The following is a 112,361-nucleotide window of genomic DNA, read 5'->3' on the forward strand; positions in this document are numbered from 1 at the left end:
CGGCGAGATCACCTGGGCGCTGATCCGCGGCGCCCTCTACGGCGCGGGCTTCCTGACGGTCATGCTCGGCATGGGCCTGCTGACCTCGCCGTGGGCGCTGCTCGCGTTACCCGCCGCCGTCCTCATCGCGTTCGCCTTCGGCGCGCTGGGGATGGCCGCCACCACGTTCATGCGGTCCTGGCACGACTTCGACCTGGTGCAGCTCGCGGTGATCCCGATGTTCCTGTTCTCCACCACCTTCTACCCGATCACGGTGTACCCGGCGGGCGTCCAAGTGGCCGTCAAGTGCTTCCCGCTCTACCACGGCATCGAGATCATGCGCGGCTTGAGCACCGGTCACGTAGACCTCTCGATGCTCGGCCACATCGCCTACTTCGTGGTGATGGCGGCCGTCGGGGTCGTCGTGGCGTCCAAGCGCCTGGGCAAGCTGCTGCTCGCCTGAGCGGAGGCGGCCGGGCCGAGAGGGTTACCCTGGTTCGCTGTGAGCGTCCAATCGGTCTTCCCCCAACTCGAGCCGCTGCTGCCCAGGGTGTCCAAGCCGGTCCAGTACGTCGGCGGGGAGCTGAACGCGACCGTCAAGGAGTGGGACAGCACCACCGTGCGGTGGGCGCTGATGTACCCGGACGCCTACGAGGTCGGCCTGCCCAACCAGGGCGTCATGATCCTCTACGAGGTGCTCAACGAGATCGCCGACGTGCTCGCCGAGCGCACCTACGCGGTGTGGCCGGACCTGGAGAAGCTCATGCGGGAGCACGGCGTCCCGCAGTTCACCGTGGACGGCCACCGCCCGCTCGGCGCCTTCGACATGCTCGGCGTCAGCTTCTCCACCGAGCTCGGCTACACGAACATGCTCACCGCGCTCGACCTGGCCGGGATCCCGCTGCTGGCCGCCGACCGCACCGAGGACCACCCGGTCGTGCTTGCCGGTGGCCACTCCGCGTTCAACCCCGAGCCGATCGCGGACTACATCGACGCCGCAGTGCTCGGCGACGGCGAGGAAGCCGTCATCGAGATCTCGGACATCATCCGCGCGTGGAAGGCCGAGGGTCGCCCCGGCGGGCGCGACGAGCTGCTGACCCGCATGGCCGAGACCGGCGGCGTCTACGTCCCGCGCTTCTACGACTTCACCTACCGCCCCGACGGTCACATCGACACCGTCGGCCCCAACCGGCCGCGGGTGCCCGAGACCATCGCCAAGCGCACCACCATGGACCTCGACGCCTGGCCGTACCCCAAGAAGCCGCTGGTACCGCTCGCGGAGAGCGTGCACGAGCGGATGAGCGTCGAGATCTTCCGCGGCTGCACCCGAGGCTGCCGGTTCTGCCAGGCGGGCATGATCACCCGCCCGGTGCGCGAGCGCTCCATCGAGGGCATCGGCGCGATGATCCAGACCGGCCTGGCCGCCAGCGGGTTCGAGGAGGTCGGCCTGCTCAGCCTCTCCAGCGCCGACCACTCCGAGATCGGCGAGATCACCAAGCAGCTCGCCGACCGCTACGAGGGCACCAACACCGGCCTGTCGCTGCCCAGCACCCGGGTCGACGCGTTCAACATCGACCTGGCCAACGAGCTGTCCCGCAACGGCCGCCGCTCCGGGCTGACCTTCGCCCCCGAGGGCGGCAGCGAGCGCATCCGCAAGGTCATCAACAAGATGGTGTCCGAGGAGGACCTCATCAAGACCGTCAGCGCCGCGTACGCGCAGGGCTGGCGGCAGGTGAAGCTCTACTTCATGTGCGGGCTGCCCACCGAGACCGACGACGACGTGCTGCAGATCGCCGAGATGGCCAAGAACGTCATCCGCGCCGGTCGGGTCGCCAGCGGCCGCAAGGACATCCGCTGCACGATCTCCATCGGCGGGTTCGTGCCCAAGCCGCACACCCCGTTCCAGTGGGCCGCGCAGTGCGACCCGGACACCATCGACTCGCGGCTGCGCAAGCTGCGGGAGGCCGTCAACTCCGACCGCGACCGCAGCCTCGGCCGCAACATCGGCATGCGTTACCACGACGGCAAGCCCAGCATCATCGAAGGCCTGCTCTCCCGCGGTGACCGCCGCGTCGGCCGGGTCATCGAGGCCGTGTGGCGCGCGGGCGGCCGGTTCGACGGCTGGAGCGAGCACTTCTCCTACGAGCGCTGGACCACCGCCGCGTCGGCCGTGCTCGAGCCGCTCGGGGTGTCCCTGGACTGGTTCACCACCAGGGAGCGCACCGAGGAGGAGGTCCTGCCCTGGGACCACCTGGACTCCGGCCTGGAGAAGAACTGGCTCTGGGACGACTGGCAGGACGCGCTCGACGAGCGCGAGCAGGACGACTGCCGGTGGACCCCCTGCTTCGACTGCGGCGTCTGCCCCGCGATGGGCACCGACATCGAGATCGGCCCCACCGGGCGCAAGCTGCTGCCGATCAGCCCGGTCGGCGTCGGGTCGCCGGTGCGGAACCCGGCGCTGTCCTCCCCATGATCATCCGGCTGGCCACCGACGCGGACATCGCGTCGGTGGCCGCGCTGCGCTTCCGGGCGGCCGAAGAGGACGCTGGCGAGCCCATCACCGATCCGGGGTACGCCGAGGAGTTCACCCGGTGGTGGCACGCCGAGCGGTCGCACCGGGAGTTCTGGATAGCCGAGACGGACCGCCCGATCGGGTTCTGCTGCCTGGTGCGGGTCACCCGCATGCCGAAGGCAGGACAACCGGCAGGCGCATGGGGCTACCTCAGCAACTTCTTCGTCCTGCCCGAGTACCGCGACGCGGGCGTAGGGGCGGCGCTGATGGCCGCGTTGCTCAAGCACGCCGAGGAGCACGGCTACCCGCGTGTGGTTCTTACACCGACCAAGCGCGCGATCCCGTTCTACAAGCGCGCGGGGTTCAGTCCGGCCGAGTCGATGCTCTTACGGCCTACGGAGTAACGGCGGCCAGCGCGTCGACCATCCCGTGGCCGTAGAAGCTGTTGAACGGCGCGTACCCCGAGCAGTACGCGTCCTGCCCGCCCGCGCCGTCGAGGTCGTAGTCCGCCGGGCAAGCGATGCTCTCAGCCTGAGAGGTCAGCAGCCGCATCAGCTTCTGCGGTGACGCACCCGGGTGCGTGGAGGCCAGCAACGCCGCCACCCCGGACACGTGCGGCGCCGCCATCGACGTCCCGCACACCTGCGCGTAGCCGCCCGGCACGGTCGACAGGACGCACCGACCCGTGGACGGCTCGCCACCCGGGGCGGTCACGTCGATCACGCCCAGTCCGTACGCGCTGTACCCGGCCTTCACCCGATCCGGGCCAACCGCGGACACCGCGACCACTCCGCGCAACCCCGCTGGCAGCACCCGGCAGCTGCTGTCGAGCTTGCGCCACTGCCCGTCCGGTCCGGCGGTCTGCCCGCTCGGCGACGCCAGGTCGAGGCTTTCGTTGGACGCCGCGGCCACGGTGAGCACGCCCTTGCCGGTGGCGTAATCGGCCGCGCGGCGCACCGCCTCGAAGACCACCCGCTCCTCGCCCCGGTCGCAGGTCAGCGGCCACGGGTCGACGAAGTAGCTGTTGTTGGCGACCGCCATGCCGTTGGCCGCGGCCCACATCAGCCCGCACACCACCGACTCCGGCCGCACCGTCCCGTCGTCGTCGACCACCTTCACCGAGGCCAACCGCACCCCGGGGGCCACGCCGGTGATCCCCTTGCCGTCATCGGCCGCGGCGATGATGCCCGCGACGTGCGTGCCGTGCACCGAGGTCGTCGGCGCCCAGGCCGCCGGGTTCTGGTCTGCCTTGCCGCTGACGCAGCCAGCCGACCGCGATGCGTCCACCGCGTGCGCGAGGTCCGGGTGGGTCACGTCGATGCCCGAGTCCAGCACCCCGACCAGCACGTCCCGGCTACCCGCGGTCACCGCGTGCGCGGCGTCGGCGCGGATGAGGCCCATGTCCCACTGCTCGCCGGAGCGGTCCTCCGCCGTGTCGCCGCCACCGGTGGTCACCTGCGCGGCCTGCCTGCCGTGCCGCCCGGCCGCCGCCTCCACCGCCTCGGTGCTGAACGCGCGGTCACGACCGACCCGTTCGGCGAAGCGCGGATCACCCGATGTGGCGACCCCGACGGCGATCTCGCCGTAGTAGGCAACCGTCGACCCGCAAGCCAACGTCATCTCGTGGGAGGCGCCCTCGGGACTGGTCCCCTCGGCGAACAGGACCAGGTAGCGCGACTGCGCGCCCGTGGGGTGGCAGGGCAGCGACCCGTCCTCCAGGGGTTCCCCGTCGGCGAGGAGGGGGACGGCGAAGGCCGCCGCGACCATCACGACGCTGACCGCTGCCGCCCTGGTCAGGCGGAGCAGAGGCACGGGCGACCTCCAGTGCGTTCCCTCGGCGGGGTTGACCACTTCCGTGCGGACGCTAGCCGGCCGCGAAGAGGGAAACAAGCTCGCGAGCCGAATTGGCGCTGCCGGTACGGTGCCACCAACGGTGGTGGGCTCACCACCGGAGCACCACCAGACCACCAGAAGGAGTAATCCTGAGCCGCCAGGACCAGCCCAACCCCTCGGCGCCGCCGGTGCAGAAGATCCGGCTCCGCTACGCCAAGCGGGGCAGGCTCCGCTTCACCTCCCACCGAGACGTGGCCAGGGCGTTCGAGCGGGCGCTGCGCCGCGCGGGCGTGCCGATGGCCTACTCGCAGGGGTTCAACCCGCACCCGAAGATCTCCTGGATCGGCGCCGCGCCGACCGGCGTGGCCAGCGAGGCGGAGTACGTCGAGGTCTCCCTGGTCGAACGGGTCGACCCGGCCACGCTCGCCCAGGTGCTCGACACCGCGCTGGCCCCCGGGCTCGACGTACTCGAGGCCGTCGAGGCCGGTCCCGGCGGGTTCGCCGAGCGCATGGAGGCCAGCGACTGGCGCATCGAGCTGCCGGGCGTGGACCCCGGTGACCTGCGCGGCGCCGTCGAGCGGCTGCTGGCCACCGAGCACGTGGAGGTGGAGCGGCTGACCAAGGACGGCAGGCGGCTCATCGACGCGCGACCGGCCGTGATCAGGGCTGTGGTGCTCGAAGGGCCCGCGGAGACCGAGGAAACCCCTATTGATGACGACGCGCCGGGACGTGTGGGCGCGGACATGTCCTACCCGGAGCGTTCGTGTGGGATACTGCGTGTGGTCGTCCGGCAAACAACACCTGCCGTGCGGCCCGACGACGTACTGAGCGCGCTGCGTGTCGTCGCCGCTCTGGAACCACCGGTCCCCGCGAAGGCGACCCGGTTGGCCCAGGGGCGGCTTGACGACGATGGCGGTCTGTCCGACCCGCTGGCCCTCGACAGGCAGGCGGGCCTCGGGTAGTCCATCGGGGAATCGGAGCGCCTCTACCGTGGTCGAACGACCTGCCGCTGGCGGGCCGTGGTCGGTGACGGCCACGCCGCGGCGGTGTCAGGCGAGGATTCCCGCCGCCACAGCGCGGTGGAAAGGACAACTAGGCCCCTGAGCGGCACGCGTCCGCACGACGCGCCCGGGGGCGGAGGAGCTACATGTCGGATATGTCCACCCCTGCCGGAAGTGCCGGCGGGGCTACCACCACACCCAGCGACCAGGCCGCGGCCGACCTGCTGGCCCAGGTGCCAGCCAAGGTCCGCGTGCACGCGCTGGCCAAGCTGCTCGAGGTGAGCAGCAAGGACGTCCTCGCGGCCCTGGAAGGCCTCGACGAGGCGGTGCGCGGCGCGCAGTCGAGCGTGTCCAAGGACACCGCGGAGCGGGTGATCCTGGCGCTGCTGGCGCCGGAGAGCACCCAGGACGAGCCGGTCGCCGCGCAGGCCCCGGCCAAGGCCACGCGCACCAAGCAGGCCAAGGCGGCTCCCGCCGAGGCCGTAACCGAGACGGCTCTGCCTGAGCCTGCCGCCACCGAGCCGGAGCCTGTCGAGCCCGCGCCTCGCCGAATCCCCCCGACGCCGGTGTTCGCCTCCGCGTCGCCGCTGTTCCTGCCGCCGGAGCCCACGACGGCCCGACCGGCGCCCACCCAGCCGGTGGTCGTCGCGCCGGAGCCCGTCGAGGACGAGGTCAGCGAGCCGGAGCAGCCCGAGCAGGACCACAACGACGATGACGACGACGGCGGTTCCGGCCGTCGCCGCCGCCGTGGTCGCCGTGGTCGCGGTCGGGGCAAGGGCGCCGCGGACGACGCGGAGAACACCGAGGACGAGGCCCCCGCCGCCGCTGCCGAGGAGTCCCAGGAGGACACCGAGGCGGAGGAGGAGCAGGCCGAGGCAGGCGACGGTGCCACCAGGCGCCGCCGTCGCCGTCGTCGCCGCAAGGGCGGGGACGACGACAGCGCCGACGCTGGGGACGACCCGCCCAACACCGTCGTCCACGTCCGCGACGCCCGCGAGTCGCGGGAGACCCGCGAACCGCGCGACGCCCGCGACGACCACCGCGGCGAGGCCGCCCGCGACGAGGTGCGCAGCGTGCGCGGCTCGACCCGGCTCGAGGCCAAGCGCCAGCGCCGCCGCGACGGCCGGGAGGCGGGCCGCAGGCGCGCCCCGATCCTGTCCGAGGCCGAGTTCCTGGCCCGCCGCGAGGCCGTCGACCGCGCGATGGTCGTGCGCGAGCACGGCGACCGCACGCAGATCGGCGTCCTGGAGGACGGCGTGCTCGTCGAGCACTTCGTCACCTCGTTCGGCACCGGCTCGCTGGTCGGCAACGTCTACCTGGGCCGCGTGCAGAACGTGCTGCCCAGCATGGAAGCCGCGTTCGTCGACATCGGCCGCGGCCGCAACGCCGTGCTCTACGCCGGTGAGGTCGACTGGGACGCCGCCGGGCTCGAGGGCAAGGCCCGCAAGATCGAGCAGGCGCTGTCCACCGGCGACAGCGTGCTGGTCCAGGTCACCAAGGACCCGGTCGGGCACAAGGGCGCCCGGCTGACCACCCAGATCAGCCTCCCCGGCCGCTTCCTGGTCTACGTGCCCGGCGGCGGCGCCACCGGCATCTCCCGCAAGCTCCCGGAGAACGAGCGGCGCAGGCTCAAGGACGTCCTCAAGCGGATCGTCCCCGAGGACGCCGGTGTGATCATCCGCACCGCCTCGGAGGGCATCAGCGAGGAGGAGCTCGGCCGCGACGTGCGCCGCCTGCAGGCCCAGTGGCAGGTCATCAAGGAGAAGTCGGGCGGCAACGGCGGCAAGCGCACCAGCGCCCCCGCGCTGCTCTACGAGGAGCCCGACCTGCTGGTCAAGGTCGTGCGCGACCTGTTCACCGAGGACTTCACCTCGCTGGTCGTGCAGGGCGACACCGCCTGGGAGACCATCGACGCCTACGTCCGCCACGTCGCCCCCGAACTGCTCGACCGGGTCCGCAAGCACGTCGGCGTGTCCGACGTGTTCGCCACCCACCGGGTCGACGAGCAGCTGCTCAAGGCGCTCGACCGCAAGGTCTGGCTGCCCTCCGGCGGCTACCTGGTGATCGACCGCACCGAGGCCATGACGGTCATCGACGTCAACACCGGCAAGTTCACCGGCTCCGGGGGCAACCTCGAGGAGACGGTCACCCGCAACAACCTGGAGTCGGCCGAGGAGATCGTCCGCCAGCTGCGGCTGCGCGACATCGGCGGCATCATCGTGATCGACTTCATCGACATGGTGCTGGAGTCCAACCGGGACCTGGTGCTGCGCAGGCTCACCGAGTGCCTCGGCCGCGACCGCACCCGCCACCAGGTCGCCGAGGTCACCTCGCTGGGCCTGGTGCAGATGACCCGCAAGCGGGTCGGCACCGGCCTGCTGGAGGCCTTCAGCAGCACCTGCGAGCACTGCAAGGGGCGGGGTGTCGTCGTCACCACGGAGCCGGTCGCCAAGGCGCCCGCCAACGGCGCCGCCCCCGCCCCGCAGGCCACCCAGCCCGCGGCGGAGAAGTCCCAGGGCGGTGGCAGGCGCAACCGCAACCGCGGTGGCGGCGGCGAGCAGTCCCGCGACGAGGCCGCCAAGGTCGCCGTGCGCGACATCGCCAAGGCCACGACCAAGCACGGTGACGACGAGCACACCCCCGTCGAACCCGTCGCGGTCGCCGTCGAGGAGCACACGACCAACGGCACCCGCCCGCACGTCGAGGAGCCCAAGCCGGTCGCCGAGGTCGAGCCCAGGGCCGAGGAGGCCCCGACCAGCAGGCGCAGGCGGCGCTCCGCCAGCAGGGCGCCCGGCGCGGCGGCCCCGGTCACCGCGACCGAGTCCTGGTCGCCGCCGGAGCCGGTGCGCGCGGAGCCCGAACCCGCCGTGTCCGCCTCGGCCGCCGAGGTGCGCTCCGCCTCGCAGCCGAGGGAGACCCAGCAGGTCGAACCGCAGGTCACCGAGCCGGTCGCCGCCGTGGTCCCGCCGCGGCGCCGAGTGGCCAGGCGGGCCGCCTCACGCCCGGCCGGACCCCCGGTCGACGTGGCGCAGGAAAGCTGATGACGAGGGGTCGAACCGCGGGTAAAGCCACCCCGGTTTGACCCCTCTTCCAGCAGGCACGTAACCTGTCTCATGGCCCGCCGCTCGGTGGGCTGTGTCGTGCGAAGCCCGATCCGGTCGCTGTGTCGCGGATGAGGGCGGCAGGACCCCCACCGTCTAGTAGCAGGAGACTTCCGTCCCGATGTACGCGATCGTCAAGACCGGCGGCAAGCAGTACAAGGTGGCTGTCGGCGACGTCGTCGAGGTCGAGAAGCTCGAGGGCGCGCCGGGCACCGAGCTGAACCTCGCCGCGGTGCTCGTCGTCGACGGCACCGACGTCACCACGGACGTGGACGCCCTGGCGAAGGTCTCGGTGACCGGCAAGGTCGTCGAGCAGACCAAGGGCCCCAAGATCCGGATCCACAAGTTCAAGAACAAGACCGGGTACCACAAGCGACAGGGTCACCGCCAGAAGTTGACCCGCGTCGAGGTCACCGGCATCACCAAGTAGAGGACCTGAGCAGCCATGGCACACAAGAAAGGCGCGTCCAGCTCACGCAACGGACGCGACTCGAACGCCCAGTACCTCGGCGTGAAGCGCTACGGCGGCCAGGTCGTCAAGTCCGGCGAGATCCTGATCCGCCAGCGCGGCACCAAGTTCCACCCCGGTGTGAACGTGGGTCGCGGCAAGGACGACACCCTCTTCGCGCTCGCCGCCGGTTCGGTCCAGTTCGGCAGCAAGCGTGGCCGCAAGACCGTCAACATCGTCCCGGTCGAGGCCTGAGCCCCGCGGACGCACGCTAGACCCTTCAGACGAGGGGCGGGCTGGACGACTCCGGCCCGCCCCTCGTCCGTTTGTCGAGAGGAAGTCCCCTGGTGTCCCGTTTCGTCGACCGGGTCGTCATCCACGTCGCCGCTGGCAGTGGCGGCAACGGCTGCGCCTCGGTGCACCGCGAGAAGTTCAAGCCGCTCGGCGGCCCTGACGGCGGTGACGGCGGCAACGGTGGCGACGTCGTGCTGGTCGTCGACAACAACGTGCACACCCTGCTCGACTTCCACTTCCGCCCGCACGCGGACGCGGACAGCGGCAAGCAGGGCCAAGGCGCCAACCGCGACGGCGCCACCGGGGAGAACCTGGAGCTCAAGGTCCCCGACGGCACCGTGGTGCTCGACGAGTCCGGCGAGATCGTGGTCGACCTGGTCGGCCACGGGACCCGGTTCATCGCCGCCCGGGGCGGCCGGGGCGGGCTGGGCAACGCCGCGCTGGCGTCCAAGGCCCGCCGCGCCCCCGGGTTCGCCCTGCTGGGCGAGCCGGGCGAGACCCGCGACCTGGTCCTGGAGCTGCGCTCGGTGGCCGACGCGGGGCTGCTCGGCTTCCCGTCGGCAGGCAAGTCGTCGCTGATCGCGGTGGTGTCCTCGGCCAAGCCCAAGATTGCCGACTACCCGTTCACCACGCTCGTGCCGAACCTGGGCGTGGTCACCGCGGGCGACTCGATCTACACCATCGCCGACGTACCCGGCCTGATCCCGGGCGCCAGCCAGGGCAAGGGCCTCGGCCTGGACTTCCTGCGCCACATCGAGCGCTGCTCGGTGCTGGTGCACGTGGTCGACTGCGCGACCTACGAGCCCGGCCGCGACCCGCTCTCGGACATCGACGCGCTCGAGGCCGAACTGGCCCGCTACACCCCGGCACTGGGCGGAAACCTCGCCGACCGGCCCCGGCTGGTGGTGCTCAACAAGCTCGACGTGCCCGAGGCGCGGGAGCTGGCCGAGTTGGTGCGCCCGGAGATCGAGGCGCGCGGGTTGCCGGTGTTCGAGATCTCCACCGTGACCAGGGCGGGCCTGCGGGAGCTGACCTTCGCGCTCGCCAAGGTCATCGAGGAGGACCGGGCGAGCAGGCCCGCGCCCGAGGCCACCCGGATCGTGCTGCGGCCTACCGCCGTCGACGACGCGGGCTTCACCGTCGAGCACGACCCCGACGACGACACCGGGTTCATCGTCCGCGGCGAGCGCCCGGACCGCTGGATCCGGCAGACCGACTTCAACAACACCGAGGCCGTGGGCTACCTGGCCGACCGGCTGGCCCGTCTCGGTGTCGAGGAGGCGCTGGCCAAGGCCGGTGCGGTCCCCGGCTGCCCGGTGACCATCGGCGGCGTCAGCTTCGACTGGGAGCCCTCCACCCCGGCGGGCGTGGCGATGATGATGCACAACCGCGGTGCCGACCCGCGCCTGGACCGCCCGAGCCGCGTGGGTGCCCCCGAGCGCAAGGCCCAGAAGGTCCTGCGCCGCACCCCGTTCGAGGAACTGCTCGACGAGGACGAGGAGTGAGCACCCGCGCCGCGGTCGCCGGAGCCCGGCTGGTCGTGGTGAAGGTCGGCTCGTCCTCGCTGACCACGGCGGAGGGCGGGCTCGACCCGGCGCGGTTGGACGCCCTGGTCGACGCGGTCGCCGCGCGCAGGGCAGCGGGCAGCCAGGTGGTGCTGGTGTCGTCCGGCGCGATCGCGGCCGGGTTGGCGCCACTGGGCCTGGCTCGCCGTCCGCGTGACCTCGCAACCCAGCAGGCCGCCGCGAGCGTGGGCCAGATCGCCCTCGGGCACGCGTACGTGGCGTCGTTCGGGCGGTACTCGCTGCGCGTCGGCCAGGTCCTGCTGACGGCGGACGACATCGTCCGCCGCTCGCACTACCGCAACGCGCAACGCACCTTGACCCGCCTGCTCGCCTTGGGCGCGGTCCCCGTGGTCAACGAGAACGACACGGTCGCCACCGAGGAGATCCGCTTCGGCGACAACGACCGCCTGGCTGCGTTGGTGGCCCACCTCATCGGCGCGGACGCCCTCGTCCTCCTGTCCGATGTGGACGCCCTCTACGACGGCGACCCCCGCCTCGGAGCGGCCCGGCGCATCGCCGAGGTCGCTGGCGAGTCCGATGTGGAGGGAGTGCGCGCCGGAACCGTTGGCGCCTCAGGCTTGGGGACCGGTGGAATGGCCTCCAAGCTGGCCGCCGCCCGACTCGCCGCCGCCGCAGGAGTACCCGTCCTACTGGCCGCCGCGTCCGACGCGCCGAACGCCCTGGGGCAGGCCGACGTCGGCACGGCCTTCGCCGCCACCGGCCGCCGCCTCACCTCCCGCCGCTTCTGGCTCGCCTACGCGGCTGACGCCACCGGCACCCTCACCCTCGACGACGGCGCTGTGGCCGCCGTCGTCGACCGCCGCCGCTCCCTCCTCGCCCCCGGCATCACCACCGTCAAGGGCGACTTCCAGGCAGGCGACGTCGTCGAACTGGCCACCCTCACCGGCAAGGTCATCGCCCGCGGCATCACCAACTTCGACGCCACCGAACTCCCCGCCCTCATCGGCCACCCCACCCAACCCCACCCCCCCGACCGCCGCCGCGAAGTAATCCACGCCGACGACCTGGTCCCCCTCACCCACACCACCTAGCCCCCGCGGGCCCATGCCGCCCACGGCTCGGCCTTAGGTGTGGCTTCGGCTCACCGCCGCACGACCTTGCCTGCGGCGAGGGATCCCGCCTACCCAGGGCTTGGCCCACCGCCGCACGAGCTAGCTCACCCGTGTGGCGCTCCCTGACTGGGCGTCGCTTGGCCTTGGGGCGAGGCCTTGGCTTGAGCGGTGTCTGCCTGTCAGCGTGGCCTCGGCCCCAGCTTCGGTGTCGCTCCCGCAAGCGCGGCCGGGCGTCGCGGGTGTTCGACCTGAGTGCGGCTTTGGTGTGAGCACGGGAGTGCAGGATCGGTCCTCTATGGACCAGGTTGGCGATTCAGTTGTCACGACTCCTGTCGAGTGGGGTCTCCTTTCTGCGATCGTTGCGGTGGTTGTGTGCTGCGCGGGGCCTCAGCTGGTGGTGGCCAAGGCGAACGGGAGGACCGCGGTGGCTCCTGCGTCGCGCAGCAGGGTGGTGCCGACTGTCATGGTCCAGCCGGTGTCGATGCGGTCGTCGACCAGCAGGAGTGGGCCGGGGGTCGCGCGGACGCGCTCACCCAGGTCCTCGTCCACTGACATCGAGTTCCACAGCCAGGCCAACCGTTGTGCGCTGTTGGCCCGTGGAGCCGACGCGCCGACGGTGACCGTGCCCAGCAGTGGGAGGCGGCCGATCGACGCGATCGCGCTCCCGAAGCTGGACACCAGTCGGGGGTGGCGGGTGGAGCCGACGGTGACCACTCCGGCTGGTCGCTCGCTCCACCCCCACGCGGCCAACACCTTCACGCAGGCGTCGACCAGGTCTGGGGGTACCTCGGTGTCCTCTGTGGACGCGAACAGGTCCCGCAGCCGGTTGCCCCACCCGATGTCGGTCAACCGCCCCAACGCCCGGCCCGGCTCGGCTAGGCGGCCCGCCGGTATCTTCCCCGTGAGCGCGACGCCGAGCGTTGCCATTGCTGTCGGCCAGGCCTTCTTTGGCGTGACCTCGACCCCGGGCCGACGTAATTTCTCTTGGGCGATGGCCATCTCCTCCGCGGACACCGTGGCTTCCCGCAGTTGGCCGGAGCAGTTGTCGCACCGACCGCAGGGCGCGGCGTGCGGGTCGTCGAGTTGGCGGAGCAGGAACTCCATCCGACAGCCGGTGGTCTCCTGGTAGGCCAGGATCGCGTCCTGCTCGGCCTGCCGCGCGCTGGCGATCCGCCCGTACCGCTCGGCGTCGTACTCCCACGCCTGGCCCGTGTGCTCCCACCCGCCGCGCACGCGCCGTACCGCGCCGTCGACGTCGAGCACCTTCAGGACCATCTCCAAGCGCCCTCGGGACAGGTCGACCCGGGGTTCCAGCGCCATAGTCGACAGCGGCCTGCCCGCCTCGGCCAACGCGGCGAGCACCTGGCGCACGAAGTGCTCGGGTGGGAACGCGAGCGAGGCGAAGTACGACCAGATGTCCTTGTCCTCGGTGCCCGGCAACAGCACCACATCCGCTCGCAGCACACCACGACCGGCACGCCCGATCTGCTGGTAGTACGCGATGGGGGATTGCGGCGCGCCCACGTGCACCACGAAACCCAGGTCCGGTTTGTCGAACCCCATTCCCAGCGCCGAGGTCGCGACCAACGCCTTGACCCGGTTCGCCAGCAGGTCGTCCTCGGCGCGCAACCGGTCCGTGGTGTCGGTCCGACCGGTGTAGGACTGCACCTCATACCCGCGTTCCCGCAAGAACGACGCCAACTCCTCGGCGGCCGCGACCGTCAGCGTGTAGATGATCCCGGATCCGGTGAGCTTGCCCAGGTTCTCCGCGAGCCACGCCCACCTCGCTTGCGGCGTCGGCAGCCGCAACACGCCCAACCGCAGGCTTTCCCGGTCCAAGGCGCCGCGCAGGACCAACGCGTCCTCCGCGCCAAGTCCCAGTTGGTGCGCCACGTCCCGAACCACCCGGTCGTTGGCCGTCGCAGTGGTGGCGAGGACCGGCACTCCCGGACGCAGTTCACCCAGCAGTGTCCGCAAGCGACGGTAGTCAGGCCGGAAGTCGTGGCCCCAGTCGGAGATGCAGTGCGCCTCGTCGACGACCAGCATCCCGGCGGACGCCGTCAACCGGGGGAGCACCGAGTCGCGGAAGTCCGGGTTGTTCAGCCGCTCCGGGCTCACCAGCAGCACGTCGACCTCGCCAGTGGCGACGGCCTCGTGCACCCGGTCCCAGTCCTCGGCGTTCGCCGAGTTGATCGTCGCCGCCCGGACACCGGCCCGCGCCGCCGCCTCCACCTGGTTGCGCATGAGGGCGAGGAGTGGTGACACGATCACCGTCGGCCCCTCGCCCAGCTCGCGCAGCAACGCGGTGGCCACGAAGTACACAGCGGACTTGCCCCAGCCGGTGCGCTGCACCACTAATGCCCGACGGCGCCTCGCGACCAGGGCCTCGATGGCCGTCCACTGATCGTCGCGCAGCGTCGCCCCGGGGCCAGCCAGGGCGCGCAGTCGTTCTTCCGCCGAGTTTCGCAATGCGATGTCGTCCACGTCACATGGATACCGCGTCGGGGCGAGTGGCGTCGAGCGGGTGTCGGTGCCCTGTGGACAACTCGGGACGTTGTGGATGGACCCGCCGCGCGCGGACGCGCACCATCCGCGCGGGGCGGGTCCCCGATCATGGTGACCGGGATCCCCGGCGGGCGAAGCGGCAGCTTTCCGCCGGAGCTGTGGGGATCGCTCAGATCCGGACCATGACCTGGTCGAGATCCTTGCGGATCAGGCGCGGGACCGTGGCGTCCTCGGCCGCGTAACCGACCGGGATCACCGCGAACGCCTTCTCGTTCTTAGGCCTACCGAGCACCTCGGAGAGGAACTTCATCGGGCTGGGCGTGTGCGTTAACGCTGCCAGGCCCGACAGGTGCAACGCGGTCAGCAGCATGCCGACGGCGATGCCCACCGACTCGTCCACGTAGTAGTGCTTGTGCTGCTCGCCTTCCTCGTCCAGGAAGTACCGCTGCTCGAAGACGACGATGAGGAAGGGCGCGTCGGTCAGGTGGGGCTTGTTCTGGTCGGTCCCCAGTGGACGCAACGCGGAGAGCCACTCCTCGCCGAGCCTGCCCGCGTAGGAGATCTGCTCCTCGGTCTCCGCCGCCTCGCGGATCCGCGCGCGCACCTCGGGGTCGGTGACCAGGACGAACGTCCACGGCTGCTGGTGGGCGCCGGAGGGGGCGGTGGCCGCCACCGCTATCGCGTCCACGACGACCTGCTCGGGCACCGGTTCCGTGGAGAACGCGCGCACGGTTCTGCGCTGGTCCATCTTCGCGCGCAGATCAGCAGCCGCCTGCAGCGACTCCGCGGCCGAGACCTTGGCAGGTCGGTACGGCACGGGGTCGTACGGCTGATCGTGGATCGGTATCCAAGCCATGTCCGGCAGTCTCCCGGTCCGATCGCCACTCACGGTCATACCGATCCGGTCATAGGGCCGATGTCATGGCCCGAACGGTGGTGTCCGGAAGTCGGCCGCCACCCGGGGTGCGCATGATGTTGCTCATACGTGTCGCCGCATGTCAGGACGTGGGTCGGACCCGGCCGTAGGCTCCGGTCATGGCGCGCCGGATTGGCATCATGGGCGGCACCTTCGACCCCGTGCACCACGGTCACCTGGTGGCGGCGAGTGAGGTGCAGGCCCGGTTCGACCTGGACGAGGTCGTGTTCGTCCCGACCGGGGTGCCGTGGCAGAAGGAGGACCGCCAGGTCAGCGCCGCCGAGGACCGCTACCTCATGACGGTGGTGGCCACGGCGTCCAACCCCAGGTTCTCGGTGAGCCGCGTGGACATCGATCGCACCGGCGTGACCTACACCGTCGACACGCTTCGTGACCTCAGCGCGCAGTACCCCGACGCGGACCTCTTCTTCATCACCGGTGCCGACGCGCTGGAACAGATCCTCGGCTGGCACCGCGCTGAGGAGCTGTTCACCCTCGCGCACTTCGTTGGCGTTACCCGTCCCGGTTATAGCCTCGCCGACGCGCACCTACCGTCCGGGACCGTGAGCCTGGTGGAGGTCCCCGCCCTGGCCATCTCCTCCACGGACTGCCGCACGCGGGTCGAATCGGGTCTCCCGGTCTGGTACCTGGTCCCCGACGGGGTGGTCCAGTACATCTCCAAGCGCGGCCTCTACGCCGCTGGGGACTGACCAGCAGGTCACCCGGTACCCTCGACTGGTTGGACCCTGGGAAACCTGAACGAGGAGTGACGTGGCAGCGACGCACGAGGCACGCGAACTGGCGCTGGTCGCAGCTGGGGCAGCGGCGGACAAGAAGGCCACCGACGTGATCGTGCTGGACGTCTCCGACCAGCTCGTCATCACCGACTGCTTCGTGATCGCCTCCGCCGCCAACGAGCGGCAGGTCGGCGCGATCGTGGAGGAGGTGGAGGAGAAGCTGCGCCAAGCGGGCTCCAAGCCGGTCCGCCGCGAAGGCGCCCGCGAGGGCCGCTGGGTGCTGCTCGACTTCGTCGACGTCGTGGTGCACATCCAGCACGCCGACGAGCGCTCGTTCTACGGCCTGGAGCGGCTGTGGAAGGACTGCCCGCGCATCGACTTCGAGGCGGGCCCCTCGGATGTGACCGAGGACGCCGCCCCGGCCCGCGAGGACGTCGAGTGACCCTGCGCAGGCTCGTGCTCTGGCGCCACGGCGAGACCGACTACAACGCCTCGGGCCGGATGCAGGGCCACATCGACTCGAACCTCACCGAGGTCGGCCGCAACCAGGCCCGCTTCGCCGTACCCGCCCTGGCCCGGTTCTCCCCGGACGTCGTCGTGGCCTCTGACCTGCGCAGGGCCACCGACACCGCCACGGTGTTCAGTGAGGCGGTCGGCGTCCCGCTGCGGTTTGACAAGCGTTTGCGCGAGACCAACCTCGGGCACTGGCAGGGCAAGACCGGCGCCGAGATCGACGAGGAGTGGCCGGGTGGTCGCGCCGAGTGGCAGACCGACGCGACCTGGACCCCGCCCGGGGGCGAGTCCCGCGTAGAGGTCGCGGCCAGGGCTACCGAGGTGGTCGCTGGGCTCGACGAGGGGACTGACGAGACCGCGGTGCTGTGCGCGCACGGTGGCCTCATCACGGCGTTGACCGGGAGCCTCCTAGAGCTCCCCGTGGGCAACTGGTGGCAGCTCGGCAATATCTCCAACTGCCACTGGACGGTGCTAGCTCGCCGCGAGACCAGTGGGCTCGCCTGGCGTCTGATCGCGTACAACGTTGGCATCACCGGCTAGTGCCACCCGGGCGACCGTGCTGGTGTTCGGCGACTCGCTGAGCTTCCACGGCCCCGACGGTCCCCACCCGGCCAACGACGAGCGTCTGTGGCCCAACCTCGCCGCCGCGGCGGTCGACGCGCAGACCGAGCTGTTCGCGGGCTTCGGCTGGACCGCGCGTGACGCGTACTGGTCACTGGTGGGTGACCCTCGCGTGTGGACGCACATGCCCGACATCGACGCGTTGGTGCTAGCGGTCGGTGGCATGGACACGCTGCCGTCGCCACTACCGACCTACCTACGCCAGGGCATCCGTTACCTACGCCCAGACTGGTTGCGGCGCTATGTGCGTAGGGCCTACCTGGCTGTGCAGCCTTGGGCGTCCCGTGCGACCGGTGGATGGCCGGTGGCGCTACCGGCAGAGCTGACCGTCCGGTACCTCAACGACATCGTGGTCGCTGTCCGCGCGCTTCGCCCGGACGTGCCCGTGGTGGTCATGTTGCCCTCGGTCCACCGAGCGCCTGCGTACGGTCACATGCACGGCGGCAGGTCACGAACGCTCGCTCTTATGCGCGACTGGGCGGATCGGAACAACGTCGTGCCCTTCGACGTCGCCGAGGTCATCAGCGAGCACGTTCTGCGTGGTCACGGCAACCCTGACGGCATCCACTGGGGCTGGGAGGGGCACCGGATGGTCGCCACAGCGCTCGCCGGGCACCTTGCGCCGCTGTTGGCCGGGCGCCCGGACAACTAGGCTCCCAACACGTGCCCTTCGCCGTGCTCACCGACTCCACCGCCTACCTGCCGGAGGGCTCGGCAGACCGGCAAGGGGTCCACGTCGTCCCGCTGCTGGTGCGTGTGGACGGTCGAGAGGGCCGCGACGGTCTCGACATCGGGCCCGCCCAGTTGGCGGCCGCGCTCCGGGAGCGGCGGATGGTCACCACCTCCCGGCCCAACCCCGCCGAGTTCGCCGAGAACTTCCGCGCGCTGCTCGACGCCGGTGCCGACGGGGTGCTCTCGGTGCACCTCTCCCGGGAGCTGTCGGGGACCTGGGAGTCCGCTCGGCTGGCCGCTGAGGAGTTCGGTGCGGCGGTGCGGGTCGTCGACTCCAGGACAACGGCGATGGGCTTGGGGTTCGCCGTGCTCCGTGCGGCCGAGGTAGCGGCGACGGGCGCAGGGGGAGAGGCGGTAGAGGCTGCGGCTGTTGAAGCGGCCGCCGCGACCAAGTGCTTCTTCGTCGTCGAGACCCTCGAGTACCTGCGGCGCGGCGGGCGGATCGGCGCGGCGGCGGCGATGGTGGGGACGGCGCTGGCGGTCAAGCCGATCCTGCACGTGGCCGACGGGCAGATCGTGCCGCTGGAGAAGGTGCGCACCACCAGTCGCGCCGTCAGCCGTCTCGTCGACTTGGCTGTGGATGCGGCGGGGGAGTCGCCAGTGGGTATCGCCGTGCACCACCTCGCTGACCCGGATCGAGCGGCGGACCTGGCCACCCGGCTCGGCGCCCGCCTCCCGGGGGCGACCTGCGTGGTGTCCGAGCTGGGCGCGGTGATCGGCGCGCACACCGGACCCGGCGTGCTGGGCGTCGTCGTCGGCCCGCGCTGACCCCGGAGTTATCCACAACCCCACGAGCTGTCCACAGGAGACGGCGGCGCCTTTCCCCGCCCCCGTGGGGTTCCTACCGTCGGTTCCATGGCAGACGAACAGCGCGTCAAGCAGATCGACTCCGTCCTCGCCCGGCTCGCCTCGATCGCCGGGCGCCCCTGGGACCGGGGTGAGCCCCCGGCCGACCCACCCCGCAGGCGGTTCCCGGTCACCCTGGCCATCGGCCTCGCCATCGCGGGCGCGGCCATCGCCGGGGTACTGGCCCTTTCCGGGTCGTCGCCGCCTGGTGAACCGCCGCCTGCCCTGGCTGCGGCCGCCGTGGAGCAGCCCGCGGTGACCACGATCGTCGTCGACGTGGTCGGCAAGGTGCGTGAGCCAGGCCTGCGCACCCTGCCCGACGGCGCCCGTGTCGACGACGCCCTGCGCGCGAGCGGCGGCGTGCTGCCGGGAACCGACCTGGCTTCGCTCAACCTGGCCCGGAAACTGGTCGACGGCGAACAGATCCACGTCGGCGCGCCCGCACCGCCCGTGGTCGAGGACGTCCCCGAACCTGGCGGCAAGGTCAACCTCAACACCGCCACCCTCGCCCGCCTCGACACCTTGCCCGGCGTCGGCACGGTCACGGCCCAACGCATCCTCGACTGGCGGACCAAACACGGCCGCTTCACCAAGGTCGACCAACTCCGCGAGGTCGACGGCATCGGCCCCACCCGATTCGACACCCTCCGCGACCTGGTGGTCGTCCGATGACCCACGTCGGCACCGACACCACCATCGCCGCCCTCGGCGTCCTGACCTTCCTGGGCCTGGTTGTCCACTGGTCCGTCGCCGCTGTCCTCGCCGTCCTCATCTGCACCACAGCAGCCACCTTCAGCACTAGGAGCACACCATGAACTCAGCCCTTGTCGCGCGGCCCGGCTTACCCACTGGCGGATGCTCAGGCCTCGCTGGCCCTTCGGCGGAACGCCACTGTCGTAGGGGAATCCGCAACGACCCTGGCTAGTGGTCGCTTGAGGCAGCGGAGTCAGGGCGACGGTCCAGGCTTTCGAGGTGGGTCACCTGGGGCCGGGCGTGAGCTGACTGGGGCTACTGATCGGTTCTGCAGCGGCTTGGGCTTCACGATCGTGGATCGCTGGGGAGACCGGGCATCAAGTGATGGGTGTCGCTGGCGTGCGGGCTCAGCGCGAGGGGATTGTGCCTGCCGGCCCCGGCGATCGGATCGCGTTTTGCGGGGTGGTGGGACTGAGGGCGGGCCACGAAGTGCTTGCCCGTGTGTTGGTGATGTGTCGCTGTAGTCATGGGAATTGGGATGGCCGGGGCGTTCAGCTCGGTGGATTGCTTGGGAGACAGGGGGTGTGATGGGCGGGGATGTCGGTGGTCCGGACTGGCGGTTGGTGCCCGGGGCACTCGCGGTCTGGTTGGCCGGGTTGGCGGGGCTGTTGGTGCACTGGGTGCTTGCCATCGTGGTTGGTGGGGTGGCTGTGGTGCTAGGTGTCGTGCACCTGCGGCACACCAAGCGGATGCCGGTGATCAGGGCCGGTTGGCCGTTGGTGGCTTGCGGGTTGCTGGCTCTGTGTCCGGTGGCATGGCGGGTTCGGGAGGCGGCGAACGATCCGTTGCGGGTCGCCGCTGCTCATGAGGCGGTGGTCGAACTACGAGTGGAGGTGGCGGAACGCCCGAGGAACCTGCGGGCGAGTGGGTTTGGGGCCATGCCGTCGGGCGTGCGGTCGGTGATCATCCCGGCGACCGCCGAGGGCAGTCGGGTGCTGCTGTTCGCGCCGGTCGACCAGTGGGCCGGGCTCTTGCCCGGCCAGCAACTGGTGGCAGGCGGGACGCTCGGCCCAGCTGAGCCCGGCAGTCTGACTGTCGCCGTGTTGCGGGTTCGCGGGCCACCAACCGAGGTCACGGACGCTCCCGCGTGGCAGGTCGCCGCGCAAGGGCTCCGGGCCGGGCTCCGGCAGGCGTCCTCGGTCCTGGACGAGGAGTCCGCCGGGCTGCTGCCCGCGCTGGTGGTCGGGGACACCGAGGGGATGGCCCCGTCGGTGGACGACGACTTCAAGGCCGCCGGGATGGCGCACCTGCTGGCCGTCAGCGGCGCGAACCTGGCCGTGGTCTGCGTCGCCGTGCTGTTCCTGGTGCGGTTGACGCGGGTCGGGCCACGGGGGTCGGCGGTGGCAGCGCTGCTCGCACTCGTCGGGTACGTCGTCCTCGCCGGGCCGGAGCCCAGCGTCCTGCGGGCCGGGGTCATGGGCGCGATCGGGTTGCTGGCGCTCGCGCTCGGGCGGGAGCGGTCGGCGTTGCCCGCGCTCGCGGTGGCGGTGATCGTGCTCGTCGCGATCGACCCGGCGATGGCGGTCAGCTTCGGGTTCGTGCTGTCGGTGTTGGCGACGGCCGCCTTGGTACTCGTGGTGCCGGGGTGGGTCGATCGGCTGGCTCGGCGGCGGGTGCCCAGGTTGCTCGCCGAGGCGGTGGTCGTGCCTGCCGCGGCTCATCTCGCGACGGCGCCCGTCGTCGCCGGGATGAGCGGGCAGGTCAGCCTGGTCGCGGTGGTGGCCAACCTGGTCGCCGCACCGGTTGTGGCGCCCGCGACCGTGTTCGGTCTCGGGGCCGCGCTGGTCATGCCTGTCTCCCCGTGGGCGGCGGAATGGCTGGTGCGGCTGGCTGGGCCGGAGGTGGACTGGCTGGTGGTCGTCGGTCGCTGGGCAGCTCGAGTGCCCGGCGCGGCCGTCGACTGGCCGTCCGGGTGGTGGGGCGGGGTAGCACTCGCCCTGCTGGTCGGGGGCTTGGTGCTCGGGCTTCGCAGCCGGTCCACCAGGGTCGCCTTGGGTGTGGCCGTCGTCGTGGCGGTGCTCGTGCTGCTCCCGGTCCGGGTGCTGGCACCGGGATGGCCGCCACCCGGGTGGGCGGCCGTCGCCTGCGATGTCGGCCAGGGCGACGCCGTGGTTCTGTCCACAGAGGACCGCGAGCGGGCGGTCCTGGTCGACACCGGACCGGATCCGGCTCCCGTGCGGGAGTGCCTGGACCGGCTCGGTGTGCGGCAGGTGGCCTTGGTGATCCTCAGCCACCTGCACGCCGATCACGTGGGCGGGCTGGAGTCTGTGTTGGCCGACCGCTCGGTCGGTGCGGTCGCGGTCGGGCCGGGGCGCGCGCCGGAATGGGCGTGGCGGCAGGTCCGGGCGCAGACCGCCGCGGCGCACGTGCCGTTGGTCAGCGTGATCGCAGGTCAGCGGATGGCCTGGCCGGGATTGACAGTGGAAGTGCTTGCCCCACAGGGAGAGGAGGAACGTACCGAGACAGATGGCACGGCGATCAACAACCGCTCGGTGGTCTTGCGCGCGACCACCAAGGCCGGGCGGGTGCTGCTCACCGGCGACGTCGAACTGGCAGCCCAGGCCGCCTTGCTGACCGGTCGGACGGACCTGGCGGCGGAGGTGGTGAAGGTCCCGCACCACGGTTCCCGTTACACCGCACCGGATTTCTTGGCGGCGGTGGGCGCGCGGATCGCCGTGGTCAGCGTGGGCGGGGGAAACCGCTACGGCCACCCCAGCCCACAGACCCTCACCGCCCTCACCCGCAGCGGCACCCACATCGCCCGAACCGACCGCGACGGCGACACAGCGATAGTCGCCGGACCGGGAGGTCCCGCCATGGTCCGCCGAGGCGACCCCAGGCCGCCACGCCGGTAGCCCCACGCCCACCGACGCACACTGGGGCTGCCGAATTGGGTCTTGGCAGCCGAACGGGCCCTGGTCGCGGACGCGGACCATCGCTGCTGGATGCGCCAGGCCGCCCGATCTTGCTGTGACAGCTGGATTAGGCCGCGACGGCAAGCTCGCGCAGAGGTAGCTGGATCCGGCGGCGACGGCTGGGATCGTGTCGTGCTGGCCGAATCGCGCGTAGCGGCCTGAGGCGTGGTTGGAACGGAACTCGCCACGGCTGCCGGAACGCGTGTTGGCGGTCGGAGCGGGTCGATGGCGGTTGGAGGGCGGAGACAGACGCGTCCCGTGGGTGGGGTGGGTGCGTCACCCCGCCCACGGGACGGCGAGTTAGGACCTGTGAGGCGAACGAGCGAGGTCAGGCGTGGTGCTGTCTGACCTGGAAAGGAGGTGGGGCTTAGCCGCGGTTGAGGACCTCGTGGACGGCGGCGGCCGTCGGGGGGATCGTGGCGCGGGGGCCGATGTGGTCCTGGACGGCGTCCAGGGTCTTGAGGCCGTCGCCGGTGATGAGGAGGACGGTGTCGGCGTCCGGGTCGAGCTGGCCGGTCTCGATGAGCTTCTTCGCGGTGGCGACGGTGACGCCACCGGCGGTCTCGGCGAAGATGCCCTCGGTGCGGGCCAGCAGGCGGATGCCCTCGACGACCTCGGCGTCGGTGACGTCCTCGACGGCGCCGCCGGTGCGGCGGACCGAGTCGAGCACGTACGGGCCGTCGGCGGGGGCGCCGATGGCCAGGGAGCGCGCGATGGTGTCCGGCTTGACCGGGCGGATCACGTCCGCGCCCGCCTTGAACGCCGCCGACACCGGGGAGCAGCCGGTGGCCTGCGCGCCGAAGATCCGGTACGGGGTGGGCTCGACCAGGCCCAGCTCGCCGAGCTCGCGGAACGACTTGTCCACCTTGGTCAGCTGCGAGCCGGACGCCACCGGGATCACGACCTGGCCGGGCAGGCGCCAGCCGAGCTGCTCGGCGACCTCGTAGCCCAGCGTCTTGGAGCCCTCGGCGTAGTACGGGCGGACGTTGACGTTGACGAACGCCCAGTCCTCGTGCTCGGCGGCGAGCTCGGTGGCCAGCCGGTTGACGTCGTCGTAGTTGCCGTCGACGGCGATCAGCGCACCGTCGTAGACGGCGGTGGTGAGGATCTTCGCGCGCTCCAGCGACGACGGGACCAGCACCACCGAGTCCCAGCCCGCGCGGGCGGCCGCGGCGGCGACGGCGTTGGCCAGGTTGCCGGTCGACGGGCAGGCCAGCACGCTGAAGCCCAGCGTGCGGGCGGCGGCGAGGGCGACCGCGACCACGCGGTCCTTGAACGAGTGCGTCGGGTTGCCGGTGTCGTCCTTGACCCACAGCGACTTCACGCCGAGCGCGGCGGCGAGCCGGTCGGCCTTGACCAGGCGGGTCAGGCCCGGGTCGGTGTTCGGGTGGCGCTCGACATCGGCGGGGACGGGCAGCAGGCGCTTGTAGCGCCAGATCGACTTGGGGCCCGCCTCGATGTCCGCCCTGGTCACGGTGCCGAAGTCGTAGGCGACCTCGAGGGGGCCGAAGCACTCGGCGCACGCGAACTCGGCGGCGAGGGGGATCTGGTGGCCGCACTCACGACAGGACAGCGCCCGGGCGGGGCCGAGGTCGATGGTGCTGGTCTGGACGTCGACAGAGGTCATCGCGAGGTGTCTCCTCATCTATCCCGCGTGGCGGGTCGGAATTGGCACCGTGGTCGTCCGCCTCCTCGCGATGAGGAAGTGACGCGTACGCCGGTTGCCGGGGCTTCATCGGGCCGTTTCCCTCTGCCCCTCTGGATGAGCGGTATTCAGTTGTCGCCGGGGTCACCCGTGCGTGACGGCAACGGTACGGCACCGCCGGGCACCTCGGCCAGCCCGTTGCCCGCGCGCGCCCGGCCAGGCGCGGTCGGACCGGCGTGGCAGGATCGCGGGCGTGAACTCGCCCTCGGTCCTCCCCCCACCACTGCAACTGGTGTTGGGAGAAGAGGAACTGCTCATCGAACGCGCCGTCCGGGCCATCCTGGAGACCGCGCGGCTCGCCGACGCATCCGCCGACCTGACCAGGCTCAAGGTGGCTGATCTCACAGGGCCAGAGCTGGTCGAGATGGTCAGCCCGTCGCTGTTCGCCGAGGGCCGGGTGATCGTGCTCGACGCCGCGCACGAGGCCACCCAGGACATCGCCGCGCTGGTGATCAACTACACCAAGTCGCCCGCCGAGGGGATCGTGCTCGCCGTGGTGCACAACGGCGGCGGGCGCAAGGCGGGCAAGGACATCGTCGCCGCCATGAAGAAGTCCGGTGCCGTCGTCACCGAGTGCGCGAAGATCACCAAGGCCGCCGAGCGGGAGGCCTTCGTGCGCAACGAGATCCGCCGCGCCGGGGGCAAGACCGACCCCAGGGCGGTCGCCGCGCTGATCGACTCCGTCGGCTCGGACCTGCGCGAGCTCGCGGCGGCGTCAGCCCAGTTGGTGGCCGACGCGGCGGGCGACGTCAGCGAGGAGGCCGTGCGCCGCTACCACCGTGGACGCGCCGACGTCAGCGGCTTCGCCGTCGCGGAGAAGGCCGTCACCGGGGACGTCGCGGGCGCCATGGAGGCGTTGCGCTGGGCGATGCAGCTGGGAGTGCCGCACGTACTGGTCGCCGACGCGCTCGCCGACGCGGTCCGCACCGTGGCCAGGGTCGCAGGCGCGGGCCGCGCCGACCCGTTCAAGCTGGCCGGCGAGCTCGGCATGCCCGCCTGGAAGGTCAAGAAGGCCCTCGCCCAGTCCCGCGGCTGGAAACCGGCAGGCCTCGCGGCCGCGATGCGCGCCGTCGCCGAGGTCAACGCCGACGTCAAGGGCGTCGCCGCCGACGCCGACTACGCCCTGGAACGCGCCGTCCTCCGCCTCGCCGAAGCGCACCGCCAAGACTGACCACCATCCACAACGGTCACCGCTCCATCCGCCGTGGACAGCCCGAATAGGGCATGCCCCGTTCCGAGCACCCCCCGAAGATCCAGGGTATGGGGGCGTGTTGGTGGGTGGAAGCGTGCGATGCGGGCTGTGGACGGTGTGGGGGGTTGTGGACAAGTCGGGGGTCAGGGTTTGAGGGCTCGGCTGGCGAGGATCTCGTTGCGGCGGGCCAGGCGGTGTTGGCGGCGGATCTCGGCCTCGCGCAGGCGGCGTTCGTCTTCCTCGGTTTCGGGGGAGACGGCCGGGACGGAGCGGGGGGTGCCGTCGTCGTTGACGGCTACGAAGACCAGGTAGGCGGTGGCGACCTTGGTCGGGGCGACGCCCGCGCGGTCCCACGGCTCGGCCAGGACGCGGACGCCGACCTCCATCGAGGAGCGGCCCGCCCAGTTGACCTGGGCGTGCGCGTGCACCAGGTCACCGACGCGGACCGGGTGCAGGAAGGTCATGCCGTCCATCGCGGCGGTCACCGCCGGGCCGCCGGAGTGGCGCTGGGCGACCGCGCCCGCGACGTCGTCGACCAGCTTCATGACGACTCCACCGTGGACGGTGCCGAGCAGGTTGGTGTCCACCGCGGTCATGATGTGCGACAGCGAGGTCCTCGCCGCCGAGGTGGGCTTCGGGTCCAGGTCCATGGCCGCAGTCTCGCGCATACGGCAGCGGCGCCGCCCCCCGTGGGGAACGGCGCCGCGTGTGAGCCTGAGCTCAGCCGAGCTTGTTCACCCGCTGGGCCATCGCCGACTTCTTGTTGGCGGCCTGGTTGGGGTGGATGACGCCCTTGCCCGCGGCCTTGTCCAGCTTGCGGCTGGCCTCGGCGAGCAGGGCCTGCGCCTTGGCCTGGTCACCGGCCTCGGCGGCCTCGCGGAACTTGCGGATCGCGGTCTTGACCGAGGACTTGACGGACTTGTTGCGCAGGCGCGCCTTCTCGTTCGTCTTGATCCGCTTCAGCTGGGACTTGATGTTCGCCATAGGGGTGCTCCTCGAGGTCTAGTCCGGATCGCGCGCCGCTGGTGGACCGGGTGAGCGGTCGGGTGGCCCTGCTCGCGCAGGTCTCCTCCATGGCGGAGTGCCGCACGGCGCGACGAGCAAGGTTAACAGTCACCCGTCCGGCTGGTCCTCGTCGGGTGCCTTGCGGGGCCGACCGCGCTTGGCAGGCCCACCCGCCCCGTCCGGGAGCCGCCCCGCCTCGGCGAGGGCGCGCCGGAGCATGAACTCGATCTGCGCGTTGGTGCTGCGCAGCTCGTCGTTCGCCCACCGGGCCACCGCGTCGTGCACGGCGGGGTCCAGCCGCAGGAGGACCTTCTTGCGTTCGGTCATCAGTGGTAGAGCGAGCCCGCGTTGACGACGGGGTGGGCCTCGTGGTCGCTGCACAGCACCACCAGCAGGTTGCTCACCATCGCCGCCTTGCGCTCCTCGTCGAGGTCGACCACCTCGCGCGCGGCCAGCCGGTCGAGCGCCAACTCCACCATCCCCACGGCCCCCTCCACGATCCGCGCCCTGGCCGCGACCACCGCGCCAGCCTGCTGCCTGCGCAGCATGGCGCCCGCGATCTCCGGCGCGTACGCCAGGTGCGTGATCCGGGACTCGATGACCCCGACCCCGGCGGCCTCCACCCTGGCCGCGATCTCCGCCGAGAGCCGCTGGGTGATCTCGTCGGCGTTGTCGCGCAAGGACAGCCCGCGCTCGTCGCCGTGCGAGTCGTACGGGTAGGTGGTGGCGATGTGGCGCACCGCGGTCTCGGTCTGGATCGCGACGAAGGCGATGAAGTCGTCCACCTCGAACACCGCCCGCGCGGTGTCCTGGACCTGCCACACCACGACCGCGGCGATCTCGATCGGGCTGCCGTCGGCGTCGTTGACCTTCATCACCGCGGTCTCGTGGTTGCGGATCCTGGTGGACACCTTGCGCCGGGTGGTGAACGGGTTGACCCAGCGCAGCCCGTCGAGCCGCACGGTGCCGGTGTAGCGGCCGAGGAACTGCACGACCCTGGCCTCACCCGGGGCGACCATGGTCAACCCGCCCCCGGTGACGGCCGCGGCGATGGTGATCAGCACCCCGAACACGAGCGCGGCCACGCTCGCACCCTGGCCGAGTTCGATCTCGCCACCCAGCGCGACGACCCCCACCGCGGCGAGGGCGAGCCCGCCGAGCGCGATGACCACCGCCCCGGCGGCGATTGGCAGGCCTGCCGCCCCGAACGCGGGCTTCTCCCGGACGTGCGGCGCGGGCAACAACGGTCGGTCGAAGTCGTCGGGCGTGGTGTTCACGGGTGCCTCCAGGGGCTAGCTCAGCTCTAGCAAAGTGATATCACTTTTTCGCCGAGAGGGCTACCCCGGGTATGCCGAACAGGCCCGGTGCCGGGTCGGGCGGAGGTGGCTAGTGCCAGCCGTAGCGGGTGCGCAGGGTGTCGGCGACCAGCTCGAAGCGCTCGCGGTCCAGGACCGAGCCCTCGCGGCGGATGTCGTGCTCGCCGAGGCCGAACAGGCGGTCCAGGCGCAGGTAGGAGACGCGGCCGTTGCGGTCCCAGGCGCCGCTGCCCAGCTCGAGGGTCTCGTCCTCCTCGTGCGGGCGGGGCGGCTTGCTGGAGAGCATCAGCGCCCGCAGCGACGAGCCGGTGCGGCCCACGACCAGCAGCGGCCGGTCCTTGCCGCGCTCCGGGTCGTCCTCGTAGGGCACCCACGCCCAGACGATCTCGCCGGGATCGGCGTCGCCGTCGAGGTCGGGCGCGTAGCCGAGGTTCTCCGGCCGGTCGCTCGTCGGCACCTGCCACACGGCGCCGCTTGCGGGGCGCGGGTCGTCGTCGATCTGCACGGGACGCAGCGTAATCCCCGGCAGGCGGACGGGTGAGCTGGAACGGGACGCGCTGCGGTCGGCCGGGGTGGCGGGTAGGACTGGAACCGTGGAGTTCCTCAGCAGCCGCGTGATCATCCACCCCCGCGACCCCGAGCGGTCCCTGGCGTTCTACCGCGACACCCTGGGGTTGGCGGTGTTCCGCGAGTTCCCCGGCGGCACGGTCTTCTTCCTGGGCAACGGCCACCTGGAGCTCTCCGGCCGAGGCGGCCACGAGGCGAGCCCGGACGTCGCGCTGTGGGTGCAGGTCCGCGACATCGCCGAGGCGGCAGCCGAACTCCGCGAGCGCGGGGTCGAGTTCGAGCAGGAGCCGCGCCTGCAACCGTGGGGGCTGCACGAGGCCTGGCTCGCGGACCCCGACGGGGTGCGGATCGTGCTGGTGGAGGTGCCCCCGGAGCACCCGATGCGGCTGGACTCGCGCGAGCCGGGCTAGTCGACCGCCGCCCAGAGCCCCCGGTAGGGCGCCAGCCAGCCGTCGATCTCCGTGAGCGGCTCCGCGCGCAGTTCGTACCAGCGGCGCTGCGCGTCCCGGCGGACCCGGACCAGGCCCGCCTCGCGCAGCACCTTGAGGTGCTTGGAGGTGCCCGGCTGGGTCAGGCCCAGCTCCGCGACCAGTTCGCCCACCGACCGGGGCTGCTCGCGCAGCAGGTCCAGGATCCGCCGCCGGGTCGGTTCGGCCAGGACGGTGAAGGTGGTCGGCACCGGCTCAACATAACCGAGCGGGAATATACGGGGGCGGCGGGGCGACCCACCCGAACAGCCCGTCCGCCGTCGGGGCATGGGACGATGGACCTACCCCTGACCATGCGAGGACCTCGAGTGGCAACGTTCGCTGACACGACCTTCACGGCGCCGGAGCAGATCCGCAACTTCTGCATCATCGCGCACATCGACCACGGCAAGTCGACCCTGGCCGACCGGATGCTGCAGATCACCGGTGTCGTCGATGCGCGGGCGATGCGCGCTCAGTACCTCGACCGGATGGACATCGAGCGCGAGCGCGGCATCACCATCAAGGCCCAGAACGTGCGCCTGCCGTGGACGGTCAACGGGTCCGACCACGTGCTGCACATGATCGACACCCCCGGCCACGTCGACTTCACCTACGAGGTCTCGCGCGCGCTCGACGCCTGCGAGGGCGCGGTCCTGCTCGTCGACGCCGCCCAGGGGATCGAGGCGCAGACGCTGGCCAACCTCTACATGGCCCTCGACCGCGACCTGCAGATCATCCCGGTGCTCAACAAGATCGACCTGCCCGCGGCGGACCCGGACAAGTACGCCGCCGAGATCGCGCACATCATCGGCTGCGAGCCCGACGACGTGCTGCGCGTGTCGGCCAAGACCGGTCACGGCGTCGGCGAGCTGCTCGACGAGGTCGTGCGCCTCGTCCCGGCCCCGGTCGGCCAGGCCGACGCGCCCGCCCGCGCGATGATCTTCGACTCGGTCTACGACACCTACCGCGGCGTGGTGACCTACATCCGCGTGGTGGACGGCAAGATCACCCCGCGCGAGCGGATCAAGATGATGTCCACCGGCGCCACCCACGAGCTGCTGGAAGTCGGCATCATCTCCCCGGAGCCCAAGCCGAGCGCGGGCCTCGGCGTCGGCGAGGTGGGCTACCTGATCACCGGCGTGAAGGACGTCCGCCAGTCCAGGGTCGGTGACACGGTCACCTCCGAGCGCAAGGGCGCCACCGAGGCGCTGGCGGGTTACCGCGAGCCGCGCCCGATGGTCTACTCCGGCCTCTACCCCGTGGACGGCTCCGACTACCCGGACCTGCGCGAGGCGCTCGACAAGCTCCAGCTCAACGACGCCGCGCTCACCTACGAGCCGGAGACCTCCGCGGCGCTGGGCTTCGGCTTCCGCTGCGGCTTCCTCGGCCTGTTGCACCTGGAGATCACCCGCGACCGGCTCGAGCGCGAGTTCGGCCTCGACCTGATCTCCACCGCGCCCAACGTGGTCTACCGGGTGGTGCTCGACGACGGCAAGGAACTCGTCGTCACCAACCCGTCGGACTGGCCGGTCGGCAAGATCGGCGAGGTCTTCGAGCCGGTCGCCAAGTGCACGGTCATCGCCCCGAGCGACTTCGTCGGCACGATCATGGAGCTGTGCCAGGGCAAGCGCGGCCAGCTCGGCGGCATGGACTACCTGTCCGAGGACCGGGTGGAGCTGCGCTACACCATCCCGCTCGGCGAGATCATCTTCGACTTCTTCGACTCGCTGAAGTCGCGCACCCGCGGCTACGCCTCGCTCGACTACGAGGAGGCGGGCGAGCAGGCCGCGGAGCTGGTCAAGGTCGACATCCTGCTGCAGGGCGAGCCGGTCGACGCGTTCAGCGCGATCGTGCACCGCGACTCGGCCTACGGCTACGGCACCAGGATGACCACCAAGCTGCGCGAGCTGATCCCGCGCCAGCAGTTCGAGGTGCCGATCCAGGCCGCCATCGGCGCCAGGGTGATCGCCCGCGAGACCATCCGCGCCATGCGCAAGGACGTCCTCTCCAAGTGCTACGGCGGTGACATCAGCCGCAAGCGCAAGCTGCTGGAGAAGCAGAAGGAGGGCAAGAAGCGGATGAAGATGGTCGGTCGGGTCGAGGTGCCGCAGGAGGCCTTCGTCGCGGCACTGTCCACTGACGAGTCCGCCGACAAGGGCAAGGGCAAGAAGTAGCCCTAGTCCAGGGTGTAGTCGAGGCTCCAGGTGTGCTGGTCACCGTCCTTGGTGATCAGCAACGAGCCGGTGAGCCCGGTGAGTTCACCCGTTCCGGTGTCGGGCACGACGGTGACGACCAACGACTGGCCCGAGCTGTCGGCGGTGGCGGAGTGCTGGAGCACGAAGCTGCCGCCGCGGCCCGCCAGCGTGCCCGCGACCCGCTCGATCGCCACGTAGGCCGCTGACTGCGTCGCCGGGACCACCACGCTGGTCATGTGCACCTCGCTGGTGGCGGTCATGTCGCCCGCGAACGTCTTGCGCAGGGTCGTGTGCCCCAGGTCGACGCCGTCGCGCTGGTCGTACGGGGTCTCCGGCTCCCACGCGTCCACTGTGAACGTCCCACTCGCCCGCAAGTGCCTCTCCTCGCCTGTGGACAACTTCCGACGGTTGTCGGCCGCATGCGCGATTCTGGTCCCTGACGGTTCGAGACGAAAGGGGGACCGATGGCCCGCACCAACCCGTTACCGCGGTTGCGCAAGACCTGCCTGGCGCTGCCGGGGGTGACCGAGAAGATCAGCCACGGGTCGCCGTCCTGGTTCGCGCGCGGCGACAAGGGCATGTTCGTGTCCTTCGTCGGCGAGCACCACGGTGAGCGCTTGGCGTTCTGGTGCGTGGCGCCGCCCGGGGCGCAGGAGGAGATGGTGGCGGAGGACCCCGACCGGTTCTTCCGACCGCCCTACGTCGGGCACCGCGGGTGGCTCGGTGTGCACCTCGACGGCGACAACGACTGGGCGGAGATCGCCGAGATCGTGGACCAGGCGTACCGCCTGATCGCCACCAAGCGGTCGATCGCCGAGCTGGACGCCAGGGAGGGCTGACCGGGTCGCGCGGGTGGGCGGACAACCGGGGGCTCGCTGGGGCGTCTTGGTGGCGGGAAGGGCGGGTCGGTGACTCGGTGGTTGGCCAGCGACCCGGGGTGAGGCTGCGGCTTGGGTGGGCAGTGACTTTGGGCGGGGCAGTGAGTCGAGTCGAGTCGAGTGGTGGGAGGGGGCGGGTCAGTGGGTCGCGAGGAAGTCGAGTGCGGTGGCGTACTTGCGGCGGAGCCGGTCCTGGGTCGCCTGGTCGAGTTGGGCCAGGCGGTCGGGGGAGGAGTTGTCGGCGATGTCCACGTGCTTGACGGCGCGGGCGATCGGGTTGGCGACCACCCGGCCCAGGTAGTCCGACTGGGACTCGCCGGGGCGCTTGCTGATGGCGTCCACCGCGGCGACGACCTCGGCCGGGCAGCCCGCCTGGGCCAGGTCGGTGAGCGTGATGGTGGTGTCCTCCACCACGTCGTGCAGGACGGCGGTCATCCGTTCGTGGTCGGTGGCCACGCCCGCCATGACCCGCAGCGGGTGCTCGATGTAGGGCTTGCCGGACTTGTCGAGTTGGTCGCCGTGCGCCGCTCGGGCGATGCGGATGGCGTCGTCCAGGGTGAACATGCCGGAAAGGTAACCGGTGGTCGGCGAATCGCACGTCGATCACTCGATGGTGTTGCACACTGAGCGCGTCGGGCGCGGGTGAGGAGGGGTGATGGACGAACCGTGGGGTCTGTCCGGGCAGGAGTTCCTGGCCGCGTACTGGACCGCGATCGCTGTGGTGCTGGGGCTCGCGATCCTGGTGCGGGTGGTGTCGGTCGTGCGCGCGACCAACGCCGCCTCCCGGGACAACGGGCAGCTCGACCACTACGAGCTGGCCATGCTCGCGCAGGGGTCCAGTCGGGTCGAGCAGACGGCTCTCGCAGGCCTGATCAGCCGCGGCGCGGTGCGGGTGAACCGGGACGGCGTCATCAGCCCGACCGGGGCCGCGCGGCCCGCTGACGCGGTGCAGGACCAGGTGCTGCGGCTGATCGGCTCGTCGCACATGCTCAAGGGGCGTCGTGGCCTTGGTCTCGGTGACACGGACCTGTCCCGGCGATTAGCTGACGGCCTGTCCGGTCGCGGCTACCTGACCAGGGGCAAGCGCTGGGCGCGGCGGGTGCACCTGCTCTTCGGCGTGCTCTTCGTGGTGGCCCTGGTCCGCATGGTCAACGGCATCGCGTTGGAGCGACCGGTCACCTACCTCGCGTTGTCGCTGCCCGCCACCCTGGTGCTGTGGATCGTCGCCAGGGTGCTGGTCGGCTCGAAGTCGCGCCACGCCACCCGGCACGGTCGGGCCGTGCTCAACCGGGCCAGGCAGTCGGTGTCGAACCCGAGGTTCAGCGGGGCCGGTGTCGGCGCGGGGATGCTCGGGGTCGGTGTGCTGGCCCCGGTCGCCCTCTACGGCTGGTCGGGCTACCCGGACGAGGAGATCAGCGGCATCCTCCACCAGACCCAGTACCCGGCGACCAGCAGCGGTTCGGACTCCGGTTCCAGCTCGTGCAGCAGCGGGAGCAGCTGCAGCAGTGGGAGCAGCTGTGGCGGGGGCGGCTGCGGTGGCGGTGGTTGCGGCGGCTGACGCCGGTCGGGGTGCGCCGCGGGTGTGATGTCCGCGGCGAGCCGGGGCGGTGGCCGGGGTGCGCGGTACGGTCGAGCGGTGATCACCGAGTTGGCTGTGCCGATTGTCGTGGCTCCGATGGCCGGTGGGGTCAGTTCTCCCGCGTTGGTCGCCGGGGCGGTTGAGGCGGGGGCGTTCGCGTTCCTCGCGTCCGGGTACGTGACCGCGGATGTGGTGCGGGAGCAGATCGCGCGGACTCGGGAGTTGACCGGGAAGCCGTTCGGGGTCAACATCTTCGCGCCCAGCGTGGAGTCCACTGAGGACCTTTCGGGGTATGTGGACTCGGTGCGGGCGGAGGGGTTGGCCCGGTACGGGGCGGAGGCGGGAGCCGCGAAGTGGGATGACGACCACTACGCGGCGAAGGTCGACGCTGTCGTCGAGGCGCGGATTCCGGTGGTGTCGTTCACCTTCAACCTGCCCAGCGCCGAGGATGTCGCGCGGCTCAAGGAAGTCGGGTCGGTCGTGGTGGTCACTGTGACCACGCCTGAAGAGGCTGTCGCGGCGGCTGAGCGCGGTGCTGACGTGCTCTGCGTGCAGGGTGCGGCTGCGGGTGGGCACCGGGGTGTGTTCGTCGACGACCCCGCTTACCCGGGTGGCGGCCCGCTTTACGACTTGCTGCCCGCGCTCCGGTTGATCTCCGCCGAGGTCGACCTGCCGCTGATCGCCGCCGGTGGGTTGACGCACGGCGCCGATGTCGCGGCCGTGCTCGCGGCCGGAGCGGTAGCCGCACAGCTCGGAACCGTCTTCCTGCGGTGCCCGGAAGCGGGAACGGCGGCCCCGCAGCGTGCCGCGTTGGCGGAAGGCGGGCGGGAGACGACGGTGACCCGCGCGTTCACCGGGCGGCCTGCGCGTGGGCTGGTCAACCGGTTCATCAGCGAGCACCCCGACGCGCCCAGTGCGTATCCGGACCTGCACAACCTGACCCGGCCGGTGCGAGCCGCCGCGGGGAAGGCGGGCGACGCGGAGGGGATGTCGCTGTGGGCTGGTCAGGGCTATCGGTTCGCGCGGGAGGTGCCGGTGGGGGAGTTGGTGCGCGATCTCGCCGACGAGGCGCGTACGGCGGCGGGTGTCCTGGCGCGCAGGCTGGGTGTCGGCGACTGAGGCGTGTGCGGTTGCCCACAGACCAGGGCGGGCCGACCGGCGATCGGGCTTACTTTACGCGTAAGTAGATAAGCGGGGAGGCCGTCGGGTGATCACTGTGGACGCGGTGCGGGCGGCGGCGGGCAACGTGGCGCGCCGGGTGTTGTTCGGCGGGCTCGCCGACCACCGGCCGGTGCCGCGGACCCTGCTGGACCACGGCCGCACGCGGTCGGTGTTCGCCTACCACCGCCCGGCGCACGTGCGGCGCGACGGCGACCCGGTGCTGCTCATCCCGCCGCTCGCCGTCCCCGATTCGTGCTTCGACCTGCGTCGAGGGTGCAGCGTCGTCGAGCACCTGGTCACCGCGGGCAGGCCCACCTACGGCGTCGAGTACGGCGAGATCGGGTTCGCCGACCGGGACCTGGGGCTGGAGCACTGGGTCGAGGAAGTCCTGCCCAGCGCGGTCCGGACGGCGCACGAGCACTCCGGCGGCAAGCCGGTGCACGTCGTCGGCTGGTGCCTCGGCGGCATCCTGGCCGTGCTCACCGCGGCAGGCGCCGGTGCGCTGCCGATCGCGTCGCTCACCGTGGTGGCCAGTCCGTTCGACTTCACCGCGATCCCGCTGCTGTGGCCGGTCCGGCCGCTCGACACGCTCACCGGTCGGACGGCGTTCCCCGCCCTCTACCGGGCTTTCGGCGGTGTCCCCGCCCCGCTGGTGCGCCGGGCGTTCCAGATCAGCGCACTGGACAAGCAGATCACCAAGCCGTTCGCCATCGCCGCCAACCTGGCCGACCGCGACTACCTGGCCCAGATCGAGGCCGTCGAGCGCTTCACCGCCACCATGGTCGCCTACCCCGGTCGCGCCGTGGCGCAGATCTACCACCAGTTCTTCCTGGCCAACGCCCTCGCCAGCGGCAGCATCACCCTCGGCGGCGCGACCATCGACCTCACCGGGGTCACCCTTCCCACCCTGGTGATCGCGGGCCGCGAAGACGCCATCGCCCCGGCCCGCTCCGCGCGTGCCCTGGTCGACCTGCTCCCGAACGCCACGTTCAGCACCGCGCCCGGCGGCCACCTCGGTGTGCTCACCGGCCGCGCCGCCAGGGACAACACCTGGCCGTTGATCGACCGGTTCCACGCCGACGTCAGCGGGTGAAGACGATCTTCCCGGCGGTGTCGCCCGCCAGCATCCGCTCGAAGCCGGCGCGGGCGTCGGTCATCGGCAGCTCGGCGCCGATGCGGGGCCGGATGCCCGCCAGGTCGCAGAAGCGCAGCAGGTCGCCGAGCTCCTCGCGGGTGCCCATGGTCGAGCCGATGACCTGGAGCTGCAGGAAGAACAGGCGCTGCAGGTCGGCGCTCGGGTCGGGGCCGCTGGTGGAGCCGGACACCACGATGGCGCCGCCCGGCTTGAGCGCGCGCATGGAGTGCTGCCAGGTCGCCTTGCCGACGGTCTCGAAGACGGCGTCCACCCGCTCCGGGAGACGGGCACCGGACTCGAAGGTCTGGTGGGCACCGAGTTCCGCCGCCAGGGCCCGCTTCTCCTCGGTGCGGCCGGTGACCCACACCCGCATGCCCGCGGCGCGGCCCAGCTCGACCAGCGCCGTCGACACCCCGCCGGAAGCACCCTGCACCAGCATCGTCTGGCCGGGGCGCAGGCCCGACTTCACGAACAGCATCCGGTAGGCGGTCAGCCAGGCCGTGCCCATGCAGGCGGCCTCGGCGAAGGTCAGGCTGGTCGGCTTGGGCAGCACGTTGCGGGCGGGCACGACCACCGTGTCGGCGAAGGTGCCCTGGTGCTTCTCGGTCAGCAGGGTCCGCTTGGGGTCGAGCGTCTCGTCGCCGCTCCACGCCGGGTCGCCGATGACCGAGTGCAGTACCACCTCGGTCCCGTCGGCCAGCACCCCGGCGCCGTCGCAGCCCAGCGTCATCGGGAACTGCTCGGCCTTGATGCCCACGCCGCGCAGGGTCCACAGGTCGTGCATGTTCAGGCTCGCGGCCCTGACCGACACCGCGACGAACCCGTCGGGCACCTCGGGCTCGGGGCGCTCGCCCACGGTGAGGGTGGCCAGCGGGTCCTCGGGGCTGGGCGCGGAGGCGTAGACGGCGAACATGGGTCGAACATAGCCGTCCGCGCCCGCCGCGCGGGGTTAGGGCTACTCTCGGCTCGTGCTGCGAGGGCTCTCGGACTGGTGGAACGACGTGGAGCTGTGGCTGATCCAGCTGTCGTTCCCGCTGCAGTTCGCCCTGGTGATGGCGATCCTGCTGCCGCTGTGCGTGGTGCTGGCCTGGTTCATCGACCGGGTGGTCGACTACGCCTCCGCCCGGTTCGGGTCCTCGCGCGACGAGGCGCCCCTCGGCTCGCGCCAGGACCTCGATTCGTAGGCTGCCCCGGTGGGTTCGCGCAGACGCATCACAGTGGCGCTGGTCGGTCTGGTCCTCCTGGTCCTGGCGGGCTGGCTGATCAAGGACGCCGGTCCGGCCGCGCCCGAGGGCCCCGCCGCGCTCTCCAGCCTCCCCGCCGAGGCGGCCGCCACCTGGCACCTGATCGAGCGGGGTGGCCCGTTCCCCTACCCTGCCCACGACGGCACGACCTTCGCCAACCGTGAGCGCAGGCTGCCCGAACAAGCCCCCGACCACTACCGGGAGTACACCGTGCCTACCCCAGGCAGCCCTGACCGCGGCGCCCGCCGCCTCATCACCGGTACCGCCGGTGAGCTGTTCTACACCGGCGACCACTACGCCACCTTCGTCGCCGTGGACACCACCCGATGACCGACTACGCGGTCGACGGCACCGGTGTCCGCAGCAAGCGCGCCATGTTCAACACCCTGGCGGGCGCACTGTCCTTCCCGGACTGGTTCGGCCACAACCTCGACGCGCTCTACGACTGCCTGACCGACCTGTCCTGGCTGCCCGAGGGCGAGATCAGGCTGGTGTGGACGGACTCGACGGTGCTCGCCGCCGCCGACCCGGCCGGGTACGCGGGCATCCGCGAGGTGCTCGACGACGCCGTCGAGGGGTTCGCCACCCCGGGCCGGTCGCTGGCGGTCGTGATCTCGTAGCGGGTCAGGGCACCCAGGTCGGCTTGCGCTTCTGGGCGAAGGCGGTGATGCCCTCCTGCCCCTCCTCGCTGGCGAAGAAGCCCGCCGACAGCGCCAGCATCTCGGCGAAGTCCGCGGTCATGTCGGCCGGGCGCTCGCGGCGCAGCATGGCCTTGGTGCCCGCGAGCGCCTTCGGGCCGCCGAGGGCGAGCATCGAGGTGTAGCGGGCGACCTCGTCGTCGAGGTCGGTGCTGGGCACCGCGGAGTTGAGCAGGCCGATCTGCACCGCGCGGGCGGCGTCGAACTGCTCGCCGGTGAGGAACAGTTCGTGCGCGGCGCGCGGCAGCAGCCGGGGCAACAGGGTGACCGAGATGATCGCCGGGACCACGCCGATGCGGACCTCGGTGAGCGCGAAGGTCGCGGTGGTGGCGGCGACGGCGATGTCCGCGGCGGCGACGATGCCGACCCCACCGGCCCGCGCGGGCCCGGCCAGCTTCGCCACGACCGGCTTCGGGCTGGTCCAGATCTGCTGCAGGATGGCCGGGAACTCCTGGACGCCCTGGGCGGCGGCCGAGGCGCCACCGGCCTCCTTGAGGTCCATGCCCGCGCAGAACACCGGTCCTGTGTGGTCGAGGACGATGACCCGGACGGCGTCGTCCTCGGTCGCGGTGCTCAGGTGGGCACGCAGTTCCCGGCGCAGCTGCGCGGAGAGCGCGTTGCGGTTCTCCGGGGAGTCCAGTGTGATCCGTGCGATGCCCGCCTCGACCGCGTAGTGCACAAGCTCATCAGCCATGCCGCTCACCCTAGTGGCGTTAGTGGTGGTGGTAGGAGTGCACGACGGCGTGACCCTTGCCCCTCCCGATGAGCCACTTGTTCACCGGAACGGTCAGCGCGAACGCCACCACCAGCGAGAACGCCAGTGCCAGCCAGAACAGCGCGCTGGCCAGGCCCGCGTCCATCGCGCCGGGCACGACGAGCATCACGCCGTTGTCGACGATCTCCATCACCGTGATCGACACCGTGTCGGCCGCCAGCGCGATCCGCAGCGCCCTCGCGGCGGGGACGCCCGCGCGCAGCACCGGGCCGACGGTCAGCGAGTAGCCGAACACGAAGGCCAGCGCGATCGACAGCACGACTGTGGCCAGGTTCGACCAGCCGAGCGCGGTGCCGATCACCATGCCCAGCACCTCGCCGATCGCGCAGCCGGTCAGGCAGTGCAGCGTGGCGCTGATCGCCTGCTTCCAGGGGTTCACCGGGGTGTGTCCGTGGTGGTCCATGCCGCCGACTATACCCATGGGGGGTATGATGACCGCAGGGCGCGGGAGGGGCGCCCTGCGGTCTCGGTCACATCACCGGCGTCGGCGCGTCAGGTGACGATCGTCGTCGTGATCGCCGGGTTCGGGCTGGGGTAGCACGCGGCGGGCACGTTCACGTCCACGAACAGGACGCGCACCACCCCGGTCGCGGTCAGTCCCGGGTCGCTGAAGCCCGTGCCGTACAGCGAGGTCTCGATGGTTCCCGGTGCGCCCGCGGTGAGGTTGAGCGTGATCGTCGGCAGTTCGAAGGTCGACCCGCCGTTGACCGGTCCCGCCGCGGTGAGCGTCGCGACGCCCCCGGAGACCGAGAGGTTGGTGGCGCCGACCCCGGACCCACCGGAGAGCGAACTGGACACGTACGTCGAGTTCGCCGGGATCGGGACCTTGAACGTCAGGTTCTGCACCCGCTTGAGCGTGTAGGTCCCGACGGTCGCCGGGATGCTCGCGGCCTGCGGGTCGATCACCACGCTCAGCGCGCCACCGGCGGCCACGCTCGCGGGAGCGCTCACGTCGAGCGGCTGGGTGAGGGTCGCCGGGTAGGTCGTGCCGAGCGCGGTGGCCTGGCAGGCGTAGTTGACGGTCACCGGGACGGCGGCCGCCGGTGGGGCCAACGCCACCAGTGGTAGAGCGACGAGAGCGGCGATGGACAGGGCGCGACGCGATGTCGGCTTCATCAGGCACCTCGGACTCTTGTGTCGGACTTCGGATTCGGCCGCGCGGCGTAATCATGGTTGCGCCGTGCGGCCGAATCGGCAAATGCCCGTTCACGTAGTCGGCTGTAGGCACCTTGTGCACAGCGACTCTTCGGAGGCCCGACCCGCCCGGGCGGGCGACCCCCGACTCGACACATCGCCCCCGGCGCGCACCCACAAGGCCCAGCGCCCGGTTCCGGTCAGCGACCGGGGCGGCCACACGAGTGGAGTTCGCGTTTCGGTAAGGCAGCGGGACAGCGGTCAGGCGGTGCGCACCGCGCTGGAGGTGACCTCGTCGTACCGGTCGAGCACGACGTCGGCGACGGACGCGCCCAGCGGCTCGGCCACCGCGGCGTCCCCAGCCAGCGACCGCACGCGGTCCGGCAGCAGGCCCGGCGCCAAGAAGTACGACGCGACCGCGATCCGCCGCGCACCTCTAGCCCGCAACGAGGCGACAGCGGCGGCAACGTCAGGCGTGGCAGTAGAGGCAAACGCGGCTCTTACCCCGGACCACCCGTGGGTGTGTGCCCATCGCTCCGCGATGTCCGTGATCCGCGCGTTGGCGGGGGCATGCGACGAACCGGTGGCGGCGAGCACGACCCCCAGGTCCGGATCCCCAGGCGTGGCACCGACTTCGGCCAACCTACCGAGCAGGGCCGACTCCAGCTTCGGGTCCGGCCCCAACACATCACCGACCGTTGTGGACAGTCGAGGCAACCGAGACCGGGCCTCTTCAAGAAGTCCCGGTAGATCTACCCGCGCGTGAAAGGCCCGCCCGAGTAGAAGCGGCACAACAACAACCTGTCGGTGCCCCTCGGCATAGAGCCCGGAAAGCACCTCGAACACCGATGGCGTCGACAGGTCGAGGAAGGCCCCACGCACGTCCAACTCGGGCCGCAGGGCCCGGACGGCGTCGAGCAGGTCGCCCACGGCGGCCGCTGATCGGGGATCGCGGCTGCCGTGGGCAACACCGACAAGGGGGATCGAGTGCACGCCGCGCCTAGTTCTTCCGGAGCCCGCGGGCGTTGAGCGTGATCTTCTCCACCGGGGCGAACACCAGCAGTTCGATGCCCACGCCCACGAACAGGATCAGGATGATGCCGGTGATCACCATCGGCATGTCGAACAGCGACATGCCGTTGTGCAGGAACTGGCCGAGGCCGTCACCGAGTTCCGGCGAGGACGCGATCAGCTCGGCCGCCATCAGCGACCGCCAGGAGAACGCCCAGCCCTGCTTCATGCCTGCCAGGTACCCGGGCAGCGCGGCGGGCAGCAGGATGTGCCGGGCGTTGGCGAACGTGCCCGCGCCCATCACCTTGCCCACCCTGGGCAGGATCGGCGGGATCTGGTCGATGCCCGCCACCAGCCCGTTGGCGATCGAGGGCACCGCGCCCAGCAGCACCACCATGTAGATCGTGGTGTCGGTCAAGCCGAACCAGATCACCGCGGCGGGCACCCAGGCGACCGACGGCAGGCTCTGCAGGCCCGACACCAGCGGTCCGATCGCCGCGCGGACCAGCTTGACCCTGGCCAGCAGCAGCCCGAGCGGGGTCGCGATGCCCAGCGCGATGACGAACCCGATCACCGCCCGGTGCACCGACGTCCACAGGAACTCCCACACCTGGCCGGTCTCGACCAGGCCCCAGAAGACCTCGGCGATGGTCCCCGGCGAGGGCAGTTGGTGCTCGGGCAGCCACGCGGTCGCCCACACCGCCTGCCACACCGCGACGAACAGGATCGCCGCCCCGATCGGCGGCAGCACCGCCGCGCCGATCCGGCGGGCCCGCGAGCGCTGCGGACCGGCGTTGGGCGCGTCGAGCGCGTCGAGACCGCCGATCGCGCCGTCGACCTCCTCGGCGGTGGCCTCGGTCGGCACGTGCTCGGTGCCCTTGTCGTCCTTCGTGTCCTGGTCAAGCCGCGGCATGGGTGCTGATCACCTCTCGCAGCTTCGCGCCGATGGTGTCCACGGCGACCAGTTCGTCGGCGCCGGTGAGCCCGTTGACGTCCCACTCGTCCACGACCCGGCCCGGGCGCGAGGACAGCAGCACGACGCGCTGGCCGAGCCGCACCGCCTCGCGCACGTCGTGGGTCACGAACACCACCGCGGTCCCGGTCGCCCGCCACACGCGCAGCAACTCGGCCTGCAGCAGGTCGCGGGTGATCGCGTCGAGCGCGGAGAACGGCTCGTCCATCAGCATCAGCGCGTGCTTGCCGTCCGCCGAGCCCTGGATCGCCGAGGCCAGCGAGCGGGCCAGCGCCACCCGCTGGCGCATGCCGCCGGAGAGCTCGTGCGGGCGCTTGCGGCCCGTGCCCTCCAACCGCACCAGGCTCAGCAGCTCGGTGACCCGGGCGGCGCGCTCGGCGCGCCCCACCCCGGCCAGCCGCAGCGGCAGCTCGATGTTGCGGTTCACGGTGAGCCAGGGCATCAGCGCGTGCTCCTGGAACATCACCGCGGGGCGCGAGGTGGTGAGCGTGATCCGACCGGACGTGGGCTGCTCCAGTCCCGCGATCAGGTTGAGCAGCGTGGTCTTGCCGCACCCCGAGGCACCGACCAGGCAGACGAACTCACCTGGTCGGACCGCGAGGTCGATGCCGTCCAGCGCGGTGACCGCCTGCCGCCCGGCGCCGAAGACCTTGTGCAGGCCCTCCAACCGGACGGCGTGCTCGGTCCCCACCGCGTTCTCCAGTGCCACTGCCATCTCGCGCCCCTCTCTCCTCGCGCCCCGCGTCCTACTACTTCGAGTCCAGGCCCGCGGCGTCCACAGCGGACTGCCCCGATCCGGTGAGCACCTCGTTGAGCAACCTCAGGTCGAGGAAGCCCTTCACGTCGGTCTCCTTCTGGGCGACCTTGGCGGTGACCGCGTCCTTGCTCAGCTGCGGCAGCAGCGCGGCGTACGGGTCGAGGGTGAAGTTGAGGTTGGTGAACGCGCGGTCGATGGTGGCCGCGTTGAGGTCCTTGCCGGTCAGCGCCTTGAGCTGGGCGTTGACGGCGGTCTTGGCGCCGGGGACGTCCTTCTTGGTGACGTCGACGCTGGCGACCAGGCCCTTGAGCAGCGCCTTGACGGTGTCCGGGTGGTCGTTGAGGTACGTGGTGGACACGATCAGCACGGTGGTCGGGAACTCGCCGCCGGGCCACAGGTCCTTCTCGTCGAGCAGCACCTTGGCGCCCGCCTCCAGCACCAGCCGCGACGACCACGGCTCCGGCAGCCACGCCGCCTGCACGCTGCCCTTCTTGAACTCCTCCAGCGCCAGCGCGTTCTCGGTGTTCTGCACCTTCACCTTGTCGGTGAGCTGCTTGTCCGAGAGCCACTTCTTCAGCGCGATGTCCTGGGTGTTGCCCAGCTGCGGGGTCACCACGGTCTTGCCGACCAGGTCCTGCTCGGAGTTGATCTCCGGCTTGACCACCAGCTGCGCGCCGCGCGAGGCGGTGCCCGCCACCAGGCGCACGGCCTTGCCGTCGGACTTGCCGAAGGCGTTGAGCGAGGGGCCCGAGCCGATGAAGGTCGCGTCGAGCGAACCGCCGTAGAGGGCGTTGACGGCCTCACCACCGGCGTTGAACTTGGTCGGCACCAGCTTGGTGCTGCCCAGCTCCTTGGTGAACAGGCCCTGCTCCAGCCCGATCAGCGCCGGGGCGTGCGTCACGTTGGGGAAGTACCCCAACCGCAGCTCGGCGGCGGGGCCCTTGCCCGCGCTCGGGGCTCCGCTGCTCGCGGGGGCGGAGCCGGAGTCGCCCGAGTCCGCACGGGAGCAGCCCGCCAGGACACTGGCGAGGGACAGGGCTACAGCGGCTGCGGCTAAGACGCGGGATCGCTTCACTTCGGTGGGGCCTTTCCAGGGAGGTGGAGTGCTACTACTACGGGCCGGGGGAGACGAGGTCTCCCGCCGTGCTCGCGTCGGTGGGACCGGTCGACGCCAGGGCTTGCAACCCGGCGCCGACCAGACCCGCCGCCAACGTCGACCCGTCGGCGGCGTCGATCACCAGGAACGCCCCGGTGCGTCGGTTGACCGCGTAGTCGTCGACCGGCAACGGCTCGGCGACGCGCACCAGCACGCGGCCGATCTCGTTGAGGTTCAACGACTCCGGGTCGGGTACGGCGGTCAGCTTCTGCTCGTCGAAGCGGGCGTTGAGCTCGCTCACGGCCGCCTGCACGGTGCGCGCGCCGTGCTTGACCAGCACCCGGGCACCCGGGCGCAGCGGCTTGTCGGAGAGCCACGCCACGGTCGCCTCGAACTCGTCGACCGGCAGCGGTGGCGCGGTGGCGACGGCGATCAGGTCGCCGCGGGAGATGTCGATGTCGTCGGCCAGCACCAGCGTCACCGACCGGCCCGCCTCGGCCTCGGCCAGCTCGCCGTCGGGGGTGTCGACCCTGGCGACCGTGGTGCGCAGCCCCGAGGGCAGCACGACCACCTCGTCACCGGGGCGGACGGTGCCCGCCGCGACCTGGCCCGCGTAGCCGCGGTAGTCGGTGTGCTCGGCGGTGTTGGTGCGGATCACGTACTGCACCGGGAAGCGCAGCGGCGCGTCGTGCGGGTCCGGCTCGACCGGGACGTTCTCCAGGTGCTCGAGCAGCGTCGGGCCGACGTACCAGGGGGTGTGCGCCGAGCGCTCCACCACGTTGTCGCCGACCAGCGCCGACACCGGGATGGACAGCACCGAGCCGAGCGGGTAGCCCAGCGCGGTGGCGTGGTCGGTGAACTCCTTGGCGATCACCTCGAAGGTCGCCTCGTCGTAGGCCACGAGGTCGACCTTGTTGACCGCCAGCACCAGCCGGGGCACGCCGAGCAGCGCCAGCACCGCGGCGTGCCGGCGGGTCTGCTCCAGCACCCCCTTGCGCGCGTCGACCAGCAGCACGGCCAGCTGCGCGGTGGACGCGCCGGTGACGGTGTTGCGGGTGTACTGCACGTGGCCCGGGGTGTCGGCCAGCACGAACGAGCGCTTGGGCGTGGCGAAGTAGCGGTAGGCCACGTCGATGGTGATGCCCTGCTCGCGCTCGGAGCGCAGCCCGTCGACGAGCAGCGACAAGTCCGGAGTGGACAGTCCCTTGTCCACGCTCGCGCGGTGCACGGCGTCGAGGGTGTCGGCCAGCACCGACTTGGTGTCGTAGAGCAGCCTGCCGACGAGGGTGGACTTCCCGTCGTCGACGCTGCCCGCCGTGGCCAGGCGCAGCAGGTCCTGGGTCGTGTCTGCCATTAGAAGTAGCCCTCCCGCTTGCGGTCTTCCATGGCGGCCTCGGACAGCCGGTCGTCGGCGCGGGTCGCGCCGCGCTCGGTCAGCCTGCTCGCCGAGACCTCGGCGATCACCTCGTCGAGGTCGGCGGCCTCGGACAGCACGGCACCGGTGCACGAGCCGTCGCCGACGGTCCGGTAGCGGACGGTCAGCTCCTCGGTCGGCTCGTCGGCGCGCGGGCCGAACCACGGACCGGCCGTCAGCCACATACCGTCGCGCTGGAACACCTCTCGGGTGTGCGCGAAGTAGATGGACGGCAGCTCGATCGCCTCGCGCTTGATGTAGCGCCAGACGTCGAGTTCGGTCCAGTTGGACAGCGGGAACACACGAACGTGTTCGCCCGCGCGGTGCCTGCCGTTATAGAGGTTCCACAGTTCGGGACGCTGGCGCCGCGGCTCCCACTGGCCGAAGGAATTGCGTAGGCTGAAAATTCTTTCCTTCGCCCGGGCGCGTTCCTCGTCGCGGCGCCCGCCGCCGAAAACGGCGTCGAACTTGTTGGTGGTGATGGCATCGAGCAGCGGAACCGTCTGCAAAGGATTTCGCGTTCCGTCCGGCCGCTCTTCCAGTCGACCGTCGTCGATGAAGTCCTGCACGCTGGCCACGACGAGGCGTAAGCCGTAGCGCTCGACGGTGCGGTCGCGGAACTCGATGACCTCGTCGAGGTTGTGCCCGGTGTCGACGTGCAGTAGCGGGAATGGGACGGGTGCGGGCCAGAACGCCTTCACCGCGAGGTGGAGCAGTACGGTGGAGTCCTTGCCGCCGGAGAACAGGATCACCGGTCGGTCGAACTCACCCGCCACCTCCCGGAAGATGTGGATGGCCTCGGATTCCAGGCGCGCCAACGCGTCGAGCGGGTGGTGCGTCCGTTGTGGGCGCTCGTCCGGCCGCGGCGCGGCGTGGTCGTTGTCGGTGTTGAGTGTCATGTCCCCGTCGTCCTCAGCCGTGCAGTCCGCACTCGGTCTTGCCCGATCCCGCCCAGCGGCCGCTGCGGGCGTCCTGGCCCGGCAGCGGCTTGGCCGTGCACGGCGCGCAGCCGATCGACGGGTAGCCCTCCTGCACCAACGGGTTCTCCAGGATCGCGTGGTCGGCGATGTAGCGGTTGAACTCGTCGTCGCTCCACGCCGCGATCGGGTTGACCTTCACCAGCCCGTTGCGGTCGTCCCACTGCACGATCGGGGTGTTGGCCCGCGTCGGCGCGTCCACCCGGCGCACCCCGGTCACCCAGGCCGCGTACCCGGACAGCGTCTGCCGCAACGGCACCACCTTGCGCAGGAAGCAGCACCGCGTCGGATCCGTCTGGTTCAGCAACCCGAACTCGGCCTCCTGGTCGGCGACCGACTGCTCGGCCTCGGCGTTGACGATCCGGACCTCCGGGTACACCACCGACACCGCGTCCCGGGTGCCGATGGTCTCCGCGAAGTGGTAGCCGGTCTCCAGGAACAGCACGTCGATGTCGCGCTTGGCCTGGTAGGCCAAGTCGATGAGCACCGCGTCCTGCATGTTCGACGCGACGATGAAGTCGTCGCCGAAGGTCGAGACCGTCCAGGCCAACGCCTCCGCCGCGCTCGCCTCCGCCAGTTCGCGCTCCGCCCGCTCGGCCAACTCCTGGGCTGTGGTGGTCACTTCGCTGCCTCCCCCGACAGATTCAGTCCGACGAACTTGACCGTGAAGACCCGCCTGCAGCCGGTGCACAACCAGGCCGCGTGCGGTTCCTCCTGCGGCCGCAGGTCCTCGTCACCGCAGTACGGGCAGTAGAAGGGCGTCGCCCGCTCGCTCATCGCAGGTCGCCCTCGTCGGCGCGCACGACCCACTGGGCGAACCGCTCGCCAGGCTCGCGCCCGGCGACGAAGCGGCGCACCACGCGCTCGACGTAGTCGGGCAGCTCCGCGCCGGTCACCTTGTGCCCGCGCAGCTTGCGGCCGAACCCGGCGTCCAGGCCCAGCCCGCCGCCCAGGTGCACCTGGAAGCCCTCGACCTGCGCGCCCGCGTCGTCGGTGACGATCTGGCCCTTGAGCCCGATGTCGGCGGTCTGGATCCGGGCGCACGAGTTCGGGCAGCCGTTGATGTGCACCGAGATCGGCGCGGTGATGCCGTCGGTGATGTCGGTCAGCCTGGTCTCCAGCGCCGCCACCAGCTCGTGCGCGCGGCCCTTGGTCTCGACGATGGCCAGCTTGCAGAACTCGATGCCGGTGCACGCCATCACCCCGCGCCGCCACGGCGACGGGGTGCTCTGCAGGCCCAACTTGGCCAGGTCCGCCTGCAGCGCGGGAACCTCGGCCTCGGGCACGTCGAGCACCACCAGCTTCTGCAGCGGGGTGAACCGCACCCGGTTCGACCCGGCCCGCTCGGCGGCCTTGGCGACCTCCACCAGCACCGAACCGGACACCCGGCCCGCGATCGGGGCGGCGCCGACGTAGAACAGGCCGTCCTTCTGCCGGTGCACGCCGATGTGGTCGATCGGCACCTCCGGGACCTCCGGCGCCGGGCCGTCGATCAGCTTGCGGTGCAGGTACTCGTCCTCGACGACCTGGCGGAACTTGGCCGCGCCCCAGTCCTTGACCAGGAACTTGATCCTGGCCCGGTGCCGCAGGCGGCGGTAGCCGTAGTCGCGGAACACGCTGATCACCGCGCCGTAGACGTCGGCGACCTCGTCGAGCGGCACCCACGCGCCCAGCCGCTGGCCGATCATCGGGTTGGTGGACAGGCCGCCGCCGACCCACACGTCGAACCCGGGGCCGTGCTCGGGGTGCACCACGCCGACGAAGGCGATGTCGTGGATCTCGTGGGCGATGTCGGGCAGCCCGGACACCGCGGACTTGAACTTGCGCGGCAGGTTCGAGTACGCCGGGTCGCCGATGAACCGGCGCTTGATGTCCTCGATGGCCGGGGTGCCGTCGAGGACCTCGTTCTCGGCGATGCCCGCCACCGGCGAGCCAAGGATGACCCGGGGGCTGTCGCCGCAGGCCTCCATCGTGGTCATGCCCGCGCCCTCGAGCTTCTGCCAGATGGTGGGCATGTCCTCGACCCGGATCCAGTGGTACTGGATGTTCTGCCGGTCGGTGATGTCGGCGGTGTCGCGCGCGTAGGTCTGCGACACCTCGCCGAGCACCGCGAGCTGCTCGGTGGTCACCGCACCGCCGTCGGTGCGCACCCGCAGCATGAAGTACGAGTCGTCGAGCTCCTCGGGCTCCAGCGTCGCGGTGCGCCCGCCGTCGATCCCGGGCTTGCGCTGGGTGTAGAGCCCGTACCAGCGGAACCGGCCACGCAGGTCACCGGGATCGATGCTGTCGAACCCGCCCTTGGCGTAGATGTTCTCGATCCTGGCGCGGACGTTGAGCGGGTTGTCGTCCTTCTTGGACCGCTCGTTCGGATTCAGCGGCTCGCGGTAGCCGAGCGCCCACTGGCCCTCGCCCCGCGGCGGCTTGCGGGCAGCCGCGGGCTTGGTGGGGGAAACCGGGGTGGGGGGTGTGGTGGGGGACACCGGTGGTTCCTCCGGGATCGGGGCGCTCGTGCGCGCCACGACGACCCCAGGCGGCGGTGCGGGGGATCACTCAGCGGCGCACCCGACGCCTGCTGAATGCGAATAGGCGTGGACGTCAGGGGTGCTGACGGCACATCGCGCTGGACACGCGCTGGAAGTCGACGTGGCGGCGGGCCACCAGGAAGACCTCAGTCGCGGACATGGGATCAGCGTGCCACGCGTCCACGGTGTGGTCCACCACCATCCGCATGCTGGGACGCAGGTCACGGGGCTTGCGCCGGTGCGGTCCCGGTGCCCGCGCGGACCTGGGAGGATGGTCGCCATGGCCGCAGCACCCCCCCAGGGCGACCCCGCGCCCGCCGACGGTTCCCTGCCCGAGTCCGCGCTCCTCGGCCTCGGTGACCGGCCGTTCGGCGTGTACGTGCACGTCCCGTTCTGCGCGACCCGGTGCGGCTACTGCGATTTCAACACCTACACCGCCGGTGAGCTGGGCACATCGGCCTCGCCCGCTTCGTGGTTGGCGGGTCTGCGACAGGAACTGGACCTGGCCGCCCGGGTGCTCGGCGCACCCCCGGTCGCTGACACGGTGTTCGTGGGCGGTGGCACCCCGTCACTGCTCGGCGCCGACGGGCTGTCCCAGGTGCTGGACGCGGTGCGGTCGGTGTTCGGCCTGGCGCCCGGCGCGGAGGTCACCACCGAGTCCAACCCGGAGTCGACCTCGCCGGAGTTCTTCGCGGGCATCGCCGAGGCGGGGTACACCCGGGTGTCGCTTGGGATGCAGTCCGCGGCCCAGCACGTGCTGGCCATCCTCGACCGGACGCACACCCCCGGCCGGGCGGTCGCCGCGGCGCGCGAGGCCACGGCGGCGGGCATCGAGCACGTCAACCTGGACCTGATCTACGGGACGCCGGGGGAGCGGCCGCAGGACCTCGCGGCGTCCCTGGACGCGGTGCTGGCGGCGGGCGTCGACCACGTCTCGGCCTACTCGCTGATCGTCGAGGACGGCACGGCCCTGGCCAGGCGGGTCCGCCGCGGCGAACTCCCGATGCCCGACGACGACGTCCTCGCCGACCGGTACGAGCAGGTCGACCGGGCCATGGGCGCGGCGGGGCTGCACTGGTACGAGGTCTCCAACTGGGCCGCCTCCGACGCCGCCCGGTGCAGGCACAACCTCGGCTACTGGCTCGGCGGCGACTGGTGGGGCGCGGGCCCCGGCGCGCACAGCCACGTCGGCGGCGTCCGCTGGTGGAACGTCAAGCACCCGGCCCGCTACACCTCGTTGCTCGCCGAGGGCTCCTCGCCCGCCGCCGCACGTGAGCGCCTCACCGAAGACGACCAGCGGCTCGAACGCGTCCTGCTCGAACTGCGGTTGGCTGAGGGCCTGGCCGTCGACGCCCTCACGCCCGCCGGCCAGGTGGAGGCCCAGTACGCCGCGGGCGACGGGCTTCTGGACCCGGCTGCCCTGACGGCGGGCCGCTGCGTCCTCACCGATCGCGGGAGGCTGCTGGCCGACGCCGTCGTGCGGCGGTTGACCTAGTCCGGGCGCAGGCCGCCGATCATCCGGCCGAGCACCGCGCTGTACTCCGCGCGCAGGCCGGGGCGGTCGGCGAGGTCGGCCTCGGCCAGGCCGTGGCCCGCCGCGCCGATGGCGCAGAAGGTCACCTCGGTCAGCGTGGCCAGCGGTAGCGGCGCCAGCAGGCCCTTGGCCTGGAGGTCGCGCAGGATCGCCTCGATGGTCCCGTGCGCGTACTTCTGCTCGGTCGTGTGCCAGCCGCCCCAGCCCATCGCGATGGGACCCTCGCGCCAGACGACCCGGCTGTAGACCGGGTCGCAGCACTGGTCCAGGAACGCCTCCAGCGCCGCCACGGCACCCGACCACGGGTCGGGCGCGCCCCGGTAGGCCGCGGTGATCCGCTCGGTCGCCTGGACCTCCAGCTCGTCGAGCACCGCCTCGAACAGCGCCTTCTTGCTGCTGAAGTGGTGGTAGACCGCGCCGCGGGTGGCCCGGATGTCGCCCGCCACGTCCTCGAGGCCGGTCGCGGCGTACCCGGCGGTGGCGAACCGGGCGGTCGCCGCCTCGACCAGCGCCGCCCTGGTTGCCTCGGAGTACTGCTCCCGACGGCTCTTGACCACGGTCATACGCTGGGACCCTACTGACATACGCGGTGTATGTGACCGACGCCGTGAATGCCAACTCCGAGGGGGAGCCGTGACCGAGACCTACTACAACCCGTTCGCGCCGGGGTTCACCGACGACCCGTACCCGCACTACGCCGAGCTCCGCGACGCCGCGCCGATCCAGGACCACCCGCTCGGCTTCTGGGTGGTGTCCCGGCACGCGGACGTGACCGCGGTGCTGCGCGCGGGCCTGTCCGTGGAGACCCGCCACCTGGGGCCGAACCCGGTCCTGATGCGCATCCGCGAGGCGGCGGGCAACCGCTCCTGGCGCGGCGACGGGCTGTCCATGCTCGACCGCGACGCCCCCGACCACACCCGGCTGCGCGGGCTGGTCGCCAAGGTCTTCACCCCGCGCGCGATCGCGGCGCTGGAACCCGAGATCGTCGCGCTCGTCGACACCGCGCTGGACGGGCTCGCGAACGCGGGCGGCGGGGACCTGGTCGAGGTGCTGGCGTTCCCGCTGCCGTTCGCCGTGATCAACAACATGCTCGGGATGCCGCCCACCGACGCGGGCCGGGTCCGCGAGCTCACCGGCACCGTCGTGCGCTCGCTGGAACCGGTGGCCGACCCGCAGGTCGCCGCCGAGGTGATGGCCGCCGACATCGAACTGGGCGAGCTGGTCGCCGACGTCATCGCCTGGAAGCGCGCGCACCCGGCCGACGACCTGCTCACCGCGCTCATCCGGGCCGAGAACGAGGGCGAGGTGCTCAGCGACGAGGAACTGGTCGCCCAGGTCGTGCTGCTCTACGTCGCGGGCCACGAGACCACCGTCAACCTGATCTCCAACGGCGTGGTCGCCCTGCTGCGCAACCCCGACCAGCTCGCGGCCCTGCGCGCGGACCAGGACCTGGTGCCCAACGCGGTCGAGGAGCTGCTGCGCTACGACAGCCCGGTCCAGTCCAGCAGGCGGGTCACCACCGCGGAGTTCGAGCTGGGCGGCCACACGATCCCGGCGGGCACCTTCGTCATCGCCAACCTCGGGTCGGCAAACACCGACGAGCGGTTCTGGGGACCGGACGCCGCCGAGCTGCGGCTGGACCGGTCCAACGCCCGCGCCCACGTCTCCTTCGGCGCGGGCCCGCACCACTGCCTCGGCGCGGCCCTCGCCCGGTTGGAGGGCCGGGTCGCCATCGGCCGCCTGGTCGACCGGTTCCCCGACCTCGCCCTCGCCGGTCCCGTCCGGTGGAACGGCCGCATCAACCTGCGCGGGGCGGCCGAGGTGCCGATCACCACCTAGGTCGGTTTCGGGACCTTAGGCCTGACTTCGCGGACAGGCGTATCTGGTACGGATGGACGCCCTCTTGTCGGCAGCGCAACGCCAACAGTGAGGGGTCCTGCGATGGCGATCACCCTGCAGCACGTCCGGCAGCGGTTATCCGAGCCGGAGGTCGACTACTCCGCCGCCGCCGAACTCGGCGACGACGCCCTGCCGCACCTGGCCGAACTCGCCACGCGGTCGGACACCGTGCTCGCCTGCAAGGCCCTCTACCTGGCCAGCCTCATCGGCGGCCCGCGGTCGACGGAGATCATCGCCGACGCCGCCGAGCACGACGACCCGATCATCCGGATCGCCGCCTCGGCGGCGTTGCGCAACCTGCGGCAGGCGGAGCGGACCCGCTAGCCACCACCCGCCGCGCCGCCCTCCGTAAACTCAGGGTGGGGACCCGGGCGCGGACGAGGGAGGTGGGCGGCGTGGTCAGTTCCGACGAGCGGCGGTTCGAGGTGCTGCGGGCGATCGTGGCCGACTACGTCCGCGACCACGAACCCGTGGCGTCCAAGGCGATCGTCGACCGGCACAACCTCGGGGTGTCGAGCGCGACCGTGCGCAACGACATGGCCTCGCTGGAGGAGGACGGCTACATCACGCAGCCGCACACCAGCGCCGGTCGCATCCCCACCGACAAGGGCTACCGGCTCTTCGTCGACCGGCTCAGCGACGTCAAGCCGCTCTCGACCGCCGAGCGCAAGGCCATCCAGAGCTTCCTCGAGGGCGCCATCGACCTCGACGACGTGATGCGCCGCAGCGTCCGGCTGCTCGCCCAGCTGACCCGCCAGGTCGCGGTGATCCAGTACCCGACGCTGACCACGTCCACGGTGCGCCACGTCGAACTGGTCAGCATCACCCCGGCCCGGCTGATGCTGGTGCTGATCACCGACACCGGCCGGGTCGACCAGCGGATGGTCGACCTCGGCGACGTGGTCACCGACGAGGCCGTCGCCCGGCTGCGCGCCATGGTCAACACCACCCTGGCTGGCAAGCGCCTCGCCGACGCCGCGGCCAGCGTCGCCGAACTGCCCGAGAGCGCGCCGGGTGAGCTGCGCGAGGTCGTCACCAAGCTGGCCACCGTGCTGGTCGAGTCGCTGGTCGAACACCCCGAGGAGCGGTTGGTGCTCGGCGGCACCGCCAACCTCACCCGCAACGTCGCCGACTTCCCGCACTCGCTGCGCCAAGTGCTCGAGGCGCTCGAGGAGCAGGTCGTCGTGCTCAAGCTGCTCGCCGCGACCGCCGACCCCGGCACCATCACGGTGCGCATCGGCGAGGAGAACGAGGCCGAGGAGATGCGTTCCACCTCGGTGGTGTCCATCGGCTACGGCACCCGTGCCACCCTGTTGGGCGGCATGGGGGTCGTCGGGCCGACGCGCATGGACTACCCCACCAACATCGCCGCGGTACGCGCGGTGGCGAACTACGTCGGGATGATCCTCGGTCGGTAGAGGATCGGTCGAACAGGCATCGAAGCGCCCCGGCACGCCCGGGGCAGGAGGACTGGACAGGTGGCGAGGGACTACTACGGCACTCTCGGGGTGCGTCAGGACGCGACCTCCGAGGAGATCAAGCGCGCCTACCGGAAGCTGGCGCGCGAGCTGCACCCCGACGTCAACCCGGACGAGGCGGCGCAAACCCGCTTCCGCGAGGTCACCGCGGCCTACGAGGTCCTCTCCGACCCGCAGAAGCGCAAGATCGTCGACATGGGCGGCGACCCGCTCGGCAACGGCGGTGGCGGTGGGGGCGGCGGCCGCGACCCGTTCGGCGGGTTCGGCCTCGGCGACATCATGGACGCCTTCTTCGGCGCGGCCGGTGGCGGCGGCGGTGGGCGCGGACCGCGCAGCCGGGTGCAGCCCGGGTCGGACGCGCTGCTGCGCGTGCAGATGACGCTCGAGGAGTGCGCCAACGGGATCAGCAGGGAGATCGCGGTGGAGACCGCGATCCTGTGCGACCTGTGCCGCGGCTCCGGCTGCTCCGAGGGCAGCACCCCGATCGCGTGCGACACCTGCGGTGGCCGGGGCGAGGTGCAGTCGGTGCAGCGGTCGTTCCTCGGCCAGGTCGTCACCGCCCGCGCCTGCCCCACCTGCCGCGGCCTCGGCGAGGTCATCCCCGACCCGTGCCGCCAGTGCGCGGGCGAGGGCCGGGTCCGGGCGCGGCGCACCATCACCGCGAAGATCCCGCCCGGCGTCGCCGACGGCATGCGCGTCCGGCTCTCCGGCCAGGGCGAGGTCGGCCCCGGCGGCGGCCCGGCCGGTGACCTCTACATCGAGGTCGAGGAACTGCCGCACGCCACCTTCGAACGCGAGGGCGCCGACCTGCACTGCACGCTGCGGGTGCAGATGACGACCGCCGCGCTCGGCGCCGTCGTGCCGCTGGAGGCCATCGACGGCCACATCGAGCTGGACCTGGAACCGGGCACCCAGCCCGGCGCCGAACTGCTGCTGCCCGGGCGCGGCCTGCCCAGGCTGCGCTCCACCGGTCGGGTCGACGGCCGCGGCGACCTGCACGTGCACATCGAGGTCGAGGTCCCGACCCGGCTCGACGCCAGGCAGACCGAACTGCTGCGCGAACTGGCCGCGCTGCGCGGCGAGGAGAAGCACACGCTGGCGTCGGCCACCAACCGCTCCGGAGGCCTGTTCTCCCGCCTGCGCTCCCGCCGATGACCCTGGCGCAGTTCCTGGTCGACGCGCTGCCCGCCGCCGGGCCGTTCACGCTGGACGGCCCGGAGGGCAGGCACGCGGCGGCCGTGCGCAGGCTGCGCGCGGGGGAGCGGCTGCTCGTCGGCGACGGCGCTGGCTCGGTCGCCGAGTGCGTCGTCACCGCGGCGGCCAAGGACAGCCTCGACGTCGTCATCGAACGCCGGTGGACCGAGCCGCCACCGGACCTGCGGGTCGTCCTGGTCCAAGCACTGGTCAAGGGCGACCGCGGGGAACTCGCCGTCGAACTGGCCACCGAGGCGGGCGTCGACGCGGTCGTCCCGTGGCGCGCCTGCCGGTGCGTGGCCAAGTGGGAGGACGGCCCGCGCGGCGAGAAAGCCCTGGCGCGCTGGCGGTCCACGGCGCGCGAGGCAGCCAAGCAGGCCAGACGCCCCTGGGTACCGGACGTGCTCGACCCCGTCGGCCAGTCCGGTCTGCTCGACCTGGTCCGCGCCAGCGCCCTGACCCTGGTGCTGGAGGCCCACCTCGCCACCCGGTTGGCCCAGGTCCGGCTACCCGAATCGGGTGATCTTGTGCTGGTCGTCGGCCCCGAGGGCGGCATCAGCCCGGACGAGCTGACCGCCCTTGAACAGGCCGGGGCCACCGCCGTCCGCCTCGGTCCCGCAGTACTGCGGACTTCCACCGCCGCCGCCGTCGCGCTCGGTGCCCTCGGCGCCCTCACCGCCCGCTGGCGCTAGGTCAGCCCAAGGTTTACCCTTTATCCGCAAAGCGTTTCAGTTATTCCGAAGCGCGTTCACCCGACTACCGCCGGACACCTCCCCCCTCGGTCCGGCGGCGCCGCGCGAGGCGGTGGGGCGACCCCCAGGCTTCACCGCCCGCGCGGCTTCCCTCACCGTGTTCAGAAGCTGCCGCTTCTTTCCCCTTTGCGCCGCCGATATCTCCCGGGGGCCCGAGCCCCCGGAGCCCCCACGGGGCGGGGGGCGCGTAGTGCGAGGGACGAGCGCGTAGCGGGGTGTGGGGCTGGTGGGTCCGCTTCTCGCTCTTCCCCTCTCCCTCTTGTCTTCTCTCCGCTCTTCCTTGTCGGTTAGTGGCCGAAGGTGGAGAGTTGTTCGCCGCCTAGGACGTGTAGGTGGGCGTGGAAGACGGTTCGGCAGGCGTCGTCGCCGGTGTTGAACACGAAGCGGTAGCCGGAATCGTGGATTCCTTCGATCTTGGCCACCTCGGCGCCCGCGTCGATCACGGCCGCCAACAGGTCCGGGGTCGCGGTGAGGTCCTTGGCGTCTTGGTGGTGGGGCTTGGGGACCACCAGGACGTGGACCTCGGCTTGGGGGTTGATGTCGCGGAAGGCGAGGACGTCGTCGTTCTCGTAGACCGTGGTCGCGGGGACCTCACCGGCGATGATCTTGCAGAACAGGCAGCCGCTCATGGGGTCACAGTAGCCAGGCGGAGTGGTTTCTTCGGTGCGGTGGGGGTGGGGGGAGGGCTAGCATCGGGGGGTCGGATGGTGAGGCGCGCGAGCGCAGAAGGTGGGCCAGAGAGCACGTGACGGGTACCGCACCTGGGGGAGACCCCCGTCCTTCGTCCGCTGAGCCGACCCCCGACGCGCAGTCGCGGTTCGCGATCCCGGAGGGGGCCGTGCTGGCCCTGCTCGGTTCCCGGGACGAGAACCTGCGCATGGCCGAGGAACTGCTCGTCGCCGACGTGCACGTGCGCGGCAACGAGGTCACCCTGTCCGGCGCCCCGGCCGACGTGGCCTTCGCCGAGCGGGTGTTCACCGAGCTCACGACCCTGGCCGCGCGCGGTCAGCAGGTCGGCCCGGACGCCGTGCGCCGCACCGTGGCGATGCTCTCGGCCAACTCGGCCGAGTCGCCCGCCGAGGTGCTCAGCCTGGACATCCTGTCCCGGCGCGGCCGCACGATCCGGCCCAAGACGCTCAACCAGAAGCACTACGTCGACGCCATCGACGCCAACACCATCGTCTTCGGCATCGGCCCGGCCGGTACCGGCAAGACGTACCTGGCGATGGCCAAGGCCGTGCAGTCGCTGCAGGCCAAGCACGTCAGCCGGATCATCCTGACCCGGCCCGCGGTCGAGGCGGGCGAGCGGCTCGGCTTCCTGCCCGGCACGCTGTTCGAGAAGATCGACCCGTACCTGCGCCCGCTCTACGACGCGCTGCACGACATGATCGACCCCGAGTCGATCCCGCGGCTGATGCAGGCGGGCACCATCGAGGTCGCCCCGCTGGCCTACATGCGCGGCCGCACCCTCAACGACGCGTTCATCATCCTCGACGAGGCGCAGAACACCACGCCCGAGCAGATGAAGATGTTCCTCACCCGGCTCGGCTTCGGCTCCAAGATCGTGGTCACCGGCGACACCACCCAGATCGACCTGCCCGGCGGGCAGCGCAGCGGCCTCAAGGTCGTCCGGGACATCCTCGACGGTGTCGACGACGTGCACTTCGCCGCGCTCAGCAGCGCCGACGTGGTCCGCCACCGGCTCGTCGGCGACATCGTCGACGCCTACGAGCGCTGGCAGGTCGTGCAGGACGCGGCCGAGAACGACGCGGCCGCGCAGCGGGGACCCGTCCGCGCCGGGGGCAGGCGCGGCGGCCGGTAGGGCGTGCGGGGACAATGGCGCGGTGAGTATCGAGATCGCCAACGAGTCCGGGGTGGCGGTCGACGAGGCGTCCATCGTCTCCGCGGCCCGCTTCGCGCTTGACCGGATGAACGTCAGCAAGCTCGCCGAGCTGTCCGTCCTGCTCGTCGAGCTCGACGTCATGGCCGACCTGCACGAGCGCTGGATGGACCTGCCGGGCCCCACCGACGTGATGGCCTTCCCGATGGACGAGCTGGACTCGGCGCGCCGCCCGGACGCCTCCGAGTCCGGTCCGGCGCTGCTGGGCGACATCGTGCTGTGCCCGGCCTTCGCCAAGGACCAGGCGCGCACCGCGGGGCACAGCCTCATCGACGAGCTGCACCTGCTGACCGTGCACGGCGTGCTGCACCTGCTCGGCTACGACCACGCCGAACCCGCCGAGGAACGCGAGATGTTCACGCTGCAGAAGCGCATCCTCGCCGACTTCCGCACCGCGGCCGCCGACGCCAAGCGCCGCGCGGCCCAGCGCGTCGAGGACGACAAGCTGCTCGGCGCGGTCGGCCTCAACGAGCCGCAGGACTGACCCGGGGTGTCCGCCGATTCGGCCGGTCTGCTGGTCATCGCCGTCCTGCTCATCCTCGCCGCCGGGTGCTTCGCCGCCGCCGACGCGTCGCTGTCGGCGGTGTCCAAGGCCAGGGTCGAGGGGCTGCTGCGCTCGGGCCGGGCGGGGGCGGGGCAACTGCTCGCCGTGGTCGCCGAGCGGCCCCGGCACATCAACCTGCTGCTCCTGCTGCGGCTGGGCTGCGAGCTCGCGGCGACGGTGCTGGTCACCTTCGTCTGCGCCCGCTCGATCAGCCCCGGCTGGCTGTCCGGGCTGGTGGCCGCACTCGGCATGATCGTCGTGTCGTACGTGCTCGTCGGTGTCGGCCCGCGCACCATCGGCCGCCAGCACCCTTACGGCGTCGGCCTCATCGCCGCCGGACCTGTGCGCGTACTCGGCTCGATACTGGGCCCTCTCTCTCGTTTCCTGATCCTCGTCGGTAACGCCATCACCCCCGGTAAGGGCTTCCGCGAGGGGCCCTTCTCGTCCGAGGTGGAGCTGCGCGAGCTGGTCGACATGGCCGAGGAACGCGGGGTCGTCGACGCCGACGAGCGCGAGATGATCCACTCGGTGTTCGAGCTGCGCGGCACCATCGCCCGCGAGGTCATGGTCCCGCGCACCGAGATGGTGTGGATCGAGCAGACCAAGACCGCCCGGCAGGCGCTCGCGCTGTCGCTGCGCACCGGCTACACCCGCATCCCGGTGATCGGCGAGAGCGTCGACGACGTCGCGGGCGTGGTCAACCTCAAGGACCTGGTGCGCGCCGCGCTCGACGCCGGTGACCGGCCGGTCCCGCTGACCGGGGTGATGGGCGCGGCGGTGTTCGTGCCCGACACCAAGCGGCTCGACGACCTGCTGCGCGAGATGCAGGTGTCCAAGAACCACATCGCCATCGCCGTCGACGAGTACGGCGGCACCGCGGGCCTGCTCACCATCGAGGACATCCTGGAGGAGATCGTCGGCGAGATCACCGACGAGTCCGACACCGACGACCGGCCGCCGGTCGAGCACCTCGACGACGGCGCGGTCCGGGTCAGCTCCCGGCTGCCGGTGGAGGACCTCGGCGCGGTGTTCGGGCTGCGGCTGGAGGGCCAGGACGTGGAGACCGTCGGCGGTCTGCTCGCCCAGCGGCTGGGACGTGTGCCACTTCCCGGCGCCGAGGCGGAGATCACCGGGCTACGGTTCCGAGCCGAGGGCGGCAAGGACAACCGGGGCCGGGTGCGGATCACCTCCGTGGTCGTGCGCCCGGTCGAACGGCCGGAGCCCGCGGACGTCGACACCACCCCGGTCGACGAACAGGAGTGGGAGAGGAGCGGTGAGCGTGGCTGAGCTCGACCAGGAGGACGCCAAGATCGTCACCCTCGCGCGGTCCAGCCGGGCCCGCACCGGTGCCGCCGAGGGCGCCGCGGTCCGCGACACCGACGGCCGCACCTACGCCGCCGCCACCGTCGCGCTGCCGTCGTTGCGGCTCACCGCGCTGCAGGCCGCCGTGGCCGCCGCCGTGTCCAGCGGCGCCGAGGGCCTCGAGGCCGCCGCCGTCGTGACCGACGCGGACGCGGTCGACGCCGACTCGCTGGCCGCTGTGCGCGACCTCACCCCGGACGCGCCGGTGCTGCGCGCGGACGCCACCGGCACCGTCGTCGACGTCCTGCGGTGAGCGTCCTCGTCACGGTCTGCCGCGACTGCTGCTGCGGGACGGTCAAGAAGCACCCCACCGTCAACCACGGCGCCCAGGTCACCCGGTTGCGGGCCATCGCGGCCAAGCACGGCGGCAAGGTCCGCGTGTCGGAGTGCCTCGACACCTGCGAGACGTCCAATGTGGTGGTCGTGCAGGCCAAGGGCAGCAAACCCACCTGGCTGGGCTTCGTGCTCGACGACACCGTGCTCGACGACATCGAGGCCTGGTTGGACGCTGGCGGCCCCGGCGTCGTCGACCTGCCCGCCACCCTGGAGCTGAACCGCGTCAGCCCGCCGGGGACCGCAAGGGCACAATGACTTGGTGACAAGCACCGCGCAGGGCCATCGTTCCGGATTCGCCTGCTTCGTCGGCAGGCCCAACGCGGGGAAGTCGACGCTGACCAACGCGCTGGTCGGCAGCAAGGTCGCGATCACCTCGAGCAAGCCGCAGACCACCCGCCACGCCATCCGCGGCATCGTGCACCGCGACGACGCCCAACTCGTCATCGTCGACACCCCCGGCCTGCACCGGCCGCGCACGCTGCTGGGCCAGCGGCTCAACGACATCGTCCGGGAGACCTGGTCGGAGGTCGACGTGGTCGGCTTCTGCGTGCCCGCCGACCAGAAGGTGGGACCGGGGGACCGGTTCATCGCCGCCGAGCTGACCAAGGTCGCCAAGCGCACCCCGGTCATCGGCATCATCACCAAGACCGACCTGGTCTCCCCGGACCAGGTCGGCGAGCAGCTGCTGGCGCTGCAGGAGGTCATGGAGTTCGCCGAGCTGATCCCGGTCTCGGCCGTGGACGGCTTCCAGGTGGCCACCCTGACCGACCTGCTGGTGGCCAGGATGCCCGAGGGCCCGCAGCTCTACCCCGGCGGCGAGCTGACCGACGAGCCGGAGACCACGCTGGTCGCCGAGCTGATCCGGGAGGCCGCGCTGGAGGGCGTGCGCGACGAGCTGCCGCACTCCATCGCGGTCACCATCGAGGAGATGATCCCGCGCGAGGGCCGCGACGACATGATCGACGTGCACGCGCTGCTCTACGTGGAGCGGGCCAGCCAGAAGGGCATCGTGCTCGGCCACCGCGGCGAGCGGCTCAAGCACGTCGGGTCGACCGCGCGCCGCCAGATCGAGGGCCTGCTCGGCACCCGGGTGTACCTGGACCTGCACGTCAAGGTCGCCAAGGACTGGCAGCGCGACCCCAAGCAGCTGCGCAGGCTCGGGTTCTGAGGTGGACTGGCCGGTCTGCCCCGTCAAGGCGCTGACCGGCCTGTGCTGCCCCGGCTGCGGCGGCACCCGGATGGTGCTGAGCCTGCTCGACGGCCGGTTCGGCGACGCGCTGCGCTACAACGCCGTCGCCATCGTGTTCGCCGCCCTGTTCGCCTGGGTGGCCCTCGCGTGGGTGCTGCGGCGGGTCCGCGGCCGGGCGGTGCCGACCTGGCTGGACTGGCCGTGGGCGCGCTGGGCCGCGGTGGGGGTGCTGGTGCTGTGGACCGTGGCGCGCAACCTGCCGGGCACCGGGCTGTACGTGTGAGAATGTGCCGGTGAGCCTGTACCGCGACACCGGTGTGGTGCTGCGCGTGCAGAAGCTCGGCGAGGCCGACCGGATCATCACGCTCATCACCCAGAAGCACGGCAAGGTCCGCGCCGTGGCCAAGGGCGTGCGCAGGACCACCTCCCGCCTCGGCGCCCGCGTCGAGCCGTTCGCCCACGTCGACGTGCAGTTCTACACCGGCCGCACGCTCGACGTGATCACCCAGGTGCAGACCATCGACGCCTTCGGCGCGGGCATCGTCGGCGACTACCAGCGCTACACCGCGGCCTGCGCGGTCCTGGAGACCGCCGACCGGATGTCAGCGGAAGAGGGCGAGCCGGTGCTGCGGCTCTACCTGCTCGTCGCGGGCGCGCTGCGGGCGCTGGCGGACGGGGAACGCGACGCGTCCCTGGTGCTCGACGCGTTCCTGTTGCGCGCCATGGCCTTCGCGGGTTGGTCCCCCGCCATCACCGAGTGCGCCCGCTGCGGCGACCCCGGCCCGCACCGCGCCTTCAGCGTCCACGCGGGAGGCTCGGTGTGCCCCCGCTGCAAGCCCCCCGGCTCCGCCAGCCCCCCGATCGAGGTCCTCCGCCTGCTCGACGCCCTCGCCAACGGCCGCTGGGACAGCGCCGACGCCAGCGGCGAGTCCACCCGCCGAGAGGCCAGCGGCCTGGTGGCGGCGCTCTTGCAGTGGCACCTGGAACGCCAACTCCGCTCCCTACCCCTGGTCGAGCGCCGCCCCTTCCAGCCCTAGATCGCGGTGAGCGTCAACGTCGCGGAGTAGGTCCCCGTCACAGTGGACGTCGGCACGGCCAGCACCAGCTCAGCGGTGAGCCGCGCGGTCCCGTTGCCGCGCACCGCCACGGTCCGTCCCGCTCGTCAGCAGCCGCCCGCCATCCCGGGTCATCACTGGCGACGGCAGCACAACCTCGCGGTTGTCCACACTGATCAACAACTCCCCGGGGTGGACAGTCGTGGTGATGTTCTCCACCGCCCCGCCGACCACCACCGGTGCGACGTCGACCGCGAAGGCGATCGGGAACGACGCGGAGCCGGTGAAGCCCGAACGGTCCGGGGTGAAGGTCGCGGTCAGTGCCGGCGTCCCGACCGGCAACGTCCTTGTGATCAGCCTCGCTTGACCGCTCCTGACCGGGGCCGTGCCCAGCACCGTGGTGCCGTGCGCCTCCGCGAAGTCGCGGAACGACAGGACCTCCGGTGCCGCCCCCACCGGAGGTTTCGCGGGCGAGGTGTCCCGGAGCGCACCCGGAGGTGAGCGGCGGACGAACGTGGATCCTCTGTGGACAATCATGGTCGACGGGGGGCGCCCTGGGCGGCGCCGGTAGCATTTCCGACCGGCTTGGCCAGATCCCGGTGGAGGTGTGCGTGGCGATGTTGCGGCGGCGGCGGACCAGCAGGTCCGATGCGGGGCGACCGGTCGCACCACCCGAGCCGCACCCCTCCGGCGCGCGCCCACCCACCATCCCGCTGGAGTTCGTGCCCAAGCACGTGGCGATCGTGATGGACGGCAACGGGCGGTGGGCCAACCAGCGCGGGCTGACCCGTGTCGAGGGGCACAAGCGCGGCGAGGCCCAGGTCGTCGAGGTCGCCCGCGGCTGCATCGACCTGGGCGTGCAGTGGCTCTCGCTCTATGCGTTCTCCACGGAGAACTGGCGGCGCAGCCCCGAGGAGGTCCGCTTCCTGATGGGCTTCACCCGCGAGGTCATCCGCGGCCGCACCGACGAGCTCGACGACATGGGCGTGCGGGTCCGCTGGGCTGGGCGGCGACCCCGGCTGTGGCAGAGCGTCATCAAGGAGCTCGAGGTCGCCGAGGAGCGCACCAGGGACAACACGGTGCTCAACCTGGCCATGTGCATCAACTACGGCGGCCGCGCCGAGATCGGTGACGCCGCCCGCGAGATCGCCAGGCTCGCCGCCGCCGGGAAGATCAACCCGGACAAGGTCGACGAGCGCACCGTCGCCAAGTACCTCTACCAGCCGCAGATGCCCGACGTGGACCTGTTCATCCGGCCGTCGGGGGAGCAGCGCACGTCGAACTTCATGCTCTGGCAGTCCGCCTACGCCGAGCTGGTCTTCCAGGACCACCTGTGGCCCGACTTCGACCGGGTCCACCTGTGGGAGGCGGTCGAGACCTACGCCCGCCGCGACCGCCGCTTCGGCGCCGCCGCCGACTCCGCCGAGGTCGCCGCCAAGCTCGCCGACGAGAAGGGAACCGCATGAGCACCGAGGTCACCACGCTGATCGACCGCGCCCGCCAGGCGCTGGAGAACTACCACGACGTGGTGGTGGACACCGACGGCGCGCTGACCTTCCGGCACGGCGACGTCCCGTGCGCGGTGCAGGCGATGGAGCTGGCCGAGGGGCTGACCGTGCTCAGCCTGACCTGCGTGGTCGCCTGGGACCTGCCCGACGAGCGCGACCTCGCGGTGTCCGCCGCCGAGCGCGCCGGGCAGGGCCTGTTCGGCACCCTCGGCGTGGTGCACACCGAGCGGGGGATGGACGTGACGCTGCGTTACGCCGCCCCGGCCGAGGGCCTCGCCCTGCCCGCGCTGGGCACGCTGCTCATGCTGGTGGTGTCCACGGCTTCCCAGTTGCGCGGAGAACTGCTGGGAAAAGCGGCTGAACACAGTTCAACCCCGGGTACTGGCGCCTGATCGTTTCCCTGGCATCATTCGGCGGGTGAACCTTCGCCCGCCGCCACCTCCCGTGCGCGCACGGTCACCGCTGGGTGGTGTCGCCCAGCTGGTTGATTCCGGCCCCGGGTGCCCCACCCGCGCCGGTTTGTGTGGGTTGATGGGTCTCCCACCGGCCACCGCGGGAGGAGCCCGATGAGCACCCAGACCGTGGTCGAGCCGGAGCCCGCGGCGACCCCGCCTGCGCCCAAGCGGCGGGTGACGTCGCTGGAAGTGCTCTGCGTCGTGCTGGTCGTGGCGCTGCTGGCGCAGGGTCGGCTGGTGCAGTGGCTCGACGTGCCCGCCATCCAGACCGGGGCCACCATCTTCGTCGCGGTCTGCGTGCAGGCGCTGCCGTTCCTGGTGCTCGGCGTGCTGATCAGCGGCGCCATCGCGGCCTTCGTGCCCGCCTCGGCGCTCAACCGGCTGCTGCCCAAGCGGCAGTCCGTCGCCGTCCCGGTCGCGGGCCTGGCCGGGGTCGCGCTGCCGACCTGCGAGTGCGCGGCGGTCCCGGTGGCCAGGCGGTTGATGCAGCAGGGCGTGCCGACCTCGGTTGCGCTGGCGTTCCTGCTGGCCGCGCCCGCGGTGAACCCGGTCGTGCTGGTGGCCACCAACGTCGCCTTCCCGAACAACCCCGGCATGGTGGCCGCCCGGCTGGTCGGGTCGCTGGCCACCGCCGTGGTCATGGGCTGGCTGTGGGCCAGGTTCGGCAAGGCCGAGTGGATCATCGAACGGGCGCTGCGCAGGCTGCCCGAGCCCGACGGGCGCTCCCGCTGGCGGCTGTTCTTCGAGACCTCCCGGGCCGACCTGGTCGACGCGGGCGGGTTCCTGGTCCTGGGCGGCCTCACCGCCGCCGTGCTCAACGTGGTCATCCCCCGGGCCTGGGTCGACACGCTCGGCGAGCAGATCGTGCTCGGCGTGCTGGTGATGGCCGTGCTCGCCGTGGTGCTGGCGCTGTGCAGCGAGGCGGACGCGTTCGTCGCGGCGTCCATCTCGGGCATGCCGCTGCTGCCCAAGCTGGTGTTCCTGGTGGTCGGCCCGGCCATCGACGTGAAGCTGTTCGCCCTGCAGGCGGGCACCTTCGGCCGGTCGTTCGCGATCCGGTTCGCCCCGGCCACCCTGGTGGTGGCCCTCGTCTGCGCCGTGCTGTCGGGCCTGCTGTTCCTCGGGGGTGCGTGATGCGGCGCGAGACGCAGAACATCCTGCTGGTGCTGGTCGGCGGGGCGCTGCTCAAGATCAGCCTGACCGGCGCCTACCTGCAGTACGTCAAGCCGTCGCACCAGTTCTGGCTCATCGGCGGCGGCGCGGTGATGGTGGCGCTCGCGGTGATCTCCATCGGCCGCGACCTGATCGGCCCGCGCCGCGACCCGGCCGCCGCTGATACCCCGGCCCATGGCGCCGCTGACCCCGCTGTGCACGCCGCCGCTGTCCCCGACTCAGCCGTGCACGCCGCGGTCGGCCTCGATCCCGCCGGGCGGACGGCCGTCGGGCAGGACTCCGCTGGGCATGCCGGTCCCGAGTCCGAGAGCCAGGCCGCCGCTGACCACGGTCCCGACAGCCACGGCTCCGCTGGTCACGGCCCTGCCGGCCAGGCCGCCGCTGACCACGGCTCTGCTGATCATGACTCTGCAGGTCATGATCACGGGGACGGGACGCACGACCACCCGGCCCGCAGCGCCTGGCTGCTGCTCCTGCCGGTGCTGGCGATCTTCCTCATCGCCCCGCCCGCGCTCGGCGCCGACTCGGTGCTGCGCGGTGACAACCGGGCGGCCGCCAGCCGCGCCGCGGGCAGTGACGGCATGGTCGCGTTCTCCCCGCTGCCCGCGGGCAGTCCCGTCCCGGTCCCGATGAGCGAGTTCGCCGCCCGCGCCGCCTGGGACTCGGGCAACTCGCTCACCAACCGCGACGTCCAGCTCTCCGGGTTCGTCGTCGCCCAGGACACCGACGTCTACCTCGCGCGGCTGTCCATCGCTTGCTGCGCCGCCGACGCCTTCCCGGTCAAGGTCAAGCTGGTCGGCCAGGGCACGGCGGGCCTGGCCAACGACACCTGGCTGGAGGTCGTCGGCCGCGTCGAGCCCGGCACCGCCACCAAGGAGAACGACTACATCCCCACGCTGACCGTGTCCTCGATCACCGAGATCCCGCAGCCGGAGAACCCGTATGAGGGCTAGGTCGAGCAGGCCGCGCAGGTGCCGAAGATCTCCACGGTGTGGCTGACCTGCGTGAACCCGTTCTCCGCGGCGATCTTCTCGGCCCACCGCTCCACCGCGGGGCCCTCCACCTCGACGGTGTGCCCGCAGGTGCGGCAGACCAGGTGATGGTGGTGGTGGCTCGAGCAGCGCCGGTAGATCGCCTCACCGGTGTCGGTGCGCAGCACGTCGATCTCGCCCGCGTCGGCCAGCGACTGCAGGGTCCGGTAGACGGTGGTCAACCCGATGCCCTCGCCGCGTTTGCGCAGCTCCTCGTGCAGCTCCTGGGCCGAGCGGAACTCGTCGAGCTGGTCGAGCAGGTGGGCGACGGCGGTGCGCTGGCGGGTGGACCGCCTGCCGGGCACCGTCGCCGATGTTCGCTCCGTCGTCACCGGTCGCCTTCCTCCACGTGGGCAACTGCGTCGACGACGATATGCGACAGGTGCTCGTCCACGAGCCGGTACACGACCTCCCTGCCGTGCCGCTCCCCGTAGACCACACCGGCGGACTTGAGCACCCGCAGGTGCTGGCTGATCAACGGCTGGGCCACCCCGAGCGCGTCGACGAGCTCGTGCACGCACCGGTCGGCCGCGCGCAGCTCCAGCACGATGGCGATCCGCACCGGCGCGGCCAGCGCGCGCAGCAGGTCCCCGGCGGCCCCGAGGGTCACCGCCGGTCTGCGGTGCGCGGGATCCACCACGACGGGCCGGTCGTGGGAGTGGTCGTGCTGCTCAGCGGCGACCCGCAGCTCGTGCGACGCGGTTTCCGAGGTCACGGTCGACATCGGTCCTCTCCTCGTCCCGGAGGCAGGCGGCCCGACGGGGTGATGGTTACCGTGTTCATCTTAGGCGCTCCCCGCCCCGATAGCGCCGACCTCGCGGCGCGGGCCTCACAGCACCGACACCGCGACGGCCACCAGCAGCCCCAGAACAAGCACCCGGCCGACCCGCTGCGCGGGCGCCAGCACCCGCCAAGTCCCGGCCAGCAACACCCCGACCCCGACGGCGAGCACTCCCAGCAGCAGCGCCCCGACCGGCCCGCGCACCAGCACCGCGGTCACGAACAGCCCGACCACCACCAGGAACGCCGCTGCGGGCGGCACCTTCGCCAACGGCCCCCGCCCCGCGAGCAACGGCGCCTTCATCGACCGCGTCCGCCCCACCGGGTCCTCCTCTCGGTCCACCACAGGCCCCGAATCCTCGCACCCCTCCCGCCAACTCACCGGGACGAACACCGATCGCCTTATCCTGCTGTCCCTGCCCCGCGCTCTCGTCCGACCGCCGCTCGCGTCCTCAGGTCGTTGCCCCACCTCGCTGTCCTGCCCTCGTTGCCCCGCTCGGAAGGTCTCGCCCGTGCTGCTGATCGCCAGGTTCACCACCGCTGACGCGGAACCGTTCATCGAGCGGGTCCGAGTGGCCCTGGAGTTGCTGCTGGCGCAGCCGGGCTGCCAGCGCGCCCTGCTGGCCCGCTCCACCGAGGCCGCCGACGGCTGGGTCCTGACCGTCGAGTTCGCGTCCGTGTCGGCCTACCGCAGGGCGCTGTCCCCGTTCGACGTCCGCACGCACGTCATCCCGCTGCTGGCCGAGGCCGACACCACCGAGCCCGCCGCCTACGAGGTCGTGCTTGAGGGCCAGCCGGGCGAGGTCCGCCACCACGTCAGCCTGCTGGCGGCCGACGCCGACACCGTCCGCCTCGGTGAGGCGGCAGGCCCGACCACCGCCCGCTGATCACCCGTCCCCCGGACGGACCACGCCGGGGTGCGGACTACGCTGGTCGCCTCGCCCTTGAGTTCCGACAGGAGGGGTCGTGGCAGCCGACCGGATCGAGACCGTCGTCAGCCTCTGCAAGCGCCGTGGTTTCGTCTACCCGTCCGGGGAGATCTACGGCGGTACGCGGTCGGCCTGGGACTACGGACCCCTCGGCGTCGAACTCAAGGACAACATCAAGCGCGCGTGGTGGCGCAGCGTCGTGCAGGGCCGCGACGACGTCGTCGGCCTCGACTCGTCGGTGATCCTGCCCCGCGAGGTGTGGACGGCATCCGGCCACGTCAACGCCTTCCACGACCCGCTCGTCGAGTGCACCTCGTGCCACAAGCGCTTCCGCGCCGACCAGCTCGTCGAGGAGTACGCCGCGCGCACCGGCAAGGACGTCGCCGAGGGCGACCTGTCCGACGTGCCCTGCCCGAACTGCGGCACCCGCGGCCAGTACACCGAGCCGCGCGAGTTCAACATGATGCTCAAGACCCACCTCGGCCCGGTGGAGACCGACGAGGGCATGCACTACCTGCGCCCCGAGACCGCGCAGGGCATCTTCGTGAACTTCCTCAACGTGCAGACGACGTCGCGGCGCAAACCCCCCTTCGGCATCGGTCAGATCGGCAAGTCGTTCCGCAACGAGATCACCCCGGGCAACTTCATCTTCCGCACCCGCGAGTTCGAGCAGATGGAGCTGGAGTTCTTCGTCGAACCCGGTACCGACGACGAGTGGCACCAGTATTGGATCGACGAGCGGACTCGCTGGTACACCGACCTGGGCATCGCGAAGGACAACCTGCGGATCTACGAGCACCCGCGGGAGAAGCTCTCGCACTATTCCAAGCGGACGGTCGACATCGAGTACCGCTTCCAGTTCGGTGGCCAGGAGTGGGGTGAGCTCGAGGGCATCGCCAACCGGACCGACTTCGACCTGACGACGCACTCCAACCACTCCGGTGTGGACCTGTCCTACTTCGACCAGACCACCAACTCCCGCTACCGCCCGTTCGTCATCGAACCCGCCGCCGGTGTCGGCAGGCCGATGATGGCCTTCCTGCTCGACGCCTACGTCGAGGACGAGGCCCCCAACGCCAAGGGCGGCGTCGACAAGCGCGTCGTCCTGCGCCTGGACCGCAGGCTCGCCCCGGTCAAGGTCGCCGTGCTCCCCCTCTCCCGCAACGCGGACCTCTCCCCGAAGGCCCGCGACGTGGCCACCGCCCTGCGCAAGAACTGGAACGTCGACTTCGACGACGCGGGCGCCATCGGCCGCCGCTACCGCAGGCAGGACGAGATCGGCACCCCGTTCTGCGTCACGGTCGACTTCGACTCCCTCAACGACCAGGCCGTCACCGTGCGAGAACGCGACACCATGTCCCAGAACCGCGTCTCCATCGACAACCTCGAGTCCTACCTAGCCCCCTTCCTCATCGGCTGCTGACCAACTTCTCCATATCGACCGCGGACCCAACTCCTCCGGCACGGACCCCACTTACGTCCGTGCCGGTCGGGTCCAGCTTCTCCACGCCGTTCGCGGACCGATTCCTCCATCGCTTCACCCGCCCAACCCAGCACCCGGCAGGTCCACCCACCGCCGTCTGTCCTGGGCATCGCGGCCCGGCGGGTGGTGCCGTGGAGCATCCAGCTCCCGCACCGGGCATCGGTACCTGGCTCCGACACCCACTACTGGAACCCGTGCCCGGCACTGACATCCAGTGCCCACATCCCCCACGCCTCAAGCCGCGTTGGTTCAGGTGCTGCGCCAGCAAGCGACATCCGTCCCGGCGTCCGACATCCCGCACCGGCCCCTGGCCCTCCGACATCCTGCGCCCGATGCCCGATGCCCGATGCCCGATGCCCGATGCCCGATGCCCGATGCCTGACCGCCGGTGGGTGGGTGCGGTGCGGGTGGCGATCAGGACATGATCACCTCCGGCCGGGGACGAGTCGTGGCCAACCGGTAAGCGCCGCGCAGTTCCTCGACGACCGTGTCCGGCTCGGCGATGACCCGCAGCGGGTCCGTGTGCAGGGGCACGATCCCCGCCGCGGTGAGCCGAGCCGCCCTGGTCAGCGCGGGCACACCCGTGCGTGGTGCCCACGGCCGGTGCAGGTCGCAGTCCCACGCGAAGGCGACCTTGTCCCACCAGGCGTCGACCACCGCCAGGTGCACATCACCGACCGTGCTCAGCCGCGCCGTCCAGGTGGGCGGTGGTAGCCCTGCCCGGTCGACGAGGTCCTGCGCCGCCTTGGCCGACCGCCACCGCAGGTCGCGGTCGATCTCGGCGAGCACCCGGCGCAGCAACGTGGTGCCCTGCTCGGGGACGTGCGCCAGCTCCGCGTGCAGGTCGCTGACCTCGACGCCACCCGCCCGGGTGACGTCGATCAACTCCCGCACCTGGTCCAGCGTCGCCGCTCTCCTGCAGCTGTCCACCGCGGCCCTGGCGGCGGGGGTGGTGGGAAAACCCCGTCGCCACAACGGTTCCGGTGGGTGGGCAGTGCGTTCGACGATGACTGACCCGTCGGCGCGGCCCGGTCGTTTCAGCGGTACCAGCAGGTGCACCGCGCCCTGTTGGGGCACCGGGATGCCGTTGAGCCACAGTGCTTCCCGGCCGGTCACCACGGCGTCGGGGTGGGCGTTCCGGAATGCGGCGCGAAGCCTGCGCAGTCGGTTGGGGCCGGACTCCGCCAGGAGGATGACCTCCGGGGTGGGGTGGTTCGTTCGCATGGTCCCGAGGTAACCCTGGTTCGGCGGGTGGGCGAAAGGGGAGTCGTTGGCCTGTGGACAACTCGACCGGTTGTGGACAACTCGGTCCAGGCAACCCGGCGACCTGCGTGGACGTCTGACCAGGTGGCAGACCAGCCCGTGCCGGGGCGCCGTACACCCGTTCTGGAAGGATGCTGCGCGTGCCTCCCCACCCCCACCCAGTCCGCCGGTTCCTGCGCAGGCTGCTCGTCGGCTTCGTGCTCATGGGGTTCCTCGTGGTCGGCGGCACCGCGTTCCGCGTCTGGCAGGTCGCCAGGATCGATGATCGGGACAAGGCCGATGTCGTGGTCGTCCTCGGCGCGGCCCAGTACGCGGGCAAGCCGTCCAAGGTCCTCGAGGCGCGGTTGCGCCAGTCCAAGGCCCTCTACGAGCAGGGCGTGGCCGGGTACATCGTCACCGGTGGCGGCCGTCGGGCGGGGGACCGGTTCACCGAGGCCGAGGCGGGTCGCCGCTGGCTGGTCGACCGGGGCGTGCCCGAGGACCGGGTGATCGCCGTCGGGGAGGGCAACGACACCCTGGGCACCCTCAAGGCCGTCGCCATCAAGGTCAAGGACCGCGGCTGGGAGACCGCCGTGATCGTCAGCGACCCCTGGCACTCCCTGCGCTCGCGCACCATGGCCAAGGACGCGGGCCTGGACGCGTGGACGTCACCGACGCACTCCGGGCCGATCGTGCAGACCCGCGAAACCCAGGCCCGGTACATCTTCCGGGAGACGGCGGCGTTGCTCTACTACCGCGCCACCAACGCGTCCGCCGACGGTATCGCCATCGACGAAGAAGTGGGCTGACGGACGTAGTCTCTCCTTGTGGGCTACACCGAACAGGACAGTGAACGCCTCTTCGCCGAAGGTCCTAAGGGCGCGGTGCTGGATGGCGCGCTGCCCGCTGCAAGAAGTCCGTTCAGTCGAGACCGAGCGCGCGTCCTGCACTCCGCTGCCTTGCGTCGACTCGCGGGCAAGACCCAGGTCGTTGGCCCTAACGAGGGGTCCGAGGTCCACGGCATCCCCCGCACGAGGTTGACCCACTCGCTGGAGGTAGCCCAGATCGGGCGCGGCATCGCGGATGAGCTGGGGTGCGATCCTGACGTTGTCGACACCGCTGGCTTGGCCCACGACATCGGGCACCCCCCGTTCGGGCACAACGGTGAGCAGGCGCTGAACGCCGTCGCGCAGCCCTGTGGCGGGTTCGAGGGCAACGCGCAGACCCTCCGGATCCTCACCAGGCTCGAACCCAAGGTTCTTGGCGCGGACGGCACCCCCCACGGTCTCAACCTCGCCCGCGCCTCACTCGACGCCGCGACGAAGTACCCCTGGCCGCGACGTCCCGGTCAGGTGAAGTTCGGCGCTTACGACGACGACCTCCCGGTCTTCATGTGGATTCGGGTAGGAGCCCCCGGCGACCGTCAGTGTCTAGAGGCACAGGTTATGGACTGGGCCGACGACGTCGCCTACTCCGTGCACGACGTCGAGGACGGAGTGCGTTCCGGCCGGATTTCCCTGTCAGCACTAGCGGATCCGGTCGAGCGCACGGTGGTAGCCGAACTCGCTGCCAAGCACTTCTCACCTGAACCGTTGTCGGTAGTCGAAGCGGCCGCGGACGGGCTCTTGGCCCTACCGGTTGTCGCGGACTTGGTCGGGCACGACTATGACGGCTCCTTGGGCGCACAGGTGGCGCTCAAACGGTTGACCAGCGAACTAGTCGGCCGGTTCGCCTCTGCCGCCGTCACCGGCACTCGCGCCGTGCACGGCGACGGCCCGCTGACGAGGTACGCCGCCGACTTGGTCGTGCCGCCGCTCGTCGCCGCCGAGGTCGCCCTGCTCAAGGCCATGGCGGTGCACTACGTGATGAGCGACCCCCGCCGGTTGGCGCTGCAGGCCAGGCAACGGGAATGGATCACCGAGCTGGTCGCGGCACTCACCGACCGCGGCGCGTCCGCCCTGGAACCGGCCTTCCAACCCGCCTGGCACGCCGCCCAGGACGACGCACGGCTGCTGCGGGTCGTGGTCGACCAGGTGGCCTCGCTGACCGACGCGCAGGCCCGTGGGTGGCACGCCAACCTGTGCACGGGCGAGCCTGTGGACAACTTCCGAGCCGACCCGCGCTGAGCCGGCACACTCGGGTGCGAGGACAGAACGCGGAACCTGGAGCACCACACGCACCGAGTCGGGAGAAACGCAGTGTCGCACTTGGACTTCACCCTCGCCTTGCACCGGGCCATCGCCCCGGACCCCACCCAGCAGGTGTGCTGGTCGCCCTTCTCGGCGGCCAGTGCGTTAACGCTGCTGGCCAGGGGAGCGCGCGGCACGACCCAGGCCGAGTTGCGCGCCCTGCTCGGTGATCTCGCCGCGCTGGGCGCCGCGCTGGGCGCGGCGGGCACCCTGAGTGAGGTGTGGGAGGGCCAGCCGGAGCCGACCCTCGCGGTGGCGAACACCCTGTGGGCCGACGCGGTGATCGACATCGAGCCGGGTTTCGCCGACCTGTTCGCGGGCAGCGGCGGTGTGCGCAACGCCCCGTTCCAGGCGGAGCCGACCAAGGCGCGGGACCAGATCAACGCGGACATCGCCGAGACGACCCGGGGTCTCATCCCGGACCTCCTCCCGCCGGACGTGATCACCGCCGACACAGTGTCCATTTTGGTCAATGCGCTGTACCTCAAGACATCGTGGGAGGGGAAGTTCACCCCTGACGAGAGCCCGAGCCCGTTCACCGGCGCGCGGGGGACTGTCGACGTGCCGACGATGTACCTCGACAAGCAGCTGCCCTACGCCGCGCGCGATGGGTGGCAGGTCGTCGGTATCCCAGCTCTCGGCGGGGTTCAGGCCGTGGTGCTGCTGCCGGACGGGGATCTCGGACCCGCCGAGGCGGCGCTCACCACGGAGTCGTTGGGCGCGCTGCTGGCCGATCTGGACTGGATGCAGGTCGGGCTGCGCCTGCCGAAGCTGGACGTCTCCACGCAGTCGGACCTGACCGAGGCGCTGAACGACCTCGGCGTTACCACGGTGTTCTCTGACCAAGCCGACCTCTCGGGGATCAGCCCGGACCCGCTCTATGCCCAAGCGGTGTTGCACGAGTCCGTACTGCGGGTCGACGAGCAGGGCTTGGAGGGCGCCGCGGCGACGGCGGTCGCGATGGCCTTGACCGCTGTGGCGACCGAGCGCGTCGACGTCACTGTGGACCGGCCGTTCCTGCTGCTGGTCCGACACCGGGACACGGGGGTGGTGTACTTCGTGGCTCGCGTCACCAACCCCGCCTGACCTGTCACGCCGGGCCGGGCTGTGCCGTCCTCCCCGTGAACGCCCCCAGGCCCCGGGGGCAGCGAGCGGAGGAGGCAGTCATGCCCCGGATCCCCGGCATCGGCACCCGTGAGGCGGGTCCCACCCTGCGTGCCCTGTACTGGTTCGCCAAGCGGCGCTTCGGCGCGGTCCCCGAGCCGTTCACCGTGCTGGCGCACCACCGCAAGCTCATGCTGGCCTCGGCCAAGCACGAGCTGGGCGTGCAGCGGGCCTCGCGCGAACTGCCCGCCAACGTGCGCGAGTTGGCGGTCTACCGGGTGGCGCAGCAGGTGGGCTGCTCGTGGTGCGTCGACTTCGGCACCATGCTGCAGCGGCTCGATGGCCTCGACATCGACCGCCTCAAGCACATCGACGAGTACGCGACGTCGAACGCGTACACGGCCGACGAACGGCTGGCCATCGCCTACGCGGACGCGATGACGGCCAACCCGATGACGGTCACCGACGCCCAGGTCGAGGACCTGCGGCAGACCTTCGGAGCGAAAGGAGTCGTGGAACTGACCTACCAGATCGCGCTGGAGAACCAGCGCGCGCGGATGAACCACGCCCTCGGCATCACCGACCAGGGCTTCACCTCCGGTGACGCCTGCCGGGTCCCCCAGCCCTGACCCCGGTCGCTGACCACCACTGACCGCGCACCAGCCACCGGCCGGTTCGCCGGTCGGTGGACACCCCGCCGACGCGGTTCACCCGCGCCCCACCGGGCTCGAGGTCGACCCGCCCACGGTTCGCGTCGCACGTGACCCGAACCGCCCCGGCGAGACCCCATCTCCGTGCCGTCGTGCCGTCGTGCCGTCGTGCCGTCGTGCCGTCGTGCCGGTGTCGGGTCCGGGGCGGGCGCGGTGGCTAGGCCTCGGGGGCGTTGGCGAGGTCTGGGACGGCGGCGAGCTTGTCCGGGTTGACGATGTCGTAGATGGCGGCGATGCGGCCGTCGCGGACGGCGAAGGTGGTGACCCGGCGGTCGCGGCCCTTGCCCGCGTCGGCGGCGGGGAGCAGCACGCCGAGGTCGCCGTTGACCAGGACCGTGGTGCCGGACAGGACCTCCGGGCCGTACTGGGTGAACAGCCCGAGGAAGAACCGGCCGATCTTGTCCGGGCCGGTGATGAGCTGGCGGGCCGTGCGCGCCTTCCCGCCCCCGTCGCCGACGAAGGTGGCGGTGGGGTGCAGGAGCGAGACGACCGCCGAGAGGTCACCCGCGGACAGCGCGGTGACGAAGCGCTCGATCAAGCCGCGCTGTTCGTCCAGTGTGGCCCGCGCTGGTGCGTCGGCCTTGGCGACCGCCTTGCGGGCCCGGGTGGCGTGCTGGCGAGCCGTGGCCTCGGTGCACCCGAGGGTCGCGGCGATGTCGGCGAACGGCAGGTCGAATGCGTCGTGCAGCACGAGGGCGACGCGTTGCTCGGGGCTGAGCCGGTCCAGCACCAGCAACGCGGCCAGCCGCACACCGTCCTCGCGCACCGCGACGTCGAGCGGGTCCTCGCTGGTGGGTGCCCCGAGCGGGGTGACCACCGGTTCCGGCAGCCACGGTCCGACGTAGCTCTCCCGGCGCGCGGTGGCCGAGCGCAACCGGTCCAGGCACAACCGGCCGACCACGGTGGTCAGCCAGGCGCGCAGGTCGCGGATCTCCGATTCGTCCACAGCGGACAGTCGCAACCAGGCGTCCTGCACCGCGTCCTCGGCGTCGGCGCGGGTGCCCGTCAGCCGGTAGGCCACACCCATGAGGTGGTCGCGGTGCGTGGCGAACCGCTCGGCCAAGGCGTTGTCGCTGACGGTCACCCGGGACAGCGTAGTCGCGGGCGACCACACCTCAGGGTGACGTGCGACCCACGGGTGGGACGCGCCTAGACTCGACGATCGTGGCTGGACGCATCCGGGAGAGTGACATAGCGCAGGTCCGTGAGCGCAGCCGGATCGACGAGGTGGTGGGCGGTTACGTCCAGCTCCGCAGCGCCGGGGGTGGCGCGCTCAAGGGCCTGTGCCCGTTCCACGACGAGAAGACCCCGTCGTTCAACGTCCGCTCGACGCACGGCACCTTCCACTGCTTCGGCTGCGGCGAGGGCGGCGACGTCATCGCGTTCGTGATGAAGATCGACCACTTGACCTTCGTCGAGGCCGTCGAGCGGCTCGCCGAGCAGGCGGGCATCCAGCTGACCTACGAGGGCGGCGGCGCCAGCGTCCAGCGCGACCGGGGCACCCGCTCCCGCCTCGTCGACGCGCACAAGGCCGCGCAGGAGTTCTACGCCGAGCAGTTGCGCACCCCCGAGGCCCTCAAGGCGCGCGAGTTCCTGGCCGAGCGCGGTTTCGACGAGGCGGCCGCCAACACCTTCGGCTGCGGGTTCGCCCCGGCCGGGTGGGACAAGTTGACCAAGTACCTGCTCGGCCGCGGCTTCGAGGTCGCCGAGCTGATCAAGGGCGGCCTGGTCAAGGAGGGCAGGCAGGGCCCGATCGACCAGTTCCACCGCAGGCTGCTGTGGCCGATCCGCGACATCGGTGGCGACGTGGTCGGCTTCGGCGCCCGGCGGATCTTCGACGACGACCAGATCCAGGCGAAGTACCTCAACACCAGGGAAACGCCCATCTACAAGAAGACCCAGGTGCTGTTCGGCCTCGACAGCGCCAAGCGCGAGATCGCCAAGCGGCACCAGGTCGTCGTGGTCGAGGGCTACACCGACGTGATGGCCATGCACGCCGCCGGGGTGCCGACCGCGGTGGCCTCCTGCGGCACCGCCTTCGGCGTCGAGCACATCAAGGTGCTGCGCAGGCTGCTGATGGACGACGCCTCCTTCCGCGGCGAGGTGATCTTCACCTTCGACGGCGACGAGGCGGGCCAGAAGGCCGCCCGCAAGGCCTTCGACGACGGCGACCAGGAGTTCACCGCGCAGACCTTCATCGCCGTCGCCCCCGACGGCATGGACCCGTGCGACCTGCGGCAGGCCAAGGGCGATGTCGCGGTCAAGGACCTGGTCGCCCGGCGCAGGCCGCTGTTCACCTTCGCCATCCACGCCGAGTTGGCCGAGTTCGACCTGGACACCGCCGAGGGCCGGGTCGAGGCGCTGCGCCGCACCGTGCCGCTGGTGGCCAGGATCAAGGACCACTCGCTGCGCGACGAGTACGCCCGCCAGCTCGCGGGCTGGGTCGGTTGGGACGACGCGCAGACCGTGGTCCGCCGGGTCCGCGAGACCGCCGGTGTCGCGCCGACCCGCCGGGCGCGCGCGGTCAACCCGAGCCAGGCCGCGCTCCCCGTCGAGGTCGACGGCCCGCCGCGGCCCAACCCGAACGACTCCGAGCTGCACGCCCAGCGCGAGGTGCTCAAGCTGGCCCTGCAGGAGCCCGCGCTGGCCGGTCCGGTGTACGACTCGATGCCCGCCAGCGCGTTCACCAACCCCGCGTACATCGCCGTGCACACCGCCGTGATGGCGGCGGGTGGGACGGCCAGCGGCCTGGCGGGCGCGGAGCTGCTGGAGGCGGTCAGCAAGAACTGCCCGCCGACGGTGCGCCGGTTGGCCAGCGAGCTCGCCGTCGAGCCGATGCCGCTGCCGAACAAGAACGCCGCCGCCGAGCGCTACGCCTCGGCGATCCTGGCCGCGCTGCAGAAGGAGCAGGTGGGCCGCCAGGTCGCCGACATCAAGTCCCGGTTGCAGCGGCTGTCCCCGATCGAACACGCCGAAGAGGTCCGGGAGTTGTGGGGGGATCTGGTAGCAATGGAGGAGTGGCACAAGGCGTTGGGCATGCAGGCCCGCGGGAGCATGGGGTGATCCCGTGAGCGGCTGGCTGGGCAGGTTCCTCGGTGGCGTCCCCAAGGGCTTCACCGGCACCTTGGAGCGCGAGGAGGCCGTGGTGGCCTCGGCGCCGGTGCGCGACGGCGGCCACCTGGTCGCGACCTCGCTCGGCCTGTGGGTGCCCACCGACGACGGCCCGCGCCGGATCGGCTGGCACCTGGTGTCCAAGGCGAGCTGGGCCAGTGGCGTCTTCGTGATCACCGAGGCCGACGAGGTCGAGCGGGCCGGGGACGCCGTCGTGCTCGCCGACCGCGCGCCGCAGCGGTACGTGGTGGAGCAGCCGGGCAAGCTGCCGCAGGCCGTGCACCGCAGGGTCACCGGCTCGATCCGCACCCGCCACCGCCGCGAGCTGCCAGACGGGGGAGCGTGGTTCGTCCAGCGCAAGGTGCCCGGCCGCGACGGGACCGTGCTGCAGGTCCGCCCGGACCCCGGGACCGACGTGGCCCTCGTGCGCGACATCGCCCAAGAGGTCGCCCAGCGGATGGGTGAAGGGCTCGCGGACGCCTGACCGACGCGCTACTGTGGTAAACAGTACGTACGTACGGTTTATTTGGGAGGCGTCATGTGGGACCCCGCGAAGTACCTGAGTTTCAGCGACCACCGGGCCCGTCCCTTCTTCGACCTGGTGGCCAGGGTGCGCGCCGAGAGCCCGCGCGCGGTGGTCGACCTCGGCTGCGGCCCGGGCAACCTGACCGTCACCCTGACCCAGCGCTGGCCCAACGCCCGGCTGACGGCCATCGACTCCTCCGCCGAGATGGTCGCCGCGGCCCAGGCCAGGGGCGTGGTGGCCAGCCAGTCGGACTTGCGCGACTGGACCCCGGACGACCTGACCGACGTGGTCATCAGCAACGCGGCGCTGCAGTGGGTGCCCGATCACCCCGACCTGCTGGCCAAGTGGGCGTCGGCGCTGTCGCCGGGGGCGTGGCTTGGGGTGCAGGTGCCGGGCAACTTCGCGGCGCCGTCGCACGAGTTGATCAGGGGGTTGGTCGCCGAACCCGAGTGGGTCGATCTGTTGGAACCGGTGCGCCTGCGTGAGGAGGACGCGACTCTCAACCCCGACGGCTACGCCGAATTGCTCAGCGCAGCCGGGTGCGACGTCGACGCCTGGGAGACCACCTACCTGCAGCGGCTCGACGGGGAGGACGCCGTGCTGGAGTGGATCAGCGGCACCGCGCTGCGCCCGATCCGCGCGGCCTTGTCCGACCCGCAGTGGCAGCAGTTCCGCGCCGAACTGGCGCCACGTCTGGCCGAGGCGTACCCCCGTCGGGCGGACGGCACCACGTGGTTCCCGTTCCGCCGGGTCTTCTTCGTCGTCAGGGTCCGGTGAGCCACTCGCGCGGGTGACGCTGGACCGGGTGGACCTAGTGCCGGAGGTCCTCCAGCTTCGCCCGCGCGATCCCCGCCGCCCCTTGCACGGCCGGGTGATCGGCGATCCGCCGGTACGCGCGCACGATCTGCTCGTACCGACCGCGCCCCGCCTTGGCGCCCAGGACATACCCGACCGCGGCGCCAACGAGGAACCTCACCACTACGCCTCCCGAGGGGTGTCACCGTCCACCTATCCTGCCCCACCGCGCCAACCCGCGCCGCGCCGCCACGGGGGTACCCCCGCTGAAAGCGGTGGCGGACATGCGCTAGAGTTACGCCTCGTTGGGCCCCGGCCCGACGGCGATCCTCCATAGCTCAATTGGCAGAGCATTCGACTGTTAATCGAAGGGTTGCTGGTTCGAGTCCAGCTGGAGGAGCAAAGCCCCAGGCCACGCGCCCGGGGCTTCTTTGCTGTCTAGGGCAACTGTGCACTTGCTCCGCACTATCGCCGGGGTCCGGGACCCCTCTTGGCGGCTTCCCGACCAAAGTTGATCAAGAGAATCCCTGGAGTGTCCGCTACACGGACACGGTGGGTAAGATCCAACCCGCTGGGGGCGGTAGCTCAGTTGGTCAGAGCAGGGGACTCATAATCCCTTGGCCGTGGGTTCGAGCCCCACCCGCCCCACTAGGACAGGAGGGGCCTTCACCTGCCTGTTCGCATGTCGACCAGTCCAGGACGGTACCCCTCCGGTCCAAGCCGGAGGGCAGTCAGAGGGCAACTCCTGCGGGTTCAGGCCTGCTGCTGGGTGATGTTGATCAGCCAGCTGATGCCGAAGCGGTCGGTGAACGAGCCGAACTCGTCGCCCCACATCTGCTTCTCCAGCGGGGTGTCGACGGTGCCGCCCTCGGTGAGCTTGGCCCAGTAGCCGCGCAGCAGGTCGGTGTCGTCGCCGCTGATGCTGAGCGTGATGTTGTTGCCCGGCTTGTTGTCCATCCCGGGCGGGAAGTCGGCGGCCATCAGGGTGTAGCCCTGCGGGGTCTCCAACTGGCCGTGCATGATCTTGTCGGCCAGCGCCGGGTCGGGGGCGCCGAACTCGCCGAAGGTGTTGACGCGCAGGTCGCCGCCGAGCACCCCCTGGTAGAACTCCAGCGCCTCGCGGGCGGTGCCGGGGAAGTTGAGGTAGGGGTTGAGCCGAGAACTCATCGCTGTCCTCCATTCGGACTACAGGTCAGCCGGATCCTCGCAGATCGACCCGGGTGCGACAACGCGGGAACCGGCCGTTTGCGCCACCGTGCCGCCGTCGAGACCTTACCGACCGGTACCCGGCACCACCGGTCACGCTCAGTCCACAAGGGAATGGCAATGGCGGTGATTTGACGAAACCGGGACCACCCTGTCAAGTGTCTACTTGGGACTGTGAATTCCCACTGCCTGATCAGGAGAAATGCCCGCTTGGTGGGTATTGGCACGGGATGTGCGGAAATGGTTCGACCATCCACCGCAGCACCCTTGACATCGGGTTTGGTCTAGTCCAATTTTGGGAGGCACCGAACGCGGTCGGGGCTGTCCACCCGGTCGTGTCACCCACCCTGCACTGGAGCGCAAACCATGCGGCTGTCCAGACCACTCACCGCCCTGATCGCCACCGCGGCCGCGGCGGCGTCCGTCGTCGGGATCACCATGGCGACGAACTCGGCGCAGGCCGCGCCGAGCGGCAAGACCACCACCGTGGCGGCCAAACCCCTTCCCACCAGGGTCTTCGCGCCCTATTTCGAGGCGTGGACCGGCGAGAACCCGGCCACCCTCTCGGCCGCCTCCGGCGCCAAGTACCTCACGATGGCCTTCCTGCAGACCGCCAGTCCCGGCTCGTGCACCGCGCTGTGGAACGGCGACACCAGCATGCCGATCGGTCAGGCGACCTTCGGCGCGCAGATCAAGCAGATCCAGGCCGCGGGCGGTGACGTCATCCCGTCCTTCGGCGGCTACACCGCCGACACCACCGGCACGGAGCTGGCCGACAGCTGCACCGACGTCAACAAGATCGCCGCCGAGTACCAGCGGCTGATCACCACCTACGACATCAGCCGGATCGACCTCGACATCGAGATCGACGCGCTGGACAACACCGCGGGTGTCGACCGCCGCAACAAGGCCGTCAAGCTCACCAAGGACTGGGCGAAGGCCAACGGCAGGCAGATCCAGTTCTCCTACACCCTGCCGACCACGACGACCGGCCTGGCGCAGAACGGCATCGCCCTGCTGCGCAACGCGGTGCAGAACAACGCCGAGGTCGACGTCGTCAACATCATGACGTTCGACTACTACGACAACGCGGGCACGCACAACATGGCCGAGGACACCAAGACGGCGTCCCAGGGCCTGGTCAACACCCTCGCGCAGCTGTACCCGAGCAAGACCCAGGCGCAGCTGTGGGGCATGGTCGGCGTCACCGAGATGATCGGCGTCGACGACTTCGGCCCGGCCGAGACCTTCACCAAGGCCGACGCGGTCACCGTCTACAACTGGGCCCTGCAGAAGGGGATCAACACCCTGTCGTTCTGGGCCCTGCAGCGCGACAACGGCAACTGCCCCGGTGGCGCTGCCCGCGACGACTGCTCCGGCATCGCGCAGGAGCTCTACTACTTCAGCAAGACCTTCGCGCCGTTCACCGGTGGCAGCCAGAACCCGTCGGACGACTTCTCGCTGTCGGTGAACCCCGCTTCGGTCAGCCTCGACCCGGGCAAGACCGCCACCTCCACCGTCAGCACCGCCGTCACGACCGGTGCCGCGCAGACCGTCACCCTCTCGGCCGGTGCCGCGCAAGGTGGAGTCACCGCGGCCGTCAACCCCGGTAGCGTCACCGCGGGCAACTCGGCGACGGTCACCTTCACCGCCAACAGCAACGCGACCCCGGGTACCTACCAGTTCACGGTTACCGGTTCCGCCGCTTCTGGCACCCACAGCGCGACGGTCGCCGTCACGGTCAACGGAACCCAGCCGGGTAACGACTTCGGCCTCGCGGTCAACCCGTCCAACGTGACCCTCGACCGCGGCAAGACCGCGACGACCACGTTGAACACCACGGCCACGGGTACCCCGCAGACCATCACGCTGAGCGCCACCAAGCCGCAGAGCGGTGTCAGCGTCGCGATCAGCCCGACCTCGGTCACCGCGGGCAACAACGCGACCATCACGGTCACCACCACCGCGTCGGCCACGCCCGGCACCTACGACTTCTACATCGGTGGTTCGGCGGCTTCGGGCAAGCACAGCGCCAGCTTCACGGTGACGGTCAACGGTGGTACGCCGCCGACCGGCCCGGTCGTCAACGGTGACTTCGAGACCGGCTCGTTGGCCCCGTGGACCGCGCTCTCGGGTACCTCGGTCGTCAACTCCGGCGCCCACGGCGGCTCTTACGCACTCTCGGTCGCCGCGACCAACTCCAGCACCGGTGAGGCGTCGCAGGCGCTGACCCTGCAGCCCAACACCGCTTACACGCTGCGGGCCTGGGTCAAGGGCACTTACGCGTTCATCGGTGTTCGCGGTGGCGCTACCGCCAGCACCTGGGCTTCCCCGGCTGACTGGCAGGAAGTGTCGCTGCCGTTCACCACTGGCGCCAGCGGTGCCGTGACGGTCTACGTCCACGGCTGGTACGGCCTCGGCACCGTGTTCGCCGATGACGTCACCGTCTCCGCGGGCAGCGTCGCCAGGGCGATCACCAAGCGCACCACCCGCTAGTTCCCCGGCGCGGCGGGCACCCCAGGGTGCCCGCCGCGTTCTAGTCCACTGAGGACTGGTAGCGGGTGATCGACAGCAGGTCCAGCGGATCGACGGTGTCATCCGCGGTGACCACTGCGGCGGTGAGTTCGGCGGTGATCGCGGCGGCGTCCAACTCGGCCCCGATCAGCACCAGATCAGTCCGCCGCCCGGCGTCCACCACCGGCGTCACCCACACCGACGACCCGACGGTCTGCACCCCCAGCGCCCCGTCGGTCCCCGCGAACCAGGCGAAGCCCTTCATCCGGTACAGCCCAGCGGGCCGCTCGGTCAGGAACCGCGCGAACCGCAGCGGGTGCAACGGCTCGTCGTGCCCGAACTCGATGCTCGCGTAGCCCGCGTGCAGGTGCTCCTCGTGCTCCACCAGGTCCTCGAAGGACAGTTGCCGCTCCACCGGGTCCGGCCGGTCGACCGGGTCGAACAGCAGCGCCGGGTCAACCCTGCCGTACTCGGTCGGCACCACCGGCGTTCCCTCGGCCAGTTCGCGCACCAGCTCCAACACGCCGGGACCGGCCCGGTCGGCCTTGTTGAGCAACACCAGGTCGGCCTGCCGCAGGTGCAGGTCCAACCGGGGGTGCGTGCGCCGGGTCTCGGTGAACTCGGCGGCGTCGACCACCTCGACCAGCCCCGCGTACCGGATGTGCGGGTTGGCACTGGCCAGCAGCATCTTCACCATCGCGGGTGGCTCCGCGAGCCCGCTCGCCTCGATGACGATCACGTCGACTGGTCCATCCGGGTGCGCGAGCCGGTCCAGCATCGCGTCCAGGTCTTCGGGGTCGACCGCACAGCACAGGCAGCCGTTGCCCAGCGACACCATCGAGTCGACCTGCGCGGCCACGGTCAACGCGTCGATGTTGACCTTGCCGAAGTCGTTGACGATGACGCCGACGCGCAGGCCGGACGCGGTGCGCAGCAGGTGGTTGAGCAGCGTGGTCTTGCCGGCGCCGAGGAAGCCCGCGACCACCAGAACCGGGATGTCCACCGGGGGAGGGTAGCCCCCGCCGAGTCGCGCCCGGCGGGGACCGCACCCCCAGTCCCCCCTCGCGGCCGATCGCTCGACCTGGGGAGGACGGTAATCGGGTGATTACCGGGGGTCATCCGGCTTCAGGATGAGGCGGGCGTCCACCGTTGGGCGGAGCGTCCTTTGTGGTCTTACCTCCGATCGAAGTACGTCTGGATCACCTGGGTGTGCAGTGGGAACGCCAACGGGACGGGACCGCGGACCAACTCCCAGCCCGTCGTCTCGTTCGTCGGGGCGGAAGGCGGTAGGGCTGACTCGGTCGTCGCCGGAGCCAAGCCGAAGACCAAGAGCGTGCCGTCTGGGGCGCTTAAGGCGTCGAACAGCGTGATCTGACCAGCGTCGACAGTGACACCAGCCTCTTCGCGCAGCTCTCGTGCCGCTGCTACCTGCCACGACTCGCCGTAGTCCACGAACCCACCGGGTAACGCCAACTCCTTCGGCTCGATGTCGCGCCGAACGACTAAGAGCCCGTCATCGACCGGCAGCAGTAGTACGGCAACCGGAATCGGATTCAGGTACGACGTTTGTGTGCAGTGCTCGCACCGCCGAGGCCAGGAGAGGCCATCCGGGAAGCGGGTACCGCAGAAGGAGCAGTGCGAGTTCCTCACGGCGCCACCACCATGTCGATCGCGGTGGACCGCTTCAAGGTCCGCGTCACGGTGCACAGCGCGTTGACGGCCCGGTCGACCACGTCGAGCAGTTCTTGGCGCGCCGCGTCGTCCAGCCCGCTCATGTCGATGCCCACGTCGACGCGCACCCCGTTCAACTCGTGCGCGCCCGGCGGCCGGACATCCGTCGCGTCGACCACGGGGGCCGACCCGGTCCGGCGCAGCACCAACTCCTCCGCCGTGATGCCCACGCAGGTCGCCGCGGCCGCGAGGAGCAGCTCGACCGGGCTGAACACCCCGTCCTGCCCCGCGCGCCCCACCGCGACCGACGCCCCCCGGTCGTTGACCGCCGTGAAGACGTGCTCCCCGGTGCGCTCGGTCCGGATCGTTGTCACAGGTCCCTCCCCGCTTCGGGCCAAGATCGTCCAGTGGCCCCTCGATTCCACAGTATGGCGGGGTGACCTGGGGAAACCAGGCGGGGTCGGCGGCTGTGGACAGTTCGAGGGGTTGTGGACAACTGCCGTCGAGTGGCCGGGGTCAGGTGTCCAGCAGGGCGCGGAGGGCGCGGACGCGGTCGACCTCCACCGGGGCCGCCCAGTTGTCCCGCACAAGCCCACCGGCGTGGATGGCGGTGACGCCGATGGACCGCAGGCCAGGCACGTGGGCGTGCTTGAGGCCCCCACCAGCCAGGAGGCGGACACCTGCCGCGCGCCAGTCCTCGCGGGCGGCGAGGCGGGGGAGGCCGTCCTCGAGGCCGCGAGCCGACCCCGCCGTCAGCACCGTGTCCAAGCCCGGGAGACCGCGCAGCGCGGCCCAGGCCTGCTGGGCGTCGGTGGCGTGGTCGACGGCGCGGTGGAAGGTCCAGGGGCAGCCGTCGATGGCGCCGAGCACGGCGTTGGTGGCGTCCAGGTCGACCTGGCCCTGCTCGGTGAGGAAGCCGAGCACGAACTCCCGGGCCCCCGCCTCGCGCAACTCGCCGACCGTGCTGACCAGCCGGGTCACCTCGGCGTCGTCGGCGGTGAAGCCGTCGGTGCCGCGCACCATCACCCGCAGCGGGATGTCCACCGCGGCGCGCATCTCGGCGACCAGTTCGGGATCGGGGGTCAGGCCATCCCGGTCCATCTGGGCGACGACTTCGATCCGGTCGGCGCCACCCTGTTGGGCGGCCACCGCGTCGGCGACGGTCAAGGCGATGATCTCCAGCAAACCGCGCTGTGGCGAGGAAACGGTCACCCGGCCATCATCCGGCCTCGTCGGCGATTTGTAATGCCCCGGTCCCACAATCGGCGGAGTTCGCACAGGTCGACCACGAGAACCGGTGGGGTATAGTGGTCCAGACCACATACTTGGGCAGTGGTTCTTGTGCGGTGACCACAAGTTCGGCACCGCGTGGCCGCTGTGGACAGCCGGCAACCGGACCGGCCGAATGGTGGGAAATAGTGGTCCAGACCACATGGTGTTAGCGTTCGTGAACCGCCCGCGCCCGATTCGCCTCGGTTATGCCGGGCATTCCGGCCCTGGACGCGGCAGCGCCCCGGTGGTTGTCGACCACCGGGGCGCTGTGGACCGGGTCAGGCCGTGGCGGACCGCTCTGCGGCGCTGCGCAGCACGCAGAACTCGTTGCCCTGCGGGTCGGCGAGCACGGCCCAGCCGGTCCCGTTGGACTGGCGCCGGTCGTCGACCACCCGGGCACCGGCCGCGACCAGCCGCTCGACCTCCTCGTCGCGCGGGATGTCGGGCTGCAGGCACAGGTGGAGCCGGTTCTTGACCGTCTTGGGCTCAGGCACCCGGTTGAAGAACAGCGTCGGACCGCCGGGGACCTGGATCCACGCCTCTTCCTCGCCGTCGACGCACTCCGGGTCCACCGGGTGCCCCACGACCTGGGACCACCACTGGGCCAAGGCGTAGTTGTCGTTAGCGTCGAAAGCGATGTTCACGATGCTAGAAGGCATGGTCAGAACCCTAGGCGCAAGGTGGCCACACGGCCCTTCTCACCAGCGGCCCAGCAAGACCCGTCCGCGGCGCAGTCGACGGTGTCGAAGCTACCGCTGTCGAACGCCCGCCAGTTGCGTCCCTCGTCCAGGGTGATGTCGCTTCCGGTAGGTCCAACGGTGATTGCCACCGTGTGCAGGAACGGGTGCCAGGTGATGCCCGAGCGGTAGCCCTTGGGCGCTGACGACGGCTTCTGCCAGGTACGGCCACCGTCACGGGTAGTGCCTAGCGCGTCGACCGCACCGTCAGGCTTGGCGTAGTCACCGCCGACGGCGATGCCACGGGATCGGTCGCGGAACGCGGTCGCGAAGACACCCGCGCTCGCGTTGCTGGCCAGGACGGTGTCGCTCACGGTCCAGGTCCGGCCACGGTCGGACGAGTGCAAGACCCGTGCCTTCGAACCGCCGCCGGTCGCGATCCACGCGTCGCGCGCACCCGCCACGCTGACGCACTGGCCACTCGCGGCGAACGCGAACTCACCGTCCAACGCGGGCGGCATGCCGTCGATGGGGACGACCGACCAGGTACGGCCACCGTCGTCCGTGGAGAGCAGTCGGAACTTGCCGTCGATCGGGTCGCTTAGCGCTAGGCCGTGCTTGCGGTCGAAGAACGCTAGACAGTCGTAGAACCCTGCGGCCTCGGCATTGCGAAAGGTCTCGGCCCAGGTAGCGCCACCGTCGGTGGTGCGGAAGATCCGTGACTGGTCGCCGGGACCGATGCTTAGCGCTACCGCCGTGCGTGCGTCGAACGCCTCGATGTCGCGTAGTTCCAGGGTCTCGGTGCCGGGTGGGGAGGTACGGGACCAGGTACGGCCACCGTCGGTGGTGCGCAGGACAGTGCCACCGCTGCCGCTGGCCCACGCGACCTTGGCGCTGACCGCGGACAGGCCACGCAACCGCGCTTCGGATCCGGTGGGGGACAACCGCCAGGTCAGGGTAAGACCGTGGCCCGCTGTCCCGGCGTCTGGCGTCGCGGAGGCAGGCACGGCCAGCGTGCTCGCCGCCACGACAGCGAGCACGCCGATGATGAGGGGTCGCTTCATGTCGCGGAACCTAGACCAGCCGTGGTGCCCCCAGACAGGTCCAAACGCCGTACCGTCAGCGCGTGACCAGCCCCGCGTCGTAGGCCAAGAGGCCTGCCTGCGTCCGGTTAGCGCACTCCAGCTTGACCAGCATCCGCGACACGTAGCTCTTGACCGTGGCCTCGCTCAGCGACAGCCGGTCCGCGATCTGCGCGTTGGACAACCCGGCGCCGAGCCCGGTCAACACCTCGGTCTCCCGCTCGGTCAGGTCCCGCACCCGCCGTACCGCCCGGTCGCGAGCCGCCTGCTCACCCACCCGCGCCGCCACCAACCGGCTGGTCGCGGCCGGGGAGAGGACCGTGTGCCCATCGGCGGCGACCCTAACGAGGCTGATCAGGTCTTCCGGCGGGGTGGTCTTCACCAGGAACCCTGCTGCCCCCGCGCGCAAGGCCCTGATCACGTACTGGTCGGCGTCGAACGTCGTTAGCGCTACCACCGCGGGCGCGCTAGGCAGCCGCACTATCCGCTCTATCGCGGTCAGCCCATCTACCCCCTGCATCCGCAGGTCCATCAGCACCACGTGCGGCTGGTGGCGCACCACGGCCTCTACCGCGGCGGCGCCATCTTGCGCGGTGTCGACCACGTCGATGTCCGGTGCGGAGCCGAGGATGGTCCGCAGGTGCGCGCACACCATCGGCTCGTCGTCCACCACGACGACACGGATGACAGCACTGGCCATTTACACGCTTTCCGGGGTCGGCACGTACGCGGGGAGCACGGCGTCGACCTCGAAACCCCCGCTGGGCAGAGGACCCGAGGTCAACGTCCCCCCGACGAGCTCGACCCGTTGCCGCAAGCCTGTCAGACCTGACCCGGAACCTGAACTGGACAGTCCACTATCGACGGACTGTGTGGCGGTCGCGTTGCGGACCGTCAACCGCACGCGGTCACCGCTATAGCGCACGTGAACCTTCGTCGGCGCGCCCGGCGCGTGCTTGCGGATGTTGGTCAGCGACTCCTGCACTACTCGGTACGCGGTGCGGCTAACCGCAGCGGAGATGCGGGCAGGGTTACCGTCGCGCACTAGCTCTACCGGCACGCCCACCGATTCTGACTCCGAGACCAGGGTTGACAGGTCGGGCACCTCCGTTGGCTCGTCAACCGTCTCTCGCGGCTGATGCTCACTCGTCTCGTTACGCAGAACACCGACCAGTTCGCGCAGCTCGTTGAGCGCCTCACACCCGGCTACACGCAACCCCTCGGCCGCTGTCTTCGTGCGCTCGTCGGGACCTGTTACCGCCAACGCGCCCGCGTGCAGCACCATCAGGCTCACGCGGTGAGTCACCACGTCGTGCATCTCTTCGGCCAAACGCACCCGTTCGTCTGCCCGCGCTTGTTCGGCCAAGAGGTGCTGTTCGCGTTCCGCGCGTTCGGCTCGGTCGGTCAATGCTTGTACGAGCGTTCGGTGGGCTCGCACGTAGAGCCCGATCAACGCCGGTAGGAGCACCAGCAACACCGTGCCCAGGATCAATTCCGTTGAGGTGTCCCAGGGCCGCACGACGAGACCGAACAAGGCTAGGACGAGCGCGGGCCCGACCAGCGCACCCGCGTAGACCATCGCGGTGTAGACGTAGATCGGTGCCGACGCAGGCATCCATGGGTCTGTAGCGGCGAAATCCGGCTTCCAGTCGCCTTGCGCGTGCCACTCCAACAGCAGATAGGCGGAAGAGACCACCAGCGTTGTCAGCATCAACGCGACCGGGTACCACTTGCGCACCACCAGCAGACCGATCATGGCGATCGCGACCAGGCCATCGATGTAGCCGATCGCGCGGTCAGGGCTACCCTCGTAGATCATGGCCGCGACCTGCAGGACCAGCACGACGGCGGCGGGCAACAGGTAGAAGAAGGCTTCGCGCTTACTACGCCACAGTGGCTCTCGCACCCTTGGCACGGTACTCACCAGGTAGGGCTACCGAGGCCGATCGCCACCATTCGGGTGGTGGCTGTTGCAACGAAAGTTGCTGGTTAGCATTGCCGCACCATGAACGCGCACACCAGCATGGTCGCCGTCGGCGACTCCTTCACCGAGGGCATGTCCGACTTCCGGCCCGACGGCACCTGCCGCGGCTGGGCCGACCTCGTCGCCGCCCGGCTCGCCGAGGACACCCCCGGCTTCCGCTACGCCAACCTCGCCATCCGCGGCAAGCTCGTCCGCCAGATCGTCGACGAACAGGTCGACCAGGCAGCGGCGATGCGCCCCGACCTGGTGACTTTCGCGGGCGGGATGAACGACGTCCTGCGGCCCACCTGCGACATGGACGCGCTCGCGGCGCGCGTCCGGTACGCGATCCGGACCCTGTCAGCGACCTCGCGCCAGGTGGTGTTGTTCCGCGTCATCGACCCGACCAGGCGCATGCGGGGAAGCTCCCGCCTGCTGCCGCGCATCACCCGGCTGCTGTCGCTCGTGGACACACTCGCCGACGAGTACGACGCGGTGGTGGTCGACCTGTTCTCCTCCCGGGTGTTCGACTCGCCAGGGCTTTGGGCGCCGGACCGCATCCACCTCAACACCGAGGGCCACCGCCGGGTCGCCGAGGCCACGCTGCGTGCACTCGGCGTCGAGCCGACCTTCGACTGGGACGCGCCAGTACCCGTCGACCCCGCGCCTTGGCGCGACCGTGCGACCGCCGACCTGCGCTGGGCCCGCGCCCACGCCGGGCCGTGGATCGCCCGCCGCCTCACCGGTCGCTCCTCCGGCGACGGCCAACTCCCGAAACGACCCGAGCTGGACCCGTTCACCCCCTGAGTTATCCACAACCGCGCGATCTGTCCACAGCCATCGACCAAGTGTTGAAAGCCCTTGCCACCCGCCGCGATCCTGGGTGCGGGGCCAGTGGGGTCACTTGGACGTACGAGGAGGTGGGTCGAGATGGGCGCATGACAGGTGAGTGGGGCTCCTCGATGAGGACGAGCCGTCGCGGACCTCAGTCACTGGAACCGGTAGGTGGCTGTTGTCCCGGGGCTCGTCACGGAGGAGGAGCCGGGCGACTCCAAGACGGCGATGACGCGTGGTCGTCGCTTTGGAGCACGTCGAGCGCCGCGGCGCAGGTACCCGCCGCGGCCGTGTCGGAACAGTTAGGCAGGTACAGGAGAGCCGAGGTAGCGCCGGAGGGCGGTCACGGCTGCTCTGCCAGCACGGTTGGCGCCGATCGTGCTGGCGGAGGGGCCGTAGCCGACCAGGTGGACACGGGGATCGGCGGCGACCTGGGTGCCGGTCATCGTGATGCCACCGCCGGGGTTGCGCAGGTGGAGCGGACCCAGGTGGTCCAGCGCGTGCCGGAAGCCGGTCGCCCAGAGGATGACGTCGGCGGACGCCTCGTGGCCGTCCGGCCACGCGGCGCCCGTGGGGGTGAGGTGGTCGAACATCGGATGCCGAGTGAGGACTCCGCTGGCCCGGGCCGCCGCGACCTCCGGGGTCAGCATCAGGCCGGTGACGCTGACGACGCTCTCGGGCACCCTGCCCGACTCCACCGCCTCGGCGACCCTCGCGACCACCTCCCGGCCGTACTCCGGGGTGAACGGCTCGTCACGCCACACCGGCTCCCGGCGGGTCACCCAGGTGGTCTCGGCCGCTACCTCGGCGATCTCCAGCAACGCCTGCACACCAGAGGCACCGCCACCGACGACGATGACGCGCTTGCCCGCGAACTCCTCCGGCCCGTCGTAGTCGGCGGTGTGCAGTTGCCGACCCGCGAACCGGCCCGGGTAGTGGGGCCAGAACGGCTTGTCCCACGTCCCGGTCGCGTTGATCAGGGCACGGGTTGTCCACTGACCCGCGTCCGTCTCAACCACCAGGTCGCCGGTTCCGTCGACCCCGACCCCGCTGGCTCCACCGACTCGGCTAATCCCGCCGAGTATGTCCCCACCACTGACCCCGTCGACCACGCCCGCGTTGTCGGCTCGACTCACGCTGCCCACCTCGCGCACGGCTCGCACCGTCACCGGCCGCAACACCGGTAGGTCGAACTCGCGCTCGTAGGCCCCGAAGTACTCCGCCACTACCTCGGACGCGGGCCGCGACGCGTCCGCGTACGGGAGCGGCATCCCGGGCAGGTCGTGGATGCCGTGCACCTTGCCCAACCGCAAACTCGGCCACCGGTGCTGCCACGCCCCACCCGGCCCCGGGTTGGCGTCCAACACGACGAACTCCATCCCGGCCCGTCGCAGGAAGTAGGCAGCCGACAGTCCTGCCTGCCCAGCCCCGATCACCACCACGTCCATGTCCCCCATAACGCCCAGCGTCCCGACACACTTCCGTTGTCCAGGTCACAGGCCCGGTCGCTGCCTAGCCTCGTCTCCGGGTGCCCTGCCCTGGGCGGGTGCGCCACTCCGGCCGGTTGGCTTCCGCCAGCCCGAGGGCTGGCATCCACGCGCTGGGCAGGTGGCCGGGCGCTGGCACGGCCGAGGGGCTTGTGAGGCATGTGTTCTTGGCGGGCACCTCACTCGCCCGTCCAAGCGGGGGTTCTAGATCCGCATCTGCGTCGGGACGGGTGGATGGCACACCGGTACGGGCTGGGCGAGGCCGGGTACTCGCCTGCCCTGGTGCGGCCACCGGTTGAGGTCTGGGGCGGGGTGGGGATGACGTGTGACCGGGTTAGGGCTGGCCGAGGCGTTCCATGACCATGGGGCCGGGGGCGGCGAAGCCGAAGGACTCGTAGAGGGTGTGGGCGTCGCGGGTGTGCAGGAGCCAGCGGAACTTGGCGCCGGGGCCCTCGTCGATCATGGCTCGGACCAGGGCTTTGCCGAGGCCGTGGCCGCGGGCTTCGGCCAGGACGTAGACGTCGGCCAGGTAGGCGGTGGCCACGCCGTCGGAGATGGCGCGGGCGAAGCCGACCTGGGCGCCGGTCTCGCGGTGGTAGACGCCGACCACGCGCCAGGCGGAGGCCAGTTGGGCGGCGATCTGCTCCTTGGTGCGCCAGGTGCCCCAGTAGGCGTCGGTCGACAGGTAGGCCCAGATGGCGTCGATGTCGATGCGACCGGGGTTGTCGTCGGTCTCGTAATCGCTCACGTTCGCAACCTATAGCGGGCGGGTGACACGCCGATCGCGGCGGTGAACTCGCGGGTGAAATGGGCCTGGTCGCAGTAGCCGAGCTCGGCGGCGAGCGCGGCCCAGTCGACGGGGCCGCCCGCGTCGGCTCTGGCGGCCGCCTCGTGCATGCGGTGGCGTCGGATGACCCACTTCGGGCCGACGCCGACGTACTCGCTGAAGAGGCGCTGCAGGGCGCGGACCGAGAGTCCTGACGTCTGGGCCAAGTGGTCGACCCTGGTCAGGGCCAGGTCGTCCTGGATCAGGGAGACCAGGTCGCGGACCTGGGTGACCACCGGATCGGGTTCGGGCACGCGGGTGAGGAGGAGTGCCTCGGCGGCGGCGACCATGGCGTCGTCGTCCGCGGCCTCGACGACGGGCTTTTCCGTGCCCGCCACGCCGAGCCAGTCCGTCACCGGGAGGGTGCGGTCGGTGAGGGTGGAGACGCGGTCGCCCAGCCACGGGCGGAACCCGCCTGGGTGGAACCGGACGCCGAGCACGTGGCCGCGACCGGTCAGGCGCCGGGTGAAGCGGCCGCGGATGATGCCGTGCACCAGGGCGCCCTCGTCGCTGAACGCGACGTGCACGTTCGGGTGGGGGATGACCTGCTGGGTGAACGGCTCCGTCAGGTCCCAGGACACGATCCAGTGGTAATGCACGAAAGGAGCCAGGGCGGGCGCGGGGTCGACGGTGCGCAGTCGGAACTTGGTCCGACCCGTCTGTTCGTCCAGAACGCCCCGCGTGTCCACAGCGACACGGTAACCCCGGCCACCGACAGCGGTCGCGTTTCTTCAAGAGGCGGCACCCGGGGCATGGCAGGGTGCCGCGCATGAGTAAGAGCCTGATGTCGCGCGCCACCGACAGTGTGGTGGCGCTTGCTGCCGCCGTGACCCCTGACCAGTTCGACCGCCCGACGCCCTGTCCCGAGTGGACGGTCCGGGACCTGGTCAACCACCTCACTCTCTGGAGCGGGGTGGTCGCCGAGCGCGTCGCCCGCAAACTGCCCGCGCCCACCGACGGGTCCGAGGACGAGTCGATCGACTTCGCCGGGCAGTGGCCCGCCCGCTTCGTCGACGGCGCCACCCGGGCCGCGCGTGCCTGGGACGAGCCCGGCGCACTGGACGGCGAGACGTCGATGATGTCCAGCCCACGCCCGGCCACCTTCTTCCACGACATGCTCCTAGCCGAACTGGTCCTGCACGGCTGGGACCTCGCGACCGCCACCGGCCGGCCATTCGTGGTCGACGACGACGTGGCCGCCCGCGCCCGCGACAGCACCGCCGCGATGGCCGAACAGGGCCGCGAATACGGCGTCTTCGGCCCCGAGGTCCCCACCACCCCAGACGCCTCCCCCTTGGCGCAGGCCCTCGGCATCAGCGGCCGCGACCCCGGCACGAATCACTAACTCCACAACCACCGACCGAATACCTCCAACTGAGCCCGTCGGCCGCGACCCCGGCACGGGTCGCTGGCCTCACAACCACCGACGGAAGGCTTCAACCGAGTCCGGCCGCCGCGACTGCCGGCACGGACCACTAGCCCCAACCACTGGCAAAGACGCCGACCGGGCTGGGTGGCGGGCATTGACGTTCGGGTCGCTCGTTGGCCCTCGCCTATCACCTGGCTGTCTGGGTGGTCGCGACACTGCTGCTAGTTGAGCAGATTCGCGTCGGGCTGAAGGGGGCGTGACCTCCTCAGTTGGGCGCGAGCTGGCTCTGCGCTGGGGGCGGGGGGCGGACGTAGGGTGAGGGGTATGGGTTGGGATGTTGTGGTGGTTGGTGGGGGTATCGGGGGGGTTTCTGTGGCGGCGGAGTTGGCCGTGCACGGGTCGGTTGTGCTGGTTGAGGCGGAGTCGGATTTGGCTCGGCACACGACTGGGCGGTCGGCGGCGGTTTACGCGCCTAGTTATGGCGGGGCTGTGGTGCGGGCGTTGACGGAGGCGAGTTTGCCGTTGTTCGGGGAGGGGCTGCTCAGTCCGCGGCCGATGTTGTGGGTGGGGGACGTCGCTGGGCTTGCTGGGGATGTGCAGGAGATCTCGGTCGATGAGGCGTTGCGGTTGTGCCCGGTGTTGCGGCCGGAGCGGGTCGGGGGGCTCGCGGTGGACTTGGGGACCAGGGACATCGACGTCATGGGGTTGCACCAGCGTTATGTGCGGCGGCTCAAGGCGGCGGGTGGTGAGATCCGCAAGGGTGCTCCGGTGACGGCGGTGCGCCGGGACGGGGCTGGGTGGCGAGTCACGGCGGGGACCGAGGAGATCAGCGCGGGTGTGGTCGTCAACGCGGCCGGGGCGTGGACTGATCGGGTCGCTGAGTTGGCAGGGGTGCCTGCGCTGGGGTTGCGGCCGTTGCGGCGGACCATCGCCATCGCGACGGGGGATGCTCCGGTTGGCGCGGGGTGGCCGTTGGTCGCGGATGTCGCGGACACGTTCTACTTCCGGCCGGAGGGGCCAGGTGTTCTGGTGTCCCCGGCGGACGAGACGCCGGTTGAGCCGGGGGATGCCAAGCCGGATGAGCTTGATGTGGCGTTGGCGGTCGATCGGGTCAACGAGGTGACCACCCTCGGACTCCGGTCGGTACGCACCGCTTGGGCTGGTCTGCGGACCTTCGCCCCCGACCGCGAACCCGTCGTCGGCGAGCTTCCGGGGCACCCTGGGTTCAGCTTCTTCGCGGGCCAGGGCGGGTACGGGATCCAGATGGCGCCCGCCCTCGCGGTCGCCGCCGCGCGGATCATCGTGGGGCAGCGGCCTGAGATCGCCGCCGAGTTGGTGTCGCCCGCCCGGCTCGGGGCAGCGTGAGGCTGACCGGGAGCGGGTGATTCGCACTATCGTTGGGGGCGTTGGGCGGCGGAGGGAAGTGCCATGGCGGACATCGGCAGCAGGCTCGCGGGAGTCGTTGGGGACGTGCTGAGCGGGGCCGAGGCGGCCGAGGAGTACGGGCACGACGAGGCGTTGAGCACCAGCCTCGTCCAGCCCGCCTACGTGGTGCGGCCACGCAGCGCCGACGAGGTCGCCGCAGTGTTGCGGTTGGCCACCGAGGAGCGGGTCCCGGTCACGGCGCGCGGCCACGGCACCGGCCTTTCCGGCGGCGCGATCCCCAGCGCTGACGGGATCGTGGTGTCCTTCGAGCGGATGAACGCGATCCTCGAGATCGACACCGACAACCACGTCGCCGTCGTGCAGCCCGGGGTCTCGTTGCGGGAGCTCGACGAGCGCACCGCGGCGGAGGGCTTGGTCTACCCCGTGTACCCGGGGGAGCTCAGCGCCAGCCTGGGCGGCAACGTCGCCACCAACGCGGGTGGGATGCGCGCGGTCAAGTACGGGGTCACCCGCCACCACGTGCTCGGCCTGGAAGCGGTCCTGCCCACCGGCGAGGTGCTGCGGACCGGCGGCAAGTACGTCAAGTCCAGCACCGGCTACGACCTCACCCAGCTCATCGTCGGCTCCGAGGGAACCCTCGCCCTGGTCACCGAGGCGACCCTCAAGCTCCAGCCGCGGATCCGGCACAACGCGACCGTGCTCGCCCCGTTCCGCGACCTGGCCGGGGTCACCGCCGCCGTGCCGAAGGTCGTCGCGTCCGGGTTGGCGCCGTTGATCCTGGAGTACATCGACGGCCTCACCATGGGCGCGATCACCTACACCGCCGACCTCCAGCTCGGCGTCCCCGACGAGGTCCGCGACACCGCGCAGGCCTACCTGGTGGTGATGCTGGAGAACCGCGAGCAGGACCGGCTCGACGCGGACGTGGAAGCGGCGGGGCAACTCCTGGCCGACCTCGGCGCCATCGACGTGTACGTGCTGCCCGGTGGGGCCGCGCGCAAGCTGGTCGAGGCGCGCGAGCGGGCCTTCCACACCGCCAAAGCGGCGGGCGCCGACGACGTGATCGACACCGTGGTGCCCCGCGCGGCGCTGCCGTCGTTCATGGCCGAGGTCACCGCGATCGCGCAGGCCAACGAGACCTTCATCGTCGGCTGCGGGCACGCGGGTGACGGCAACGTGCACCTGGCGCTGTTCCAGAAGGACGCCGACAAGCGCGCCACCGTGCTCAAGGCGTTGTTCGGCGCGGCGATGGCCCTCGGCGGCGCGATCTCCGGCGAGCACGGCCTCGGCCGCACCAAGCGGCGGTACTTCCTCGACCTCGAGGACCCCGCCAAGCTGGCCCTGCTGCGCCGGATCAAGCAGGCGTTCGACCCGGCCGGGGTGCTCAACCCCGGTGTTCTCCTTGACGAAGGGCAGGCATGAACGGCGCGCAGGCACTGATCCGCACCCTCGCCGACTCCGGGGTCGAGGTGTGCTTCGCCAACCCCGGCACCTCGGAGATGCACTTCGTGGCCGCCTTGGACTCCGTGCCCGAGATGCGCGGGGTGCTGGCGCTGTTCGAGGGCGTGGTCACCGGCGCCGCCGACGGGTACGCGCGGATGGCCGAGCGCCCCGCCGCGACCCTGCTGCACCTGGGTCCGGGCCTGGTCAACGGCCTGGCGAACCTGCACAACGCCCGGCGCGCGCACACCCCCGTGGTCAACGTGATCGGCGACCACGCCCAGCACCACAAGGCGGTCGACGCCCCGCTGGAGTCCGACATCGACGCGGTGACCGGCTGGACCGGCGGCTGGAACCGGACCTGCGTCGACCCGGCGCGCATCGGTGCCGACGCCGCAGAGGCCGTCGCCGCCGCGAGCCAGGGCCGGATCGCGAACCTGGTGCTGCCCGCCGACGTGTCGTGGGGCGACGGTGGTGTCGCGGCGAACCCGGTTCCGCCGATCGCACGCTCCACTGTGGAGGATTCGACACTGGCGAAGATCGCCGAAGTCGTGCGGTCCGGCGGGTCCGCCGTGCTCCTCCTCGGCGGCGCCGCGACCCGGGAACGCGGACTGCGTGCCGCCAGCCGGATCGCCGCCGCGACCGGGGTCAAGCTGTTCGCCGAGACCTTCCCCGCCCGCATCGAGCGCGGTGCGGGCTTGCCCGCCGTCGACCGCTTGGGCTACCTCGCCGAGCAGGTGCAGTGGCAGCTCACCGACGTCCGGCACCTCGTGCTGGCCGGGGCCAAGGCGCCGGTGTCGTTCTTCGCCTACCCCGGCAAGGCCAGCGAGCTGACCCCGGACGGCTGCGCGACGCACGTGCTGGCCGAGCAGGCCGACGACATCGTCGACGCCCTGGAGCGGCTGGCCGACCTGGTCGCCGACGGCGTGGAACCGGTGCTGCAGGCCGCTTCCCGGCCCGCGCTGCCCTCCGGCCCGCTCACCCCGCAGAACTGGACCGAGGTCATCGGCGCGCTGCTGCCCGAGGGCGCGATCGTCTCCGACGAGGCCAACACCTCCGGCCTGATGATCCCGATGACCACCGCCGGTGGCCCCCGCCACGACGTGCTCACCCTCACCGGCGGCGCCATCGGGCAGGGCCTGCCGGTCGCCGTCGGTGCCGCCGTCGCCCGCCCGGACCGGCCGGTGATCTGCCTGCAGGCCGACGGCAGCGCCATGTACACGATCTCCGCGCTGTGGACGATGGCCAGGGAGAACCTGAACGTCACCACGGTGATCCTCAACAACCGCGCCTACGCCATCCTGCGCATGGAGCTCACCAGGGTCGGTGCCGAGGCCGCCGGACCCAAGGCCAAGGCGCTGCTCGACCTCGCCGCGCCGGACCTGGACTTCGCCCGCATCGCCGAGGGCATGGGCGTCCCGGCCACCAGGGCGACCACCGCCGAGGAACTGGCCGAGCAGTTCGCCGCCGCCCTCGCCGAGCCAGGCCCGCACCTGATCGACGCGATCGTGCCGTCGCTGATCTGACGCCACAACCGACCTGACAACGCACACGGCGGAGGGGCGTCACCGACAAGCGCGGTGACGCCCTTCCGTCCGTACTCGCGGACCAAGATCGCCGCTGCAAGAGCGGGTGTGGCAACAAGCCTTCCACGCATCGAGCCAGCGCATCGGCGTCGGACAGGCGCCGGGACGCATCACTGTGGACACAACAAGGAGGGCCACCAACCGGTGTGGTCGGTGGCCCTCCTGGCAGCGGCGGTGTTACTTGCTCTCGGTGTCGGTGGTGTTGTCCGAGTCGCCGGTGGTGTTCGTCAGGTTGTCGGTGACGTCGGCGACCGTGTCGGTGACCGTGCTGGTCACGTCGGTCACGGTGTCGGTCACCGGCGCGGTCGGGCTGGTGGTGTCGTTGTCAGTGCCGGTGGTGTGGGTGTGGCGGCCACCGATGCTGATGTCGGCCAGGATGTCCAGGTCGATGTCGTCGAGCAGGTCATCCAGGTCGAGGATGTCGTCGAGGTCCAGGTCGTCGAGGTCAAGGTCGATGTCCAGGTCCAGGTCGTCGAGCAGGTCATCGAGGTCGAGGTCGACGTCAAGGTCGATGTCGAGGCCGTCGAGCAGGTCGTCGAGCAGCCCGCCGAGCAGGCCGTCATCGGTCTCCTCGGCGATGATCCAGAGGGCGTCCTCGACGTCGATGTCCAGGTCTTCGGCGAGGTCGTTGGCCAGGTCGAGCAGGGCCTGCAGCTCGAAGATCGAGTCGTGGTCGGCGAGGTCCTCGAGCAGGTCGTCGTCGAGGCCCGCGATGTCGATGTTCGCGTTGGCGAGGAGGGTGACGACCGCGGACACCGGGACGTCAGTCGTCTCAGCGGAGGCCGTCGGGGCCGCGAAGCCGACGGCGAGAGCCGTGGCGGTTGCCAGGAAACCGAGGCGGAGTGCGGCTTTGCGCATGAGGAAGAGCTCCTAGTGACTGGCCGAATTGGACACTCATGAGCGTTCCAGAGGGACAATCCCGTGGCGAGTCCACATTGGGGTGGTCACGTTCGTGATCGAATTTCTCGCTCAGATGGCCCTGGCGCTGCGATTGGTACACCTTCGGGGGAAGAAATCGGCTGCGGTGAGCGGGCCTCACTGATCGCCACGCCCACGATCGGCGGACGCCCTTCCGTGGGTGGCGTGATCAAAAAAAGCCGGGCCGGAGCGAAAAGCCCCGGCCCGGCCCGCTCGGACTGCTCCGATCAGGGGTTGGTGCCGGTGAGGTCGATCAGCGGGCTGGCCACGTTCACCGAGTCCGCGTTGATCACGTTGATGGTCAGGTCCGGCACGATCGACTCACCGGCCACCCCGCCGTCGGTGGTCTCGGCCGCCGCGCTCGTCGCGGTCGCGGTGGCCAGGCCGAGGGAGAACGCCACGAAACCGAGTGCGGCTCCGAGACGCAGAACTGTTGTGCGCATGCGGTTTTCTGCTCCTAGTCCAGCAGGGGATTCCAGCGGCTAGCAGCCTGGCAGAACCCGAGCCGGACAGCGAGTCCACAGTAGAGCGATCACCCGAAAGATCAGGACCCGGCCGTCCCGGGCCGCTCGACCGGCTCGACGTCGACGACCACCTCCGGCTCGTCGGCACCGCGCCGCGCGGACTCGCCCGCCTCGACGACCTCACCCACCCAGTCGACGACCTCGCGGGCGATGTCGCGCACCGCGCCCGCGATGATCACCGCGATCCGACCCGCGTGCGCCGCCGCCGACTCCGCCACCTCGGTGATGGTGTCCCTGGCACTGTCGAACTCGTCTGCCATCTCGCCCCCGTCCGCCCGTGGCCGCGGCCACCCCGCGGCCATCACCCGACGGTACCGCCGGTCAGCCGGTGAACCCCACCCCGCGGGCCCCGCCGGACAACCGGACCAGGGCCCGCCGGAGCGGGCCGGGGTGTGAGCCGGTACCAGGCGGGATCGTCTCCCACTGGAGGCCCACCCCGGCCGACCAGGTCAGCGCCGGGGCTGGCCGATCCGGCGCGGGGTCAGCAGCGACCGGACCATGTTGAGCGCGCGGAACTCCCCGGGCACCCCGGTCGGCCGGATCAGCCCGGCCTGGAGCAACCGGTGCAGCGCCGACGCCGCCGACTGCTCCGGGATACCGCGCTCCCTGGCGACGTCGCGCACCGACCGGCCCGCGCCGACCAACGCGGTCAGCAGCGCGGTGTCCGACCCGCGCAACCCGTCGAGCGTCGCCGACACCGCCGCGCGCAGGTCGCCGACCACGCGCCGGGTGGCCGGTCCGGCCGGGGTGGTCAGCTGGAACGGATCACGCCTGGCGGCCTCCACCAACCGGGGCAGCGGGTAGAGCGGGAACCAGCTCGCGGCGGCGATCAGCGCGGCGGGCACGCCGTCGAGCGCGTCGCACAGCTCGCGCAGCTCGCTCGCCGGGAACGAGCGGTCCTGGCCCTGGGCGCGCAGCCGCGAGACCAGCAGCCGGGTGGCGGGCGAGTCCGGCCCGTCACCGCGCGCGGCCAGCGGCCGCAGCGCGACGGTGTGCGCCTCCGGCCTGGCCGAGGGCACGCGCGCGGTGGTGAGCAGCCGCAGCCGGGGGCATCGGCTCAGCAGCTCGGCCAGACCCACTTCCGGCACCCGGCCGGGCACCCGGTCGTCGACCACCAGGTACGCCGGGGTGTCGCCGACCAGCGCGGCCAGCTCCGCCAACCGCGGGCTCGCCCCGCCGAGCAGCAGGTCGGCCACGGTGCCGGGCAACGGGGCCGGGCTCGCGCCAGGGTCGACCCACCACACCGGGTCGGGCACCGCGTCGTGCAGCGCCCTGGCCACCTCGGCGACCACCCGGCTCTTGCCGACGCCCGCGACACCGACCAGCGACACCCAGCGGTGCCCGCCGGTGGTGAGCAGCTCGACCAACCCGGTGACCACCCGGTCGCGGCCGACCAGCGGTGCGGCGGAACTCGGCGGCAACTGCGATGCGGTGGCCGGGACCGCGCCGCCGGACTGCAGCCGCAGGTGGTCCGACGGGCTCATGTGCAGCGCGCGGGCCAGCAGCAGCAGGGTCTGCTTGCGCGGGCGCTCGACCTTGCCGAGCTCCAGGTCGCGGATCGTGCGCTCGCTGACCCCGGAGCGCACCGCCAGGCGCGACTGCGTCATGCCGCGGCGCAGCCGGGTCGCGAGCAGGAACTCGCCCAACTCGGTTGCCGGTCGGTCCGCACTCACTGATCCGGTCGATCGTGCTGTGTGCATGGTCGTCAAACCTCACAAGGTCGGCCACGCTCGGTGGCGGTGCGATCGACGCGAGTGGGCCGTGCCGCGCGCAGACGCTGTGTTCACCCCAGAACGCGCTGCGCGCGCGCAGGCCACGACTGATTGCGTGACCTTGTTCAGCCTCTCGCGTTCCCCAGTTCCCGCAGCCGTGCGCTGCGGGTCATTCGCGACGGTGAGCCCCCATTACTCCTTGAAAGCTATCGGTGTGCGCGATCGGGGACAACCAGCTGTGATCTGCTTCACACGTATTGCCCATCGACTGGAGCAGTCCGGCATGTGCGCCGCTCGGAATACTGTCAAACAGTTCTTTTCTCGTCTTTTCGGCGGTGCGTGGTGCGGGATGGTCATGACGTCCGGACCCACTGCGGGTATTCCCCGGCGGAATCGGCGGTGTGGATTCTTGGCCTACTATCGGCGACATTTTCCGGGCTACCGCCAACTGGACCGGGCCGGTCGGCCACTTCCGCGACTGGCAACTGGTGATTACCAGCGCTGGGCGGCCGCAAATGGTACAACTGTACTGTGACCGCCAACACAGTCGTGGGCGTGCCCGCTGAGACAGCCGGGGGCGAGCGGCGGGTCGCGCTCGTGCCGAAGGTGGTCGAGCGGCTGCGCGCCAAGAACATCTCCGTGGTCGTCGAGCCAGGCGCTGGCTCGGCGGCGCTCATCCCCGACGACGCGTACGTCCACTCCGGAGCGACACTGGGCGACCCCTGGTCGGCCGACGTGGTGGTGAAGGTCGCCGTCCCGACCGACGCCGAGGTCGCCAGACTCCGCACGGGCGCGGTCTTCATCGGTTTCCTCGCCCCGCTGACCCAGCCCGAACGGGCCACGGCATTGCGCGCGGCCGGGGTGACGGCCTTCGCGATGGAATCCATCCCGCGCATTTCCCGCGCCCAGTCCATGGACGCGCTGTCCTCCCAGGCGAACGTGGCCGGATATCGCGCCGCGCTGCTGGCCGCCGAACACCTCACCCGGTTCTTCCCGATGCTGACCACCGCCGCGGGCACCGTCCCGCCCGCGAAGGTCCTGGTGCTCGGCGTCGGTGTCGCGGGCCTGCAGGCGCTGGCGACCGCGCGCAGGCTCGGCGCGCACACCACCGGCTACGACGTGCGGCCCGAGGTCGCCGACCAGGTCCGCTCGGTCGGCGCGCAGTGGCTCGACCTGGGCATCGAGGCCACCGGCAGCGGCGGGTACGCCCGCGCGCTGACCGACGACGAACGCGCCGAGCAGCAGCGGCAACTGGCCAAGGCGATCACCGGGTTCGACGCGGTGATCACCACCGCCCAGGTGCCCGGCCGCACCGCGCCGACGCTGGTCACCGCCGAGGCGGTGACGGGGATGCGCGCGGGCAGCGTGGTCGTCGACCTGGCCGGGGAGTCCGGCGGCAACTGCGAGCTGACCACCCCCGGCGCGGTCGTCGTCGAGCACGCGGTGACCATCGCCTCCCCGTTGAACCTGCCCGCCACCATGCCCGAGCACGCCAGCGAGCTCTACGCGCGCAACGTCGCCGCGCTGCTGGAGTTGCTCGTGGACAAGGACGGCGCGCTCTCGCTCGACTTCACCGACGAGGTGGTCGCGGGTGCCTGCGTCACCGGGCAGGAGGTCTAGATGCTCGTGCAGAACCTCGCCATCCTGGTGCTCGCGGGCTTCGTCGGCTTCGCGGTGATCTCCAAGGTGCCCAACACCCTGCACACCCCGCTGATGTCGGGCACCAACGCCATCCACGGCATCGTGCTGCTCGGTGGCCTCATCGTCGCCGGTCTGGGCGCCGAGGGCGTGCTGGACAAGATCCTGCTGGTCATCGCCATCGCCTTCGGCACGATCAACGTCATCGGTGGGTTCCTCGTCACCGACCGGATGTTGTCGATGTTCAAGCAGCCAGGGCGGGCGGGCGGTCAGGTCAACACTGACAAGAAGAAGGAGCAGCGGTGAGCCGCGACGTCGTCATCCAGCTGCTCTACATCGTCGCTTTCGCCCTGTTCATCTACGGCCTGATGGGCCTGACCGGTCCCCGGACCGCCGTGCGCGGCAACTGGATCGCCGCCGCGGGCATGGGGGTCGCGGTCGTGGCGACCCTGCTGACCCCCGGCATGGGCAACTGGTGGCTGATCCTGCTCGGCGTCGCGATCGGCACCGCGGTCGGCGTGCCATCGGCCAAGCAGGTGAAGATGACCGCGATGCCGCAGATGGTGGCCCTGTTCAACGGGGTCGGCGGCGGCGCGGTCGCGCTCATCGCGTGGGTGGAGTTCCGGGAGAGCCACGGGTTCGACGGCTCGCCCGCGCACGTCGCGGTGGCCAGCCTGTTCTCCGCGATCGTCGGCTCGATCTCGTTCTGGGGCTCGCTGGTGGCCTACGGCAAGCTGCAAGAGGTGATCACCGGTCGCCCGGTCGGCATCGGCAAGCTCCAGCAGCCGCTGAACCTGGTGCTGCTGCTGGCCTCGCTCGCGTGCGCCGCCGTGATCATCGGTGGCGGTGACGCGCAGCTGCTGATCATCGGGCTGCTGGTGGCCTCGGCAGTGCTCGGCGTGATGGTGGTGCTGCCGATCGGCGGCGCGGACATGCCGGTGGTCATCTCGCTGCTCAACGCCCTGACCGGCCTCAGCGCCGCGGCCATGGGCCTGGCGCTGGACAACACCGCGCTCATCGTCGCGGGCATGATCGTCGGCGCGTCCGGCACGATCCTGACCAACCTGATGGCCAAGGCGATGAACCGGTCCATCCCGGCGATCGTCGCGGGCGGCTTCGGCGGCGGCGGGGGCGGCGGCACGACCCAGGCCACCGGCGACCAGACGGTCCGCCGCACCAGCGCCTCGGACGCCGCCATCCAGATGGCCTTCGCCAACCAGGTGATCATCGTCCCCGGCTACGGGATGGCCGTGGCGCAGGCCCAGCACGCGGTGCGCGAGATGGCCGAGCTGCTCGAGTCGCGCGGGGTGTCGGTGTACTACGCCATCCACCCGGTCGCCGGTCGGATGCCCGGCCACATGAACGTGCTGCTGGCCGAGGCCGACGTGCCCTACGAGCGGCTCAAGGAGATGGAGGACATCAACCGCGAGTTCGCCCGCACCGACGTGGCCATGGTCATCGGCGCCAACGACGTCACCAACCCGGCGGCGCGCACCGACCAGGACTCGCCGATCTACGGCATGCCGATCCTCAACGTCGACGAGAGCCGCTCGGTCATCGTGCTCAAGCGCGGCATGGCCCCCGGGTTCGCCGGTGTCGACAACGCGCTGTACTTCGACCCGAAGACCACCATGCTTTTCGGTGACGCGAAGGCGTCGGTCGCCGAGGTCACGGAGGAACTGAAGGCACTCTGAGACACTTCTGCCATGCTGTGCCGGTCGGCACGCGGTGGTGGGAGGCGTCATGCGGTGGACCCTGGAAGTTGTCGTCGTGCCGGTCAGCGACGTGGAGCGGGCCAAGGAGTTCTACCGCGACCGGCTCGACTTCACCGTCGACCACGACACCCAGGCGGGGTCGGTGCGGTTCGTCCAGCTCACCCCGCCCGGCTCGGGCTGCTCGATCGTCATCGGCATGGGCTCGATGGAGCCCGGATCGCTCCAGGGCCTGCAGCTGGTGGTCAATGACGTCCGCGCGGCTCACGCGGAACTCGTCGCGCGCGGCGTCGAGGTCGGCGAGGTCCAGTACGCCTCCCGCGAGGGTGGTTTCCGGCCCGCGACCGACGACGACGACCTGAACAACTCGGGTTTCCTCTTCTTCAGCGACCCGGACGGCAACGGCTGGGCAGTGCAGCAGATCACCGCGCGGCCGTGAGACCGCTGGCCCTGTACCGGCACCCGGTCGAGCGGGTCGGTCTGCTGTGGACGTCCGCGGCGTGCCTGCTCGGCGTCGGGCTCGCGGTGCTGCTGTGGACGCCGGAGAGCGTGCTCGACAAGGTCATGTTCGTCGCGGCGGGCGTCACCACGGCCATCGCGACCGGCTACCAGGCGCTGTTCCCGTACTGCTTCGTCCGCGACGGCAAGCTCGGCATCCGGACTGTCCGCGGTCTGCGCACGGTGGAGCTGTCGGAGATCAGCGGCGTGTGGGCGCGCGACGCGCGGGCCCCGTTCGGCCGCGGGATCTACCGGTACCCGGCGATCACCGTCGGCGACAAGGTCGTCCCGCTCGACCGCGCGCACTACCGCCCGGGGTACCGCAGGCAGCGGCGGATCGAGGAGTTCCTCAGCCAGGTCGAGCCTCAAGGCGCCACCACCTCCGGGATCAGCTGACCGGCGCGCACGGCACGGTCCAGTTCGGCCTGGTCGAGTGCCCACACGACGGTGTCGCCGCCGCTGGGGCCACTCGTGCGGAACACCGGGTCCGCGTGCTTGGCCAACCACGGCAGCAGGTCGGGAGAGGCGTAGCCGTAACCGAGGCTGAGCGGGCGGCTCTGGGTGAGCACGTAGTCGGCGCGGAAGCGGTGCAGCGCACCCAGCGACGTCCACGTGCCGACGCGCAGGTTCCTGCCCTCCCCGGAGTGCAACGCGAACTGCGCTGTCGGGGTGGTCAGCCCGACCCGTGACCCGGGCGGCACCTGGGTGTCGAGGAACTCGCGCACTTGCTGGTAGCCGTTGTCGGTGACCGTGCGCGCGTGCGTCGCGAACGCCAGACCCGCGGCGAGCACGGCTGCCCCAGCGGTCACGAGCACCGGCCGCAACCGGACGGGCAGTTCGACCGCGACGATCCCCAACGCGAGCACCCCGGGCACGACGACGAAGTAACCCATCTGCTCCTCCAACGTCCCGAACGCCAAGGAGAACAGGCCGAGCAGACCCATCACGGACGCGACGAGGCCGATCAGCCTGCGGTCGGCGCGGGCCGCGCGCAGGGCCAGCACCCCGGCGGGAACGGCGAGACCGAGCAACAGGTACGACGTGCCGAACCGGCCCAGTTGACCGAGCAGGGTCTCGAGCAGGCTGGGCGCGTTCGGCGAGTTGAAGCCGCTGACCTGGTCCAGGCCCGCCATCCGCCGCAGCCCGCCGATCTTGTGCGTCCACCAGTCCGGCAGACGCCCGGCGACCGCGAGCGCGACGACGTAACCGAGGTACGGGACCACCGCCGCACCGAGGACGCGCAGGGCTGTTGCGCGCGGAAGGGTCTGCTTCCACAACGTGGCCAGGATGACGGGCAGCAGGGCCGGGACAGCGGACACGTCCTTGGCCAGGACTGCCAGTCCCAGCAGGAGGCCGCCGACGTAGACCAGCGGTTTGCGCCTCTCCACGCCCACCAGCAGACACAGCCAACCCGCGAGGATCAGCGCGAACGCCGGGGTCTCCAGCATCACGCGGCTGTCGTTGCGGAGCACGAACGGGTCAGCCGCGAGGACCGTGGCACCGATGATCGCGACCACCGGCTTGGTCGTGCGGAGCAACAGCACGTACGCCAACGCCACCACCACAGCGCCGAGCACCGCGTTGACCCAACGGAGTTGGAACACCAGCGTGGTCGGGTCGGGGGGGAGTCCGAAGAGGTCGGTGATGGCGCCGTTGAGCCAAAACGTGAGCGGCGGGTGCAGGTAGAACCCCTCATCCGCGAGGTTGGGCCACTCGCCGCGACTGACCGAGAGCGCCAGCCGCGAGTACGTGACCTCGTCGATGAACAGCTCGTTCGCCGTGGCCAGACCCCACAGCCGCAGCAGCAGCGCCAGCGAGACCACCGCCGCCCCGGCCAGGACCAGCTTGTTCCGGGCAACCAGCTTGTTCCGGGCAACCAGCTTGTTCCGGGCTGCCTGCTTGTTCCGGGTCACCTGGCGACCACCACCGTGCTGTCCACCCAGTCCGCCGCCGAGCCGAGGACGGTGCCGCCGTGCTCGGTCAGGAACGCCTTGGACTTCTCCTCCCAGTCGAACCCGGCGAACGGCACCCCCATGCCCGCCGCGAACACCAAGGCGTGCAACCGAAGCCCGAGCACCCCACTCGCGCGGCCGACCACTGCTTTCGCCAACGCGGGAGGCAACTGCGGCCCGATCACCGGCAAACCGAGCCCCAGGTCAGCGATCAGGGCCGCGTCACGATGCCCCAGACCCAAGCCGTAGTCGGCGTGTGTCGACAGGGCCAGCCCGGCCACCTCGCCGCCGAGGTGCCGCCACCGGTGGGCAGCCTCAAGACAGGTGTCGCGCAGTGCCGCCATGTGGTTGGCATCGGGAAGTGCCTTGAGGGACAACAAGAGCAGCGGGCTGGTCGCGTCGACACCCGCCCCCGCGAGCGCGAGTTCCGCTGTTTCGCGTGGGGCCGGCGGGAGGTCGAGTGCGAGATCCCCGACCACCGGCACCGGGACGCCCAGAGTCCGCGCGGACAGCTCATCGCGAACGGTGAGTCTGCCGAACATGGCGGCGGAGCGAAGTCTGCGCAGCACCGGCTTCGGCGTACCCGGGTAGACACCGACGGCGAGGTAGAACGTGGCCCGCCCAGCCCGATGAGTCGCCTCGACGACGGTCGGCAGCAACCGGACCAGCGGCGGCAGACCGGAGCCGAACATGCCGCCACCGACCACCAACACCGCGTCGCACCACCGCAACCCCGCCGCGAACGACACCGCCGTCATAGGCCGCGCGGCGACCCCGTGCGTCCACTCGACCAACCTCGGGTTCCTGGACAGGACACTGACCTCGGTCTCAGCGCCGAGTTCGGTGAGCGCCCTGGCCAACAGGGCCTCGTCCCCGGTGTTGCCGTTGCCGAAGTTGCCGACGACCAAGACCTTCCGCGCACCTCCGAGGTCGATGGTCACGGTGTCACCCCTTTGGTCCGCCAGGGCCTGGTTTGTCCGAAGTAGATCGCTCGGTGCAGCAGGGTGGCTGTCGGGAGGACGGTCCTGGGGTGGGTGAATTGCAGTATCCATGCGGTCCGGGTGGAGTTTCCTCGGTTGGGGTGTGCACTGTGGACGGTTTCGAAGAGGTGCAGCGCGGCGCCGCCTGCGGGTAACGGGACATCGACGGCGTCCGAGTCGGCGACGCCCACAGTGCGGAGGGCGCCGCGGCGGTCGGGGACCGGTTCGTGGGGGAGGACGCCGTTGAGGTGACTGCGGGGGACGTAGCGCATGCAGCCGTCGGCGGCGGTCACCGGACCGGTGGGGATCCAGATGGTGAGGCGCCGCTCCGGCAGGCCGGTGCGCTTGTGCACGCGGTCCTGGTGCCACACCGTCTCGAAACCGCAGCCAGGGGGTTTGCGGATGCTGTGGTCGAACCGGAACCAGGTCCCGACGCCGAGCACCTGCTTGGCCAACGCCTTGGTGCGCTGGAACACCGCCGTGCGGCGCAGCGATGGCGACAACACCGACGGGTACAGGATCTCCGGCACCTGGGTGCCGAACTCGCCGTCGGTCGCACCCAGGTCGAGCACGCTCGCGGGTGGCAGGTCACCGAAGCGGTCGAACAACCCGTCCAGGTGCGCGGCCACCTCCGCGACCTCGGCCGGGCTGAACAGGTCCGCCACCCCCAGGTAGCCGTCCGCCAGCAGCGACCGCCGTTGCCGCTCACCGATGATCCGCACGCCTCACCCCTCCTGCCAGTCCCGGACCGCCGCCCGGTACACCCGGTCCTGGTCGACGGCCAGGCGGTCCCACGAGTACGCGCGGGCGAGGTGGCGCCCGCTCCAGCCCAACCGCTCCACCCGCACCGGGTCGGTGGCCAGGTCGACCAGCGCGCGGCCGTACCCGGCGGTGTCGAACGCGGGCACCAGCACCCCGGAGGAGGCGGGCACGACCTCGCGCAGGCAGTCGATGTCGAAGGCCACCACCGGGCTCCCGCAGGCCGCCGCCTCCAGCGCGACCATGCCGAAGGTCTCGAACCGCGACGGCACCGCGACCACCCGGGCGGCGGCGTAGAGCCGGTACTTGGCCACTCCGCTGACCCAACCCAGGAACCGCACCCGGCGCTCGACACCGTGCTCCGTCGCCAAGGCCCGCAGCCGCCGCTCGTCAGGCCCGGTGCCCGCCAGCACGAGATCACCCGGCATCCGGTCGGCGTGCGCGGCGAACGCGGAGATCAGCAGGTCGAGACCCTTCTGCGCGATCTCCAAGCGCCCGACGAAAACGACGTCCTCGCCACGCGGCGCGCGCACGTCGAACGCGGCCGCGTCCACCCCGTTGGCGACAACCGAAACGTCGGCCGCCGCGTTCATCCCACGCAACCGATCGGCGATCCCGTCCGACACCGTCACCAGTTTGCGGTGCGTGCGGACACCGGCCCGCTCGACCAGGAAGAACGGCAACCGGTACTGGCGCGACTTCTCCCTGGCGTTGAGCCACTGCACCACACCGAGCGTCGGCCGCCCGGTCCACAGTGGAGCGCTGATGCTCGACACCGGCGCGAAGAAGTCCTCCACCACCAGGTCGGCGGCGTAGCGGCGGGACACGAACGGCAGCGCGAGCGCGTAGCCCGCGATCCGACCCAGGTGGGTGCGCCCGCTGCCGATGCCGACGTGCTCGTAGCGGACCCCGTCCTGGACCCGGTCGACACACCCCGGCCACCGGGTCGTCAGGACCGTGATGTCGTGGTCGCGGGCCAGCCTGCGGTTCATCTCGTGCGTGCGGACCGCGCCACCACCGGAGCCGGGCAGCGCGGGGTCCTCGAACCCCAGGTGCAGCACGCGCAGCCGGGAACCGGACGCCGCCGGTTTCGGGGACCGGGCCATCCGCAGCGAGACAAGTCCTAAAAGGATGGATGCGGCGATCCACCCGGGTGTCCACCGGCTCACCTGCCACAGGACCGTGCCGGCGACCACAGCCGTGACCAGCGAGATCAGGGGAACTGGCAGGTGCGCCGTCCTGATCAACACGCCAGCCGCGAGGAGGGCGCCGAGACAGACACCGACGGCGATTCCCCAGGTGTGCCAACCAAGAACGGTCCCCGCCGCCATGAGCCCCAGCGCAGTCCCCAGCACCCCAACGGCCCTCCGATAGGCCTCTTGGGCTTGGAGCACGGTCGCGGCCAACGTCACCAGGCCCAAGCCGAGTCCGGCCAGAGCCGTGAACGGCAGGAGCGTGGTCGCGTTCGACAGGTGCGCGGGAACGAGCCAGGACAGCACCTGCGGGGGCGCGGTCACCAGGACGGCCGTCGCGGGGAACGCGAGCCAGCCGTAGGTCGACGCCATGTCCCTTGCCACACACCGGTTCGGCAGCCGGGGGAAGGCGACCACCGCCAACGCCGCCGCGACGAACAGCGGGACCCGGCCCAACACCGCCGCCAGCTGGTAGCCCGCCGTGTCCGGCCCGACCCCGGCGATCACCGGGGCCAGCACGATGTCCGTCGCTGCGACGACACCCAGCAGCGCCTGCACCGCGCTCAACCCGGTGGTCTCGGCCCAACGCTGACGGTCCCGCACCACGCCGCGCTGCCACGACAGGTCCGACCACGCGCGTGACCCGGCCGACCGCGCCGCGAGGCCACCGGCCAACAACACCACCGACCCGACCACGAACGCCCCCAGTGCCCCGGCCGCACCGAAGCCCAACCCGACCGCAGCCGCCCCAACGCCGACACGAGTCACGACCTCCGCGACCCGCAGCGCCGCGAGCCGAGAAAACCGCTGCTCGCCTTGCAACCAGCCAACAGAGCACCCCGACAGCACAATCGCCACGACCGCCGCCGCTACTGCCGCGACCGCGTCGAACGGGGCGTACACAGCGGTCACCGCAGCCACCATGAGAGCCGCAGGCACCGACCCGAGCACGCCGACCGCCACCGCGTGCGCCATCGCCCGACGCCGTTCGACCGTCCCGGCCGGGTGAGCCCGAACCGCCTTGGCCAACGCCCACGGCACCGCCGCCGACGCCGCCGTCCCGGCCAGCAGCAACAACGTCTGGCCGGACGCGAACACCGCGTACTCCGCGCTGGGCAGCCAATGCGCCAGCACGATCCCGTACGCGTAGCTGACCAGGCTCACCACGACCGTCGCCCCCGCCACCAGAAGCCCGGCGCGCGCGAGGTCCGGTTCGCTCACGTCCGCGCGGTCGCCGGTACCGCGACGCCGGTCAGCAGGTGCTCCTCAGTCGCCAGCTCGATGCTCACCGGCTCGACGTTCCACCGCGCCAGCACGGCCTCGGCGTCGAGCTCGTCGCAGCCGTGCAACAACGCGCTCCCCAGGTCCCCGACTATCCGCACCTGGTCGGTCCACCTGCCCCGCGGCGGCGCGACGTCCAGCGGCACCCGGAACCGCACGGCCGTAGCCATGTCCGCCCGCGCCGACCGGCGTTCCCCGGCCCGCCGCCCTCCCCGCTCGATCTCACCCAGCACCACCCCGGCGAGCAGTTCCGCGCTGCGGTCCCAGGTGAACGCCGACGCCCAGTCGCGGCAGTTGTCCGACACCTCGGCCGCCGTGCCGTCGTCGGCCAGGTCGGTGAGCGCCCGCACCAGGGCGGCGGCGAGCCCGTCCGCGTCGGGCACCAGCCAGCCGGTGTGCCCGTGCCGCACGGAATCGTCGATGCCTGAGGCGGACAGCGCCAGGCACGGCACACCGAAGCGCGCCGCCTCCAGCACCGTGCAGCCCCAGCCCTCACCCTGCGAGGTGGAGGTGGTCAGCCAAGCACGCTGCATCAGCTCATTGCGCCGCTCGTCGGAAAGCCTGCCCCGGAACCGAACCACGCCCCGCAGTCCCAGCTCCCCAGCCAGCAGTTCGAGCGCCCGCCGTTGCTTGCCGTCGCCGATCACCTCGACCCGCAGGTTCGGCACTGCCGCCACGACCTCCGGGAGCGCGCGCAGCAACCGGTCGACCCGCTTGTGTGCGACCAACCTGCTCACCAGCACAACCGTCGGCTCCGGGTCACGGGGACCAGCGCGGTGCGCGGGCGCCTCGTTCCCGTTGGGCACGACGAACACCGGGCCGCGTACGCCGAGCGCCGACCGCATCTCCCGGCGGGTGGACGGCGACACCGCGACCATCGCCCGGTCCCCGTAGACCCGCCTGCTGATCGGTCCCTCCAACACCCGCCCGACCGCCGCGACCGGTTTTCCGAAGTGCGCGCCGAACTGCTCCTGGTGGACGTGGTGCACGACCTGCACCACCGCCGTCGACCGGGGCACGAACGCGGGGGCGAAGAACGGGATCCCGTTCTGGCAGTCGAGCACCGCGTCGAACAGCGAGCCGAAGCGCAGCATCGAACCGGCCGCCGCGGGGTAGAGCGAGAACTCGCCGCCGCGCCGCAACACCTGCACACCGTCGATCACGTCCCGGCTCGGCGACCCCGGTGGGCGCGCGGTCAACCAGGTGACCTTGACCCCCGCCTCGACCCACCGGCGGGCGACCTGGTGCGCGTACAACTCGGCACCACCGGCCCTCGGGTGGTGGACGTCGCGCCAGTTCAGCAGCAGCACCGACCGGCCGCGCAGTGCCTCCAGCGCCGTCACGGGCGAGCCCCCCACAGGGTCAGCGCCGCGCGGAAGGCGGGCACGCCGTCGCGCAACGGGCGCAGGGTGGACCGGTTGTCATCGCTCCAGGCGACCGGCAGTTCGACCACC

At 71.2% G+C, this 112,361-nt stretch carries 122 protein-coding genes, 2 tRNA genes and 1 riboswitch (2 of these 125 only partly in view); of the genes, 68 read left to right on the forward strand and 56 right to left on the reverse strand.

Translation table 11 applies throughout. The annotated features are described in order from the left end of the window. The 3 genes in view from LV79_RS25215 to LV79_RS25225 are tightly spaced (at most 39 nt apart) and all read left to right on the forward strand, a layout consistent with a single transcriptional unit that may run on beyond the window. Nucleotides 1-442: the 3' portion of an ABC transporter permease gene (locus LV79_RS25215; RefSeq protein ID WP_253840715.1), read on the forward strand. The gene continues 392 nt to the left of window position 1, outside the view; the window shows 442 of its 834 coding nt (coding positions 393-834); its start codon lies off the left edge, out of view; the stop codon is at nt 440-442. Nucleotides 443-481: 39 nt separating this feature from the next. Next, nucleotides 482-2,452: a TIGR03960 family B12-binding radical SAM protein gene (locus LV79_RS25220; protein WP_253840716.1), complete on the forward strand. Its 1,971-nt coding sequence runs from the start codon at nt 482-484 to the stop codon at nt 2,450-2,452. Next, a complete protein-coding gene (locus LV79_RS25225; protein WP_253840717.1) occupies nt 2,449-2,895 on the forward strand; it encodes a GNAT family N-acetyltransferase in 447 nt (148 codons plus the stop codon). Before LV79_RS25220 ends, LV79_RS25225 begins: the two co-directional genes overlap by 4 nt. On the opposite strand, the gene LV79_RS25230 is transcribed toward LV79_RS25225, so the two are convergent. Beyond that, the gene (locus LV79_RS25230; protein ID WP_253840718.1) at nt 2,885-4,303 is read right to left on the reverse strand and encodes a S8 family peptidase; all 1,419 of its coding nucleotides are present in this window, start codon (nt 4,301-4,303) and stop codon (nt 2,885-2,887) included. The genes LV79_RS25225 and LV79_RS25230 overlap by 11 nt on opposite strands. Nucleotides 4,304-4,512: 209 nt before the next feature. Here LV79_RS25230 and LV79_RS25235 point away from each other — a divergent pair, with 209 nt between their 5' ends. The 6 genes from LV79_RS25235 to proB all read left to right on the forward strand — a co-directional run bounded on the left by LV79_RS25235 (nt 4,513) and on the right by proB (nt 11,785). Next, nucleotides 4,513-5,286 (forward strand): TIGR03936 family radical SAM-associated protein, encoded by a 774-nt coding sequence (locus tag LV79_RS25235; RefSeq protein WP_253840719.1) that lies wholly within the window; start codon nt 4,513-4,515, stop codon nt 5,284-5,286. A 185-nt stretch (nt 5,287-5,471) separates the two neighbouring features. Next, nucleotides 5,472-8,366: a translation initiation factor IF-2 N-terminal domain-containing protein gene (locus LV79_RS25240; RefSeq protein WP_253840720.1), complete on the forward strand. Its 2,895-nt coding sequence runs from the start codon at nt 5,472-5,474 to the stop codon at nt 8,364-8,366. A gap of 181 nt (nt 8,367-8,547) precedes the next feature. Next, a complete protein-coding gene (gene rplU / locus LV79_RS25245; RefSeq protein WP_253840721.1) occupies nt 8,548-8,856 on the forward strand; it encodes a 50S ribosomal protein L21 in 309 nt (102 codons plus the stop codon). Between the two features lie 15 nt (nt 8,857-8,871). Beyond that, a complete protein-coding gene (gene rpmA, locus LV79_RS25250) occupies nt 8,872-9,129 on the forward strand; it encodes a 50S ribosomal protein L27 (protein WP_092777103.1) in 258 nt (85 codons plus the stop codon). A gap of 89 nt (nt 9,130-9,218) precedes the next feature. After that, a complete protein-coding gene (obgE, locus tag LV79_RS25255) occupies nt 9,219-10,673 on the forward strand; it encodes a GTPase ObgE (RefSeq protein WP_253841195.1) in 1,455 nt (484 codons plus the stop codon). After that, nucleotides 10,670-11,785, forward strand: coding sequence for a glutamate 5-kinase (gene proB / locus LV79_RS25260; RefSeq protein ID WP_253840722.1), 1,116 nt, complete (start codon nt 10,670-10,672; stop codon nt 11,783-11,785). The genes obgE and proB overlap by 4 nt, the downstream gene beginning before the upstream one ends. 408 nt (nt 11,786-12,193) lie before the next feature. Here the strand turns inward: proB and LV79_RS25265 are convergent, their stop codons facing one another. Together LV79_RS25265 and LV79_RS25270 are read right to left on the reverse strand one after the other, a co-directional pair. Beyond that, nucleotides 12,194-14,290 carry a RecQ family ATP-dependent DNA helicase gene (locus tag LV79_RS25265; protein ID WP_253840723.1) on the reverse strand — a complete coding sequence of 699 codons (2,097 nt, stop codon included), beginning with the start codon at nt 14,288-14,290 and terminating at the stop codon, nt 12,194-12,196. A gap of 190 nt (nt 14,291-14,480) precedes the next feature. Further along, the gene (locus LV79_RS25270; RefSeq protein WP_253840724.1) at nt 14,481-15,167 is read right to left on the reverse strand and encodes a nitroreductase family protein; all 687 of its coding nucleotides are present in this window, start codon (nt 15,165-15,167) and stop codon (nt 14,481-14,483) included. Between the two features lie 179 nt (nt 15,168-15,346). Here LV79_RS25270 and nadD point away from each other — a divergent pair, with 179 nt between their 5' ends. The 8 genes from nadD (at nt 15,347) to LV79_RS25310 (ending at nt 22,284) form a co-directional block, all read left to right on the forward strand. Then, complete coding sequence (gene nadD / locus LV79_RS25275; protein WP_253840725.1) at nt 15,347-15,937, forward strand: nicotinate-nucleotide adenylyltransferase; 591 nt, start codon at nt 15,347-15,349, stop codon at nt 15,935-15,937. A 61-nt stretch (nt 15,938-15,998) separates the two neighbouring features. Continuing rightward, nucleotides 15,999-16,406, forward strand: coding sequence for a ribosome silencing factor (gene rsfS, locus LV79_RS25280; RefSeq protein WP_253840726.1), 408 nt, complete (start codon nt 15,999-16,001; stop codon nt 16,404-16,406). Further along, entirely contained in the window at nt 16,403-17,017 is a 615-nt protein-coding gene (locus LV79_RS25285; protein ID WP_253840727.1) for a histidine phosphatase family protein, read from the forward strand. Before rsfS ends, LV79_RS25285 begins: the two co-directional genes overlap by 4 nt. Next, the gene (gene octT, locus LV79_RS25290) at nt 17,001-17,750 is read left to right on the forward strand and encodes a diglucosylglycerate octanoyltransferase (RefSeq protein ID WP_253840728.1); all 750 of its coding nucleotides are present in this window, start codon (nt 17,001-17,003) and stop codon (nt 17,748-17,750) included. The genes LV79_RS25285 and octT overlap by 17 nt, the downstream gene beginning before the upstream one ends. 11 nt (nt 17,751-17,761) lie before the next feature. Further along, nucleotides 17,762-18,598, forward strand: a complete 837-nt coding sequence (locus tag LV79_RS25295) for a DegV family protein (protein ID WP_253840729.1) — start codon at nt 17,762-17,764, stop codon at nt 18,596-18,598. Between the two features lie 87 nt (nt 18,599-18,685). Then, on the forward strand, nt 18,686-19,348 hold the full coding sequence (locus tag LV79_RS25300; RefSeq protein WP_253840730.1) for a ComEA family DNA-binding protein: 663 nt from the start codon (nt 18,686-18,688) through the stop codon (nt 19,346-19,348). Then, nucleotides 19,345-19,491, forward strand: a complete 147-nt coding sequence (locus tag LV79_RS25305) for a hypothetical protein (protein WP_253840731.1) — start codon at nt 19,345-19,347, stop codon at nt 19,489-19,491. The genes LV79_RS25300 and LV79_RS25305 overlap by 4 nt, the downstream gene beginning before the upstream one ends. Before the next feature lie 465 nt (nt 19,492-19,956). Beyond that, complete coding sequence (locus tag LV79_RS25310; RefSeq protein WP_253840732.1) at nt 19,957-22,284, forward strand: ComEC/Rec2 family competence protein; 2,328 nt, start codon at nt 19,957-19,959, stop codon at nt 22,282-22,284. Between the two features lie 427 nt (nt 22,285-22,711). Here the strand turns inward: LV79_RS25310 and thrC are convergent, their stop codons facing one another. Further along, on the reverse strand, nt 22,712-23,971 hold the full coding sequence (gene thrC / locus LV79_RS25315) for a threonine synthase (protein WP_253840733.1): 1,260 nt from the start codon (nt 23,969-23,971) through the stop codon (nt 22,712-22,714). A gap of 11 nt (nt 23,972-23,982) precedes the next feature. After that, nucleotides 23,983-24,113, reverse strand: a riboswitch (SAM riboswitch). 129 nt (nt 24,114-24,242) lie between these two features. Between thrC and holA the strand changes: the two genes are divergently transcribed. Continuing rightward, nucleotides 24,243-25,220 (forward strand): DNA polymerase III subunit delta, encoded by a 978-nt coding sequence (gene holA / locus LV79_RS25320; protein WP_253840734.1) that lies wholly within the window; start codon nt 24,243-24,245, stop codon nt 25,218-25,220. Nucleotides 25,221-25,384: 164 nt separating this feature from the next. On the opposite strand, the gene LV79_RS25325 is transcribed toward holA, so the two are convergent. The 5 genes from LV79_RS25325 to LV79_RS25345 form a co-directional block, all read right to left on the reverse strand. Next, nucleotides 25,385-25,891 carry an acyl-CoA thioesterase gene (locus LV79_RS25325; protein WP_253840735.1) on the reverse strand — a complete coding sequence of 169 codons (507 nt, stop codon included), beginning with the start codon at nt 25,889-25,891 and terminating at the stop codon, nt 25,385-25,387. A 70-nt stretch (nt 25,892-25,961) separates the two neighbouring features. Continuing rightward, entirely contained in the window at nt 25,962-26,225 is a 264-nt protein-coding gene (gene rpsT, locus LV79_RS25330; protein ID WP_253840736.1) for a 30S ribosomal protein S20, read from the reverse strand. Nucleotides 26,226-26,354: 129 nt separating this feature from the next. Then, on the reverse strand, nt 26,355-26,573 hold the full coding sequence (locus LV79_RS25335) for a type II toxin-antitoxin system antitoxin (RefSeq protein ID WP_253840737.1): 219 nt from the start codon (nt 26,571-26,573) through the stop codon (nt 26,355-26,357). Beyond that, nucleotides 26,573-27,523: an SPFH domain-containing protein gene (locus LV79_RS25340; protein WP_253840738.1), complete on the reverse strand. Its 951-nt coding sequence runs from the start codon at nt 27,521-27,523 to the stop codon at nt 26,573-26,575. The genes LV79_RS25335 and LV79_RS25340 overlap by 1 nt, the downstream gene beginning before the upstream one ends. A gap of 109 nt (nt 27,524-27,632) precedes the next feature. After that, complete coding sequence (locus LV79_RS25345; RefSeq protein ID WP_253840739.1) at nt 27,633-28,067, reverse strand: type II toxin-antitoxin system PemK/MazF family toxin; 435 nt, start codon at nt 28,065-28,067, stop codon at nt 27,633-27,635. A gap of 88 nt (nt 28,068-28,155) precedes the next feature. Between LV79_RS25345 and LV79_RS25350 the strand changes: the two genes are divergently transcribed. After that, the gene (locus tag LV79_RS25350) at nt 28,156-28,539 is read left to right on the forward strand and encodes a VOC family protein (protein WP_253840740.1); all 384 of its coding nucleotides are present in this window, start codon (nt 28,156-28,158) and stop codon (nt 28,537-28,539) included. Here the strand turns inward: LV79_RS25350 and LV79_RS25355 are convergent. Continuing rightward, nucleotides 28,536-28,808, reverse strand: coding sequence for an ArsR/SmtB family transcription factor (locus LV79_RS25355; protein WP_253840741.1), 273 nt, complete (start codon nt 28,806-28,808; stop codon nt 28,536-28,538). The two genes, LV79_RS25350 and LV79_RS25355, sit on opposite strands and share 4 nt — an antisense overlap. A 117-nt stretch (nt 28,809-28,925) precedes the next feature. Here LV79_RS25355 and lepA point away from each other — a divergent pair, with 117 nt between their 5' ends. Then, a complete protein-coding gene (gene lepA / locus LV79_RS25360; protein WP_285470486.1) occupies nt 28,926-30,773 on the forward strand; it encodes a translation elongation factor 4 in 1,848 nt (615 codons plus the stop codon). 2 nt (nt 30,774-30,775) lie between these two features. On the opposite strand, the gene LV79_RS25365 is transcribed toward lepA, so the two are convergent. Continuing rightward, nucleotides 30,776-31,168: a DUF3224 domain-containing protein gene (locus LV79_RS25365; protein ID WP_253840743.1), complete on the reverse strand. Its 393-nt coding sequence runs from the start codon at nt 31,166-31,168 to the stop codon at nt 30,776-30,778. Nucleotides 31,169-31,258: 90 nt separating this feature from the next. On the opposite strand from LV79_RS25365, the gene LV79_RS25370 reads away from it, so the two are divergent. After that, the gene (locus LV79_RS25370; protein WP_253840744.1) at nt 31,259-31,633 is read left to right on the forward strand and encodes an MmcQ/YjbR family DNA-binding protein; all 375 of its coding nucleotides are present in this window, start codon (nt 31,259-31,261) and stop codon (nt 31,631-31,633) included. Nucleotides 31,634-31,810: 177 nt separating this feature from the next. Here the strand turns inward: LV79_RS25370 and LV79_RS34115 are convergent, their stop codons facing one another. Beyond that, a complete protein-coding gene (locus tag LV79_RS34115; protein ID WP_285470487.1) occupies nt 31,811-32,236 on the reverse strand; it encodes an HD domain-containing protein in 426 nt (141 codons plus the stop codon). Between the two features lie 91 nt (nt 32,237-32,327). On the opposite strand from LV79_RS34115, the gene LV79_RS25380 reads away from it, so the two are divergent. From LV79_RS25380 to LV79_RS25390, 3 genes are all read left to right on the forward strand, one after another. Further along, nucleotides 32,328-33,230, forward strand: coding sequence for a TIGR04222 domain-containing membrane protein (locus tag LV79_RS25380; protein ID WP_253840745.1), 903 nt, complete (start codon nt 32,328-32,330; stop codon nt 33,228-33,230). A 78-nt stretch (nt 33,231-33,308) separates the two neighbouring features. Further along, nucleotides 33,309-34,370, forward strand: a complete 1,062-nt coding sequence (locus LV79_RS25385) for a nitronate monooxygenase (protein WP_253840746.1) — start codon at nt 33,309-33,311, stop codon at nt 34,368-34,370. A 91-nt stretch (nt 34,371-34,461) separates the two neighbouring features. Further along, nucleotides 34,462-35,505 (forward strand): alpha/beta fold hydrolase, encoded by a 1,044-nt coding sequence (locus LV79_RS25390; RefSeq protein WP_372495482.1) that lies wholly within the window; start codon nt 34,462-34,464, stop codon nt 35,503-35,505. On the opposite strand, the gene LV79_RS25395 is transcribed toward LV79_RS25390, so the two are convergent. Then, complete coding sequence (locus tag LV79_RS25395; protein ID WP_253840748.1) at nt 35,495-36,460, reverse strand: zinc-binding dehydrogenase; 966 nt, start codon at nt 36,458-36,460, stop codon at nt 35,495-35,497. The two genes, LV79_RS25390 and LV79_RS25395, sit on opposite strands and share 11 nt — an antisense overlap. A gap of 55 nt (nt 36,461-36,515) precedes the next feature. On the opposite strand from LV79_RS25395, the gene LV79_RS25400 reads away from it, so the two are divergent. From LV79_RS25400 to LV79_RS25410, 3 genes are read left to right on the forward strand one after another with little or no spacing between them, the layout of a single operon-like run. Beyond that, entirely contained in the window at nt 36,516-36,731 is a 216-nt protein-coding gene (locus LV79_RS25400; RefSeq protein WP_253840749.1) for a hypothetical protein, read from the forward strand. Between the two features lie 9 nt (nt 36,732-36,740). Continuing rightward, nucleotides 36,741-37,121 (forward strand): guanyl-specific ribonuclease, encoded by a 381-nt coding sequence (locus LV79_RS25405; protein WP_253840750.1) that lies wholly within the window; start codon nt 36,741-36,743, stop codon nt 37,119-37,121. Then, a complete protein-coding gene (locus LV79_RS25410; RefSeq protein ID WP_253840751.1) occupies nt 37,118-37,411 on the forward strand; it encodes a barstar family protein in 294 nt (97 codons plus the stop codon). Before LV79_RS25405 ends, LV79_RS25410 begins: the two co-directional genes overlap by 4 nt. 4 nt (nt 37,412-37,415) lie before the next feature. On the opposite strand, the gene LV79_RS25415 is transcribed toward LV79_RS25410, so the two are convergent. The 13 genes from LV79_RS25415 to LV79_RS34120 form a co-directional block, all read right to left on the reverse strand. Beyond that, a complete protein-coding gene (locus LV79_RS25415) occupies nt 37,416-38,183 on the reverse strand; it encodes an enoyl-CoA hydratase family protein (protein ID WP_253840752.1) in 768 nt (255 codons plus the stop codon). 19 nt (nt 38,184-38,202) lie between these two features. Next, nucleotides 38,203-38,667: a DUF4396 domain-containing protein gene (locus LV79_RS25420; RefSeq protein ID WP_253840753.1), complete on the reverse strand. Its 465-nt coding sequence runs from the start codon at nt 38,665-38,667 to the stop codon at nt 38,203-38,205. 89 nt (nt 38,668-38,756) lie between these two features. Beyond that, nucleotides 38,757-39,380: a cyclase gene (locus LV79_RS25425; protein WP_253840754.1), complete on the reverse strand. Its 624-nt coding sequence runs from the start codon at nt 39,378-39,380 to the stop codon at nt 38,757-38,759. 279 nt (nt 39,381-39,659) lie between these two features. Then, on the reverse strand, nt 39,660-40,382 hold the full coding sequence (locus LV79_RS25430) for a sirohydrochlorin chelatase (RefSeq protein ID WP_253841196.1): 723 nt from the start codon (nt 40,380-40,382) through the stop codon (nt 39,660-39,662). Between the two features lie 16 nt (nt 40,383-40,398). Then, on the reverse strand, nt 40,399-41,322 hold the full coding sequence (locus tag LV79_RS25435; protein WP_253840755.1) for an ABC transporter permease: 924 nt from the start codon (nt 41,320-41,322) through the stop codon (nt 40,399-40,401). Then, entirely contained in the window at nt 41,309-42,097 is a 789-nt protein-coding gene (locus LV79_RS25440) for an ABC transporter ATP-binding protein (protein ID WP_253840756.1), read from the reverse strand. The genes LV79_RS25435 and LV79_RS25440 overlap by 14 nt, the downstream gene beginning before the upstream one ends. A gap of 34 nt (nt 42,098-42,131) precedes the next feature. Continuing rightward, the gene (locus LV79_RS25445; RefSeq protein WP_253840757.1) at nt 42,132-43,214 is read right to left on the reverse strand and encodes an ABC transporter substrate-binding protein; all 1,083 of its coding nucleotides are present in this window, start codon (nt 43,212-43,214) and stop codon (nt 42,132-42,134) included. 37 nt (nt 43,215-43,251) lie between these two features. Continuing rightward, complete coding sequence (locus LV79_RS25450; RefSeq protein ID WP_253840758.1) at nt 43,252-44,589, reverse strand: sulfate adenylyltransferase subunit 1; 1,338 nt, start codon at nt 44,587-44,589, stop codon at nt 43,252-43,254. Next, on the reverse strand, nt 44,589-45,548 hold the full coding sequence (gene cysD, locus LV79_RS25455) for a sulfate adenylyltransferase subunit CysD (protein ID WP_253840759.1): 960 nt from the start codon (nt 45,546-45,548) through the stop codon (nt 44,589-44,591). The genes LV79_RS25450 and cysD overlap by 1 nt, the downstream gene beginning before the upstream one ends. Nucleotides 45,549-45,561: 13 nt before the next feature. Further along, nucleotides 45,562-46,248, reverse strand: coding sequence for a phosphoadenylyl-sulfate reductase (locus LV79_RS25460; protein ID WP_253840760.1), 687 nt, complete (start codon nt 46,246-46,248; stop codon nt 45,562-45,564). After that, the gene (locus LV79_RS25465; RefSeq protein WP_204450948.1) at nt 46,245-46,403 is read right to left on the reverse strand and encodes an Insertion element protein; all 159 of its coding nucleotides are present in this window, start codon (nt 46,401-46,403) and stop codon (nt 46,245-46,247) included. The genes LV79_RS25460 and LV79_RS25465 overlap by 4 nt, the downstream gene beginning before the upstream one ends. Beyond that, a complete protein-coding gene (locus LV79_RS25470) occupies nt 46,400-48,106 on the reverse strand; it encodes a nitrite/sulfite reductase (protein WP_253840761.1) in 1,707 nt (568 codons plus the stop codon). The genes LV79_RS25465 and LV79_RS25470 overlap by 4 nt, the downstream gene beginning before the upstream one ends. A gap of 115 nt (nt 48,107-48,221) precedes the next feature. After that, a complete protein-coding gene (locus LV79_RS34120; RefSeq protein ID WP_285470488.1) occupies nt 48,222-48,356 on the reverse strand; it encodes a putative leader peptide in 135 nt (44 codons plus the stop codon). A 72-nt stretch (nt 48,357-48,428) separates the two neighbouring features. On the opposite strand from LV79_RS34120, the gene hemW reads away from it, so the two are divergent. Beyond that, nucleotides 48,429-49,643 carry a radical SAM family heme chaperone HemW gene (gene hemW / locus LV79_RS25475; protein WP_253840762.1) on the forward strand — a complete coding sequence of 405 codons (1,215 nt, stop codon included), beginning with the start codon at nt 48,429-48,431 and terminating at the stop codon, nt 49,641-49,643. On the opposite strand, the gene LV79_RS25480 is transcribed toward hemW, so the two are convergent. After that, nucleotides 49,640-50,245 carry a TetR/AcrR family transcriptional regulator gene (locus tag LV79_RS25480; RefSeq protein ID WP_253840763.1) on the reverse strand — a complete coding sequence of 202 codons (606 nt, stop codon included), beginning with the start codon at nt 50,243-50,245 and terminating at the stop codon, nt 49,640-49,642. The two genes, hemW and LV79_RS25480, sit on opposite strands and share 4 nt — an antisense overlap. A gap of 70 nt (nt 50,246-50,315) precedes the next feature. On the opposite strand from LV79_RS25480, the gene LV79_RS34640 reads away from it, so the two are divergent. From LV79_RS34640 to LV79_RS25505, 5 genes are all read left to right on the forward strand, one after another. Then, nucleotides 50,316-51,521 (forward strand): cytochrome P450, encoded by a 1,206-nt coding sequence (locus LV79_RS34640; RefSeq protein ID WP_253840764.1) that lies wholly within the window; start codon nt 50,316-50,318, stop codon nt 51,519-51,521. Between the two features lie 102 nt (nt 51,522-51,623). Beyond that, complete coding sequence (locus tag LV79_RS25490; protein ID WP_253840765.1) at nt 51,624-51,905, forward strand: HEAT repeat domain-containing protein; 282 nt, start codon at nt 51,624-51,626, stop codon at nt 51,903-51,905. Between the two features lie 71 nt (nt 51,906-51,976). Further along, nucleotides 51,977-52,999, forward strand: coding sequence for a heat-inducible transcriptional repressor HrcA (gene hrcA / locus LV79_RS25495; RefSeq protein ID WP_253840766.1), 1,023 nt, complete (start codon nt 51,977-51,979; stop codon nt 52,997-52,999). Nucleotides 53,000-53,059: 60 nt separating this feature from the next. Continuing rightward, on the forward strand, nt 53,060-54,214 hold the full coding sequence (gene dnaJ, locus LV79_RS25500; RefSeq protein ID WP_253840767.1) for a molecular chaperone DnaJ: 1,155 nt from the start codon (nt 53,060-53,062) through the stop codon (nt 54,212-54,214). Next, nucleotides 54,211-54,945, forward strand: a complete 735-nt coding sequence (locus LV79_RS25505; protein ID WP_253840768.1) for a 16S rRNA (uracil(1498)-N(3))-methyltransferase — start codon at nt 54,211-54,213, stop codon at nt 54,943-54,945. The genes dnaJ and LV79_RS25505 overlap by 4 nt, the downstream gene beginning before the upstream one ends. A gap of 347 nt (nt 54,946-55,292) precedes the next feature. Here the strand turns inward: LV79_RS25505 and LV79_RS25510 are convergent, their stop codons facing one another. Then, on the reverse strand, nt 55,293-55,634 hold the full coding sequence (locus tag LV79_RS25510) for a histidine triad nucleotide-binding protein (RefSeq protein ID WP_253840769.1): 342 nt from the start codon (nt 55,632-55,634) through the stop codon (nt 55,293-55,295). 116 nt (nt 55,635-55,750) lie between these two features. Here LV79_RS25510 and LV79_RS25515 point away from each other — a divergent pair, with 116 nt between their 5' ends. From LV79_RS25515 to LV79_RS25580, 13 genes are all read left to right on the forward strand, one after another. Continuing rightward, nucleotides 55,751-56,827, forward strand: coding sequence for a PhoH family protein (locus tag LV79_RS25515; protein ID WP_253840770.1), 1,077 nt, complete (start codon nt 55,751-55,753; stop codon nt 56,825-56,827). A gap of 22 nt (nt 56,828-56,849) precedes the next feature. Continuing rightward, complete coding sequence (gene ybeY / locus LV79_RS25520) at nt 56,850-57,389, forward strand: rRNA maturation RNase YbeY (RefSeq protein WP_253840771.1); 540 nt, start codon at nt 56,850-56,852, stop codon at nt 57,387-57,389. A gap of 6 nt (nt 57,390-57,395) precedes the next feature. After that, nucleotides 57,396-58,736 carry a hemolysin family protein gene (locus tag LV79_RS25525; RefSeq protein WP_253840772.1) on the forward strand — a complete coding sequence of 447 codons (1,341 nt, stop codon included), beginning with the start codon at nt 57,396-57,398 and terminating at the stop codon, nt 58,734-58,736. Further along, nucleotides 58,729-59,064 carry a cytidine deaminase-like protein gene (locus LV79_RS25530; protein WP_253840773.1) on the forward strand — a complete coding sequence of 112 codons (336 nt, stop codon included), beginning with the start codon at nt 58,729-58,731 and terminating at the stop codon, nt 59,062-59,064. Before LV79_RS25525 ends, LV79_RS25530 begins: the two co-directional genes overlap by 8 nt. Continuing rightward, the gene (locus LV79_RS25535; protein ID WP_253840774.1) at nt 59,061-59,402 is read left to right on the forward strand and encodes a (2Fe-2S) ferredoxin domain-containing protein; all 342 of its coding nucleotides are present in this window, start codon (nt 59,061-59,063) and stop codon (nt 59,400-59,402) included. Before LV79_RS25530 ends, LV79_RS25535 begins: the two co-directional genes overlap by 4 nt. A gap of 4 nt (nt 59,403-59,406) precedes the next feature. Further along, complete coding sequence (gene era, locus LV79_RS25540) at nt 59,407-60,315, forward strand: GTPase Era (RefSeq protein WP_253840775.1); 909 nt, start codon at nt 59,407-59,409, stop codon at nt 60,313-60,315. A gap of 1 nt (nt 60,316) precedes the next feature. Further along, a complete protein-coding gene (locus LV79_RS25545; RefSeq protein ID WP_253840776.1) occupies nt 60,317-60,619 on the forward strand; it encodes a DUF2752 domain-containing protein in 303 nt (100 codons plus the stop codon). Nucleotides 60,620-60,629: 10 nt separating this feature from the next. Continuing rightward, nucleotides 60,630-61,373, forward strand: coding sequence for a DNA repair protein RecO (gene recO / locus LV79_RS25550; protein WP_253840777.1), 744 nt, complete (start codon nt 60,630-60,632; stop codon nt 61,371-61,373). Nucleotides 61,374-61,554: 181 nt separating this feature from the next. Further along, nucleotides 61,555-61,758: a hypothetical protein gene (locus LV79_RS25555; RefSeq protein WP_253840778.1), complete on the forward strand. Its 204-nt coding sequence runs from the start codon at nt 61,555-61,557 to the stop codon at nt 61,756-61,758. Between the two features lie 250 nt (nt 61,759-62,008). After that, nucleotides 62,009-62,857: an isoprenyl transferase gene (locus LV79_RS25560; RefSeq protein WP_253841197.1), complete on the forward strand. Its 849-nt coding sequence runs from the start codon at nt 62,009-62,011 to the stop codon at nt 62,855-62,857. Next, entirely contained in the window at nt 62,854-63,291 is a 438-nt protein-coding gene (locus LV79_RS25565) for a hypothetical protein (protein ID WP_253840779.1), read from the forward strand. Before LV79_RS25560 ends, LV79_RS25565 begins: the two co-directional genes overlap by 4 nt. A gap of 174 nt (nt 63,292-63,465) precedes the next feature. Continuing rightward, on the forward strand, nt 63,466-64,488 hold the full coding sequence (locus LV79_RS25570) for a permease (RefSeq protein ID WP_253840780.1): 1,023 nt from the start codon (nt 63,466-63,468) through the stop codon (nt 64,486-64,488). Then, on the forward strand, nt 64,488-65,480 hold the full coding sequence (locus tag LV79_RS25580; protein WP_372495456.1) for a TIGR03943 family putative permease subunit: 993 nt from the start codon (nt 64,488-64,490) through the stop codon (nt 65,478-65,480). The genes LV79_RS25570 and LV79_RS25580 overlap by 1 nt, the downstream gene beginning before the upstream one ends. Here the strand turns inward: LV79_RS25580 and LV79_RS25585 are convergent. The 3 genes from LV79_RS25585 to LV79_RS25595 form a co-directional block, all read right to left on the reverse strand. Further along, nucleotides 65,477-65,890, reverse strand: coding sequence for a Fur family transcriptional regulator (locus LV79_RS25585; protein ID WP_253840781.1), 414 nt, complete (start codon nt 65,888-65,890; stop codon nt 65,477-65,479). The two genes, LV79_RS25580 and LV79_RS25585, sit on opposite strands and share 4 nt — an antisense overlap. Continuing rightward, nucleotides 65,887-66,282, reverse strand: a complete 396-nt coding sequence (locus tag LV79_RS25590; RefSeq protein WP_253840782.1) for an ArsR/SmtB family transcription factor — start codon at nt 66,280-66,282, stop codon at nt 65,887-65,889. The genes LV79_RS25585 and LV79_RS25590 overlap by 4 nt, the downstream gene beginning before the upstream one ends. 105 nt (nt 66,283-66,387) lie before the next feature. Continuing rightward, nucleotides 66,388-66,660 carry a hypothetical protein gene (locus tag LV79_RS25595; RefSeq protein WP_285470489.1) on the reverse strand — a complete coding sequence of 91 codons (273 nt, stop codon included), beginning with the start codon at nt 66,658-66,660 and terminating at the stop codon, nt 66,388-66,390. 190 nt (nt 66,661-66,850) lie between these two features. Here LV79_RS25595 and LV79_RS25600 point away from each other — a divergent pair, with 190 nt between their 5' ends. Together LV79_RS25600 and LV79_RS25605 are read left to right on the forward strand one after the other, a co-directional pair. After that, nucleotides 66,851-67,225, forward strand: coding sequence for an antibiotic biosynthesis monooxygenase (locus LV79_RS25600; RefSeq protein ID WP_253840783.1), 375 nt, complete (start codon nt 66,851-66,853; stop codon nt 67,223-67,225). A 79-nt stretch (nt 67,226-67,304) separates the two neighbouring features. Next, nucleotides 67,305-68,690: a glycine--tRNA ligase gene (locus LV79_RS25605; RefSeq protein ID WP_253840784.1), complete on the forward strand. Its 1,386-nt coding sequence runs from the start codon at nt 67,305-67,307 to the stop codon at nt 68,688-68,690. 474 nt (nt 68,691-69,164) lie between these two features. Here LV79_RS25605 and LV79_RS25610 read toward each other — a convergent pair whose 3' ends face one another. Next, the gene (locus tag LV79_RS25610; protein WP_253840785.1) at nt 69,165-69,974 is read right to left on the reverse strand and encodes a hypothetical protein; all 810 of its coding nucleotides are present in this window, start codon (nt 69,972-69,974) and stop codon (nt 69,165-69,167) included. Nucleotides 69,975-70,216: 242 nt separating this feature from the next. On the opposite strand from LV79_RS25610, the gene LV79_RS25615 reads away from it, so the two are divergent. From LV79_RS25615 to LV79_RS25630, 4 genes are all read left to right on the forward strand, one after another. Next, complete coding sequence (locus LV79_RS25615; protein ID WP_372495484.1) at nt 70,217-70,801, forward strand: YdcF family protein; 585 nt, start codon at nt 70,217-70,219, stop codon at nt 70,799-70,801. Nucleotides 70,802-70,819: 18 nt separating this feature from the next. Then, on the forward strand, nt 70,820-72,118 hold the full coding sequence (locus LV79_RS25620; RefSeq protein WP_253840787.1) for a deoxyguanosinetriphosphate triphosphohydrolase: 1,299 nt from the start codon (nt 70,820-70,822) through the stop codon (nt 72,116-72,118). 72 nt (nt 72,119-72,190) lie between these two features. After that, a complete protein-coding gene (locus LV79_RS25625; RefSeq protein WP_253840788.1) occupies nt 72,191-73,267 on the forward strand; it encodes a serpin family protein in 1,077 nt (358 codons plus the stop codon). A gap of 80 nt (nt 73,268-73,347) precedes the next feature. After that, nucleotides 73,348-73,914 carry a carboxymuconolactone decarboxylase family protein gene (locus LV79_RS25630; RefSeq protein WP_253840789.1) on the forward strand — a complete coding sequence of 189 codons (567 nt, stop codon included), beginning with the start codon at nt 73,348-73,350 and terminating at the stop codon, nt 73,912-73,914. 238 nt (nt 73,915-74,152) lie between these two features. Here LV79_RS25630 and LV79_RS25635 read toward each other — a convergent pair whose 3' ends face one another. Then, a complete protein-coding gene (locus LV79_RS25635) occupies nt 74,153-75,088 on the reverse strand; it encodes a sigma-70 family RNA polymerase sigma factor (RefSeq protein WP_372495485.1) in 936 nt (311 codons plus the stop codon). A gap of 71 nt (nt 75,089-75,159) precedes the next feature. Between LV79_RS25635 and dnaG the strand changes: the two genes are divergently transcribed. Genes dnaG through LV79_RS25650 form a run of 3 tightly spaced genes read left to right on the forward strand, consistent with a single transcriptional unit; the run spans nt 75,160 to nt 78,409 of the window. Continuing rightward, the gene (gene dnaG / locus LV79_RS25640) at nt 75,160-77,058 is read left to right on the forward strand and encodes a DNA primase (protein WP_253840791.1); all 1,899 of its coding nucleotides are present in this window, start codon (nt 75,160-75,162) and stop codon (nt 77,056-77,058) included. Between the two features lie 4 nt (nt 77,059-77,062). Next, nucleotides 77,063-77,590, forward strand: coding sequence for a hypothetical protein (locus tag LV79_RS25645; RefSeq protein ID WP_253840792.1), 528 nt, complete (start codon nt 77,063-77,065; stop codon nt 77,588-77,590). 54 nt (nt 77,591-77,644) lie between these two features. Next, a complete protein-coding gene (locus LV79_RS25650) occupies nt 77,645-78,409 on the forward strand; it encodes a trans-aconitate 2-methyltransferase (protein WP_253840793.1) in 765 nt (254 codons plus the stop codon). A 34-nt stretch (nt 78,410-78,443) separates the two neighbouring features. Here the strand turns inward: LV79_RS25650 and LV79_RS25655 are convergent, their stop codons facing one another. Further along, nucleotides 78,444-78,608: a hypothetical protein gene (locus LV79_RS25655; protein WP_253841232.1), complete on the reverse strand. Its 165-nt coding sequence runs from the start codon at nt 78,606-78,608 to the stop codon at nt 78,444-78,446. 146 nt (nt 78,609-78,754) lie between these two features. Between LV79_RS25655 and LV79_RS25660 the strand changes: the two genes are divergently transcribed. Both LV79_RS25660 and LV79_RS25665 read left to right on the forward strand, forming a co-directional pair. Then, nucleotides 78,755-78,827, forward strand: a tRNA-Asn gene (locus LV79_RS25660). 174 nt (nt 78,828-79,001) lie between these two features. Then, nucleotides 79,002-79,075: transfer RNA gene (locus LV79_RS25665), tRNA-Ile, on the forward strand. Between the two features lie 105 nt (nt 79,076-79,180). On the opposite strand, the gene LV79_RS25670 is transcribed toward LV79_RS25665, so the two are convergent. Beyond that, the gene (locus LV79_RS25670) at nt 79,181-79,594 is read right to left on the reverse strand and encodes a VOC family protein (protein WP_253840794.1); all 414 of its coding nucleotides are present in this window, start codon (nt 79,592-79,594) and stop codon (nt 79,181-79,183) included. A gap of 405 nt (nt 79,595-79,999) precedes the next feature. Between LV79_RS25670 and LV79_RS25675 the strand changes: the two genes are divergently transcribed. Beyond that, the gene (locus LV79_RS25675) at nt 80,000-82,129 is read left to right on the forward strand and encodes a glycosyl hydrolase family 18 protein (protein ID WP_253840795.1); all 2,130 of its coding nucleotides are present in this window, start codon (nt 80,000-80,002) and stop codon (nt 82,127-82,129) included. A 40-nt stretch (nt 82,130-82,169) separates the two neighbouring features. Here the strand turns inward: LV79_RS25675 and LV79_RS25680 are convergent, their stop codons facing one another. From LV79_RS25680 to LV79_RS25715, 8 genes are all read right to left on the reverse strand, one after another. After that, the gene (locus LV79_RS25680) at nt 82,170-83,150 is read right to left on the reverse strand and encodes a CobW family GTP-binding protein (RefSeq protein WP_253840796.1); all 981 of its coding nucleotides are present in this window, start codon (nt 83,148-83,150) and stop codon (nt 82,170-82,172) included. A 170-nt stretch (nt 83,151-83,320) separates the two neighbouring features. Next, on the reverse strand, nt 83,321-83,797 hold the full coding sequence (locus tag LV79_RS25685) for an NUDIX domain-containing protein (RefSeq protein ID WP_253840797.1): 477 nt from the start codon (nt 83,795-83,797) through the stop codon (nt 83,321-83,323). Further along, a complete protein-coding gene (locus LV79_RS25690) occupies nt 83,794-84,192 on the reverse strand; it encodes an OsmC family protein (RefSeq protein ID WP_253840798.1) in 399 nt (132 codons plus the stop codon). Before LV79_RS25690 ends, LV79_RS25685 begins: the two co-directional genes overlap by 4 nt. Before the next feature lie 142 nt (nt 84,193-84,334). Then, entirely contained in the window at nt 84,335-85,030 is a 696-nt protein-coding gene (locus LV79_RS25695) for a copper homeostasis protein CutC (protein ID WP_253840799.1), read from the reverse strand. A gap of 338 nt (nt 85,031-85,368) precedes the next feature. Beyond that, nucleotides 85,369-85,749 carry a VOC family protein gene (locus tag LV79_RS25700; RefSeq protein WP_253840800.1) on the reverse strand — a complete coding sequence of 127 codons (381 nt, stop codon included), beginning with the start codon at nt 85,747-85,749 and terminating at the stop codon, nt 85,369-85,371. A gap of 2 nt (nt 85,750-85,751) precedes the next feature. After that, complete coding sequence (locus tag LV79_RS25705; RefSeq protein WP_253840801.1) at nt 85,752-86,831, reverse strand: beta propeller repeat protein; 1,080 nt, start codon at nt 86,829-86,831, stop codon at nt 85,752-85,754. Between the two features lie 55 nt (nt 86,832-86,886). Beyond that, entirely contained in the window at nt 86,887-87,549 is a 663-nt protein-coding gene (locus tag LV79_RS25710; RefSeq protein ID WP_253840802.1) for a response regulator, read from the reverse strand. Then, complete coding sequence (locus LV79_RS25715) at nt 87,550-88,755, reverse strand: sensor histidine kinase (protein ID WP_253840803.1); 1,206 nt, start codon at nt 88,753-88,755, stop codon at nt 87,550-87,552. It abuts the gene before it with no gap. 99 nt (nt 88,756-88,854) lie between these two features. On the opposite strand from LV79_RS25715, the gene LV79_RS25720 reads away from it, so the two are divergent. Next, nucleotides 88,855-89,619 carry an SGNH/GDSL hydrolase family protein gene (locus LV79_RS25720; protein WP_253840804.1) on the forward strand — a complete coding sequence of 255 codons (765 nt, stop codon included), beginning with the start codon at nt 88,855-88,857 and terminating at the stop codon, nt 89,617-89,619. Nucleotides 89,620-89,948: 329 nt separating this feature from the next. Here LV79_RS25720 and LV79_RS25725 read toward each other — a convergent pair whose 3' ends face one another. The 3 genes from LV79_RS25725 to LV79_RS25735 all read right to left on the reverse strand — a co-directional run bounded on the left by LV79_RS25725 (nt 89,949) and on the right by LV79_RS25735 (nt 92,648). Then, nucleotides 89,949-91,103 carry an FAD-dependent oxidoreductase gene (locus LV79_RS25725; protein WP_253840805.1) on the reverse strand — a complete coding sequence of 385 codons (1,155 nt, stop codon included), beginning with the start codon at nt 91,101-91,103 and terminating at the stop codon, nt 89,949-89,951. 364 nt (nt 91,104-91,467) lie between these two features. Further along, nucleotides 91,468-91,881 (reverse strand): GNAT family N-acetyltransferase, encoded by a 414-nt coding sequence (locus LV79_RS25730; protein WP_253840806.1) that lies wholly within the window; start codon nt 91,879-91,881, stop codon nt 91,468-91,470. Next, nucleotides 91,878-92,648, reverse strand: coding sequence for a helix-turn-helix domain-containing protein (locus LV79_RS25735; protein ID WP_253840807.1), 771 nt, complete (start codon nt 92,646-92,648; stop codon nt 91,878-91,880). Before LV79_RS25735 ends, LV79_RS25730 begins: the two co-directional genes overlap by 4 nt. An 80-nt stretch (nt 92,649-92,728) precedes the next feature. Here LV79_RS25735 and LV79_RS25740 point away from each other — a divergent pair, with 80 nt between their 5' ends. The 4 genes from LV79_RS25740 to LV79_RS25755 all read left to right on the forward strand — a co-directional run bounded on the left by LV79_RS25740 (nt 92,729) and on the right by LV79_RS25755 (nt 97,680). Further along, nucleotides 92,729-93,304: a TIGR03086 family metal-binding protein gene (locus LV79_RS25740; protein WP_253840808.1), complete on the forward strand. Its 576-nt coding sequence runs from the start codon at nt 92,729-92,731 to the stop codon at nt 93,302-93,304. Nucleotides 93,305-93,652: 348 nt separating this feature from the next. Next, nucleotides 93,653-94,693, forward strand: coding sequence for an NAD(P)/FAD-dependent oxidoreductase (locus LV79_RS25745; protein ID WP_253840809.1), 1,041 nt, complete (start codon nt 93,653-93,655; stop codon nt 94,691-94,693). A gap of 63 nt (nt 94,694-94,756) precedes the next feature. Beyond that, nucleotides 94,757-96,136 carry an FAD-binding oxidoreductase gene (locus tag LV79_RS25750; protein ID WP_253840810.1) on the forward strand — a complete coding sequence of 460 codons (1,380 nt, stop codon included), beginning with the start codon at nt 94,757-94,759 and terminating at the stop codon, nt 96,134-96,136. Further along, the gene (locus LV79_RS25755) at nt 96,133-97,680 is read left to right on the forward strand and encodes an acetolactate synthase large subunit (protein ID WP_253840811.1); all 1,548 of its coding nucleotides are present in this window, start codon (nt 96,133-96,135) and stop codon (nt 97,678-97,680) included. Before LV79_RS25750 ends, LV79_RS25755 begins: the two co-directional genes overlap by 4 nt. 237 nt (nt 97,681-97,917) lie before the next feature. Here the strand turns inward: LV79_RS25755 and LV79_RS25760 are convergent, their stop codons facing one another. From LV79_RS25760 to LV79_RS25775, 4 genes are all read right to left on the reverse strand, one after another. Then, nucleotides 97,918-98,598, reverse strand: a complete 681-nt coding sequence (locus LV79_RS25760) for a hypothetical protein (protein WP_253840812.1) — start codon at nt 98,596-98,598, stop codon at nt 97,918-97,920. 287 nt (nt 98,599-98,885) lie between these two features. Next, a complete protein-coding gene (locus LV79_RS25765; RefSeq protein WP_253840813.1) occupies nt 98,886-99,101 on the reverse strand; it encodes a hypothetical protein in 216 nt (71 codons plus the stop codon). A 101-nt stretch (nt 99,102-99,202) separates the two neighbouring features. Next, nucleotides 99,203-99,442: a hypothetical protein gene (locus LV79_RS25770; RefSeq protein WP_253840814.1), complete on the reverse strand. Its 240-nt coding sequence runs from the start codon at nt 99,440-99,442 to the stop codon at nt 99,203-99,205. Between the two features lie 189 nt (nt 99,443-99,631). Next, nucleotides 99,632-100,882, reverse strand: coding sequence for a helix-turn-helix domain-containing protein (locus tag LV79_RS25775; RefSeq protein ID WP_253840815.1), 1,251 nt, complete (start codon nt 100,880-100,882; stop codon nt 99,632-99,634). A gap of 561 nt (nt 100,883-101,443) precedes the next feature. Here LV79_RS25775 and LV79_RS25780 point away from each other — a divergent pair. From LV79_RS25780 to LV79_RS25800, 5 genes are read left to right on the forward strand one after another with little or no spacing between them, the layout of a single operon-like run. Next, entirely contained in the window at nt 101,444-102,514 is a 1,071-nt protein-coding gene (locus LV79_RS25780) for a Re/Si-specific NAD(P)(+) transhydrogenase subunit alpha (protein ID WP_308208968.1), read from the forward strand. Beyond that, nucleotides 102,515-102,838, forward strand: coding sequence for an NAD(P) transhydrogenase subunit alpha part 2 (locus LV79_RS25785; RefSeq protein ID WP_253840817.1), 324 nt, complete (start codon nt 102,515-102,517; stop codon nt 102,836-102,838). Next, nucleotides 102,835-104,226, forward strand: a complete 1,392-nt coding sequence (locus LV79_RS25790; RefSeq protein WP_285470490.1) for an NAD(P)(+) transhydrogenase (Re/Si-specific) subunit beta — start codon at nt 102,835-102,837, stop codon at nt 104,224-104,226. The genes LV79_RS25785 and LV79_RS25790 overlap by 4 nt, the downstream gene beginning before the upstream one ends. Before the next feature lie 49 nt (nt 104,227-104,275). After that, nucleotides 104,276-104,683, forward strand: a complete 408-nt coding sequence (locus tag LV79_RS25795) for a VOC family protein (RefSeq protein WP_253840818.1) — start codon at nt 104,276-104,278, stop codon at nt 104,681-104,683. Then, nucleotides 104,680-105,138, forward strand: coding sequence for a hypothetical protein (locus tag LV79_RS25800; protein ID WP_253840819.1), 459 nt, complete (start codon nt 104,680-104,682; stop codon nt 105,136-105,138). Before LV79_RS25795 ends, LV79_RS25800 begins: the two co-directional genes overlap by 4 nt. On the opposite strand, the gene LV79_RS25805 is transcribed toward LV79_RS25800, so the two are convergent. The 6 genes in view from LV79_RS25805 to LV79_RS25830 are tightly spaced (at most 3 nt apart) and all read right to left on the reverse strand, a layout consistent with a single transcriptional unit that may run on beyond the window. Continuing rightward, nucleotides 105,108-106,655, reverse strand: coding sequence for a glycosyltransferase family 39 protein (locus LV79_RS25805; protein ID WP_253840820.1), 1,548 nt, complete (start codon nt 106,653-106,655; stop codon nt 105,108-105,110). The two genes, LV79_RS25800 and LV79_RS25805, sit on opposite strands and share 31 nt — an antisense overlap. Further along, entirely contained in the window at nt 106,652-107,635 is a 984-nt protein-coding gene (locus tag LV79_RS25810) for a polysaccharide pyruvyl transferase family protein (protein WP_253840821.1), read from the reverse strand. The genes LV79_RS25805 and LV79_RS25810 overlap by 4 nt, the downstream gene beginning before the upstream one ends. Further along, a complete protein-coding gene (locus LV79_RS25815) occupies nt 107,632-108,396 on the reverse strand; it encodes a phytanoyl-CoA dioxygenase family protein (protein ID WP_253840822.1) in 765 nt (254 codons plus the stop codon). Before LV79_RS25815 ends, LV79_RS25810 begins: the two co-directional genes overlap by 4 nt. Before the next feature lie 3 nt (nt 108,397-108,399). Then, the gene (locus tag LV79_RS34645; protein ID WP_285470491.1) at nt 108,400-110,847 is read right to left on the reverse strand and encodes a glycosyltransferase; all 2,448 of its coding nucleotides are present in this window, start codon (nt 110,845-110,847) and stop codon (nt 108,400-108,402) included. Continuing rightward, nucleotides 110,844-112,250, reverse strand: a complete 1,407-nt coding sequence (locus LV79_RS25825) for a glycosyltransferase family 4 protein (RefSeq protein ID WP_253840823.1) — start codon at nt 112,248-112,250, stop codon at nt 110,844-110,846. The genes LV79_RS34645 and LV79_RS25825 overlap by 4 nt, the downstream gene beginning before the upstream one ends. Next, nucleotides 112,247-112,361, reverse strand: the 3' end of a protein-coding gene (locus LV79_RS25830; RefSeq protein ID WP_253840824.1) for a glycosyltransferase. It continues 665 nt past the right edge of the window; only the last 115 of its 780 coding nucleotides appear in the window; the start codon falls outside the window, past its right edge — the gene reads right to left on this strand; the stop codon is at nt 112,247-112,249. Before LV79_RS25830 ends, LV79_RS25825 begins: the two co-directional genes overlap by 4 nt.

The organism is Actinokineospora globicatena, from assembly GCF_024171945.1.
Taxonomy (GTDB): domain Bacteria; phylum Actinomycetota; class Actinomycetes; order Mycobacteriales; family Pseudonocardiaceae; genus Actinokineospora; species Actinokineospora globicatena.

Bases quoted from the DNA above. Each gene is read 5' to 3' on its own strand.
- LV79_RS25225 (WP_253840717.1), top strand. From the start codon at position 2,449: ATGATCATCCGGCTGGCCACCGACGCGGACATCGCGTCGGTGGCCGCG.
- LV79_RS25240 (WP_253840720.1), top strand. From the start codon at position 5,472: ATGTCGGATATGTCCACCCCTGCCGGAAGTGCCGGCGGGGCTACCACC.
- rplU (WP_253840721.1), top strand. From the start codon at position 8,548: ATGTACGCGATCGTCAAGACCGGCGGCAAGCAGTACAAGGTGGCTGTC.
- rpmA (WP_092777103.1), top strand. From the start codon at position 8,872: ATGGCACACAAGAAAGGCGCGTCCAGCTCACGCAACGGACGCGACTCG.
- LV79_RS25270 (WP_253840724.1), bottom strand. From the start codon at position 15,167: ATGGCTTGGATACCGATCCACGATCAGCCGTACGACCCCGTGCCGTAC.
- nadD (WP_253840725.1), top strand. From the start codon at position 15,347: ATGGCGCGCCGGATTGGCATCATGGGCGGCACCTTCGACCCCGTGCAC.
- LV79_RS25300 (WP_253840730.1), top strand. From the start codon at position 18,686: ATGGCAGACGAACAGCGCGTCAAGCAGATCGACTCCGTCCTCGCCCGG.
- LV79_RS25305 (WP_253840731.1), top strand. From the start codon at position 19,345: ATGACCCACGTCGGCACCGACACCACCATCGCCGCCCTCGGCGTCCTG.
- LV79_RS25310 (WP_253840732.1), top strand. From the start codon at position 19,957: ATGGGCGGGGATGTCGGTGGTCCGGACTGGCGGTTGGTGCCCGGGGCA.
- thrC (WP_253840733.1), bottom strand. From the start codon at position 23,971: ATGACCTCTGTCGACGTCCAGACCAGCACCATCGACCTCGGCCCCGCC.
- LV79_RS25325 (WP_253840735.1), bottom strand. From the start codon at position 25,891: ATGGACCTGGACCCGAAGCCCACCTCGGCGGCGAGGACCTCGCTGTCG.
- rpsT (WP_253840736.1), bottom strand. From the start codon at position 26,225: ATGGCGAACATCAAGTCCCAGCTGAAGCGGATCAAGACGAACGAGAAG.
- LV79_RS25335 (WP_253840737.1), bottom strand. From the start codon at position 26,573: ATGACCGAACGCAAGAAGGTCCTCCTGCGGCTGGACCCCGCCGTGCAC.
- LV79_RS25370 (WP_253840744.1), top strand. From the start codon at position 31,259: ATGGCCCGCACCAACCCGTTACCGCGGTTGCGCAAGACCTGCCTGGCG.
- LV79_RS34115 (WP_285470487.1), bottom strand. From the start codon at position 32,236: ATGTTCACCCTGGACGACGCCATCCGCATCGCCCGAGCGGCGCACGGC.
- LV79_RS25380 (WP_253840745.1), top strand. From the start codon at position 32,328: ATGGACGAACCGTGGGGTCTGTCCGGGCAGGAGTTCCTGGCCGCGTAC.
- LV79_RS25395 (WP_253840748.1), bottom strand. From the start codon at position 36,460: ATGTTCGCCGTCTACGCCTCCGCGCCCAGCCCCGAGGACCCGCTGGCC.
- LV79_RS25410 (WP_253840751.1), top strand. From the start codon at position 37,118: ATGACCGACTACGCGGTCGACGGCACCGGTGTCCGCAGCAAGCGCGCC.
- LV79_RS25415 (WP_253840752.1), bottom strand. From the start codon at position 38,183: ATGGCTGATGAGCTTGTGCACTACGCGGTCGAGGCGGGCATCGCACGG.
- LV79_RS25420 (WP_253840753.1), bottom strand. From the start codon at position 38,667: ATGGACCACCACGGACACACCCCGGTGAACCCCTGGAAGCAGGCGATC.
- LV79_RS25425 (WP_253840754.1), bottom strand. From the start codon at position 39,380: ATGAAGCCGACATCGCGTCGCGCCCTGTCCATCGCCGCTCTCGTCGCT.
- LV79_RS25435 (WP_253840755.1), bottom strand. From the start codon at position 41,322: ATGCCGCGGCTTGACCAGGACACGAAGGACGACAAGGGCACCGAGCAC.
- LV79_RS25440 (WP_253840756.1), bottom strand. From the start codon at position 42,097: ATGGCAGTGGCACTGGAGAACGCGGTGGGGACCGAGCACGCCGTCCGG.
- LV79_RS25450 (WP_253840758.1), bottom strand. From the start codon at position 44,589: ATGGCAGACACGACCCAGGACCTGCTGCGCCTGGCCACGGCGGGCAGC.
- cysD (WP_253840759.1), bottom strand. From the start codon at position 45,548: ATGACACTCAACACCGACAACGACCACGCCGCGCCGCGGCCGGACGAG.
- LV79_RS25465 (WP_204450948.1), bottom strand. From the start codon at position 46,403: ATGAGCGAGCGGGCGACGCCCTTCTACTGCCCGTACTGCGGTGACGAG.
- LV79_RS34120 (WP_285470488.1), bottom strand. From the start codon at position 48,356: ATGCGGATGGTGGTGGACCACACCGTGGACGCGTGGCACGCTGATCCC.
- hemW (WP_253840762.1), top strand. From the start codon at position 48,429: ATGGCCGCAGCACCCCCCCAGGGCGACCCCGCGCCCGCCGACGGTTCC.
- LV79_RS25480 (WP_253840763.1), bottom strand. From the start codon at position 50,245: ATGACCGTGGTCAAGAGCCGTCGGGAGCAGTACTCCGAGGCAACCAGG.
- LV79_RS25490 (WP_253840765.1), top strand. From the start codon at position 51,624: ATGGCGATCACCCTGCAGCACGTCCGGCAGCGGTTATCCGAGCCGGAG.
- LV79_RS25505 (WP_253840768.1), top strand. From the start codon at position 54,211: ATGACCCTGGCGCAGTTCCTGGTCGACGCGCTGCCCGCCGCCGGGCCG.
- LV79_RS25510 (WP_253840769.1), bottom strand. From the start codon at position 55,634: ATGAGCGGCTGCCTGTTCTGCAAGATCATCGCCGGTGAGGTCCCCGCG.
- LV79_RS25560 (WP_253841197.1), top strand. From the start codon at position 62,009: ATGTTGCGGCGGCGGCGGACCAGCAGGTCCGATGCGGGGCGACCGGTC.
- LV79_RS25565 (WP_253840779.1), top strand. From the start codon at position 62,854: ATGAGCACCGAGGTCACCACGCTGATCGACCGCGCCCGCCAGGCGCTG.
- LV79_RS25570 (WP_253840780.1), top strand. From the start codon at position 63,466: ATGAGCACCCAGACCGTGGTCGAGCCGGAGCCCGCGGCGACCCCGCCT.
- LV79_RS25580 (WP_372495456.1), top strand. From the start codon at position 64,488: ATGCGGCGCGAGACGCAGAACATCCTGCTGGTGCTGGTCGGCGGGGCG.
- LV79_RS25590 (WP_253840782.1), bottom strand. From the start codon at position 66,282: ATGTCGACCGTGACCTCGGAAACCGCGTCGCACGAGCTGCGGGTCGCC.
- LV79_RS25610 (WP_253840785.1), bottom strand. From the start codon at position 69,974: ATGCGAACGAACCACCCCACCCCGGAGGTCATCCTCCTGGCGGAGTCC.
- LV79_RS25615 (WP_372495484.1), top strand. From the start codon at position 70,217: ATGGGGTTCCTCGTGGTCGGCGGCACCGCGTTCCGCGTCTGGCAGGTC.
- LV79_RS25630 (WP_253840789.1), top strand. From the start codon at position 73,348: ATGCCCCGGATCCCCGGCATCGGCACCCGTGAGGCGGGTCCCACCCTG.
- LV79_RS25650 (WP_253840793.1), top strand. From the start codon at position 77,645: ATGTGGGACCCCGCGAAGTACCTGAGTTTCAGCGACCACCGGGCCCGT.
- LV79_RS25670 (WP_253840794.1), bottom strand. From the start codon at position 79,594: ATGAGTTCTCGGCTCAACCCCTACCTCAACTTCCCCGGCACCGCCCGC.
- LV79_RS25675 (WP_253840795.1), top strand. From the start codon at position 80,000: ATGCGGCTGTCCAGACCACTCACCGCCCTGATCGCCACCGCGGCCGCG.
- LV79_RS25700 (WP_253840800.1), bottom strand. From the start codon at position 85,749: ATGCCTTCTAGCATCGTGAACATCGCTTTCGACGCTAACGACAACTAC.
- LV79_RS25705 (WP_253840801.1), bottom strand. From the start codon at position 86,831: ATGAAGCGACCCCTCATCATCGGCGTGCTCGCTGTCGTGGCGGCGAGC.
- LV79_RS25710 (WP_253840802.1), bottom strand. From the start codon at position 87,549: ATGGCCAGTGCTGTCATCCGTGTCGTCGTGGTGGACGACGAGCCGATG.
- LV79_RS25720 (WP_253840804.1), top strand. From the start codon at position 88,855: ATGAACGCGCACACCAGCATGGTCGCCGTCGGCGACTCCTTCACCGAG.
- LV79_RS25725 (WP_253840805.1), bottom strand. From the start codon at position 91,103: ATGGGGGACATGGACGTGGTGGTGATCGGGGCTGGGCAGGCAGGACTG.
- LV79_RS25740 (WP_253840808.1), top strand. From the start codon at position 92,729: ATGAGTAAGAGCCTGATGTCGCGCGCCACCGACAGTGTGGTGGCGCTT.
- LV79_RS25745 (WP_253840809.1), top strand. From the start codon at position 93,653: ATGGGTTGGGATGTTGTGGTGGTTGGTGGGGGTATCGGGGGGGTTTCT.
- LV79_RS25750 (WP_253840810.1), top strand. From the start codon at position 94,757: ATGGCGGACATCGGCAGCAGGCTCGCGGGAGTCGTTGGGGACGTGCTG.
- LV79_RS25755 (WP_253840811.1), top strand. From the start codon at position 96,133: ATGAACGGCGCGCAGGCACTGATCCGCACCCTCGCCGACTCCGGGGTC.
- LV79_RS25760 (WP_253840812.1), bottom strand. From the start codon at position 98,598: ATGCGCAAAGCCGCACTCCGCCTCGGTTTCCTGGCAACCGCCACGGCT.
- LV79_RS25765 (WP_253840813.1), bottom strand. From the start codon at position 99,101: ATGCGCACAACAGTTCTGCGTCTCGGAGCCGCACTCGGTTTCGTGGCG.
- LV79_RS25770 (WP_253840814.1), bottom strand. From the start codon at position 99,442: ATGGCAGACGAGTTCGACAGTGCCAGGGACACCATCACCGAGGTGGCG.
- LV79_RS25775 (WP_253840815.1), bottom strand. From the start codon at position 100,882: ATGCACACAGCACGATCGACCGGATCAGTGAGTGCGGACCGACCGGCA.
- LV79_RS25785 (WP_253840817.1), top strand. From the start codon at position 102,515: ATGCTCGTGCAGAACCTCGCCATCCTGGTGCTCGCGGGCTTCGTCGGC.
- LV79_RS25795 (WP_253840818.1), top strand. From the start codon at position 104,276: ATGCGGTGGACCCTGGAAGTTGTCGTCGTGCCGGTCAGCGACGTGGAG.